Annotated in this window: 105 protein-coding genes and 1 tRNA gene (2 of these 106 running past the window's edge); 45 read left to right on the plus strand and 61 right to left on the minus strand. The window is 70.4% G+C overall.

From position 1 onward, the window contains the following. A protein-coding gene (locus RNB18_RS10875; RefSeq protein ID WP_311713910.1) for an aspartate/glutamate racemase family protein crosses the window boundary here: on the minus strand, window positions 1–333 show its 5' portion. The gene continues 387 nt to the left of window position 1, outside the view; only the first 333 of its 720 coding nucleotides appear in the window; its start codon is at window positions 331–333; its stop codon lies beyond the left edge, outside the window. Window positions 334–338: 5 nt separating this feature from the next. After that, a complete protein-coding gene (locus RNB18_RS10880; protein WP_311713911.1) occupies window positions 339–1,808 on the minus strand; it encodes an NCS1 family nucleobase:cation symporter-1 in 1,470 nt (489 codons plus the stop codon). A 156-nt stretch (window positions 1,809–1,964) separates the two neighbouring features. Between RNB18_RS10880 and RNB18_RS10885 the strand changes: the two genes are divergently transcribed. Next, window positions 1,965–2,633, plus strand: a complete 669-nt coding sequence (locus RNB18_RS10885; protein ID WP_311713912.1) for a GntR family transcriptional regulator — start codon at window positions 1,965–1,967, stop codon at window positions 2,631–2,633. On the opposite strand, the gene pip is transcribed toward RNB18_RS10885, so the two are convergent. Both pip and RNB18_RS10895 read right to left on the minus strand, forming a co-directional pair. Further along, on the minus strand, window positions 2,630–3,598 hold the full coding sequence (gene pip / locus RNB18_RS10890; protein ID WP_311713913.1) for a prolyl aminopeptidase: 969 nt from the start codon (window positions 3,596–3,598) through the stop codon (window positions 2,630–2,632). The genes RNB18_RS10885 and pip overlap by 4 nt on opposite strands. Before the next feature lie 9 nt (window positions 3,599–3,607). Continuing rightward, window positions 3,608–4,339, minus strand: a complete 732-nt coding sequence (locus RNB18_RS10895) for a uracil-DNA glycosylase (RefSeq protein ID WP_311713914.1) — start codon at window positions 4,337–4,339, stop codon at window positions 3,608–3,610. Window positions 4,340–4,452: 113 nt separating this feature from the next. On the opposite strand from RNB18_RS10895, the gene RNB18_RS10900 reads away from it, so the two are divergent. Further along, a complete protein-coding gene (locus RNB18_RS10900; RefSeq protein ID WP_311713915.1) occupies window positions 4,453–5,061 on the plus strand; it encodes an RNA-binding S4 domain-containing protein in 609 nt (202 codons plus the stop codon). A 171-nt stretch (window positions 5,062–5,232) separates the two neighbouring features. On the opposite strand, the gene RNB18_RS10905 is transcribed toward RNB18_RS10900, so the two are convergent. The 3 genes from RNB18_RS10905 to RNB18_RS10915 form a co-directional block, all read right to left on the minus strand. Further along, entirely contained in the window at window positions 5,233–5,700 is a 468-nt protein-coding gene (locus RNB18_RS10905; RefSeq protein WP_311713916.1) for a DoxX family protein, read from the minus strand. A gap of 92 nt (window positions 5,701–5,792) precedes the next feature. After that, complete coding sequence (locus tag RNB18_RS10910) at window positions 5,793–6,509, minus strand: class I SAM-dependent methyltransferase (RefSeq protein WP_311713917.1); 717 nt, start codon at window positions 6,507–6,509, stop codon at window positions 5,793–5,795. Window positions 6,510–6,636: 127 nt separating this feature from the next. After that, window positions 6,637–7,536, minus strand: a complete 900-nt coding sequence (locus RNB18_RS10915) for an acyltransferase domain-containing protein (protein WP_311713918.1) — start codon at window positions 7,534–7,536, stop codon at window positions 6,637–6,639. A 64-nt stretch (window positions 7,537–7,600) separates the two neighbouring features. On the opposite strand from RNB18_RS10915, the gene RNB18_RS10920 reads away from it, so the two are divergent. Next, window positions 7,601–7,879: a DUF6343 family protein gene (locus RNB18_RS10920; protein WP_311713919.1), complete on the plus strand. Its 279-nt coding sequence runs from the start codon at window positions 7,601–7,603 to the stop codon at window positions 7,877–7,879. Window positions 7,880–7,892: 13 nt separating this feature from the next. Here RNB18_RS10920 and RNB18_RS10925 read toward each other — a convergent pair whose 3' ends face one another. The 4 genes from RNB18_RS10925 to rpsA all read right to left on the minus strand — a co-directional run bounded on the left by RNB18_RS10925 (window position 7,893) and on the right by rpsA (window position 11,653). Beyond that, window positions 7,893–8,273, minus strand: a complete 381-nt coding sequence (locus tag RNB18_RS10925) for a tetratricopeptide repeat protein (RefSeq protein WP_057618417.1) — start codon at window positions 8,271–8,273, stop codon at window positions 7,893–7,895. A gap of 50 nt (window positions 8,274–8,323) precedes the next feature. Further along, on the minus strand, window positions 8,324–8,941 hold the full coding sequence (gene coaE / locus RNB18_RS10930) for a dephospho-CoA kinase (protein ID WP_311713920.1): 618 nt from the start codon (window positions 8,939–8,941) through the stop codon (window positions 8,324–8,326). A gap of 70 nt (window positions 8,942–9,011) precedes the next feature. Then, window positions 9,012–9,950: a PAC2 family protein gene (locus RNB18_RS10935; RefSeq protein ID WP_266525392.1), complete on the minus strand. Its 939-nt coding sequence runs from the start codon at window positions 9,948–9,950 to the stop codon at window positions 9,012–9,014. A gap of 191 nt (window positions 9,951–10,141) precedes the next feature. After that, window positions 10,142–11,653 carry a 30S ribosomal protein S1 gene (rpsA, locus tag RNB18_RS10940; protein WP_311713921.1) on the minus strand — a complete coding sequence of 504 codons (1,512 nt, stop codon included), beginning with the start codon at window positions 11,651–11,653 and terminating at the stop codon, window positions 10,142–10,144. 369 nt (window positions 11,654–12,022) lie between these two features. On the opposite strand from rpsA, the gene RNB18_RS10945 reads away from it, so the two are divergent. Continuing rightward, window positions 12,023–12,859: a class I SAM-dependent methyltransferase gene (locus RNB18_RS10945; RefSeq protein WP_311714255.1), complete on the plus strand. Its 837-nt coding sequence runs from the start codon at window positions 12,023–12,025 to the stop codon at window positions 12,857–12,859. Between the two features lie 31 nt (window positions 12,860–12,890). Further along, a complete protein-coding gene (gene hrpB, locus RNB18_RS10950) occupies window positions 12,891–15,365 on the plus strand; it encodes an ATP-dependent helicase HrpB (protein WP_311713922.1) in 2,475 nt (824 codons plus the stop codon). Here the strand turns inward: hrpB and RNB18_RS10955 are convergent. The 3 genes from RNB18_RS10955 to RNB18_RS10965 form a co-directional block, all read right to left on the minus strand. Beyond that, window positions 15,355–16,341, minus strand: coding sequence for a DUF3068 domain-containing protein (locus RNB18_RS10955; protein WP_311713923.1), 987 nt, complete (start codon window positions 16,339–16,341; stop codon window positions 15,355–15,357). The two genes, hrpB and RNB18_RS10955, sit on opposite strands and share 11 nt — an antisense overlap. 15 nt (window positions 16,342–16,356) lie before the next feature. After that, a complete protein-coding gene (locus RNB18_RS10960) occupies window positions 16,357–16,491 on the minus strand; it encodes an SPW_0924 family protein (RefSeq protein WP_106409822.1) in 135 nt (44 codons plus the stop codon). Window positions 16,492–16,637: 146 nt separating this feature from the next. Then, window positions 16,638–18,374, minus strand: a complete 1,737-nt coding sequence (locus RNB18_RS10965) for a lytic transglycosylase domain-containing protein (RefSeq protein WP_311713924.1) — start codon at window positions 18,372–18,374, stop codon at window positions 16,638–16,640. Between the two features lie 308 nt (window positions 18,375–18,682). Here RNB18_RS10965 and RNB18_RS10970 point away from each other — a divergent pair, with 308 nt between their 5' ends. Continuing rightward, window positions 18,683–19,528, plus strand: coding sequence for a DUF4184 family protein (locus RNB18_RS10970; RefSeq protein WP_311713925.1), 846 nt, complete (start codon window positions 18,683–18,685; stop codon window positions 19,526–19,528). Here RNB18_RS10970 and RNB18_RS10975 read toward each other — a convergent pair. Together RNB18_RS10975 and polA are read right to left on the minus strand one after the other, a co-directional pair. After that, window positions 19,461–19,898 (minus strand): hypothetical protein, encoded by a 438-nt coding sequence (locus tag RNB18_RS10975; protein WP_311713926.1) that lies wholly within the window; start codon window positions 19,896–19,898, stop codon window positions 19,461–19,463. The two genes, RNB18_RS10970 and RNB18_RS10975, sit on opposite strands and share 68 nt — an antisense overlap. 322 nt (window positions 19,899–20,220) lie before the next feature. Continuing rightward, a complete protein-coding gene (gene polA, locus RNB18_RS10980) occupies window positions 20,221–22,950 on the minus strand; it encodes a DNA polymerase I (protein ID WP_311713927.1) in 2,730 nt (909 codons plus the stop codon). Window positions 22,951–23,118: 168 nt separating this feature from the next. On the opposite strand from polA, the gene RNB18_RS10985 reads away from it, so the two are divergent. The 8 genes from RNB18_RS10985 (at window position 23,119) to RNB18_RS11020 (ending at window position 32,507) form a co-directional block, all read left to right on the plus strand. Continuing rightward, window positions 23,119–25,398, plus strand: a complete 2,280-nt coding sequence (locus RNB18_RS10985; RefSeq protein ID WP_311713928.1) for an FdhF/YdeP family oxidoreductase — start codon at window positions 23,119–23,121, stop codon at window positions 25,396–25,398. Window positions 25,399–25,451: 53 nt separating this feature from the next. After that, window positions 25,452–25,913, plus strand: a complete 462-nt coding sequence (locus tag RNB18_RS10990) for a PaaI family thioesterase (RefSeq protein ID WP_057618427.1) — start codon at window positions 25,452–25,454, stop codon at window positions 25,911–25,913. Between the two features lie 48 nt (window positions 25,914–25,961). Then, window positions 25,962–26,648 carry a hypothetical protein gene (locus tag RNB18_RS10995; protein WP_311713929.1) on the plus strand — a complete coding sequence of 229 codons (687 nt, stop codon included), beginning with the start codon at window positions 25,962–25,964 and terminating at the stop codon, window positions 26,646–26,648. Window positions 26,649–26,875: 227 nt separating this feature from the next. After that, window positions 26,876–28,102: a branched-chain amino acid ABC transporter substrate-binding protein gene (locus tag RNB18_RS11000; protein ID WP_311713930.1), complete on the plus strand. Its 1,227-nt coding sequence runs from the start codon at window positions 26,876–26,878 to the stop codon at window positions 28,100–28,102. A gap of 133 nt (window positions 28,103–28,235) precedes the next feature. Further along, window positions 28,236–29,165, plus strand: coding sequence for a branched-chain amino acid ABC transporter permease (locus RNB18_RS11005; RefSeq protein ID WP_057618429.1), 930 nt, complete (start codon window positions 28,236–28,238; stop codon window positions 29,163–29,165). Window positions 29,166–29,170: 5 nt separating this feature from the next. Further along, window positions 29,171–30,940 carry a branched-chain amino acid ABC transporter permease gene (locus RNB18_RS11010; protein ID WP_311713931.1) on the plus strand — a complete coding sequence of 590 codons (1,770 nt, stop codon included), beginning with the start codon at window positions 29,171–29,173 and terminating at the stop codon, window positions 30,938–30,940. A gap of 5 nt (window positions 30,941–30,945) precedes the next feature. After that, the gene (locus tag RNB18_RS11015) at window positions 30,946–31,794 is read left to right on the plus strand and encodes an ABC transporter ATP-binding protein (RefSeq protein WP_311713932.1); all 849 of its coding nucleotides are present in this window, start codon (window positions 30,946–30,948) and stop codon (window positions 31,792–31,794) included. After that, the gene (locus tag RNB18_RS11020; RefSeq protein WP_057618431.1) at window positions 31,791–32,507 is read left to right on the plus strand and encodes an ABC transporter ATP-binding protein; all 717 of its coding nucleotides are present in this window, start codon (window positions 31,791–31,793) and stop codon (window positions 32,505–32,507) included. The genes RNB18_RS11015 and RNB18_RS11020 overlap by 4 nt, the downstream gene beginning before the upstream one ends. 73 nt (window positions 32,508–32,580) lie before the next feature. Here RNB18_RS11020 and RNB18_RS11025 read toward each other — a convergent pair whose 3' ends face one another. Next, a complete protein-coding gene (locus RNB18_RS11025) occupies window positions 32,581–33,237 on the minus strand; it encodes an ANTAR domain-containing response regulator (protein WP_031041938.1) in 657 nt (218 codons plus the stop codon). 95 nt (window positions 33,238–33,332) lie between these two features. Between RNB18_RS11025 and RNB18_RS11030 the strand changes: the two genes are divergently transcribed. Together RNB18_RS11030 and RNB18_RS11035 are read left to right on the plus strand one after the other, a co-directional pair. Next, window positions 33,333–33,416, plus strand: a tRNA-Leu gene (locus RNB18_RS11030). 79 nt (window positions 33,417–33,495) lie between these two features. Next, window positions 33,496–34,284, plus strand: a complete 789-nt coding sequence (locus tag RNB18_RS11035) for a helix-turn-helix domain-containing protein (RefSeq protein ID WP_311713933.1) — start codon at window positions 33,496–33,498, stop codon at window positions 34,282–34,284. 6 nt (window positions 34,285–34,290) lie between these two features. On the opposite strand, the gene pyk is transcribed toward RNB18_RS11035, so the two are convergent. Then, window positions 34,291–35,727 (minus strand): pyruvate kinase, encoded by a 1,437-nt coding sequence (pyk, locus tag RNB18_RS11040; protein ID WP_311713934.1) that lies wholly within the window; start codon window positions 35,725–35,727, stop codon window positions 34,291–34,293. 145 nt (window positions 35,728–35,872) lie between these two features. Beyond that, on the minus strand, window positions 35,873–36,568 hold the full coding sequence (locus RNB18_RS11045) for an SIMPL domain-containing protein (protein ID WP_311713935.1): 696 nt from the start codon (window positions 36,566–36,568) through the stop codon (window positions 35,873–35,875). Window positions 36,569–36,695: 127 nt separating this feature from the next. On the opposite strand from RNB18_RS11045, the gene RNB18_RS11050 reads away from it, so the two are divergent. Beyond that, a complete protein-coding gene (locus tag RNB18_RS11050; RefSeq protein ID WP_311713936.1) occupies window positions 36,696–38,495 on the plus strand; it encodes a bifunctional metallophosphatase/5'-nucleotidase in 1,800 nt (599 codons plus the stop codon). On the opposite strand, the gene RNB18_RS11055 is transcribed toward RNB18_RS11050, so the two are convergent. The 7 genes from RNB18_RS11055 to RNB18_RS11085 form a co-directional block, all read right to left on the minus strand. After that, window positions 38,492–39,640 (minus strand): GDSL-type esterase/lipase family protein, encoded by a 1,149-nt coding sequence (locus RNB18_RS11055; RefSeq protein ID WP_311713937.1) that lies wholly within the window; start codon window positions 39,638–39,640, stop codon window positions 38,492–38,494. The two genes, RNB18_RS11050 and RNB18_RS11055, sit on opposite strands and share 4 nt — an antisense overlap. Before the next feature lie 50 nt (window positions 39,641–39,690). Then, window positions 39,691–41,112 (minus strand): lysine N(6)-hydroxylase/L-ornithine N(5)-oxygenase family protein, encoded by a 1,422-nt coding sequence (locus RNB18_RS11060; RefSeq protein ID WP_311713938.1) that lies wholly within the window; start codon window positions 41,110–41,112, stop codon window positions 39,691–39,693. Further along, a complete protein-coding gene (locus RNB18_RS11065) occupies window positions 41,109–42,548 on the minus strand; it encodes a pyridoxal phosphate-dependent decarboxylase family protein (protein WP_311713939.1) in 1,440 nt (479 codons plus the stop codon). The genes RNB18_RS11060 and RNB18_RS11065 overlap by 4 nt, the downstream gene beginning before the upstream one ends. A gap of 116 nt (window positions 42,549–42,664) precedes the next feature. Next, entirely contained in the window at window positions 42,665–45,160 is a 2,496-nt protein-coding gene (pepN, locus tag RNB18_RS11070) for an aminopeptidase N (protein WP_311713940.1), read from the minus strand. Between the two features lie 56 nt (window positions 45,161–45,216). Continuing rightward, a complete protein-coding gene (locus tag RNB18_RS11075; RefSeq protein WP_311713941.1) occupies window positions 45,217–45,771 on the minus strand; it encodes a response regulator in 555 nt (184 codons plus the stop codon). 138 nt (window positions 45,772–45,909) lie between these two features. Continuing rightward, window positions 45,910–46,260, minus strand: coding sequence for a chorismate mutase (locus RNB18_RS11080; RefSeq protein WP_059206094.1), 351 nt, complete (start codon window positions 46,258–46,260; stop codon window positions 45,910–45,912). Between the two features lie 150 nt (window positions 46,261–46,410). Continuing rightward, entirely contained in the window at window positions 46,411–47,283 is an 873-nt protein-coding gene (locus tag RNB18_RS11085; protein ID WP_311713942.1) for a helix-turn-helix domain-containing protein, read from the minus strand. An 84-nt stretch (window positions 47,284–47,367) separates the two neighbouring features. On the opposite strand from RNB18_RS11085, the gene RNB18_RS11090 reads away from it, so the two are divergent. Beyond that, window positions 47,368–49,137, plus strand: a complete 1,770-nt coding sequence (locus RNB18_RS11090) for a glycoside hydrolase family 35 protein (protein ID WP_311713943.1) — start codon at window positions 47,368–47,370, stop codon at window positions 49,135–49,137. Between the two features lie 37 nt (window positions 49,138–49,174). Then, complete coding sequence (locus RNB18_RS11095; protein ID WP_311713944.1) at window positions 49,175–50,056, plus strand: hypothetical protein; 882 nt, start codon at window positions 49,175–49,177, stop codon at window positions 50,054–50,056. Between the two features lie 25 nt (window positions 50,057–50,081). Here the strand turns inward: RNB18_RS11095 and RNB18_RS11100 are convergent, their stop codons facing one another. Both RNB18_RS11100 and RNB18_RS11105 read right to left on the minus strand, forming a co-directional pair. After that, on the minus strand, window positions 50,082–50,987 hold the full coding sequence (locus RNB18_RS11100) for an SDR family oxidoreductase (protein ID WP_311713945.1): 906 nt from the start codon (window positions 50,985–50,987) through the stop codon (window positions 50,082–50,084). Window positions 50,988–51,009: 22 nt separating this feature from the next. Then, window positions 51,010–51,750 carry an SDR family oxidoreductase gene (locus tag RNB18_RS11105; protein ID WP_311713946.1) on the minus strand — a complete coding sequence of 247 codons (741 nt, stop codon included), beginning with the start codon at window positions 51,748–51,750 and terminating at the stop codon, window positions 51,010–51,012. A gap of 54 nt (window positions 51,751–51,804) precedes the next feature. On the opposite strand from RNB18_RS11105, the gene RNB18_RS11110 reads away from it, so the two are divergent. From RNB18_RS11110 to RNB18_RS11125, 4 genes are read left to right on the plus strand one after another with little or no spacing between them, the layout of a single operon-like run. Continuing rightward, entirely contained in the window at window positions 51,805–52,563 is a 759-nt protein-coding gene (locus RNB18_RS11110) for an enoyl-CoA hydratase family protein (protein WP_311713947.1), read from the plus strand. Further along, entirely contained in the window at window positions 52,560–53,375 is an 816-nt protein-coding gene (locus RNB18_RS11115) for a CoA transferase subunit A (protein ID WP_311713948.1), read from the plus strand. The genes RNB18_RS11110 and RNB18_RS11115 overlap by 4 nt, the downstream gene beginning before the upstream one ends. Further along, window positions 53,372–54,088, plus strand: a complete 717-nt coding sequence (locus RNB18_RS11120; protein WP_311713949.1) for a CoA-transferase subunit beta — start codon at window positions 53,372–53,374, stop codon at window positions 54,086–54,088. The genes RNB18_RS11115 and RNB18_RS11120 overlap by 4 nt, the downstream gene beginning before the upstream one ends. Beyond that, window positions 54,088–55,137, plus strand: coding sequence for an NAD(P)H-dependent flavin oxidoreductase (locus tag RNB18_RS11125; protein ID WP_311713950.1), 1,050 nt, complete (start codon window positions 54,088–54,090; stop codon window positions 55,135–55,137). The genes RNB18_RS11120 and RNB18_RS11125 overlap by 1 nt, the downstream gene beginning before the upstream one ends. Here the strand turns inward: RNB18_RS11125 and RNB18_RS11130 are convergent. The 3 genes from RNB18_RS11130 to RNB18_RS11140 are packed head-to-tail and all read right to left on the minus strand — an operon-like array spanning window position 55,121 to window position 57,735. Next, on the minus strand, window positions 55,121–56,278 hold the full coding sequence (locus RNB18_RS11130) for an acetyl-CoA C-acetyltransferase (RefSeq protein ID WP_306982932.1): 1,158 nt from the start codon (window positions 56,276–56,278) through the stop codon (window positions 55,121–55,123). The two genes, RNB18_RS11125 and RNB18_RS11130, sit on opposite strands and share 17 nt — an antisense overlap. Window positions 56,279–56,301: 23 nt before the next feature. Next, window positions 56,302–56,925 carry a TetR/AcrR family transcriptional regulator gene (locus RNB18_RS11135; RefSeq protein WP_057618451.1) on the minus strand — a complete coding sequence of 208 codons (624 nt, stop codon included), beginning with the start codon at window positions 56,923–56,925 and terminating at the stop codon, window positions 56,302–56,304. 15 nt (window positions 56,926–56,940) lie between these two features. Further along, window positions 56,941–57,735, minus strand: coding sequence for an SDR family oxidoreductase (locus tag RNB18_RS11140; RefSeq protein ID WP_311713951.1), 795 nt, complete (start codon window positions 57,733–57,735; stop codon window positions 56,941–56,943). Window positions 57,736–57,783: 48 nt separating this feature from the next. On the opposite strand from RNB18_RS11140, the gene RNB18_RS11145 reads away from it, so the two are divergent. Next, window positions 57,784–58,923 carry an acyl-CoA dehydrogenase family protein gene (locus tag RNB18_RS11145; RefSeq protein WP_311713952.1) on the plus strand — a complete coding sequence of 380 codons (1,140 nt, stop codon included), beginning with the start codon at window positions 57,784–57,786 and terminating at the stop codon, window positions 58,921–58,923. Then, window positions 58,923–59,879: an acyl-CoA dehydrogenase family protein gene (locus RNB18_RS11150; protein ID WP_311713953.1), complete on the plus strand. Its 957-nt coding sequence runs from the start codon at window positions 58,923–58,925 to the stop codon at window positions 59,877–59,879. The genes RNB18_RS11145 and RNB18_RS11150 overlap by 1 nt, the downstream gene beginning before the upstream one ends. On the opposite strand, the gene qcrB is transcribed toward RNB18_RS11150, so the two are convergent. Further along, the gene (gene qcrB / locus RNB18_RS11155; protein WP_311713954.1) at window positions 59,857–61,494 is read right to left on the minus strand and encodes a cytochrome bc1 complex cytochrome b subunit; all 1,638 of its coding nucleotides are present in this window, start codon (window positions 61,492–61,494) and stop codon (window positions 59,857–59,859) included. The genes RNB18_RS11150 and qcrB overlap by 23 nt on opposite strands. A 180-nt stretch (window positions 61,495–61,674) precedes the next feature. Here qcrB and RNB18_RS11160 point away from each other — a divergent pair, with 180 nt between their 5' ends. Then, entirely contained in the window at window positions 61,675–62,592 is a 918-nt protein-coding gene (locus RNB18_RS11160; RefSeq protein WP_311713955.1) for a rhomboid family intramembrane serine protease, read from the plus strand. After that, the gene (locus RNB18_RS11165) at window positions 62,589–63,539 is read left to right on the plus strand and encodes a chitosanase (RefSeq protein WP_311713956.1); all 951 of its coding nucleotides are present in this window, start codon (window positions 62,589–62,591) and stop codon (window positions 63,537–63,539) included. The genes RNB18_RS11160 and RNB18_RS11165 overlap by 4 nt, the downstream gene beginning before the upstream one ends. 104 nt (window positions 63,540–63,643) lie before the next feature. On the opposite strand, the gene RNB18_RS11170 is transcribed toward RNB18_RS11165, so the two are convergent. The 3 genes from RNB18_RS11170 to RNB18_RS11180 all read right to left on the minus strand — a co-directional run bounded on the left by RNB18_RS11170 (window position 63,644) and on the right by RNB18_RS11180 (window position 70,805). Then, window positions 63,644–65,104 carry a glutamate synthase subunit beta gene (locus RNB18_RS11170; protein ID WP_311713957.1) on the minus strand — a complete coding sequence of 487 codons (1,461 nt, stop codon included), beginning with the start codon at window positions 65,102–65,104 and terminating at the stop codon, window positions 63,644–63,646. Beyond that, complete coding sequence (gltB, locus tag RNB18_RS11175) at window positions 65,097–69,695, minus strand: glutamate synthase large subunit (RefSeq protein WP_311713958.1); 4,599 nt, start codon at window positions 69,693–69,695, stop codon at window positions 65,097–65,099. Before gltB ends, RNB18_RS11170 begins: the two co-directional genes overlap by 8 nt. A 378-nt stretch (window positions 69,696–70,073) precedes the next feature. Further along, window positions 70,074–70,805: a VIT1/CCC1 transporter family protein gene (locus RNB18_RS11180; RefSeq protein ID WP_311713959.1), complete on the minus strand. Its 732-nt coding sequence runs from the start codon at window positions 70,803–70,805 to the stop codon at window positions 70,074–70,076. A gap of 275 nt (window positions 70,806–71,080) precedes the next feature. On the opposite strand from RNB18_RS11180, the gene RNB18_RS11185 reads away from it, so the two are divergent. From RNB18_RS11185 to RNB18_RS11215, 7 genes are read left to right on the plus strand one after another with little or no spacing between them, the layout of a single operon-like run. Continuing rightward, window positions 71,081–72,181, plus strand: coding sequence for an ADP-ribosylglycohydrolase family protein (locus RNB18_RS11185; protein WP_311713960.1), 1,101 nt, complete (start codon window positions 71,081–71,083; stop codon window positions 72,179–72,181). Beyond that, a complete protein-coding gene (locus RNB18_RS11190) occupies window positions 72,178–73,527 on the plus strand; it encodes an ADP-ribosylglycohydrolase family protein (RefSeq protein WP_311713961.1) in 1,350 nt (449 codons plus the stop codon). The genes RNB18_RS11185 and RNB18_RS11190 overlap by 4 nt, the downstream gene beginning before the upstream one ends. 8 nt (window positions 73,528–73,535) lie before the next feature. Continuing rightward, the gene (locus tag RNB18_RS11195; protein ID WP_311713962.1) at window positions 73,536–74,702 is read left to right on the plus strand and encodes an ADP-ribosylglycohydrolase family protein; all 1,167 of its coding nucleotides are present in this window, start codon (window positions 73,536–73,538) and stop codon (window positions 74,700–74,702) included. After that, a complete protein-coding gene (locus RNB18_RS11200; protein ID WP_311713963.1) occupies window positions 74,690–76,048 on the plus strand; it encodes an ADP-ribosylglycohydrolase family protein in 1,359 nt (452 codons plus the stop codon). Before RNB18_RS11195 ends, RNB18_RS11200 begins: the two co-directional genes overlap by 13 nt. Next, window positions 76,045–76,938 (plus strand): ribokinase, encoded by an 894-nt coding sequence (rbsK, locus tag RNB18_RS11205; RefSeq protein WP_311713964.1) that lies wholly within the window; start codon window positions 76,045–76,047, stop codon window positions 76,936–76,938. Before RNB18_RS11200 ends, rbsK begins: the two co-directional genes overlap by 4 nt. Continuing rightward, window positions 76,935–78,125: a CaiB/BaiF CoA transferase family protein gene (locus tag RNB18_RS11210; RefSeq protein ID WP_311713965.1), complete on the plus strand. Its 1,191-nt coding sequence runs from the start codon at window positions 76,935–76,937 to the stop codon at window positions 78,123–78,125. Before rbsK ends, RNB18_RS11210 begins: the two co-directional genes overlap by 4 nt. Beyond that, window positions 78,122–78,952, plus strand: a complete 831-nt coding sequence (locus tag RNB18_RS11215; RefSeq protein ID WP_311713966.1) for an HpcH/HpaI aldolase/citrate lyase family protein — start codon at window positions 78,122–78,124, stop codon at window positions 78,950–78,952. The genes RNB18_RS11210 and RNB18_RS11215 overlap by 4 nt, the downstream gene beginning before the upstream one ends. Window positions 78,953–79,011: 59 nt before the next feature. Here RNB18_RS11215 and lgt read toward each other — a convergent pair whose 3' ends face one another. From lgt to hisI, 11 genes are all read right to left on the minus strand, one after another. Beyond that, complete coding sequence (gene lgt, locus RNB18_RS11220; RefSeq protein WP_311713967.1) at window positions 79,012–79,944, minus strand: prolipoprotein diacylglyceryl transferase; 933 nt, start codon at window positions 79,942–79,944, stop codon at window positions 79,012–79,014. 115 nt (window positions 79,945–80,059) lie between these two features. Continuing rightward, window positions 80,060–80,827: a DsbA family protein gene (locus tag RNB18_RS11225; protein ID WP_311713968.1), complete on the minus strand. Its 768-nt coding sequence runs from the start codon at window positions 80,825–80,827 to the stop codon at window positions 80,060–80,062. Window positions 80,828–80,927: 100 nt separating this feature from the next. Beyond that, window positions 80,928–81,752 carry a tryptophan synthase subunit alpha gene (trpA, locus tag RNB18_RS11230; protein ID WP_311713969.1) on the minus strand — a complete coding sequence of 275 codons (825 nt, stop codon included), beginning with the start codon at window positions 81,750–81,752 and terminating at the stop codon, window positions 80,928–80,930. Continuing rightward, on the minus strand, window positions 81,749–83,035 hold the full coding sequence (gene trpB, locus RNB18_RS11235) for a tryptophan synthase subunit beta (RefSeq protein WP_311713970.1): 1,287 nt from the start codon (window positions 83,033–83,035) through the stop codon (window positions 81,749–81,751). The genes trpA and trpB overlap by 4 nt, the downstream gene beginning before the upstream one ends. Window positions 83,036–83,169: 134 nt before the next feature. After that, a complete protein-coding gene (gene trpM, locus RNB18_RS53655) occupies window positions 83,170–83,337 on the minus strand; it encodes a tryptophan biosynthesis modulator TrpM (protein ID WP_164932276.1) in 168 nt (55 codons plus the stop codon). A gap of 21 nt (window positions 83,338–83,358) precedes the next feature. Then, on the minus strand, window positions 83,359–84,168 hold the full coding sequence (gene trpC, locus RNB18_RS11240) for an indole-3-glycerol phosphate synthase TrpC (protein ID WP_057618470.1): 810 nt from the start codon (window positions 84,166–84,168) through the stop codon (window positions 83,359–83,361). Window positions 84,169–84,306: 138 nt separating this feature from the next. Further along, window positions 84,307–84,735: a DUF2752 domain-containing protein gene (locus RNB18_RS11245; protein WP_311713971.1), complete on the minus strand. Its 429-nt coding sequence runs from the start codon at window positions 84,733–84,735 to the stop codon at window positions 84,307–84,309. Between the two features lie 89 nt (window positions 84,736–84,824). Continuing rightward, window positions 84,825–85,076: an HGxxPAAW family protein gene (locus RNB18_RS11250; RefSeq protein ID WP_062038032.1), complete on the minus strand. Its 252-nt coding sequence runs from the start codon at window positions 85,074–85,076 to the stop codon at window positions 84,825–84,827. Window positions 85,077–85,182: 106 nt separating this feature from the next. After that, window positions 85,183–85,824, minus strand: a complete 642-nt coding sequence (locus tag RNB18_RS11255) for a TIGR02234 family membrane protein (protein ID WP_311713972.1) — start codon at window positions 85,822–85,824, stop codon at window positions 85,183–85,185. Window positions 85,825–85,895: 71 nt separating this feature from the next. After that, window positions 85,896–87,374 carry an anthranilate synthase component I gene (locus RNB18_RS11260; protein WP_311713973.1) on the minus strand — a complete coding sequence of 493 codons (1,479 nt, stop codon included), beginning with the start codon at window positions 87,372–87,374 and terminating at the stop codon, window positions 85,896–85,898. A gap of 11 nt (window positions 87,375–87,385) precedes the next feature. Then, a complete protein-coding gene (gene hisI, locus RNB18_RS11265) occupies window positions 87,386–87,781 on the minus strand; it encodes a phosphoribosyl-AMP cyclohydrolase (protein WP_311713974.1) in 396 nt (131 codons plus the stop codon). An 83-nt stretch (window positions 87,782–87,864) separates the two neighbouring features. On the opposite strand from hisI, the gene RNB18_RS11270 reads away from it, so the two are divergent. Then, window positions 87,865–88,500 (plus strand): TIGR03085 family metal-binding protein, encoded by a 636-nt coding sequence (locus tag RNB18_RS11270; RefSeq protein ID WP_306982870.1) that lies wholly within the window; start codon window positions 87,865–87,867, stop codon window positions 88,498–88,500. Between the two features lies 1 nt (window position 88,501). Here the strand turns inward: RNB18_RS11270 and RNB18_RS11275 are convergent, their stop codons facing one another. The 10 genes from RNB18_RS11275 to hisD all read right to left on the minus strand — a co-directional run bounded on the left by RNB18_RS11275 (window position 88,502) and on the right by hisD (window position 96,533). Further along, on the minus strand, window positions 88,502–90,118 hold the full coding sequence (locus tag RNB18_RS11275; RefSeq protein ID WP_311713975.1) for an MFS transporter: 1,617 nt from the start codon (window positions 90,116–90,118) through the stop codon (window positions 88,502–88,504). A 14-nt stretch (window positions 90,119–90,132) separates the two neighbouring features. Beyond that, the gene (locus tag RNB18_RS11280) at window positions 90,133–90,720 is read right to left on the minus strand and encodes an ArsR/SmtB family transcription factor (protein ID WP_311713976.1); all 588 of its coding nucleotides are present in this window, start codon (window positions 90,718–90,720) and stop codon (window positions 90,133–90,135) included. Between the two features lie 120 nt (window positions 90,721–90,840). Then, window positions 90,841–91,596, minus strand: a complete 756-nt coding sequence (gene hisF / locus RNB18_RS11285; RefSeq protein WP_057618477.1) for an imidazole glycerol phosphate synthase subunit HisF — start codon at window positions 91,594–91,596, stop codon at window positions 90,841–90,843. Continuing rightward, window positions 91,593–91,988 (minus strand): RidA family protein, encoded by a 396-nt coding sequence (locus tag RNB18_RS11290; RefSeq protein ID WP_311713977.1) that lies wholly within the window; start codon window positions 91,986–91,988, stop codon window positions 91,593–91,595. Before RNB18_RS11290 ends, hisF begins: the two co-directional genes overlap by 4 nt. Then, window positions 91,985–92,710 carry a bifunctional 1-(5-phosphoribosyl)-5-((5-phosphoribosylamino)methylideneamino)imidazole-4-carboxamide isomerase/phosphoribosylanthranilate isomerase PriA gene (gene priA / locus RNB18_RS11295; protein ID WP_311713978.1) on the minus strand — a complete coding sequence of 242 codons (726 nt, stop codon included), beginning with the start codon at window positions 92,708–92,710 and terminating at the stop codon, window positions 91,985–91,987. Before priA ends, RNB18_RS11290 begins: the two co-directional genes overlap by 4 nt. Further along, a complete protein-coding gene (gene hisH, locus RNB18_RS11300; protein WP_311713979.1) occupies window positions 92,707–93,348 on the minus strand; it encodes an imidazole glycerol phosphate synthase subunit HisH in 642 nt (213 codons plus the stop codon). The genes priA and hisH overlap by 4 nt, the downstream gene beginning before the upstream one ends. Then, a complete protein-coding gene (locus RNB18_RS11305) occupies window positions 93,345–93,509 on the minus strand; it encodes a hypothetical protein (protein ID WP_057618481.1) in 165 nt (54 codons plus the stop codon). The genes hisH and RNB18_RS11305 overlap by 4 nt, the downstream gene beginning before the upstream one ends. Continuing rightward, window positions 93,506–94,099 (minus strand): imidazoleglycerol-phosphate dehydratase HisB, encoded by a 594-nt coding sequence (gene hisB, locus RNB18_RS11310; RefSeq protein WP_007381383.1) that lies wholly within the window; start codon window positions 94,097–94,099, stop codon window positions 93,506–93,508. Before hisB ends, RNB18_RS11305 begins: the two co-directional genes overlap by 4 nt. Continuing rightward, window positions 94,096–95,211: a histidinol-phosphate transaminase gene (locus RNB18_RS11315; protein ID WP_311713980.1), complete on the minus strand. Its 1,116-nt coding sequence runs from the start codon at window positions 95,209–95,211 to the stop codon at window positions 94,096–94,098. Before RNB18_RS11315 ends, hisB begins: the two co-directional genes overlap by 4 nt. Further along, the gene (gene hisD / locus RNB18_RS11320; protein ID WP_311713981.1) at window positions 95,208–96,533 is read right to left on the minus strand and encodes a histidinol dehydrogenase; all 1,326 of its coding nucleotides are present in this window, start codon (window positions 96,531–96,533) and stop codon (window positions 95,208–95,210) included. The genes RNB18_RS11315 and hisD overlap by 4 nt, the downstream gene beginning before the upstream one ends. A 157-nt stretch (window positions 96,534–96,690) precedes the next feature. Here hisD and RNB18_RS11325 point away from each other — a divergent pair, with 157 nt between their 5' ends. The 4 genes from RNB18_RS11325 (at window position 96,691) to ybaK (ending at window position 100,674) form a co-directional block, all read left to right on the plus strand. Then, window positions 96,691–98,268 (plus strand): oxidoreductase, encoded by a 1,578-nt coding sequence (locus tag RNB18_RS11325; RefSeq protein WP_311713982.1) that lies wholly within the window; start codon window positions 96,691–96,693, stop codon window positions 98,266–98,268. A 121-nt stretch (window positions 98,269–98,389) separates the two neighbouring features. Continuing rightward, the gene (locus RNB18_RS11330) at window positions 98,390–99,403 is read left to right on the plus strand and encodes a hypothetical protein (protein WP_311713983.1); all 1,014 of its coding nucleotides are present in this window, start codon (window positions 98,390–98,392) and stop codon (window positions 99,401–99,403) included. A gap of 11 nt (window positions 99,404–99,414) precedes the next feature. Continuing rightward, entirely contained in the window at window positions 99,415–100,155 is a 741-nt protein-coding gene (locus RNB18_RS11335) for an LON peptidase substrate-binding domain-containing protein (protein ID WP_311713984.1), read from the plus strand. Between the two features lie 15 nt (window positions 100,156–100,170). Continuing rightward, on the plus strand, window positions 100,171–100,674 hold the full coding sequence (gene ybaK, locus RNB18_RS11340) for a Cys-tRNA(Pro) deacylase (RefSeq protein WP_311713985.1): 504 nt from the start codon (window positions 100,171–100,173) through the stop codon (window positions 100,672–100,674). Between the two features lie 74 nt (window positions 100,675–100,748). On the opposite strand, the gene RNB18_RS11345 is transcribed toward ybaK, so the two are convergent. The 4 genes from RNB18_RS11345 to RNB18_RS11360 all read right to left on the minus strand — a co-directional run bounded on the left by RNB18_RS11345 (window position 100,749) and on the right by RNB18_RS11360 (window position 104,657). Continuing rightward, window positions 100,749–101,426: an AAA family ATPase gene (locus RNB18_RS11345; protein ID WP_311713986.1), complete on the minus strand. Its 678-nt coding sequence runs from the start codon at window positions 101,424–101,426 to the stop codon at window positions 100,749–100,751. A 34-nt stretch (window positions 101,427–101,460) separates the two neighbouring features. Then, window positions 101,461–102,285, minus strand: a complete 825-nt coding sequence (locus RNB18_RS11350) for an ABC transporter permease (protein WP_311713987.1) — start codon at window positions 102,283–102,285, stop codon at window positions 101,461–101,463. 73 nt (window positions 102,286–102,358) lie between these two features. Further along, on the minus strand, window positions 102,359–103,333 hold the full coding sequence (locus tag RNB18_RS11355) for an ABC transporter ATP-binding protein (protein ID WP_311714256.1): 975 nt from the start codon (window positions 103,331–103,333) through the stop codon (window positions 102,359–102,361). Between the two features lie 106 nt (window positions 103,334–103,439). Then, a complete protein-coding gene (locus RNB18_RS11360) occupies window positions 103,440–104,657 on the minus strand; it encodes an NYN domain-containing protein (protein ID WP_311713988.1) in 1,218 nt (405 codons plus the stop codon). Window positions 104,658–104,881: 224 nt separating this feature from the next. Here RNB18_RS11360 and RNB18_RS11365 point away from each other — a divergent pair, with 224 nt between their 5' ends. Continuing rightward, complete coding sequence (locus tag RNB18_RS11365; RefSeq protein ID WP_167368214.1) at window positions 104,882–105,046, plus strand: hypothetical protein; 165 nt, start codon at window positions 104,882–104,884, stop codon at window positions 105,044–105,046. 91 nt (window positions 105,047–105,137) lie between these two features. On the opposite strand, the gene dnaE is transcribed toward RNB18_RS11365, so the two are convergent. After that, window positions 105,138–108,677, minus strand: coding sequence for a DNA polymerase III subunit alpha (gene dnaE, locus RNB18_RS11370; protein ID WP_311713989.1), 3,540 nt, complete (start codon window positions 108,675–108,677; stop codon window positions 105,138–105,140). Between the two features lie 203 nt (window positions 108,678–108,880). Here dnaE and RNB18_RS11375 point away from each other — a divergent pair, with 203 nt between their 5' ends. The 5 genes from RNB18_RS11375 to RNB18_RS11395 all read left to right on the plus strand — a co-directional run. Beyond that, entirely contained in the window at window positions 108,881–110,206 is a 1,326-nt protein-coding gene (locus tag RNB18_RS11375; protein WP_057618492.1) for a DUF2252 domain-containing protein, read from the plus strand. Between the two features lie 91 nt (window positions 110,207–110,297). Next, window positions 110,298–110,990, plus strand: a complete 693-nt coding sequence (locus RNB18_RS11380; protein WP_311713990.1) for a hypothetical protein — start codon at window positions 110,298–110,300, stop codon at window positions 110,988–110,990. A gap of 88 nt (window positions 110,991–111,078) precedes the next feature. After that, on the plus strand, window positions 111,079–111,900 hold the full coding sequence (locus tag RNB18_RS11385) for a thioredoxin domain-containing protein (protein WP_311713991.1): 822 nt from the start codon (window positions 111,079–111,081) through the stop codon (window positions 111,898–111,900). Between the two features lie 182 nt (window positions 111,901–112,082). Continuing rightward, window positions 112,083–112,436: a hypothetical protein gene (locus RNB18_RS11390; protein WP_311713992.1), complete on the plus strand. Its 354-nt coding sequence runs from the start codon at window positions 112,083–112,085 to the stop codon at window positions 112,434–112,436. A 147-nt stretch (window positions 112,437–112,583) separates the two neighbouring features. Next, window positions 112,584–114,161, plus strand: the 5' portion of a protein-coding gene (locus tag RNB18_RS11395; protein ID WP_311713993.1) for an alkaline phosphatase D family protein. Its footprint extends 84 nt past the window's final position; 1,578 of the gene's 1,662 nt are visible here — the first part of the coding sequence; its start codon is at window positions 112,584–112,586; its stop codon lies off the right edge, out of view.

Genomic DNA, 114,161 nt, shown 5'->3' on the forward strand with positions numbered 1-114,161 from the left:
GTATCGCCGGCCGAGCAGACAGGCCAGATGGGCGGCGGCCTCGGTGATGTCGACGACCGGTACGTCCACCAGCTCCCGGACGCCCTCCCGGCCGTGCTCGCCGAAGCCGGCCATGACGACGGCGTCGTAGGGAGGGCCCTCGTACGTGCGCAGCAGGTCGATGACCGCCGCCGCGGACAGATAGCTGTCGAGCCAGCCCTCCGCGGACTCGGGCCCCCACCGCGGGGTGAGGCCGAGCACGGCGGTGCCCGGGCCTGCCGCGGCCCGGGCACCTCGTACGATCTCCTCGGTCATCTCCTGCGTGGTGTTGCAGTTGGTGACGGCGATCCGCACGTTTCTCAGACCTCCACAGCCTCGGGGACCTCACGAGCGGCTCGCTCGCTCCGGCACAGCAGCGCGTACAGGCCGGCCGCGAGTGCCGTACCGATGAACCACGAGTACGGGGCCACATCACTGAACGTCTTCACCAGGGCGAGGACGCCCGCGACGGCGGCCGCCGGCAGGAACGCCCACAGGGCCTTGGGGTTGACCCCCTTGCGGTAGTAGTAGCGGGAGCCGGGCTCGGCCTTGAACAGCTCGTCGATGTCCACGCGGCCCTTCTTGACCCAGTAGTAGTCGAGCATGATCACGCCGAACAGCGGGCCGAGGAAGGCGCCGAGGCCGCCGAGGAAGTAGTTGACGACCGTGGGGTTGGAGAAGAGGTTCCACGGGGTCACGAGCAGCGCGGCGACCGTGCTGATCATGCCGCCGACCCTGAAGGTGATCTTCTGCGGCCAGACGTTGGCGAGGTCGTATGCCGGTGAGACGAAGTTGGCGACGATGTTGACGCCCATGGTGGCGATGGCGAAGGTGAGCGCGCCCAGGACCATCACCCAGGTGTTGCCGACCTTGGCGACGAGCTCCGCGGGGTCGGTGATGGCCTGGCCCCAGACCTCCAGCGAGCCAGCGGTGACGATCACGGAGACGACCACGAAGGCCGTGGAGTTGATGGGCAGGCCCCAGAAGTTGCCGCGGCGGACGGTCTTGTAGTCCGGGGCGAAGCGCGAGAAGTCGCAGAAGTTGAGCATCAGCGTGCCGTACGTGGCGAGGATCAGGCCGATCGCGCCGAACCACTGCCGCCACTGCTCACCGACGGAGACCGGGTGCGGGGTGGTGGTGAGCGAGATGCTCCAGCCGGCCTTGGCCAGCACCCAGATCGCCAGCGCGATCATGACCAGCCAGATCGCGGGACCGCAGAAGTCCTGGAACTTCCGCACCGACTCCATGCCCTGGCTGATGATCAGCGCCTGGATCAGCCACAGGGAGAGGAAGGAGACCCAGCCGAGCGCGTCGAGGCCGAGGAAGGAGCTGTGGGTCCAGGACTCCAGGCCCGGCCAGGCGGCCAGCAGCATCACGTTGACGGCGACGGAGGCCAGATAGGTCTGGATGCCGTACCACATGATGGCGATCACGGCCCGGATGAGGGCCGGGATGTTGGCGCCCCACACACCGAAGCTGATGCGGCTGACGACGGGGAACGGCACGCCGTGGCGCTGGCCGATCTTCCCCATCCAGTTCATGCCGACGTAGATCAGCACGAAACCGACGAGCAGGGACGTGAAGACCTGCCACACGTTCATGCCGAGAACCAGCAGACCGGCCGCGAAGGTGTAGTTGCCCAGGTTGTGGACGTCGGACATCCACATGGCGAAGAGGTCGAAGACCTTCCAGTTGCGCTTGCCGGCGGGTGCCAGGTCTTCGTTGGTGAGCCGGGGATCGGGGACGAACGCTGGTGCGCCGGTGACTTCGGCGCGGTCGGCGAGGGACACAGGGCCTCCAGGGACGGGGACAGGAGGATGGCGGCCGCCTGGCATCCAGTTTTGGTATACCAAACTGCGGACATGGTCCCGCCGTCAAGAGTTCCGACCGATGTCGCGTCCGTTAACGCTTCGTAAAACAGCTCCGGAGTCGGAGAAGATGGCTCCATGAGCTCCACGACGAACATCGAGCCCCTCGGCGCCGTCCGCGAACGCGTCCTGGCCACCCTGCGGCAGGAGATCATCGCGGGCGGGCTGCGGCCGGGCGACCGGCTGGTCGAGCGGGAGCTCGCCGAGCGCTTCGGGGTCTCCCGGGTGCCGGTCCGCGAGGCGATCCGCGCGCTGGTCGCCGAGGGCTTCGTCCACTTCGAGACGCCCCGCCGAACGGTCGTACGGCGACTGACCCCGAACGACGTCAAGGAACTCTTCGAGCTGCGCGAGGCGCTGGAGGTGTACGCCGCCGGCCTCGCCGCCACGCGCGCGACCCCCGAGGACCTCGCCGAGGTCGAGCGGCTCCTCGCCCTCGCGGCGACCGCGACCGAGGCGGGCGACGCGGAGGCGATCACGGACGTCAACAGCCGTCTGCACGACAGCATCGTGGCCATGGCCCGCAACAGCCTGCTGGTCGACGCCCTGGAACCGGTTGCGGGGCGGCTGCGCTGGATGACCCGCCGGAACGAGGAGTGGCCCCAACTCCTCGTCGAACACCGTGACTTGTACGAGGCGATCGCGTCCGGCGACCCGGACCGGGCCCGCGCGCACGCCCTCGCGCACGTGCGGACCAATTACGAGTCGACGGTACGGCAGCTGTTCGGGGACACGGCCGAGATGATCTAACGGGGCCGGCCGCGCGCGTACTTGTCCGTCGCCGCCACCATCACGTCCACACCCCGGTCCCCCGCGAAGTGTGCGCCGTCGTCGATGACCGTCAACTCGCTGCCGGGCCAGGCGTGATGGAGCCGCCAGACGGTGCCGAGGAGGTTGCCGACGTCGAGGCTGCCCTGGACGAGGGTGCCCGGGATGTCCTTGAGGAGGGGCGCGTCGCGCAGGACGACGCCCTCGTCGTTGCCCTCGCCCAGGAAGTGGTCGTTGCCCCAGTAGTGGGTGACGGTACGGGCGAAGCCCTGCCGGAACACCGGATCCTCGTAGCGCGGCACCGAGCGCGGGGGCGCGGACTCGATCGCGGTCTCCCAGTCGGTCCAGGCCCGCGCCGCCCGCTCGCGCACCTCAGGATCGGGCGACTCCAGCAACCGGTTGTAGGCGGCGGGGATGTTCCCGGCCCGCTCCTCGGCGGGCAGCTCTCCGACGAACCGTTCGAACGCCGCCGGGAAGATCTTTCCAAGTCCCCTGGTCAGCAGGGCGACTTCGGGACTTGCGGCGGTCGCGATCCCGGTCAGCACCAGCTCCGTCACGGCCTCCGGATGTGTCTGTGCGTACCGCAGCCCGAGCATCGACCCGAAGGAAATTCCCCACACCAGCCACCGCTCGACCCCCAGATGCCGCCGCAGCAGCTCCAGGTCCGCGATGAGATGCGGGGTCGTGTTGACGCTCATGTCCGTGTCGTACGCGCTCGCGTGCGGCGTCGACCGCCCGGCGCCACGCTGGTCGAGGAGCACGATCCGGTACGCGGCCGGATCGAACAGCCGACGCACCCACGGCGTGCAGCCGGACCCCGGCCCACCGTGCAGCACCACCGCCGGCTTGCCGTCCGGATTCCCGCAGGTCTCCCAGTACACGTGGTTGCCGTCGCCGACGTCGAGCATGCCGTGGTCGTACGGTTCGATCTCCGGGTAGAGGGGCATCCGGCGACCCTAACCGTCGTACGGCGGTCTCGTCGTCCGGTTTTCGGCGGTACGACCACGCAGTCCCGCTGTCGCGGCAGCCGTGCGCAGCACGTCCCGCAGCATCTCGGGGGTGAGCCTGCCGGTGAAGGTGTTGCGCTGGCTGACATGGAAGCAGCCGAAGAGTTCGAGGCCGTCGAGCGCCACGCGCGCGCCGTGTCCGAAGACGGGCCGTGGCCGGGGCACGCTCCAGCCCGCCTCCGCGAAGGCTGGCAGCGCGGCCTGCCAGCCGAAGGCGCCCAGCACGACCACGCTCCGCAGCGTGGGCCGCAGCAGGTTCAGCTCCTGGACCAGCCAGGGCCGGCAGGTGTCGCGCTCCCCGGGAGTGGGCTTGTTGGCGGGCGGGGCACAGTGCACCGGCGAGGTGATCCGCACGCCGTACAGCTCCAGGCCGTCGTCCGCGGTCACGGCGGTCGGCTGCGAGGCGAGCCCGATGTCGTACAGCGCCTGGTACAGCACGTCTCCGGAACGGTCACCGGTGAACATCCGCCCGGTACGGTTCCCGCCGTGCGCGGCCGGCGCGAGCCCGACGATCAGCATCCGCGCGTCCTCGGGCCCGAAGCCGGGCACCGGCCGCCCCCAGTACGTCCAGTCGGCGAACGCGGCCCGCTTGGTCCGGGCCACCTCCTCCCGCCAGTCGACCAGCCGCGGGCAGGCGCGACAGCCCGCGATCCGGCGGTCGAGATCGGCGAGGGCGTTCACGGCTCCACGGTACGGGCACGTCCGAGCCGTGCGGGTGAGGGCGGGCCACCACTCTGGGCACCGCCCGGAAAACCCACCCGGCGGATACGGCCCCGGGTACTAAGGTCGGAGCCATGGCTGTGGAACGTACGGACGACAACGAGACCGGTGGGACGGGCCGGGCCGGAACGACGGCCGAGGGTCCCGACGCGGAGGTCACCGGTCCCGGCCTCACGGCTCCCGAGGCACCGGACCCGAAGATCGCCGCCGCGGTCGCCGCCGCGGAGGCCGCGGGGGCGCAGAGCGGCGAGAGCGTCCGGATCGACAGCTGGATCTGGTCCGTACGGCTGGTCAAGACCCGTTCCGCGGGAGCCACCGCCTGCCGGGGCGGGCATGTGCACGTGAACGGCGAGCGCGTGAAGCCCGCCCACTCCCTGCGCGTCGGCGACGAGGTGCGCGTCCGCCAGGAGGGTTGGGAGCGGATCGTCATCGTCAAGCGTCTGATCCGCAAGCGGGTCGGCGCCCCCGTGGCCGCCCAGTGCTACGTCGACAACTCTCCCCCGCCCCCGCCCCGCACGGCCGTCGCCCCCGCCGGCATCCGCGATCGCGGCACCGGCCGCCCGACCAAGCGCGACCGCCGCGAACTGGAACGCCTGCGCGGCCTGAAGGAAGGCAGCCGCCGCAACAGCTTCGGCGGTCCTGGCGGACCCGGCGGCCCAGGCACCCCCAACAGCGCGGGCTGAACCGGCCACTCAGTCCGGGCGGCCTGGCGCTCGGACGAGGCCGGCCACCAGGCCTCCACCACCCACCTCGGCCGACCACCATCCCGTCGGCCACCACCGTGAGGCCGGTCCCCTCCCCGAAGGGCAGGGCACCGACCTCACCGCGATGGCCGTGTGGGCGTCTCCGCATGGTCACGCCCGTCGCCGCACCAGTCGCAGCAGGTCCGCGTTGTGCCGGCGCCGGGCCCAGGCGATCAGGGCGAGGGGGACGATCAGGATGAGCGGAGTCGCCGCGTTCTCCCCGTCGAAGTAGGTGAGCTGGACGACGAACGCTCCGACCATCAGCCCGCTCAGCGCCACGGCCGCCACCGACTGCAGCACCGGGATCAACAGGGCGATCCCACCGGCCAGTTCGAGCACGCCGATGATGTACATCCCCGCGCTGCCCCAGCCCATCTTGTCGAAGCCCTCGGCGGCCGAGGGGTGCGCGATCAGCTTGGGGAGCGCGCTCGCGATGACGTAGAAGAGGGCGAGCACGACCTGCAGGGTGCGCAGGGCGATCCGGGCCCGGCGGCCGCGTACGGTCGAGGACTCGGCGATGACGGGGGAGACGGCGGAGGAAGCGCCGGTACGGGTGACGGGGACGGTGGTCTCGGACATCGGGGTCTCCTGTGGGAAGCGGTCCGTGTTGCTGTCACAGAGGTAGACCCGCGCCCGCACCCGAACTCATCGCCGCTCCACAACCTTTTCCCTCAGGCCGCCACCGCCCGCACCCATATCCGGTCCTCCGTCAGATACCGGTCCACCTTCAACCCCGCCTCCGCCAGCGCCTCCTCGAACTGCTCCTTCGTCAGCGGGCGGGCCTGGAACGTCTGGGTCCAGGTCGCGTCCGGGAACTCGTACTCCGCGTGCACCGAGTTCACGCCCTCTTCCACCGGCTCCGAGGAGACGATCCGCACGGTGTAACCACTGGGGTCGACCCTCCCCCAGCCTTCGGCAGGGGGGACCCCCATCTCGCTACGCTCGCGCGGCAGATCGGAGTGATAGTCCTCGCCCTCGCGCTGGATCAGCACACTTCCGCCCGCCGCCACGTGCCGGGCACAGGTGCGCAGCATCCCGCGTCGCACCTTCAGGTCGCCGTGGTGCACGAGGAACGACGCGAGCATCACCACGTCGAACGTCTCGCCCAGGTCGAGGTCCTCGATCGTGCTGCATATCGTCCGTGCCCCGCGCACGCGCTCCAGCATGTCGGGGGACTCGTCCACCGCCGTGATCGTGAACCCCCGCTCCAGCAGCGGACGGGTCATGCGCCCCACACCACAGCCCAGCTCCAGGATGTGCGCCCCCGCGGGCACCGCCCCGGCGATGATGTCCGGCTCCGGCCCGATCCGCAGCCGCGAGTAGAGCTCGACCGCGCACCCGTCCGGGGTGATCGCCCCGGGTCCCGTCCCCTGATGTCCCGCTCGCATCCTCAGCTCCATGCCCGTCCAACGGCCCGTATCCGCACGGTCGTTCCCGACCCGCACAGATTCACCCGTCCGAGTTACCCAGGGAACCACCCGCGACCTGAAGGGCCCGAACTGCAAAGCACCTGAACTACAGGGGAAACCAGCCGTGCCCGATGTACCAGTGCCCGCCGGCCCGCAGATGATCACCGACGGCCCGCTCCAGCGCCGTCCGTCGCGGCAGGCGCTCCACCGACAGCTCCGGATCCCCGAACACGAACTGCACCGGCTCGGCGTCCTCCGGCTGCGGGTCCTCGGGGGCCAGCCGGAAGCGCTCCTGGAACCGGACGATGTTGGAGTCCGCGGGCAGATACCCCTTCAACTGCGGGTCGAGCAGCCAGGAGTGGCACAACGCGGCACGATACGGCTCCTCCGCGAAGTGCCGGGCGAAGAACTCGGCGGCCAGGGCGAGCGAGCGATCGCAGGCCTCCGGTGACAGCGGGCCGAGGAAGTCCGGGATGTGCAGGCTCAGACAGGGCGTACCGGGGGCGATGTCCAGTCCGGCAGGCGCGAGCGTCCGGCTGTTCCACGGCCCGTACCGCGTCCGCTCGAACTGGAGTCGCCCCAGCTGGTACAGCTCGCCCCGGGAGTGCCGGGTCAGCCAGCGCGGTGACTCCACGCCCGTCCTGCCGTACCGCCTGCGGTGCACGGCCATGTTCCGCCCGAGGTCGGCGAGGGTGCGCCGGGACACCTCTGCCGGGATGCCGCGCGAGCGGTGGTACGCGCGCGTGTGGGGCAGCGCCGCCACGAACACGTAGACGGGGAAGCAGCGTTGGAGGGCGCCGGCCGGCCAGTCGAGCTCGGGCAGGACGACCGGGTCGTCGGCCCTGCCCATGTCCCGGACGAGTTGGTCGACGGAGTGTTCCAGGAACCGCCGCAGCTCCGGGTCGTCCATGACCCGTCGGCCCATCCGTACGAGTTCGCCCACGTCCTCGTGCGGTACAGCGAGTTCCACCAGCACCTCGGCCAGTTCGTCGGCGTCCGGAAGCACGCGGTGACCCCCTCTTTCGCCCTTTGGTCAACGTCCGTTCCGAAGAGTACGTTGCAAGGGAGGAATGGTGATCCCGATGCGTACGGGCAGTGAGCCGACGACAGCGCGCAGTGCACTGCGGATGCGGTTCTGGCTGAGCGTGTGGGGGCTGGTCTGGGCGGTCTTCGGTACGGTCGCGTTCGCGCTGGCGGGCCGGCCCGGGTGGGCGATCGCCTGCGGAGTGCTGTGGCTGGTGATCACCGCCGACATGGCGATGATCCTCCGGCACATCCGGCAGGGCCCGCACTATCAGCCGGGCCCCGACATCCCGCCGTACCGCCCGCCGGAGAGCCGACCCAGGTAGCGGGTCGGCACGCTCAGGTGTCGAACCGCGCCGCCTTCAGGAACTCCGGCTTCGGGTCCAGCGCGGCCGCCAGCCGGAAGTGACGCCTGGCCTGGTCGGGCCGGCCCTGTCGCTCATAGGTGCGGGCGAGTGCGAAGTGGGCGAAGGCGTTGTCCGGCTCGCGCTCCAGGACGATGGTGAACTCCAGCTCGGCGGGCCGCAGTTGCGCGGCGGCGAAGAAGGCCCGCGCGCGCAGCAGCCGGGCCGCGGTGTTCTCCGGGTGGGCGGCGATGACGGAGTCGAGCAGCTTCACCGCGCCCCGCGGGTCCCGCGCGGAGAGCAACTGCTCCGCTGCGCGGTAGTCGATGACATGGGTCTCCGGAGTACGTCCGGTCGATCCGCTGGTCTCGGGCACGGCAAAGTCCTTCCCTCACTGGAAGGGTTCAACGCCCGGACAGGGGGACGCTATTCCTGAGACGACCGGGACACGCGTGCCCGGCGTACGAGATCGCCCCATACCTCCTGGACGCGTCGCCGCAGCTCTTCCAGGGGTACGTCGTTGTCGATCACGACGTCCGCGATCTCCAGGCGCTTCTCGCGGGTCGCCTGGGCGGCCATCCGCGCGCGTGCGTCCTGCTCGGTCATGCCGCGCAGCCTGACGAGCCGGTCGAGCTGGGTCTCGGGGCTCGCGTCGACGACGATCACGAGGTCGTAGAGCGGCGCGAGGGCGTTCTCCGCGAGGAGCGGGACGTCGTGGACGACGACGGCGTCCTCGGTCGCGGCGGATTCGAGCTCGCGGGAGCGGGCGCCCACCAGCGGATGCACGATCGAGTTCAGTGCGGCGAGCCGGTCCGGGTCGGCGAAGACGATGGAGCCGAGCTTGGGGCGGTCGAGGCCGCCGTCCTCGGCGAGTACGTCCTCACCGAAGGCCTCCACGACCGCGGCGAGGCCGGGCGTGCCCGGTGCGACGACCTCGCGCGCGATGCGGTCCGCGTCGATCAGGACGGCGCCGTGCTCCACGAGGAGCCTCGACACCTCACTCTTGCCGGCACCGATACCGCCGGTCAGGCCCACCTTCAGCATGACCGGAAGCCTAGACGCTCCGCCTGAGGGCAGTGCTGGGTGGTACGGAACAAGACCTGGGGCGGGTGCCTCAGTTGTCGCCTTCCCGTTCCGCCAGGAAGCGCTCGAACTCCAGACCGATCTCGTCCGCCGACGGGATGTCCACCGGCTCGGCCAGCATGTTGCCCCTGGTCTCCGCGCCCGCCGCCGCGTCGTACTGGTGCTCGAGGCCCTGGACGAGGGCCACGAGGTCCTCGTCGCCCTCCTGGATCTGGCGCTCGATCTCGGTCTGGGTGCGGTGGGCATCGGTGCGCAGGGCGTGGGCGATGCCGGGCAGGACCATGCCGGTGGCGGCCGTGATGGCCTCCAGGACGGTCAGGGCCGCGTCCGGGTAGGTCGAGCGCGCGATGTAGTGCGGGACGTGTGCCGCGACGCCCAGGACGTCGTGACCGGCCTCCATGAGCCGGTACTCGACCAGGGCCTCGGCGCTGCCGGGCACCTGCGCCTCGTCGAAGGGGCTGCGGTGGCCGGGGACGAGGTCGTGGCGGTTGCCGTGCGGGGTGAGACCGACGGGGCGGGTGTGCGGGACGCCCATCGGGATGCCGTGGAAGTTCACGGACAGCCGGACGCCGAGCCGCTCCACGATCTGCTGGACGGCCGCGGCGAAGCGCTCCCACTCCACATCCGGCTCCGGGCCCGACAGCAGCAGGAAGGGCGCTCCGGTGGCGTCCTGGACGAGCCGCACGTCGATCGTGGGCTCCTCGTACTCCGTCCAGCGGTCGCGCTTGAAGGTGAGCAGCGGACGGCGGGCGCGGTAGTCGACGAGCCGGTCGTGGTCGAAACGGGCCACGACCTGGTGGGGCAGCGAGTCGAGCAGCCGGTCGACGATCTGGTCGCCGGTCTCGCCCGCGTCGATGTATCCGTCGAAGTGGTAGAGCATGACCAAGCCGGCCGACTCCTGGGCGAGCGCCATGTCGACCACGGCGAGGCCCTTGGGCTCCCATGCGTACAAACCCTGCGGATCAAGCACTGTGACCGCTCCTCCTCGTGTTCATACGCTTCAACACGCCCTGGAACAGCGGCATTCCCACCCTGGCGCTTGATCAGGCCATCTCTTACGCCCTTTTCATGACAGGAGTAAGCCAGCCGTCGGACAAACGCTGAGGGACCGCACCCCGAAAGGTACGGTCCCTCAGTCAAGAGCTACTGCTCAGTGGGCGTTCAGCTCTGCCCACCGGCCAGCTTCTCGCGCAGCGCGGCAAGCGCCTCGTCCGAAGCCAGCGCGCCGGAGGTGTCCGCACCCTCGGAGGAGTACGAACCGCCACCGCCACCGCCACCACCGGCGGCCGGAGCCGCACCCGCGGCGTCCCCGCCCTCGGCGGCAGCAGCCTCGTCGGCCTCGCGGGACTTGATGACCTGCTGCTGGTGCTGCTCGAAGCGGGTCTGCGCCTCGGCGTACTGGGTCTCCCACACCTCACGCTGGGATTCGAAGCCCTCGAGCCAGTCGTTGGTCTCGGGGTCGAAGCCCTCGGGGTAGATGTAGTTGCCCTGGTCGTCGTACGACGCGGCCATGCCGTACAGGGTCGGGTCGAACTCGACCGAGGCCGGGTCCGAACCGAACGCCTCGTTGGCCTGCTTCAGCGAGAGGCTGATGCGACGGCGCTCGAGGTCGATGTCGATGACCTTGACGAAGATCTCGTCGTTGACCTGGACGACCTGCTCCGGGATCTCCACGTGGCGCTCGGCCAGCTCGGAGATGTGGACCAGACCCTCGATGCCCTCGTCCACGCGGACGAACGCACCGAACGGAACCAGCTTCGTGACCTTGCCGGGCACGACCTGGCCGATCTGGTGGGTCCGGGCGAACTGCTGCCACGGGTCTTCCTGGGTCGCCTTCAGCGACAGGGAGACACGCTCGCGGTCCATGTCGACGTCGAGAACCTCGACGGTGACTTCCTGGCCGACCTCGACAACCTCGGACGGGTGGTCGATGTGCTTCCAGGAGAGCTCGGAGACGTGGACCAGTCCGTCGACGCCACCCAGGTCCACGAAGGCACCGAAGTTGACGATCGAGGAGACCACACCGGAGCGAACCTGACCCTTCTGGAGGGTCGTGAGGAACGTCTGGCGAACCTCGGACTGGGTCTGCTCGAGCCAGGCACGGCGGGACAGGACCACGTTGTTGCGGTTCTTGTCCAGCTCGATGATCTTGGCCTCGAGCTCCTTGCCCACGTAAGGCTGGAGGTCGCGAACGCGGCGCATCTCGACGAGGGAGGCCGGCAGGAAGCCACGGAGGCCGATGTCGAGGATGAGACCACCCTTGACGACCTCGATGACGGTACCGGTGACGATGCCGTCTTCTTCCTTGATCTTCTCGATGGTGCCCCAGGCACGCTCGTACTGGGCGCGCTTCTTCGAGAGGATCAGGCGGCCTTCCTTGTCCTCCTTCTGGAGAACAAGGGCCTCGATCTCATCGCCCACGGCGACGACCTCGTTGGGGTCGACGTCGTGCTTGATGGAGAGCTCGCGGCTCGGGATAACGCCTTCGGTCTTGTAACCGATGTCGAGCAGGACCTCGTCCCGGTCGACCTTCACGATGACGCCGTCGACGATGTCGCCGTCGTTGAAGTACTTGATCGTCTCGTCGATCGCGGCGAGGAAGGCTTCCTCGTTACCGATGTCGTTGACCGCTACCTGCGGAGTGGTAGAGGTGGTCTCGGTGCTGCTCGTCATGTGGGAAAGGGCTCCGGTACGGACAGTGAGTCGTAGGTACTGCTTACGCCGGGAGCCTGTTTCGCTCTGAAGAAGCCGGACAGCCAAGGAAGCGCCACACAATCAATGGTGGCGCCTCGACAACCGAGGGGACATACAACAGATGCGAGCGCAGCCTGCTACGTCTGAGGAGCGCAGGCCCGCAGCGCAACTTGTAGCATACGGGGGCAGCCGGACAGGGTCAATGCGCGAAGGCGCACACCCGGGGCGGATCGCCGCATACCCGGCAGAAAACCAGTCTCACGAGGCCACGCGGACCCGCCGACGTCCCATTCGTGACGTCGTCACGACGGTCGGACGGAGGAGCCGCAGACTAATACGAGGGAGCCGATCATCCAAGAGCCCGCATCACACCAGCAGGAGACGGGTCCGGACGCGGAGTCGCAGGCCACCCGGCGTGACGCGGACGTCACCGAGAGCTCCCGGGCCAACCGGGGCTGGTGGGACCGCAACGCGGACGAGTACCAGGTCGAGCACGGCACGTTCCTCGGCGACGACCGCTTCGTGTGGGGCCCCGAGGGTCTCGACGAGGTGGAGGCCGAGCTGCTGGGCCCGCCCGAGGACCTCAAGGGCAGGGACGTCCTGGAGATCGGCGCCGGCGCCGCCCAGTGCGCGCGCTGGCTGGCGACGCAGGGCGCCCGCCCGGTCGCCCTCGACATCTCCCACCGCCAGCTCCAGCACGCCCTGCGCATCGGTACGTCCTTCCCCCTGGTGTGCGCCGACGCGGGCGCGCTGCCCTTCGCGGACGCCTCGTTCGACCTGGCGTGCTCGGCGTACGGCGCGCTGCCGTTCGTCGCCGCCCCGGTACTGGTCCTCAGGGAGGTGCGGCGCGTCCTGCGCCCGGGCGGCCGCTTCGTCTTCTCGGTCACCCACCCCATCCGCTGGGCCTTCCCGGACGAGCCCGGCCCCGAGGGCCTCTCCGTCTCCGCCTCCTACTTCGATCGCACGCCTTACGTGGAACAGGACGAGCAGGGCCGCGCGGTGTACGTCGAACACCACCGCACGATCGGCGACCGGGTGCGTGACGTGGTCGCCGGCGGCTTCCGCCTGGTCGACCTGGTCGAGCCGGAGTGGCCGGTCTGGAACACCTCGGAGTGGGGCGGCTGGTCTCCACTGCGCGGGAATCTGATCCCCGGGTCGGCGATCTTCGTGTGCGAGCGCGACTGAGGCGTTGCGACAGTCGTACGACACTGGGGGCGTGATCCGTTACGACGCCCTGGACTCCCTTCCCGTACGCGGCGCCCTGCCCGCGCTGCGCGACGCCCTCGAAGGCCACGGAACGGCCGTCCTCGTCGCTCCGCCCGGCACGGGCAAGACGACCCTCGTGCCGCTGGCCCTCGCCGGCCTGCTGAACTCGGACGCACCCGCGCGGAAGGTCGTCGTCGCCGAGCCCCGCCGGATCGCCGCCCGCGCGGCGGCCCGGCGGATGGCGTGGCTGCTGGGCGAGAAGGTCGGCGGGAGCGTCGGCTACAGCGTGCGCGGCGAGCGCGTGGTCGGACGGCACGCGCGCGTGGAGGTCGTCACGACAGGCGTGCTGCTCCAGCGGCTCCAGCGCGACCAGGAGCTGGCGGGCATCGACGTCGTGGTGCTCGACGAGTGCCACGAACGGCACCTGGACGCGGACACGACGGCGGCCTTCCTGTGGGACGTACGGCAGGCCCTGCGGCCGGAGCTGCGGCTGGTGGCCGCGTCCGCGACGACCGACGCGCAGGGGTGGGCCCGGTTGCTGGGGGACGCGCCTGTGGTCGAGGCGGAGGGTGTCCCCCATCCGGTGGAGGTCGTGTGGGCGCCACCGGCCCGTCCGGTACGGCCGCCGCACGGCATGCGCGTCGATCCCGCACTGCTCACGCACGTGGCGTCGGTCGTACGGCGGGCGCTGTCCGAGCGGCCGGGGGACGTGCTGTGCTTCCTGCCGGGCGTGGGCGAGATCGCGCGCGTGGCCGGCCAGTTGGGCGGTCTCGGTGACGTGGAGGTGCTCCAAGTGCACGGCCGGGCTCCGGCGGCCGTGCAGGACGCGGTGCTGACGGGCGGGGAGCGGCGGCGGGTGGTCCTGGCGACCTCCGTGGCCGAGTCGTCCCTGACCGTGCCCGGCGTGCGGGTGGTCGTCGACTCGGGGCTCGCCCGGGAGCCGCGCGTCGATCACGCGCGCGGGCTGAGCGCCCTCGCGACGGTTCGGGCCTCGCAGGCGGCCGGACGCCAGCGGGCGGGCCGCGCCGGACGTGAGGCGCCGGGTGCGGTGTACCGGTGCTGGGCGGAGGCCGAGGACGTCCGTCTGGCGCGCTTCCCGTCGCCGGAGATCAAGGTGGCCGACCTGACGGCGTTCGCGTTGCAGGTGGCCTGCTGGGGCGATCCGGACGCGTCCGGGCTGGCTCTTCTGGACCCACCGCCGGGCGGGGCGATGGCGGCCGCGCGGGGCGTGCTGACGGCCGTGGGAGCGGTGGACGCCGAGGGACGGGCAACCGCGCGGGGTGTGCGCCTGGCCCGTCTGGGCCTGCATCCCCGGCTGGGGCGGGCGCTGCTGGACACCTCGGGTGCCGGCGCCGAGACGGTCGCGCTGCTGTCGGAGGAGCCGCCGCGGGAGTACGGCGACGACCTGGCGGCCGCCGTCCGGACCGCGCGGCGGGGCGGTGACGCCTATGCGGGACGGTGGCGGACGGAGGTACGGCGGCTGCGGTCCGCCTCGGCGGAGTTCACCGAGCCGGCCGCCGCGAACGACGGTCTCGTCGCCGCGCTCGCCTTCCCCGAACGGGTCGCCAGAGCCGACTCGGGCTCCTATCTCATGGCCTCCGGCACCCGCGCCGAACTCTCCGACGGCTCCCCGCTGCGAGGCTCGCCCTGGATCGCCGTCGCCGTGGCGGACCGGCCCGTCGGAAAGGGGCACGCGCGTGTGCAGCTCGCCGCGGTGATCGACGAGGACACGGCCCGGTCGGCGGCCGCGTCCCTGTACTCCGAGCGCCAGGAGGTGCACTGGGCCGAAGGGGACGTCGTGGCACGGCGGGTGGAGCGGCTGGGCGCGATCGAGCTCACGGCACGGCCGTTGAGAGACGCCGACGCCGTCCTCGTACGCGAGGCACTTCTCGAAGGGCTCCGCCAGGAAGGGCTACGGCTGCTGAGGTGGACGCCCGACGCCGGGGTACTGCGGCAACGGCTCGCGTTCCTGCGCCACCACCTCGGCGACCCGTGGCCGGAGGTCTCCGATGACGCGCTCCACGCGCGCGTGGACGAGTGGCTGGAACCCGAGCTGAGCCGTGCCCGGCGACGGGCCGACCTGGCGCGCATCGACGCCGGGCAGGCACTGCAAAGGCTCCTGCCCTGGGCCTGCGGTGAGGCCACGCGGCTGGAGGAGCTGGCCCCCGAGCGGATCGCCGTACCAAGTGGGTCCAGGATCCGGATCGACTACGGCAGCCCCGAACAGCCCGTCCTCGCGGTGAAGTTGCAGGAGATGTTCGGGCTCCAGGAGTCGCCCCGGATCGCCGGCGTGCCCCTCCTCGTCCATCTCCTCTCCCCCGCGGGACGCCCCGCGGCCGTCACCGCCGATCTCGCGTCGTTCTGGAAGGACGGCTACAAGGGCGTCCGGGCGGAGTTGCGCGGCCGGTATCCGAAGCATCCGTGGCCCGAGGACCCTGCGGGCGCCGAGCCGACGCGGCACACCAAGGCACGGCTCAGGCCGTGACCGGTTCGGGTTCCTCGACCTTCGTGGCGGCCGGGCGGCGGCTGCGGGCTTCCAGCCACAGCGACAGTGCCAGCAGCAGGAGGCCCAGGCTCAGGAAGCCCCACGGCAGGTACGAGGTCATGAGGAGGACGAGGGTGCGGTTCGACTTGACCAGGTCGACCGTGTGCCTGATGTAGTCCTCGCGCATCTTCACGTCGCCGGCGAAGACGGTCACCTTGTCGCGGCCGCCGAGCAGGGTGCCGCCGCGCAGTTCCTCCTTGTGGAGTTCCTCGCCGTAGACGGGGGCGCCGGTGAGGGGTTCGACCCAGAACTTGCGGACCGTGGTGTACCAGCGGGTGGTGCCGGTCTTGGCGATGGACTGGGGGGTGATGCCCTGGACCGGCATGGTCTTCGGGAAGGGCACCTTGGTCCAGGGGATGGTCTGCTCGAAGTAGTAGACGTCGACACCGCGGAAGGTCTGGGTGCCCTTGTAGTGGATGGGGGCCGAGGTGCGGGCCTGGGCGTCGAAGTACTCGTAGTCCCGTTTCTCCGTCAGGAACGGGAACTTGAACTCGATGCCCTCACGCTTGACCGGGTCGCCGTCGACCATCTCGCCGGTGGCGTGGACGGGTTCCTGGGTGTGGGCGTCGAAGATGTAACGCTCGGGGATCTTGGAGACCATCTTGCCGTCGGGGCCGACGACGTAGGACAGGCCGTCCCAGACGACGACGTCCTTCCCGGCGGTCTTCTCGATCTTCTCCGAGGCCTCCACGTTGCCCTTGAGGGTCTGCACGATGGTGACCTTGGGGACCTTCTTCGCCTTCATTCCGTCGTTGTAGTCGATGAGGGTCGCGTCCTTGGCCTCCAGGACCATGTCCTGGTACTGGTTCGCGGGGATCTTGGCGAGGCGCGGGAAGGCGTACCAGCGCAGCAGCGGGGACAGCGCCGCGAAGAACACGGCGAGGGCGAGCAGGACCAGGCTGGTCTTGCGGCGCATCTCGGCCTCCCGGGGTCACGGGTGTGCGGGCACTGTGGTCAGCAGCGGTTTCGGGGACGTCCCGCCGGTCGGCGTGCCGAGTGCGGTGATGGTGAGGACCAGCGCGAACGCGAGGGCCAGACCGGTCGCGGCGGCGATCAGGGCGCGCATATCCACCTCCCGGCGCACGGGAACTGATACATCGTCAGGTCCGGCACCGTAGCAACGCGCGGGCGAGATGAGAACAGCTCGCGCACGGACGAAGGGCGCCCGGTCCGCCGTGGCGGAAAGGACGCCCTTCGAGGTGGCTCCGTCGGCTACGAACTCGCGCTGGGGCTGGGCGACGGGCTCGCGGAGGTCTCAGCGGCCGCCACGGTCAGCGTCACGTCGAGCGTCGCGCCGCCCGCGGTGGTGATGCGGAGCACGAAGGTGCCGGTGGTGTCGTCGGAGTAGAGCTGCGGCAGCTTCAGCAGGCCGTCGGCGTCCGTGGTGAGGCCCGTCAGGGTGCGGACGGTCTTGCCGTCGGCGTCCTTGAAGTAGGGGCCCTTGTCGTTCTCGGTCGCGTCGTCGGCCGACTTGATCAGGGTGGCGGTGGCGGCGACCTTGTCGGCGACGGCGTTGTTGTAGGTGGCCTTGACCTGGACCGCGTCGGCGAACTCGCCGCCCGGCGTGCAGGTCAGCGCGGTGTCGGTGGTGCGCACGAGGGTGTCGGCGACGCGCTGGGTGACGGTGGCCGTGTAGTCCGGGCCGGTGACCGTACGGCCGATGAGGGCGGCACGGACCGTGAAGGCGCCGGTGGTCTCGCCCGCCTGGAGCGCGGGGGCGGTGGCCACGCCGGAGCTGTTGGTCAGCGCGGTGGCGACCTTCTCGCCGCCGGTGAAGGCGGCGTCGGTGTCGCCGACGATCGTGAAGCGGATCCGGACCTTGGCGACGCCCTTGCCGGCGGCGTTCTCGGCCTTCGTGCTGATCTGCTCGGTGAACGCGTCGCCCGCCATGGCGGTGAGCTTCGCGGTGCCCGAGTCCTCCAGGTGGTCCACGGACTGGGTGGGGGTGACCGGGGTCGACGGAGGCGGAGGGGTGGGGGTCCCCGACGGGGGCGGGGTGGTCGACGGCGGGGTCGGGCTGGGCGAGCCGGGCGTGCTCGGCTTCGACGGGTTCGAGGTCGAGGGCGACGACGGCGAGGAGTACGAGCCCCCGCTGCCACCGGTGCCGCTGCTGCCGTCGCTGCGGTTGCCCGGGATCGTGCCGGTGCCGTCGGGGACCTCGTAGGTGCCCTTGCGGTAGTACTCCAGCCACGACAGGACGGTGTTCAGGTAGGCCTGCGACCGGTTGTAGCTGAGGATCGCCCTGTCCAGGTCCCCGCTGTCCGACAGGTCCCAGCCGTTGCGGCACAGGTAGTGACCGGCGGCGAGAGCGGCGTCGTAGACGTTGTTCGGGTCCTTCACCCCGTCACCGTTGCCGTCGCGGCCTGCCCACGCCCAGGTCGACGGGATGAACTGCATGGGCCCGACGGCCGAGTCGTAGGCGCTGTCACCGTCGTAGGCACCGTTGTCGGTGTCCTTGATGAGCGCGAAGCCGTTGCCGTCGAGCTGCGGGCCGAGGATCTTGGAGGTCGTGGTGCCGTCGGCGTCGACGCGGCCGCCGCGGGCCTGGCCCGACTCGACCTGGCCGATGGCGGCGAGGAGCTGCCACGGCAGGTTGCAGCCGGGCTTGGACTCCTGGAGTTCGGCCGCGGCCTTCTTGTAGGCGGCGAGGACGGTCGCGGGTATGCCCGCCTCGGACTCGACCGGAGTGGAGGTTGAGGTGCCGTCGGTCGGCGCGGGGCTCGGGGTGTTCAGCGGCGGAAGGTCCGTGTAGTACGGCGAATTGCCGGTGGCGCCGCTGTCACCGGCGGTCGCGTCGGGAGAGGGCTGGGCATCGGCGGCGGTGGATCTGCCGTTGTCGTCGGCCGTCACCCCCGGAGCCTGGGAGGCGGACAGTGCCGCGACCGCGGCCGCGGCCACGGCGGTGGTCACCGCTCCCTTGCACAGCCTCCTGCCGAATTGCGCCGCCATAAAGTGAACCCCTCCTGTGGACGCCCGAGCGCCCTTGTCCGTCTGTCGCCCTCGTCCAGTTGTGACAGTCGAGCCACCCTGGAGGTTGCCCCTGTGACGCGCGGCAATTCCTGATTCGCACGTTCGACCGAGCGCCCCAGCGCGGTGACCCGTGTGACCCTACGACAACTTCCTTTTCGCGGACACCGGTTCGTGCCCGATATTCACCGGTTGGCCATGTTCGATCGGTGCGGGCTCGCGTCGCTCATACTGGACGGAACCGATCACCCGGGCCGCCGCCCGGCCAACGCCCGCCGCAAGGAGCACCGTTGCCGTTCACCCTGAGCCATGCGGCGGCGGTACTGCCCGCGGTACGCACCGACGGAACCGGGCGTGGCCGACTGGTTCCGGCCGTGCTCGTGGCCGGATCCTTCTCTCCGGACATGACCTACTACGCGGCAAGTGTCGTGTCCGGGGCGATGGAGTTCGGTACCGTCACGCACTCGTTCCCGGGCGTCTTCACCATCGACGTGCTCGTCGCCTGGGCGCTGGTGGGTCTGTGGCTGCTGCTGCGAGAACCGCTGGTGGCCCTGCTGCCACGAGGGCGCCAGGGCGGGGTGGCGACGCTGCTGCGCTGCGGGGCGCCACGCGCGCGCGTGAGTACGGGTCTGGTCGCACGGTGGTACGCCTCCGCCGTGTTCGGGGCGCTGACCCATGTCGTGTGGGACGCGTTCACGCATCTCGACCGGTGGGGGATGCGACTGTTCCCCGTCCTGGGGCGCGAGGTGGCCGGGTCGCCTCTGTACTGGTACCTGCAGTACGGCGGTTCGGCGCTGGCCGCGGTGGTGATCGCCGTGTTCTGCGGGTACGCACTGCGCCGGGCACCCGTGGCGGCCGAGCCGCGGGGCGTCCCTGTTCTGTCGGTGCGGGACAGGTGGTGGGCCGTGGCCGTGATCGGCGGGTGCATGACGGTGGGCGCGTTGCAGCGGGCCTCGCGGTGGTGGGCGTACTGGGGCTCCACCGCGAAGCCCTGGGAACTGATCCCGACCCTCTGCTTCGGCGCGGGCGCCGGCCTGGTGCTCGGGATACTGCTGTACGCCGCGGGGGTCAGGCTGTGGCGCCCGGCCCCGGTGTCCGGTGTCGAGGAAGAGGCCGGCCTCCCGCTCGCTCGCTGACGGTGTCCGCCGTCGTCGCCATGAACACCGTCATGGTGGCCATCGGACGGGACCGGGGCAGCAGGGTGAGGGCAAGGGCCAGATAACCGAGCGCCAGCTCGGCCCACAGTCGATGGCCGGACGGCTCCTCTTGTTCTACGGCGTCCCGGTCGCGGCGGGTGACGCGGTGCCGTAGCTCTGTGGCGGCATGGCGCAGGGTGGTGGTGAAACGGGCCGGGACTCGGCGCAGGAGTGTCGCCAGGTCGAAGGGAATGCGGGCGGTGCTTGCGGCGGCCGCGTGGGCCGGAACGGGACGCTGCGCGGAGAAGGGGGCCGGGTCGGCGTACGCCTGTGCGGTGGCCGTCCGGCGGTGGAGCATGCGTATACCCATGAGCGCATCCTGGCCGGGGGTGCGGTCGGGGGCGCTGTGGTGGCGTCCACGCGAGTGACGGCGTCCGCGTGCGCGGGGCGAGGGCGGGGCGCATACGGGGGTGCCGGGTCGGGTGGTCCGGCGGGTGCGGGTCCGTTGTGGCTGGTCGCGCAGTTCCCCGCGCCCCTGGGGAGCTGCAGTCACCCGCGCCACGACGGACCGTTGACCGAGGGCGGACACCCCCACCGGGGCCGCAGCTGCGCCGCAGGCATTCAGGGGCGCGGGGAACTGCGCAAAACGCCCGCCCCCGCCCAGCCGCACAGGTCGCCGCAGGCACCGGAGGCTAGTGCGCGGCGGACTCCCAGTCCGACCCATCCCCTACCGAAACCCCCAGCGGCACGTTCAGATGCACGGCGTCGGACATCTCACGGCGGACGATCTCCTCCGCGGCCTCCCGCTCCCCCGGCGCGATCTCCAGCACGATTTCGTCGTGGACCTGGAGCAGCATGCGGGACGCGAGGCCGGCGTCCCGCAGCGCACCGTCCACCTTGAGCATCGCGATCTTGACGATGTCCGCCGCGGTCCCCTGGATCGGCGCGTTGAGAGCCATCCGCTCGGCCGCCTCACGCCGCTGACGGTTGTCGCTGTTGAGGTCGGGCAGATACCGCCGGCGCCCGAAGAGCGTCGCCGTGTACCCCGTCGCCCGGGCCTCGTCGACCGCCCGCCGCAGATAGTCCCGCACCCCACCGAACCGCTCGAAGTACGCGTCCATGAGGGCCCGCGCCTCCCCCGCCTCGATGTTCAGCTGCTGCGAGAGCCCGAACGCGGACAGCCCGTACGCCAGCCCGTACGACATCGCCTTGATCTTCCGCCGCATCTCCGCGTCGACCCCACCGGGCTCCACGGCGAACACCTGGGAGGCGGCGGTGGTGTGCAGGTCCTCCCCCGACGTGAACGCCTCGATGAGCCCCTCGTCCTCGGAGAGGTGGGCCATCACCCGCAGCTCGATCTGGCTGTAGTCCGCGGTCATGAGGGACTGGAAGCCGTCCCCCACCACAAAGCCCCGCCGGATTGCCCGCCCCTCGTCGGTGCGGACCGGAATGTTCTGGAGGTTCGGATCCGTCGACGACAGACGGCCCGTGGCCGCGACCGTCTGGTTGAACGTCGTATGGATACGCCCGTCCGCGGCGATCGTCTTGATCAGCCCCTCGACGGTCACCCGGAGCTTGGCCTGCTCACGGTGCCGGAGCATGATCACCGGCAGTTCGTTGTCCGTCTGGGTCGCGAGCCAGGCCAGCGCGTCGGCGTCCGTCGTGTATCCGGTCTTCGTCTTCTTCGTCTTGGGCAGGGCCAGCTCACCGAAGAGGACTTCCTGGAGCTGCTTGGGCGAGCCGAGGTTGAACTCGTGGCCGGCCGCCGCGTGCGCCTCCTTCACGGCCTGCTGGACCGCGCCCGCGAACATCTGCTCCATGGCCTCGAGGTGGGCCCGGTCGGCCGCGATGCCGTGCCGCTCCATGCGGGCCAGCAAAGCGGAGGTGGGCAGCTCCATGTCCCGCAGCAGATCCGCGGCCCCGACCTCCTCCAGGCGGCTTTCGAAGGCCGAGCCCAGATCGAGCACGGCCCGGGCCTGGATCATCAGCGCCTCCGCCTCGGCACCGTCGTCCGCGCCGAAGGCGAGCTGTCCGTCGGCCGTCGCCGCGGGAGCCAGCTCCCGGCCCAGGTACTCCAGCGACAGCGCGTCCAGGTCGAAGGACCGGCGCCCCGGCTTGACCAGGTATGCGGCGAGCGCGGTGTCCATACCGACACCGGCGACGCTCCAGTCGTGCTCGGCGAAGACCCGCATGGCGCCCTTGGCGTTGTGCAGGACCTTGGGCCGGTCGGCGTCGGCGAGCCAGGCGACCCAGGCCCGCTCGTCGGCCTCGTCCAGCTGGGACGGGTCGAACCAGGCGGCCGCACCGCCGGACGCGGCGAGCGCGACCTCGGCGACCGAGCCGGTGCCGAGGGCCCAGGTGTCGACGGTGGCCAGGCCGAGGGGCTGCTGTGCGCCGTGCTCGGCGAGCCAGCCGGCCAGTTCGCCGGTGCCGAGCACCGTGCCGTCCACTTCCACGCCGGGCGCGACGACCGGGGTGCCCTCGGCCTCCTCGGCACCCGGGTCGACGGCCAGGAGCCGCTCCCGCAGGGAGGGGTTCCTGATCTCCAGGGTGTCGAGGATCATCGCGAGGGTCTTGCGGTCGTACGGAGCGCGCTCCAGGTCGGTGACCGCCTTCGGGAGCTCCACCGTGCGCACCATCTCGGTGAGGCGGCGGTTCAGCTTGACGGCCTCCAGGTGGTCGCGGAGGTTCTGCCCGGCCTTGCCCTTGACCTCCTCGACGCGCTCGACCAGCTCCGTGAACGAACCGAACTGGTTGATCCACTTCGCCGCGGTCTTCTCGCCGACGCCGGGGATGCCGGGGAGGTTGTCGGACGGGTCGCCGCGCAGGGCCGCGAAGTCGGGGTACTGGGCGGGCGTCAAGCCGTACTTCTCGAAGACCTTCTCCGGGGTGAACCGGGTCAGCTCCGAGACGCCCTTCGTCGGGTAGAGCACGGTGGTGTGGTCGGTGACCAGCTGGAAGGAGTCGCGGTCGCCGGTGACGATCAGCACGTCGAAGCCCTCGGCCTCGGCCTGCGTGGCGAGCGTGGCGATGACGTCGTCGGCCTCGAAGCCGTCGATCGCGAAGCGCGAGACGTGCATCGCGTCGAGGAGCTCGCCGATCAGCTCGACCTGGCCCTTGAACTCGTCGGGGGTCTTGGAGCGGTTGGCCTTGTACTCCGTGAACTCCTCGGAGCGCCAGGTCTTGCGGGACACGTCGAAGGCCACCGCGAAGTGGGTGGGGGCCTCGTCGCGCAGGGTGTTGGCCAGCATCGACGCGAAGCCGTAGATCGCGTTCGTCGGCTGGCCGGTCGCGGTGGTGAAGTTCTCCGCGGGCAGCGCGAAGAACGCGCGATAGGCCAGCGAGTGCCCGTCCATGAGCATCAGACGCGGGCGGCTGCCGCCGGGGCTGTTGTCGGTCTTCTTCGCTGCTGTCTCTGCCACGCCCCCGATCCTGCCACGCCCCACTGACAGTCAGACCCGCCCGCCGCCGACGGCACACAAGGGGCAAGCTCTGCTCCCGTTCCCCGCAGGCCCGGCAAACGCCGTTGTCACCGGCGCGTGCGAGGATCGGAGACGTACCTCACATGTGTGTGCGAAGGAGAGAGTCCGATGGCCACGAAGCCGCCCAAGGGTGATCCGGTTCAGGACGCTCCCCAGGTCACCGAACCGAAGCACGCGGCGGCCGGCCTCCCGGCCATCGGCCACACCCTGCGGATCGCCCAGCAGCAGATGGGCGTGAAGCGCACCGCGCTGACACTGCTGCGGGTCAACCAGAAGGACGGCTTCGACTGCCCGGGCTGCGCCTGGCCCGAGCCCGACCACCGGCACGCGGCGGAGTTCTGCGAGAACGGCGCGAAGGCGGTCGCCGAGGAAGCCACCCTGCGTCGGATCACCCCGGAGTTCTTCGCCGCGCACCCCGTCGCCGACCTCGCTACCAGGAGCGGCTACTGGCTGGGCCAGCAGGGGCGGCTCACCCACCCCATGTACGTCCCCGAGGGCGGCACCCACTACGAACCGGTGACCTGGGAGCGCGCCTTCGACATCATCGCCGAGGAGATCGCCGCCCTCGGCTCCCCCGACGAGTCCGTCTTCTACACCTCGGGCCGCACCAGCAACGAGGCCGCGTTCCTCTACCAGCTCTTCGCCCGCGAGCTCGGCACGAACAACCTGCCGGACTGCTCCAACATGTGCCACGAGTCGTCCGGTTCGGCGCTCAGCGAGACCATCGGCATCGGCAAGGGCAGCGTCCTGCTCGACGACCTCTACCAGGCCGACCTGATCATCGTCGCCGGCCAGAACCCGGGGACCAACCACCCCCGCATGCTCTCCGCCCTGGAGAAGGCCAAGGCGAACGGCGCGAGGATCATCAGCGTCAACCCGCTGCCCGAGGCCGGCCTGGAGCGCTTCAAGAACCCGCAGACCCCCCAGGGCATGCTCAAGGGCGCCGCGCTCACCGACCTGTTCCTGCAGATCCGTATCGGCGGCGACCAGGCCCTCTTCCGCCTCCTCAACAAACTGATCCTGGAGACGCGGGGGGCCGTCGACGAGGCCTTCGTCCGCGAACACACCCATGGCTACGAGGAGTTCACCGAGGCCGCCCGCGCCGCCGACTGGGACGAGACGCTCGCCGCGACCGGTCTGTCCCGCAAGGAGATCGAGGAAACCCTCTCCATGGTCCTCGCCTCCGAGCGGACCATCGTCTGCTGGGCCATGGGCCTCACCCAGCACAAGCATTCCGTGCCGACCATCCGCGAGGTCGTCAACTTCCTCCTCCTGCGCGGCAACATCGGCCGCCCGGGCGCCGGCGTCTGCCCGGTCCGCGGCCACTCCAACGTCCAGGGCGACCGCACGATGGGCATCTTCGAGCGCCCCGCGCCCGCCTTCCTGGACGCCCTGGAGAAGGAGTTCGGCTTCGCCCCGCCGCGCGAGCACGGCTTCGACGTCGTCCGCGCCATCCGCGCCCTGCGCGACGGCGAGGCCAAGGTCTTCTTCGCGATGGGCGGCAACTTCGTCTCCGCCTCCCCCGACACCGACGTCACCGAGGCCGCCATGCGGCGCGCACGGCTGACCGTGCACGTGTCGACCAAGCTCAACCGCTCGCACGCGGTCACGGGCGCGCGTGCCCTGATCCTGCCCACGCTCGGCCGCACCGAGCGCGACCTCCAGGGCAGCGGCGAGCAGTTCGTGACCGTCGAGGACTCCATGGGCATGGTGCACGCCTCCCGCGGCCGCCTGGAACCAGCAAGCCGACAGCTGCTGTCCGAGCCCGCCATCGTGTGCCGGCTGGCACGCCGGGTGCTCGGCGAGAAGAGCCGGGTGCCGTGGGAGGAGTTCGAGAAGGACTACGCCACCATCCGCGACCGCATCGCCCGCGTGATCCCCGGCTTCGAGGACTTCAACGCGCGCGTGGCCCGGCCCGGCGGCTTCACCCTCCCGCACGCCCCGCGCGACGAGCGCCGCTTCCCCACCGCCACCGGCAAGGCCAATTTCACCGCCGCGCCCGTCGAGTACCCCGAACTGCCCGAGGGACGGCTGCTGCTGCAGACACTGCGCTCGCACGACCAGTACAACACCACGATCTACGGCCTCGACGACCGCTACCGGGGCATCAAGAACGGCCGCCGGGTCGTCCTGGTCAACCCCGAGGACGCCGACAGGCTCCGGCTCGCCGACGGCTCGTACGTCGACCTCGTCAGCGAATGGAAGGACGGCGTGGAGCGGCGGGCCCCCGGGTTCCGGGTCGTGCACTACCCGACCGCCCGGGGATGCGCGGCCGCCTACTACCCCGAGACCAACGTCCTGGTGCCGCTGGACGCCACCGCCGACACCAGCAACACCCCGGCCAGCAAGTCCGTCGTCGTACGTCTGGAACAATCGGCAACCGACTGAGCGTTTGCTCAGCGCAGGCAGTCGTAGCGACCAGGACGAACGGAGCCCGCCCCATGGGTGAGCAGCAGCACGCCACGTTTCCCCAAGAGGTCATCGACGAGTACGCGGCGCTCGGCGTCGACCTCGTCGCCATGTTCTCGGCCGGCCACCTGGGCACCCGCATGGGCGTGCAGATCGTCGAGGCCTCGGCGGAACGGGTCGTCGGCACCATGCCGGTCGAGGGCAACACCCAGCCGTACGGACTGCTGCACGGAGGCGCCTCGGCCGTACTCGCCGAAACCCTGGGGTCCGTCGGCTCCATGCTGCACGCCGGGAGCTCGAAGCTCGCGGTCGGAGTGGACCTGAACTGCACACACCACCGGGGCGCCCGCTCCGGGCTGGTCACCGGAGTGGCCACACCGGTGCACCGGGGGCGGTCCACCGCGACGTACGAGATCGTGATCAGCGACGAGGAGGGGCGACGCGTCTGCACCGCTCGGCTCACCTGCCTGCTGCGGGACGCCCCCGGCCGCTGAGGCGCACACCGACTGGGCACGAGCCCCCGGCACCCCTACCGTTCTCCCATGACCGGTATCGGCCCCGTCGAGCCCGTCAACTCACCGGAGGCGGGGGAGAATCACGACGTCATCGGCGCCGACGAGGCACGTCTGACGGACCGTTGGGCAACGCGGTGGAAGAAGCTGTCGCCCAGGGCCCGCAGAACAGCTCTGGGAACGGCCGCGCTCACCCTGCTCGCGGCCGGAATCCTCCTCCCCCGCGTCCTTGCCGACGAGCACCGCACCGACGTCCCGGACACCCCCGTCCCCTGGCCCGCCAACGTCACCGCCTGGCGGTACCTCGGACCCGCCGGACTCCCCGAAACCGTCGGCGCCCACCCCACCAGCGGCCGCTTCCGCTTCGCCGTCGACATCCGCAGCGGACCCCCCGTCACCCTCCAGGTCACCGGCGCCGCCTTCACCGGCCTCACCGCCCACGCCCTGCCCGAGGCCTTCACCGTGCACGCCGGCACGACCCGCCGGGTCACCGTGGAGATATCGGTTTCCGACTGTTCGGGTCTCCCGCTGAATGCCGACCTACCATTTCTTGACGTAACGCTCCGTAACACGCGCGCAATACAACACCACAGTTTCATCTTCGGCCGGGCCTACTCCCACGACCTTTTCGAGCTTCTCCGCGGCGCCTGCGCCACGAAGACGGCGTCACCAGCCGGACGGCCAAGCGGAAGTGCAGGTTCTCAAAATGCGGACTGAGGGGAAATTCTGCCAAACCGGCTGAGAGTCCCCTCCGCGGAAGCGCGCCATCCACCCCGTCATAACAAGAAAGTCACAAGCCAGCGCACACCGATGCCCCTGCCTGCAAACCGGGCTTAGAGTCACGGCCAGTCACCGCTCCATCGGGAGTTCGGTACCAGCGCGGCACAAGGCCGCACCCACGAGGGCGCGTGTGCCTGCGGAAAGGACTGATTGTGCGACGTTCCATGGTGATACTGACCTCCGTCTTCGCGACTGGAGCTCTGACGCTCACCGCCTGCGGCTCCCGAGACGACAGTGGCGGCGACAGCGAAGGCGGGGGTGGCACCACCCTGACGATCGGCGTGGACGCCCCGCTCTCCGGCGAGAACTCCACCACGGGTCTCGGCATCCAGTACGGCGCCCAGATCGCCGTCGACGACGCCAACAAGAACAAGCTCGTCCCCGGCGTCACCTTCAAACTGAAGGCCTACGACGACAAGGCGCAGCCCGCCACCGGTCAGTCGAACGCCACCACCATCACCGGCGACAAGACCGCCGTCGGCGCCGTCGGCCCGCTGAACTCCGGCGTCGCCCAGACGATGCAGCAGGTCTTCGCCTCGGCCAACATGGTCCAGATCTCCCCCTCGAACACCAACCCCGAGCTGACCCAGGGCAAGAACTGGCAGACGGACAAGAAGCGGCCGTACAAGACGTACTTCCGCACCGCCACCACAGACGAGCTCCAGGGCAGCTTCGCCGCCGACTACGCGTTCAACGGCCTCAAGAAGAAGAAGGTCTTCGTCGTCGACGACAAGCAGACCTACGGCGCCGGCCTCGCGAAGATCTTCAACGAGCAGTTCAAGAAGCTCGGCGGCACCGTCGTCGGCACCGACCACGTCAACACCGGCGACAAGGACTTCGGTTCCCTCGTCACCAAGGTCAAGAACTCCGGCGCCGACCTGCTCTACTACGGCGGCCAGTACGACGAGTCCTCCCTGATCACCAAGCAGCTCAAGGGCGGCGGAGTCAAGGTCCCGCTCTTCGGCGGTGACGGCATGTTCGCCTCCACCTACATCGAGACCGCGGGCACCGCCTCCGAGGGCGACCTCGCCACCGCCGTCGGCGTCCCCGCCGACACCCTGCCCGCCGCCAAGACGTTCATCGAGACGTACAAGTCCAAGGGCTACAAGGGTGACTACGGCGCCTACGGCGCGTACTCCTACGACGCCACCACCGCCATCATCAAGGCCGTGAAGGCCGCCGTCGACGCCAACGACGGCAAGGTCCCCAGCGACATCAACGCCCTGCGCTCCTCCGTCGTCGACGGCGTCCAGAAGTCCGACTTCGAAGGCATCTCCGGCAAGGTCGCCTTCGACCAGTACGGCGACACCACCAACAAGCAGCTGACCGTCTACCAGGTCACCAAGGGTGCGTGGAAGGCTGTGAAGACCGGCACCGCCGACCTCGGCTAGGCCAGGCCCAGCAGCGCACAGCAACACCACGACGGGCCGCGCGGGAGGGGACCCCGACCGCGCGGCCCTTGCCACACCCCACCCCAGCACGCGATATGTGCACACGACCACCAGCGACAATGGAGGCCACGCGGTGAACACCCTGCCGCAGCAGCTGGCCAACGGGCTGCTTCTGGGCTCGATGTACGGGCTGATCGCCATCGGCTACACGATGGTGTACGGCATCGTCCAGCTCATCAACTTCGCGCACGGCGAGATCTTCATGACCGGGGCCTTCGGCGCCTTCACGGTCTACTTCTACCTCTTGCCCGACGGCACCTCTATGGCTCTCGCCGTCCCCCTGATGCTGATAGGCGGCGGAATAGTCGCCATCCTCATCGCCGTCGGAGCGGAACGGTTCGCCTACCGGCCCCTGCGCGGAGCCCCACGGCTCGCACCGCTCATCACCGCGATCGGTCTCTCCCTGGCCCTCCAGGAAGTCGTCCGCAACTTCTACCCCCGCGCCGACCGCGCCGTCGCCTTCCCCGGCCTCGACGGCACCCACGACATAGGCTCCGTCACCATCAAGGACGCCGACATCTTCCTCGTGGTCGCGGCCATCGTCTGCATGTCCGCCCTCGCGTTCTTCGTCCGCAAGTCCCGCACCGGCCGCGCCATGCAGGCCACCGCCCAGGACCCGGACACCGCACAGCTCATGGGCATCGACACCAACCGCATCATCGTGATCGCCTTCGCCATCGGCGGGTTCTTCGCCGCCGTCGCCGCCGTCGCCTACGGCCTCAAGTACGGCAGCATCGACTACCGCATGGGCTTCCTGATGGGCCTCAAGGCCTTCACCGCAGCCGTCCTCGGCGGCATCGGCAACATCTACGGCGCCATGCTCGGCGGCCTCGTCCTCGGCGTCGCCGAGACCCTCGCCTCCGCCTACATCGACGACATCCCCGGCATGCACCTCTTCGGCGGCGGCTCCTGGAAGGACGTCTGGGCCTTCTGCCTGCTCATCATCGTCCTCCTCGTCAGGCCACAAGGCCTACTCGGCGAACGCGTAGCGGACAGGGCGTGATCACGATGACCGACACCACCACTCGCGGCCTGGTCCCGCTGCCCCTCGCCGCGGCCCGCGCGCTCCTCCTCGCCGGAGGCATCGCCACCGCCGCCTCCGCCTTCCTCGCCTGGACCTGGACCAGCGAGTTCCCCGGCGACCTCACCATCACCGGCTACCCCGGCGGCCTCCAATGGCTGACCTTCATCGCCGGCATCCTCACCACCCTGTTCGCCCTCGCCTCCTACGGCATACGCGGACTCGGCGGCCTCATACCCGCCCGCAACAACGCGCCCCTGGTGCTCACCGCCCTCGGCGCCTTCGGCGTCACCTGGTACACGATCGTCTCGATCGCCGCCGAACTCGGCGGACTCGCCAACCTCGAACCAGGCGGCTGGGTCGCGGCCATCGCCTCCCTCCTGCCGGTCATCGGCGCCTTCGCCCTCCCCGAGCCTCGCACCGCGAGCGCCAAGGAGAACTTCAAGGCGTACCTCGCCAAGCCCGACGGCATCCCCCCCGCCCAGCCCCTCAGCCCCTGGCTCGAGCGCGCGATCATCACGATCGCCACGATCGTCGGACTCGCCGTCTTCACCTACGGCATCGACACCGAGTACGGCGAACTCTTCGTCGGCTACCTCATCGTCGTCGTCTTCGCCGTCTGGGCCCTGCACACCGCAGGCCTCAACGACCGCTTCTCCCGGATCGTCGCCCGCAACCGCAGCTTCACGCTCGCCATGGGCTTCGCCGCCGCGATCGCGTTCCCCTTCACCCAGACCAACGACCACTACGCCAACATCGGCGTCAACATCCTGATCTTCGGGACCGTCGCCCTGGGCCTCAACATCGTCGTCGGCCTCGCGGGCCTCCTCGACCTCGGATACGTCGCCTTCCTCGGCGTCGGCGCCTACACCGCCGCCCTCGTCTCCGGCTCCGAGTTCTCCCGCTTCTCCGGCGTCCACTTCCCCTTCTGGGCCGCCGCCCTCACCGGCGCCGCCGCATCGCTCGTCTTCGGCGTCCTCATCGGCGCCCCCACCCTGCGACTGCGCGGCGACTACCTCGCCATCGTCACCCTCGGCTTCGGAGAAATCTTCCGCATCGCCGTCAACAACATGGACGGCGACTCCGGCCCCGACCTCACCAACGGACCCAACGGAATCCCGGCCATCCCGGACCTCAAACTCCTCGGGTTCAACCTCGGCGAAGCCCACGACGTCGGCGGCTTCACCCTCGGCCGCTTCGCCAACTACTACCTGCTCATGGTGCTGATCATGGCCATCGTGGTCCTGGTCTACACCCGCGCCGCCGACTCCCGCATCGGCCGCTCCTGGATCGCCATCCGCGAAGACGAAACCGCCGCCACCGCCATGGGCATCAACGGCTTCCGCGTCAAACTCATCGCCTTCGCCCTCGGCGCCACCCTCGCCGGCCTCGCCGGCACCGTCAGCGCCCACGTCACCTACAGCGTCGTCCCGACGCCGTACCAGTTCGCCGGCTCCACGCCCCCGAACTCCGCCTTCCTGCTCGCCGCGGTCGTCCTCGGCGGCATGGGCACCGTCGCCGGCCCCATCCTCGGCGCCGCCCTGCTCTACCTGCTCCCGGAGAAGCTCGTCTTCCTCCAGGACAAGTCGCTCCTCGCCTTCGGCATCGCCCTCATCCTGCTGATGCGCTTCCGCCCCGAAGGCATCATCGCCAACCGCCGCAACCAACTCGAATTCCACGAGACCGGCCAACTCGACATCCCAGAACAAACGACGCTGTCCGGCCCACCGGCCGCCGTCACCAAGGCGGGGGCGTGAGCATCATGACGACACCTGTACTCGAAGCCCGCAACGTCACCATGCGTTTCGGCGGCCTCACCGCCGTCCGCTCGGTCGACTTCACCGTCAACTCCGGCGAGATCGTCGGCCTCATCGGCCCCAACGGCGCCGGCAAGACCACCTTCTTCAACTGCCTCACCGGCCTGTACGTCCCCACGGAAGGCACGGTCTCCTACAAGGGCACCGTCCTCCCGCCCAAGCCCCACCTGGTGACCCAGGCCGGCATCGCCCGCACCTTCCAGAACATCCGCCTGTTCGCCAACATGACGGTCCTCGAGAACGTCCTCGTCGGCCGCCACACGCGGACCAAGGAAGGCCTCTGGTCGGCACTGCTCCGCGGCCCCGGCTTCAAGAAGGCGGAGAAGGCCAGCGAGGAACGCGCCATGGAACTCCTCGAGTTCATCGGCCTGGAAGCCAAGCGCGACCACCTCGCCCGCAACCTCCCCTACGGCGAACAGCGCAAGCTGGAGATCGCACGCGCCCTCGCCTCCGAGCCCGGCCTGCTCCTCCTGGACGAGCCCACCGCCGGCATGAACCCCCAAGAGACGCGCGCCACCGAAGAGTTGGTCTTCGCCATCCGCGACAAGGGCATCGCCGTCCTCCTCATCGAGCACGACATGCGCTTCGTCTTCAACCTCTCCGACCGCGTCGCCGTCCTCGTCCAGGGCGAAAAACTCGTCGAAGGCACCTCCGACGTCGTCCAGGCCGACGAACGCGTCATCGCCGCCTACCTCGGCGAGCCCTTCGACGGCGACCCCGGCGCGGCGGAAGCCGCCGAGGTCGACGCGGCCGAAGCGCAGAGCACCACCGGCACCAAGGGAGAAGCCCAGTGACCGCACTCCTCGAAGTCGAGGACCTCCGGGTCTCCTACGGCAAGATCGAAGCCGTCAAAGGCATCTCCTTCAGCGTCGAAGCCGGACAGGTCGTCACCCTCATCGGCACCAACGGCGCCGGCAAGACCACCACGCTGAGGACCCTGTCCGGGCTGCTGAAGCCCACGGCCGGCAAGATCCTCTTCGACGGCAAGCCCCTCAGCGGCATCCCCGCCCACAAGATCGTCTCCTTCGGACTCGCCCACTCCCCCGAAGGCCGGCACATCTTCCCCCGCCTGACGATCTTCGAGAACCTCCAGCTCGGAGCGTTCCTCAGGAAGGACAAGGAGGGCATCGAGAAGGACGTACAGCGCACCTACGAGCTCTTCCCCATCCTCGGCGAACGCCGCAACCAGGCGGCAGGCACCCTCTCCGGCGGCGAACAGCAGATGCTGGCCATGGGCCGCGCGCTCATGTCCCAGCCCAAGCTCCTGATGCTCGACGAGCCCTCCATGGGCCTCTCCCCCATCATGATGCAGAAGATCATGTCGACCATCGTCGAGCTGAAGTCCCAGGGCACGACGATCCTCCTCGTCGAGCAGAACGCCCAGGCGGCACTCTCGCTCGCCGACCAGGGACACGTCATGGAAGTCGGCAACATCGTCCTGTCCGGCACCGGACAAGACCTCCTCCACGACGAGTCGGTCCGCAAGGCATACCTCGGCGAAGACTGATTCTCCGGCCCTACGACGAGGCCCGCGCCCCCTGCTGGGGACGCGGGCCTTGGTCTTTTGTGGCCGCCGGGGTTCAGCCCTTGTTGGCCTTCTTCTCGTCCGCGTCCTGGATCACGGCCTCGGCGACCTGCTGCATCGACATGCGCCGGTCCATCGAGGTCTTCTGGATCCACCGGAACGCGGCGGGCTCCGTCAGCCCGTACGACGTCTGAAGAATCGACTTCGCCCGGTCGACGAGCTTGCGGGTCTCCAGGCGCAGGGTGAGGTCCGCGACCTCGTTTTCCAGCTCCCTGAGCTCCGTGAACCGCGAGACAGCCATCTCGATCGCCGGCACGACATCACTCTTACTGAAGGGCTTGACCAGGTAGGCCATGGCACCGGCGTCACGGGCCCGCTCCACCAGGTCCCGCTGCGAGAAGGCGGTGAGCATCAGCACCGGGGCGATCCGCTCCTCGGCGATCTTCTCGGCCGCGGAGATGCCGTCCAGCTTGGGCATCTTCACGTCAAGGATGACGAGGTCCGGCTTGTGCTCACGGGCGAGCTCGACGGCCTGCTCACCGTCACCGGCCTCGCCTACGACGCTGTAGCCCTCTTCCTCCAGCATCTCTTTGAGGTCGAGCCGGATCAGGGCCTCGTCCTCGGCAATGACGACACGGGTCGTCAGCGGAGGCACGTGCGACTTGTCGTCGTCGGGCGCGTCTACGGGCTGGGGCGACTCGGGGGCGGTCACGGGGGCTCCTCGTTCAGGGGCGGGGTACTGCTCCCAAGAGCCTACCTAGCTGCGAGTCAGTACGGTCACCCGGTACACTCCCCAACAGCACTTAAGCCGGGTTGGCGCAACTGGCTGACGCGGAGGTCTCAAACACCTCTGTCCGAAAGGACGTGTGGGTTCGAATCCCATACCCGGCACCGTAAGCGGATGTCCACGTTCTCGTGAACATCCGCTTTTTGCTGCGCACAGTCGCGATCACTCACTCAGAGTAGCCGTATGAACTTTCACGGCACTGAGGTTCGACAGAAAGCGCTGGCACTGCTCCGTGGCGGCGCCAGAAACGCAGAAGTCGCTCGGAAGTTCAGCGTTCCACCCGGCACCATCGCCTACTGGAAACACCTGGACCGGGCGAAGCGCGGAGAGTGCCCGGGGAAACACGACCCGAAGTGCCCGCGATGCGATGGCAGAGACCTCGACACAGCGGCATACACCTACTTGCTCGGCCTCTACTTGGGCGACGGCCATATCAGCCGCTACTCCGAGCACAGGGTGCCCAACCTCATGATCACGTGCGACGAATCCTGGCCCGGCCTGATGGACGCCTGCGAACAAGCCATGCGCAAGGTGTTTCCCGACAACGCCGTCTGCCGCGTCCGCAAGACCGGCTGCCGCAATGTGAAGGTCTACTCGAAGCACCTGCACTGCATGTTCCCCCAGCACGGCCCCGGCAAGAAGCACGAGCGCCACATCGCCCTCGAACCCTGGCAGCAGGCCATCGTCGACGCCCACCCCTGGGAGTTCATCCGTGGCCTCATCCACTCCGACGGCTGCCGCATCACCAACTGGACCACTCGCCTCGTAGCCGGTGAACGCAAGCGCTACGAATACCCCCGGTACTTCTTCTCCAACAAGTCCGACGACATCCGGCGGCTCTTCACCGACACTCTCGACAAGGTCGGTGTCGAGTGGACCACCCTCGCTCGCGGCAGCGACCCGTTCAATATCTCGATCGCCCGCAAAGCCTCAGTAGCCCTCATGGACACCCACGTAGGCCCCAAGCACTGACCCCGACTACTTGGGACTGTCGTCCTCGCCGATGTGGTGTACCCGGACCAGGTTCGTCGACCCCGACACCCCGGGCGGTGAGCCGGCCGTGATCACGACCACGTCGCCCTTCTCGCAGCGGCCGTACTTCAGCAGCAGCTCGTCCACCTGGTCCACCATCGCGTCCGTGGACTCGACATGCGGGCCGAGGAACGTCTCCACACCCCACGTGAGACTCAGCTGCGAGCGGGTTGCAGGCTCCGGAGTGAACGCCAGCAGCGGGATCGGAGACCGGTACCGGGACAACCGCTTCACCGTGTCCCCACTCTGCGTGAACGCGACCAGGAACTTCGCGCCCAGGAAGTCGCCCATCTCCGCCGCCGCCCGGGCCACCGCCCCGCCCTGCGTCCGCGGCTTGTTGCTTTCTGTCAGCGGCGGCAGCCCCTTCGCGAGGATGTCCTCCTCCGCCGCCTCCACGATCTTCGCCATCGTCCGGACCGTCTCGACCGCGTACTTCCCGACGCTCGTCTCCCCCGACAGCATCACCGCGTCCGTGCCGTCGATCACCGCGTTCGCGACGTCCGATGCCTCGGCCCTCGTGGGGCGCGAGTTCTCGATCATCGAGTCCAGCATCTGCGTCGCCACGATCACCGGCTTGGCGTTCCGCTTGGCCAGTTTGATCGCCCGCTTCTGGACGATCGGCACCTGTTCCAGCGGCATCTCCACGCCCAGGTCACCGCGCGCCACCATGATCCCGTCGAACGCGGCCACGATGTCGTCGATCTCTTCTACCGCCTGCGGCTTCTCCACCTTGGCGATCACCGGCAGCCGGCGCCCCGACTCGTCCATGATCCGGTGGACGCCCTTGATGTCGCGACCCGACCGTACGAAGGACAGCGCGATCACGTCGAAGCCCATGCGCAGGGCCCAGCGGAGGTCCTCCTCGTCCTTGACGGAGAGGGCGGGGACGGAGACCGCCACGCCCGGGAGGTTGAGGCCCTTGTGGTCGGAGACCATGCCGCCTTCGATCACCCTGGTGTGGACGCGTGGGCCCTCCACCGACGTGACCTCCAAGCAGACCTTGCCGTCGTCGACGAGGATGCGCTCACCCACGGCAACATCCTCGGCGAGTCCGCCGTACGTCGTCCCGCAGGACCGCTGGTCCCCCTGCGCGCCCTCCTCCACCGTGATGGTGAAGGTGTCGCCGCGTTCAAGGAGTACGGGCCCCTCCGTGAAGTGGCCGAGGCGGATCTTCGGGCCTTGAAGGTCGGCGAGGAGGCCTACGCTGCGGCCGGTCTCGTCGGCGGCCTTGCGGACGTGGTGGTAGCGCTCCTCGTGTTCGGCGTAGCTGCCGTGGCTGAGGTTGAAGCGGGCTACGTCCATTCCTGCGTCGACCAGGGCTTTGATCTGGTCGTACGAGTGGGTGGCGGGGCCCAGGGTGCAGACGATCTTTGCTCGGCGCATGTTTCGACCCTAGACCTTACCGGCGGGTAGGGAATTGGGGAGGCATGTCCACTCAACAACCTTTGGGTGAAGGGCTGTTGACAAGCGTTGAAGTGTGCACCATCCCGCTCTGATGAGCATTTCGTTTGCAAATCAGAGCGGTCGCTCACAGCCTCGGTGGTGCCATCGTGAAGCGTGCGTTGACCTGGGCGTGGACGTGTTGGCGTTGGGGTTCGAGGTCGAGCGGGGCTGCTGAGGTGTCCGCTGCGGCCTCGTAGGCCATGGAGCGTGCGCGGCTCGCTTTGCCGACGAACCGCGGCTCGGGGTCCTCGGCGCCGATGTCGGCGAGTTCGACGAGGGCCGCCAGCGACGTGCCCAGCGCTTCCGCGTACTCCCTCGCCCGTTGGACCGCTTCCCGTACGGCCTGTTGCCGGGCTTCGCGGTAGGCGGGTGAGTCCCGGCGCAGGGCCCACCAAGGGCCGTCGACCGTCGTCAACTCCTGGTCGGCCAGCCTGGTGGTGAGTTCACCCAGTGCGGTGAAGTCGGTCAGTTCAGCCGTGATGTGGACGCGGCCGTGGTAGGCGTGGACGCGTTCGCCGCGGCCGTGTTCCTTGAGTTCCGGGGTGACCGAGAAGGAGCCGGTTTCCAGGCGCTCGACTGCGTCTCCGTAGGACTTCAGCAGGTCCAGGACGCTCGTGTTGCGGCGGGTGAGGTCGTCGAGGGCGGTGCGGCGGTCCTTGCCGCGGGCTGCGACGGTGACGCCGATGCGGGCGATCTCGGGGTCGACTTCGAGGTGGGCCTCGCCGCGGACGGCGATGCGGGGGGCGTCGGGGGTGCCGTAGGGGACGGAGTCGGTGGCCATAACGCCCCACTCTGTCAGTTTTCACGGGTGGGGTCATCAGATCGAAACCTGCGGGACCTGTTGCCGTTGGGCATGACCGGGTCAGAATCTACGCGCGTTGTTGACCGTTCCCCGAGGAGATCAAGACATGCCCTTGAACCGCAGGAAGTTCCTGGAGAAGTCCGCCGTGACCGGTGCGGGTGTCGCGCTGGCGGGGGCCGTGGGCGCTCCGGCGGCTCAGGCCGCGGAGGCGAAGATGGGTCACGAGAAGCGGTACTCCCTGACGGTGATGGGCACGACCGATCTGCACGGTCATGTCTTCAACTGGGACTACTTCAAGGACGCGGAGTACAAGGACTCGGCGGGCAACGCGCAGGGGCTGTCCCGGATCTCGACGCTGGTGAACCAGGTGCGTGCGGAGAAGGGCCGCTGCAACACGCTGCTGCTCGACGCGGGCGACACGATCCAGGGGACGCCGCTGACGTACTACTACGCGAAGGTCGACCCGATCACCGCGAAGGGTGGTCCGGTGCATCCGATGGCGGCGGCGATGAACGCGATCGGGTATGACGCGGTGGCGCTCGGGAACCACGAGTTCAACTACGGCATCGAGACGCTGCGGAAGTTCGAGGAGCAGTGCGACTTCCCGCTGCTGGGTGCGAACGCGCTGGACGCGAAGACGCAGAGGCCCGCTTTCCCGCCGTACTTCATCAAGAAGTTCCATGTGAAGGGCGCGCCGCCGGTGAAGGTCGCGGTGCTGGGTCTGACCAATCCGGGTATCGCGATCTGGGACAAGGCCTATGTGCAGGGCAAGTTGACGTTCCCGGGGCTTGAGGAGCAGGCGGCGAAGTGGGTGCCGAAGCTGCGGTCGATGGGTGCGGACGTGGTGGTCGTGTCGGCGCACTCGGGTTCGTCGGGGACGTCGTCGTATGGTGACCAGCTGCCGTACGTCGAGAACTCGGCGGCGCTGGTGGCGCAGCAGGTGCCGGGGATCGACGCGATTCTGGTCGGGCATGCGCATGTGGAGATTCCGGAGCTGAAGGTCACCAACGCGAAGACCGGGAAGACGGTCGTGTTGTCGGAGCCGTTGGCGTATGCGGAGCGGTTGTCGCTGTTCGACATCGAGCTGGTTTTCGCGAAGGGCCGTTGGGCGGTCGAGTCGGTGTCGTCCAAGGTGCTGAACTCGAACTCGGTGGCGGACGACCCGAAGATCACCAAGCTGTTGAAGGCCGACCATGACGTGGTGGTGAAGTACGTCAACCAGGTTGTCGGTACGGCGACGCAGACGCTGACGACGGTCGAGGCGCGTTACAAGGACGCTCCGATCATCGACCTGATCACGAAGGTCCAGGAGGATGTGGTCAGGGCGGCGCTGGCGGGCACGGAGTACGCCTCGCTGCCCGTGATCGCGCAGGCGTCGCCGTTCTCGCGGACTTCGGAGATCCCGGCGGGCAATGTGACGATCCGGGACCTGTCCAGTCTGTACGTGTACGACAACACGCTGGTGGCGAAGCTGCTGACGGGTGCGCAGCTCAGGGCGTACCTGGAGTACTCGGCGGAGTACTTCGTGCAGACGGCGGCGGGTGCGGTGGTGGACGTGGAGAAGCTGACGAACGCGAACAACCGTCCGGACTACAACTACGACTACGTGTCGGGGCTGTCGTACGACATCGACATCGCGCAGGCGGCCGGTTCGCGGATCAAGAACCTGACCTACAACGGTGCCGCGCTGGACGACGCCCAGAAGTTCGTGTTCGCGGTGAACAACTACCGGGCGAACGGTGGCGGCGCGTTTCCGCACGTGGCCTCCGCCACCGAGGTGTGGTCGGAGTCGACGGAGATCCGCACGCGGATCGCGGAGTGGGTGACCGCGAAGGGCGTACTGGACCCGAAGGACTTCGCGTCGGTGGACTGGAGGCTGACGCGCGAGGGAACGCCTGTGTTCTAGAGGTCCAGCAGGGTGACGTCCACGGCGTCGGCGATGGCTTTGGCGCCGGCGTCGTTGACATGGAGGCCGTCTCCGGCGTTGAACTCGTCGCGGATCCGGTCGGGTTGGTCCGGGTCCGCGACGGCGGCGGCCACGTCCACGATCCCGTCGAAGGGGTGGTCGTCGCCGAGCAGCCAGGCGTTGACCTGCGCGCGTACGGCCTGGCCGTGCGGGGTGTCGTAGCCGTCGTGGACGGTGCCCTTGTAGGGGCCGATCGTGGAGCCGATGACGGTGAGTCCGGCGGTGTGGAGGCGGTCGGCGAGGGTGGTGAGGCCGGCCTTGAACTCGGCCGCGGTGGGGCCTTCGGCGGGTTCCGGGTGGGCGAAGTGGCCGGGCAGGCCGAGGTCGTTGAGCCCGATGTGGATGAGGACGTGGCTGACGCCGGGGACGGCGAGGACGTCGTGGTCGATGCGGGCCAGGAGGTGTTCGCCGATCTCGTCGGTGAGGAGCCGGTTGCCTGAGATGCCCGCGTTGACGGTCCAGCCGCGTGTCAGGCGGCGGTTGAGCTGTCCGGGGAAGCTGTTGTCGGTGCCGGGGGTGGTGGCGGCGCCTTCGATCCAGGAGTCTCCGAAGGCGACGGCGATGCGGGTGCCGGCCGGGGCGAGGACGTCTGCGCCGGCGAGGAGGTGGCCGGTGGCGAACTCCTCGGGGTCTTCCAGTACGGCGGCGGACAGTTGGTTGCCGGGGACGGCGTGTCCGGTGTCGTAGGGCATGGCGGTGAAGGTGGTCGGTCCGGTGTCGCCGGGCAGGTAGAGGCTGAGGGTGAGTTCCTCGCCCGCGCTCACGGGGAGTTCGACGGGGTCGCTGATCGTCTCCTCGCCGACGGGGATGGTGACGGTGGGGGCGCCGGAGAAGCGGAGCGGGGTGTCGCTGCCGGGGTCGATGCCGCTGCCTTTGGTGCGCAGGGCGAGGTGGGCGCCGCCGATGTCCAGGGGTGTGGTGCCGTAGCGGTTGGTCAGGTGGATGCGGACGGCCTCGCCGCCGCCGGCGAGGCGCAGGGACTGGCGGACGGTCTGGTCGGTGAAGCCGCGGGACTCGAAGAGGGCGAGGTTTTCGCGGGGGTTGATGGCGGCGGCACGGTGGGCGGCGGTCCAGGTGGTCGTCATGTCGGAGCCAACCGGGCCGGTCGCCGGGTTCTTCCGCCGCCGCCGGTTTTTTACCGTCCCTCGAGCAGGGGGGTGAGGGTGGGGGCCTGCCGGGCGGGTGGGATCTGGGGCCGGTGTTCGAGGCCGAAGGTGGTGAAGGCCGTGCGGGCGGGGAGGGGGTAGGCGTCCTTGCCGGTGACGGTGTTGAGGATGGTGGCGCTGCGCCAGGCGGCGAGTCCGAGGTCGGGGGTGCCGACGCCGTGGGTGTGGCGTTCGGCGTTCTGGACGTAGACGTGGCAGTCGGCGCCGGTGACGGACGGGTCGAGGACGAGGCGGAAGTGTTCGTCGACGCGGGGGCGGTCGCGGCTGTCGCGGCGCAGGTAGGGGTCGAGTCCGGCGAGGATGCGGTCGAGGGGACGTTCGCGGTGGCCGGTGGCGAGGACGACGGCGTCGGTGGTGAGGCGGGAGCGGGTGCCCTGCTGGATGTGTTCCAGGTGGAGTTCGATCTTCGTCGTGGCGATTCTGCCCGCGGTGCGGACGCGGACGCCGGGGGTGAGGACGGCGTCGGGCCAGCCGCCGTGCAGGGTGCGGCGGTAGAGCTCGTCGTGGATGGCGGCGATGGTGTCGGCGTCGATGCCGCGGTGAAGCTGCCACTGGGTGGTGCCGAGGCGGTCGCGGACGCTTTCCGGGAGGGCGTGGAAGTAGCGGGTGTAGTCGGGGGTGAAGTGTTCGAGGCCGAGTTTGGAGTACTCCATCGGTGCGAAGGCTTCGGTGCGGCCGAGCCAGTGGAGTCCTTCGTGACCGGTGGGGCGGTTGCGGAGCAGGTCGAGGAAGACCTCGGCGCCGGACTGTCCCGAGCCGACGACGGTGATGTGGTCGGCGGCGAGGAGGGTCTGGCGGTGGGCGAGGTAGTCGGTGGCGTGGATGACGGGCACGCCGGGGGTCTCGACGAGGGGTTTGAGGGGCTCGGGTACGTGGGGTTCGGTGCCGATGCCGAGGACGATGTTCTTCGTGTACGTCCGGCCCAGTGCTTCGGCTTCGCCGTCGGTGTCGAGCTGGGTGAAGTCGACTTCGAAGACGTCGCGTTCGGGGTTGAAGCGGACGGCGTCGACCTGGTGGTGGAAGTGGAGGCCGGGGAGGTTCTCGGCGACCCAGCGGCAGTAGGCGTCGTATTCGGCGCGCTGGATGTGGAAGCGCTCGGCGAAGTAGAAGGGGAAGAGGCGCTCGCGGGTCTTGAGGTAGTTGAGGAAGGTCCAGTGGCTGGCGGGGTCGGCGAGGGTCACCAGGTCGGCGAGGAACGGGACTTGGATGGTGGCGCCGTCGATGAGCAGCCCGGGGTGCCAGCCGAAGGCGGGGCGCTGTTCGTAGAAGACGGCGTCGAGTGCGGTGAGGGGCTGGGCGAGGGCGGCGAGGGAGAGGTTGAAGGGGCCGATGCCGATGCCGACGAGGTCGCGGGGTGCGTCGGGCTCGTGGTGTGGGGGGTGGGGGTTCATCGGGGGGTGGTTCCTTCCACGAGTTGCAGGAGTCCGGCGAGGTCGGCCGGCCGGGTGGTGGGGTTGAGGAGGGTGACCTTGAGCCAGAGCCGGTCTGCTGCGCGGGCTCGGCCGAGGACGGCACGGCCGTCGGTGAGGAGTTTTCGGCGTACGGCGGCTACGGCGTCGTCGGTGGCGTTCGCCGGTCGGAAGAGGACCGTGCTGATGGTGGGGGGTTCGTGGAGTTCGAATCCGGGGTGGTCGTGGACGAGCTGCGCGAACTCCCGTGCTCGTTCGCAGACTTGGTCGACCAGTGCGCCGAGTCCTGTGCGTCCCAGGGTTTTCAGGGTGACGGCGATCTTGAGGATGTCGGGGCGGCGGGTGGTGCGCAGGGAGCGGCCGAGGAGGTCGGGGAGGCCGGCTTCGGTGTCGTCGTCGGCGTTGAGGTAGTCGGCGTGCTGGTGGAGGGCGGTGAGGTCGTTTTTGTCGCGGACGGCGAGAAGGCCTGCGGCGACGGGCTGCCAGCCGAGTTTGTGCAGGTCGAGGGTGACGGTGTCGGCGACGCTCAGACCGGTGAGCTTGGCGCGGTGGCGGTCGCTGAAGAGGAGCCCTCCGCCGTAGGCCGCGTCGATGTGCAGCCGGGCGTGGTGTTCTGCGCAGAGGTGGGCGATCTCGGGGAGGGGGTCGATCTGCCCGGTGTCGGTGGTGCCTGCGGTGGCGGCGACGAGTGCGGGGGCGCTGCCGCTTTGCAAGGCGGTGTGCAGGGTGGTGGGGTCGAGGGTGCCGGTGGGGGTGGGGATGATTACGGGGGCCGGCATTCCCAGTAGCCAGGCGGCTCTTGGGAGGGAGTGGTGGGCGTTGGCTCCGCAGATGAGTCGGACCTCTGGGCCTTGGATCTCTCGGGCCAGGAGTAGGGCGAGTTGGTTGGACTCGGTGCCGCCTGTGGTTACCAGGGCGTCGTTGTCGGCTGCGGGCCGGTGGGGGCCGGTCGCGCCCCGCGGCGGAGCCGCATATCGATGCAGCCCCGCGCCCCTGGGCACCTCCAGGTAGACCTCGTTTGCAAGTGCTCGTGTTACCAGTGCCTCCAGCTCTGAGGCTGCCGGGGCCTGGTCCCATGAGTCCATCGACGGATTCAGAACGCTGACAGCCAGGTCTGCCGCTGCGGCCACCGCGAGAGGCGGGCAGTGCAGGTGGGCCGCGCAGAGCGGGTCCGCCGGGTCCGCCGCGCCTTCCGCCAAGGCGCGCACCAGGTGCCGTAGGGAGTCCGGATCGCCCTCGTCCGGGAGTACGTCGCCCAGCGCATCGCGCACCCGTGACGCGACCGCCCCCGGCCCGCCCGCCGGGAGTGGGCCCCCGCGCGCACGCGCCCCCTCCCCCAGCGCCTCCAGGACCGTGTCGAGCAGCGGGCGCAGCGAGGGCGGGCCTTCGGGGCCCGAGGCCAGGGGCGGCGTGTTCATCGTCGACCTCCGGGGGCGCTGGGGGCTTCCAGCTTGGACGCGGTTGCGTGGGCGCGCCCGGAGAGTTCAACGATCCTGACCCGAAAGGGGGTACTCCCGTACGGGGAAAACCCGCTCTACATCTGCCTCACGCGCAACGCGCGTCCCAGGTCGTCGAGTTGGTCGATCAGTTTGCGGCGCAGGGCGGGGATGGGGTCGGCGTCGCGCAGGCAGGCCTGGCCGAGGGCCTGGTTGTCCTCGTCGATGGCGTGGTCGGGGAACGCCCAGCGGCCGGCGGCGTCGGCGATCGCGGGGCCACGGCGGGCGGCGAGGGCGACGGCGTCCTCGTAGTAGCGGGGCACGTAGTGCCGTACGAGTTCGGTCTGTTCGGGCTGCCAGAAACCCTGGGCGGTGGCCGTGAACAGGTAGTTGGAGAGCTCGTCGTGGCTGAACATCGCCTCCCAGGCCTGCGCCTTGGCCTCCTCGGTGGGGAGGGCGGCGCGGCAGCGGGCGGCGCCTTCCTGGCCGGTGGCCGAGGGGTCGCGTTCCAGTTCGGCGGCGATCGCGGTCTCGTCGGTGGCGCCGAGGACGGCGAGGCGGGCGAGGACGCGCCAGCGCAGTTCGGGGTCGAGTTCGGGGCCGCCGGGGACGGTGCCGTCGGCGAGCCAGGCGGCGATGGTGTCGGGCTGGGAGGTGACGTTGATGCAGTGGCGGACGGCGATCAGGCGCAGGCCGGGGTTGTCGCCGTCCTCGGTGCGGCGGATGAGGTCGCGGCACAGGGAGGAGAGGGTGGCGAGGGCGGCGGGGCGCTGTTCGGGGGTGACGTAGCGGTCGGCGACGTAGGTGGAGGCGAAGGCGAGGACGCCCTGGACGAGGGCGAGGTCGGTCTCGTGCGGGAGGTGGGCGCGGGCCGTCTCCAGGTAGGCGGTGGGCGGGAGTTCGCCGTCGCGGACGGCGTCCCTGAGGGCGTTCCAGACGACCGCGCGGGTCAGCGGCGAGGGCAGGCCGGAGAGGCTCTCGGTGACCGCTTTGAAGGACTCGTTGTCGAAGCGGACCTTGGCGTAGGTGAGGTCGCCGTCGTTGAGCAGCAGGAGGGTGGGGCGCTTGCCGATGGGCAGCGGGCCCTGGGAGTCGCTCTGGGGGACGTCGAGGTCGAGGCGTTCCCGCAGGACGAGATGGCGGCCCTCGTCGGCGACGTCCTGGTCGTAGAGGCCGACGGCGATGCGGTGCGGGCGGCTGCCCTTGTGCTCGACCTGGAGGGTGTACGTGCCTTCCTCGGCGCGGGTGACGGTCGGCCTGAGGGTGTCGACGCCGGTGGTGCGCAGCCAGGCGTCGGCCCAGGCGTGGACGTCGCGTTCGGTGGCGGAGGCGAGGGAGTCGATGAAGTCGGCGAGGGTGGCGTTGGCGAACTTGTGGCGGGCGAAGTGGGTGTTGATGCCGGCGAGGAAGTCCTTCTCGCCGAGCCAGGTCACCAGTTGCCGGAGTGCGGAGGCGCCCTTGGCGTAGGAGATGCCGTCGAAGTTGAGGAGGGCCGAGGCGGTGTCGTTGACTTCCTCGGGGGCGACGGGGTGGGTGGAGGGGCGCTGGTCGGCGTCGTAGCCCCAGCCCTTGCGCATGACGCCGAAGTCGACCCAGGTGTCGGTGAAGCGGGTGGCTTCGGTGAGGGTCTGGTAGCCCATGTACTCGGCGAAGGACTCGTTCAGCCAGATGTCGTCCCACCAGCGCAGGGTGACGAGGTCGCCGAACCACATGTGGGCCATCTCGTGGGCGATGACCATGGCGCGGGTCTGGCGCTCGGTGTCGGTGACGGCGGAGCGGTAGACGAACTCGTCGCGGAAGGTGACGAGGCCGGGGTTCTCCATGGCGCCGGCGTTGAACTCGGGGACGAACGCCTGGTCGTAGGAGTCGAAGGGGTAGGGCTCCTCGAACTTCTCGTGGTAGCGGTCGTAGCACTGCCGGGTGATCTCGAAGAGTTCGTCGGCGTCCGGGTCGAGGTAGGGCGCGAGGGAACGGCGGCAGTGGATCCCGAAGGGCAGGCCGCGGTGTTCGGTGCGCACGGAGTGCCAGGGGCCGACGGCGACGGCGACGAGGTAGGTGGAGATCAGGGGGGTGGGGGCGGCCTGCCAGAGGCCGTCGCCGAGGTCGGAGGTGATGCCGTTGGCGAGGACGGTCCAGTCCTCGGGGGCCTTCACGGACAGGTCGAAGACGGCCTTGAGGTCGGGTTGGTCGAAGGCGGCGAAGACGCGCTGGACGTCGTCCATGAACAGCTGGGTGTAGACGTAGGTCTCGCCGTCGGTGGGGTCGGTGAAGCGGTGCATGCCCTCGCCGGTGCGGGAGTACCGCATGGCGGCGTCGATGCGCAGTTCGTGCTCGCCGGCGGTCAGGCCCTTGAGGGGCAGCCGGTTGTCCTCGAGGGTTTCCGGGTCGAGGGGGCGGCCGTCGAGGGTGGCCTCGCGCAGTTCGGCCGGCTTGAGCTCGACGAAGGTGTCCGCTTCGGCGCGCGCTGTGAACCGGACGACGGTCCGGGATGCGAAGGTCTCGTCGCCGGTGGTGAGGTCGAGCGTGATGGTGTAACGGTCAACGTCGAGGAGCTTGGCACGGGTCTGCGCTTCGTCGCGCGTCAGTACGGACATGCAGGACATGCTGCCTGATGGGACGGGCAACTCACAGAGGCGGATCGGTACACGCCTTATGTCCGGTCCTGTTCGAGCTCCCCGGTGTGCGCCCCTTGTCCGCGCTGCACCGGTACGCGGGCGTCCGGGTGGGGCAGGGGCCTGCGGGCGGCGCTCTCCTGGTCGCTCTCGCCGTGGCCCTTGACGAGAGCGCGTAGCTCCCGCACCTCGTGTTCGAGGGCGAGGTGGCGACGGTGGGCGTCGAAGAGGTAGCGGACCTTGGTGCGCAGCGCCCAGGGGTCGATGGGTTTCATCACGAGGTCGGCGACGCCGAGGCCGAAGGCGGTGGAGGTCAGTTCGTGGTCGGCGCCGAAGCCGGTGAGCAGGACGACGGGGATGTGCTGGGTCTGTTCCAGGCGCCGCATGTAGCGGACCACGTCGAGGCCGCTGACGCCGGGCATCCGCACGTCGAGGAGCAGGAGGCCGACCTGGCCCCGGAGCACCTGCTTGAGGGCCTCGTCCCCGCTGGTGGCGCGGGCGAGCCGGTAGCCCAGCGGGGCCAGGGCACTCTCCAGGGCGTAGAGGGTGTCCTCGTGGTCGTCGACGATGAGGATCTTGGCATCCGAAGGCATGGCTCGACGTCCCTCCCTCGCGGACAGCCAGCCTACGCCCGCGTCCTGACGCGGAGTGCTCGCGGGCTGACAAGGAGTGCACAGAGGAGCATGCCGCGTGCGGGCCGCCGTGTCACCTCCCCGGGGCGTCGGTCGAGGTCAATTGGCCAGTGGGGTGGAGCCGTTCACGGTGTCCTCGGCGATGCGCTCGTGGTGTCTGATCACCTCGGCGATGATGAAATTCAGGAACTTCTCAGCGAAGGCCGGGTCGAGTTTGGCGTTCTCGGCGAGGGTGCGCAGCCGCTCGATCTGGCGGGCCTCGCGGGCCGGGTCGGCGGGCGGCAGCTGGTGGCGGGCCTTGAGGTGGCCGACCTGCTGGGTGGCCTTGAAGCGCTCGGCGAGCATGTGGACGACGGCCGCGTCGATGTTGTCGATGCTGTCCCGCAGACGGGCGAGCTCCTCGCGGACTGCGGGGTCGACGTCACCGGATCCGGTGTTGCTGGTGGTCATGAGCGACAACCCTACGGGCGCGGGGTGAGCGGATCGTAGGCGGATCGGCCGATCGGGAGCACAGCCGACCAGATCTCCGGCGGACCGGCCCAACCAGGAACATCGGCCACCAAATCCTCAGCACACCAGCCCACCCAGGCACCTGACCGATCAGATCCGCGGCGGATCGTCCGGATCCGGTACCTGGTTGCTCCAGCCGCCGGGGACCGTCCGGCTCTCCTGGGCGCGGAAGCGGACCGGGGCCATGCCGACGCGGCGGGTGAAGAGGCGGGAGAAGTAGGCGGGGTCGTCGTAGCCGACGCGGCGGGCGATCGAGGCGACGGGGAGTTCGGTGGCGGCGAGGAGTTCCTTGGCGCGGCCCAGGCGGATGCCGAGGAGGTAGTCCTTGGGGCTGCAGCCGGCGCCCCGGCGGACGGCGGTGCGCAGTTCGGCGAGGGTCATGCCGTGCCGGGCGGCGTGGTCGGCGACCGACATCGCTTTGAAGGCGTCGCGGGCGAGGGCCTTGAGGACCGGGTCGCCGTCGGGGGCGAGGTCGGCGCGGGCGCGGCGCAGGGCGACGAGGAGTTCGTGGACGGCGGCGCCGGTCTCCACCTCCAGGAGGGGGTTGTCGCGGCGGGCGGCCCGAGCGATGCGGGCGATCACCGCACGCGGTCCGGTGGCGTCGGACAGGGCCACGACAGGGCGGTCGGGCTCGATGTAGCCCAGTTCGGTGTACGTGGCGGTGGCGGGCCCGGTGAAGCCGACGAAGCCCTCGTCCCAGCCGGCCCCCGGGTCGGGCGCGTAGTGGTGCGGGACTCCGGGTGTGAGCCACAGCAGCGCGGGCGCGGTGACTGTCCTGCGCCGGCCGTCGGGAGTCTCGTACCACCCGGTGCCGGTGCTGATGACGACGGCGACGTGGCTGTCGAGGGTGCGGGGACCGACGGTGGGCAGCGGGCCGTACTGGAGTCCGACCCCGAGGCAGACCAGGCCCAGGCGGTGATGGACGGGGCTGGGCGTGAGGAACCGCATCCACGTGTGGTACATCGCGCTCCTTGCCTGCGCTTCGGTCCAAGCAGCGACGATCTTTGTCCATGGACCTGGCCGCCGCCAGTGGTGAGGGTGGAGCCTATGAGCGAGTTCACGGTGGGTGAAACCGATTTCCTGCTGGACGGACGGCCGGTGCGGCTGCTGTCCGGCGCGCTGCACTACTTCCGTGTGCACGAGGCCCAGTGGGGGCACCGGCTGGCGATGCTGCGGGCGATGGGCCTCAACTGCGTGGAGACGTACGTGCCGTGGAACCTGCACGAGCCGCACCCGGGTGACTTCCGGGACGTGGAGGCGCTGGGCCGGTTCCTGGACGCGGCCCGGGAGGCCGGGCTGTGGGCGATCGTCCGCCCGGGTCCCTACATCTGCGCGGAGTGGGAGAACGGCGGTCTGCCGCACTGGCTGAAGGGTCACGCGCGCACGAGCGACGAGGTGTACCTGGGGCAGGTGGAGCGCTGGTTCCGGCGGCTGCTGCCCCAGGTCGTGGAGCGGCAGATCGACCGCGGCGGCCCGGTGATCATGGTCCAGGCGGAGAACGAGTACGGCAGCTACGGCTCGGACTCCGCGTATCTGCTGCGGCTGGCGGAGCTGCTGCGCGCGGAGGGTGTCACGGTGCCGCTGTTCACCTCGGACGGCCCCGAGGACCACATGCTCACCGGCGGCTCGATTCTCGGCGTCCTGGCCACGGTCAACTTCGGCTCCGACGCGCGGACGGCCTTCGAGACGCTGCGCCGGTACCGCCCGGACGGCCCGCTGATGTGCATGGAGTTCTGGTGCGGCTGGTTCGAGCACTGGGGCGGCGAGCATGTCGTACGGGAGGCCGGGGACGCGGCCGCGGCGCTGCGGGAGATCCTGGAGTGCGGCGCCTCGGTGAACCTCTACATGGCGCACGGGGGCACGAACTTCGCCGGCTGGGCGGGCGCCAACCGGGGCGGGGGCGCGCTGCACGACGGTCCGCTGGAGCCGGACGTGACGTCGTACGACTACGACGCGCCGATCGACGAGTACGGCAGGCCGACGGAGAAGTTCTGGCGCTTCCGTGAGGTGCTGGCGCAGTACGGCCCGGTGGCCGACCTGCCGCCCGCGCCCGGGGTGCTGGAGGCGGACGCTGACGTGAACCTGCCCGAGTGGGCGTCCCTGTCCGCCGTACTGGAGGAACGCGGCGGACCGCCCCACGAGGGCCCCGTCCCGCCGACCTTCGAGGAGCTGGACGTCGACCGGGGGCTCGTGCGGTACGAGGTGACCGTGCCGGGGCCGCGGCAGCCGTATCCGCTGACCGCGCGGGGGCTCAGGGATCTCGCGGTGGTGTATGTCGACGGGGTACGGGCCGGGGTGCTCACCGAGGAGGACGTCGAGCTCAAGGAGCCGGTCGCGGGGCACGCGCGCGTGGAGCTGTGGGTGGAGTCGCTGGGGCGGGTCAACTACGGGCCCCGGAGCGGGGAGGGCAAGGGGATCACCGGGGGGCTGCTGCACGAGCGGCAGTTCCTGCACGGGGTGCGGGCGCGGGGGCTGCGGCTGGACGCGCTGGACTCCGTGACCGGGATCGGCTTCCGGGAGGTCGCGGGGGGAGGCGTGCCGGGCCTGTACCGGGGTGAGGTGTCCGTGCGGGGCGCCGGGGACGCGGTGCTGGAGCTGCCGGGCTGGACCCGGGGGTTCGTGTGGGTCAACGGCTTCAACCTCGGCCGGTACTGGTCGGCGGGCCCGCAGCGGACGCTGTACGTGCCCGGTCCTGTGCTGCGGGAGGGCGGCAACGAGGTGTGGGTGCTGGAGCTGGAGGAGGCACCGGCGAACGGGACCGTGCTCCGGCTCCGTGCGCCCGGTCCGACCCACGAGAATCCGCTCACGACCTCGTAGAGTGGAGTCGGGTTCTGGGCGTCTTGGGGGTACGGGCGTGACGAACGACGGACCGGTCCAGCACGGCTACCCGCACCTGGAGACGGTGCGGGCGTCGATCAACGCGCTCTACAAACGGCTGTCCTACGACACCGTCCAGAGGTTCGCGACGAGTGTGGCGCCGGTGGACGTGGCGTTCTGCGACACCGACGATCTCTATCTCGGCGTGCAGCGGGTGGCCCGGGAGCTGGTGCGGCACTACCGGCTGCCGGACGCCCGGTTCGTGGTCAGTTTCCGGGAGATGACCCACGCGGCGAACGTCGAACTCACCGCGGGCCCGGAGTACTTCGTCGAGCTGAACGACCGTTTCCGCACGCATCGGCGGGACATCGGCGCGGCCCTGGCCCACGAGGTCATGCACGTGTATCTGCACCGGCTGGATCTCTCGTTCCCGGGGGTGCGCGAGAACGAGATCCTCACGGACACGGCGGCGACGTACCTGGGGGCGGGGTGGCTCCTGCTGGACGCGTACCGGGAGGACGCGGCGTCGTCGCAGAAGCTGGGGTATCTCACGCCGGAGGAGTTCGGGTACGTGCTGGCGAAGCGGTCGATGGTGTTCGGGGAGGACCCCTCGGTGTGGTTCACCAGTGCGCAGGCCTACACGGCGTATGTGAAGGGGATGGCGCAGGCCCGCCAGGACTCCGAGCAACCACCCCTCACGGCGGCGGGCTGGGCGGGCCGGCGCCGCTACGCGCGAGACCGTCGCCACGCGCCCGGCCCTCAGCCGGGAGTCCCCTACACCTTCACCCCGGACGGCCCCGGGCGCCTGCGGGTGTCGTTTCCCTGCCCTACCTGTCATCAGCGGATCCGGGTGCCGGTGAGGGGGCGGGTGCGGGCGCGCTGTGCTCTGTGCCGGACGGTTCTGGAGTGTGACACGTAGGGGCACGAAGGGGTGGCGGACCCGGTCACGCCCCGTACACCGGACCCGGCGCCTCCGCCTCGCCGAGCAGCTTCAGGGTCGCTTCCCCCGCCTCCGCGGGGGCCCACCGCGCCCCCTTGTCGGCGGTCGGGCCGGGCCGCCAGCCCTCCATCACCGTGATGCGGCCGCCCTCCGCCTCGAAGACCCGGCCCGTCACTCCCGCGCTCGCCTCGGAGCCCAGCCAGACCACCAGCGGTGACACGTTCTGGGGGGCCATCACGTCGAAGCCGTCGGTCGGGGCGGCCATCGTGTCGGCGAACGTCTGCTCCGTCATCCTCGTCCGGGCCGCTGGGGCGATCGCGTTGACCTGGACGCCGTAGCGGGCGAGTTCGGCCGCCGCGACGAGGGTGAGGGCGACGATCCCGGCCTTCGCGGCGCTGTAGTTGCCCTGTCCGACCGAGCCCAACAGGCCTGCTCCGCTGCTGGTGTTGATGATGCGGGCGGTCGGCGTGCGTCCCGCCTTCGCCTCCGTCCGCCAGTGTGCCGCCGCGTGCTTCAGCGGCAGGAAATGGCCCTTCAGGTGGACCCGCGTCACCGCGTCCCAGTCCTCCTCGTCGAGGTTCACCAGCATGCGGTCGCGCAGGAAGCCGGCGTTGTTGACGAGGGTGTCGAGGCGGCCGTACGTCTCCAGGGCGGCCCGGACGAGGGACGCGGCACCGTCGGCCGTGGCGATGTCGCCACCGTGGGCGACCGCCTCGCCGCCCGCCGCGCGGATCTCCTCGGCCACGAGGGAAGCCGGGTTGTCGGGGCCCGGGGTGCCGTCGAGGCCGACGCCGAGGTCGTTGACGACGAGCCGTGCTCCCTCGGCGGCGAAGGCGAGGGCGTGGGCGCGGCCGAGTCCGCGGCCCGCGCCGGTGACGACGACGACCCGGCCGTCGCAGATTCCGGTCATCTCACGTCTCCTTGTTGATGGTTCACGTCTCCTTGTTGACCGTTGCGGCGTCGAGGAACGCCGGCCGTTCCCCGCCGCCGTGCACCAGCAGCGAGGCCCCGCTGATGTACGCGGCGGCGTCCGAGGCGAGGAACACGGCCGCCGCCCCGACGTCCGACGGCTCGGCGAGGCGCCCGAGCGGGACCGTGCGGGATACGGCGGCGATGCCGTCCTCGTCGCCGTAGTGCAGATGCGACTGCTCGGTGCGGACCATGCCGACGACCAGGGTGTTGACGCGCACGTCCGGTGCCCACTCCACGGCCATCGAGCGGGCGAGGTTCTCCAGGCCCGCCTTGGCCGCCCCGTACGCGGCCGCGCCGGGCGAGGGCCGGCCGCCGCTGACGCTCCCGATCATGACGATCGAGCCGCGGGTCTGTTTGAGGTGTTCGTACGCGGCCAGCGACACCGTCAGCGGGGCGAGGAGGTTCAACTCCAGGACGCGGAGGTGCCGTTCGGGGCCGGCGTCGGCGAGCAGCCGATAGGGCGCTCCTCCCGCGTTGTTGACGAGTACGTCCAGTCGCGGCAGGTCGGCGAAGAACTGCCGTACGGCGTCCGCGTCCCGGACGTCCAGCCTCGCGAACCGTGTCTTCGGCGGCGGGACTTCGGGCGGTCTGCGCGCACAGACGACGACCTCGGCGCCCGCCTCCGCCAAGGAGCGGGCGATCCCGGCGCCGACTCCACGCGTCCCGCCGGTGACGACCACGACCCTCCCGTTCAGCTCCATTCACCGCTACCCTTCACCTAACAAACGTTTGGTGGAAAGGTAGCTGATGCTTCCATGGGTGTCTCCACCTCGCCCCCGGAAAAGGGGCCGGAAAAGGACGGGATCACCGTCGTCACGGTCGACTTCCCGCCGGTGAACGCCCTGCCGGTGGACGGCTGGTTCGCCCTGGCCGACGCGGTGCGCGCAGCCGGCCGGGACCCTCGGGTGCGGTGCGTGGTGCTGGCGGCGAAGGGACGCGGGTTCAACGCCGGGGTGGACATCAAGGAACTCCAGGCGCGAGGCCCCGGAGCACTGGTCGGCGCCAACCGCGGCTGTTTCGAGGCCTTTTCGGCGGTGTACGAGTGCGAGGTGCCCGTCGTCGCGGCCGTGCGGGGATTCTGCCTGGGCGGCGGCATCGGGCTCGTGGGCAACGCGGACGTCGTGGTGGCGAGCGAGGACGCCGTCTTCGGGCTGCCCGAGCTGGACCGCGGCGCGCTGGGCGCGGCCACCCATCTGTCCCGGCTGGTCCCGCAGCATCTGATGCGCGCCCTGTACTACACCTCGCGCACGGTGACGGCGGCCGAGCTGCACACGCACGGATCGGTGTGGAGGGTGGTGCCGGGCGAGGAACTCACCGACGCAGCACTGGAGTTGGCCCGCGAGATCGCCGCCAAGGACGGGGAGCTGCTGCGTCTGGCCAAGGCCGCCATCAACGGCATCGACCCCGTCGACGTCCGCCGCAGCTACCGCTTCGAGCAGGGTTTCACCTTCGAGGCGAGCGTCAGCGGGGTCGCGGACCGGGTCCGGGACCGGTTCGGGAAGGAAGAGGCATGACCGACAAGACGATGACCGCCGACGAGGCCGTCTCCCGCCTGCGCAGCGGCATGACCCTCGGCATCGGCGGCTGGGGATCCCGCCGCAAACCCATGGCCCTGGTCCGCGCGTTGCTGCGCTCCGAGGTCACCGACCTGACGATCGTGGCGTACGGCGGCCCCGAGGTCGGCATGCTCGCCGCCGCCGGACGGATTCGGAAACTGGTCGCCGCCTTCGTCACGCTCGACTCGATCCCCCTGGAACCGCACTACCGCGCGGCCCGCGAGGCCGGTGCCTTCGAGCTCATGGAGATCGACGAGGCGATGTTCATGTGGGGCCTGCACGCGGCCGCGAACCGGCTGCCGTTCCTGCCGGTGCGGGCCGGGCTCGGCTCGGACGTCATGCGGGTCAACCCGGGCCTCAGGACGGTGACTTCGCCGTACGACGACGGGGAGACGTTCGTCGCGGTGCCCGCCCTGCGCCTGGACGCGGCCCTGGTCCACGTCAACCGTGCCGACCGGCTGGGCAACGGGCAGTACCTGGGTCCCGACCCCTACTTCGACGACCTCTTCTGCGAGGCGGCGGACGCGGCCTACCTGTCGTGCGAACGGGTCGTCGACACCGCGGAGTTGACGAAGGAGGCGGCTCCGCAGTCGCTGCTGATCGGACGGCACACGGTGACGGGGGTCGTGGAAGCCCCGAACGGCGCCCACTTCACGTCCTGCGCGCCCGACTACGCCCGGGACGAGGCCGCCCAGCGGGAGTACGCGACCACCCCCTGGCCGGAGTTCGCCGAGCGCTACCTCGCATCCTCCGAAGGGGCCGGCTCATGACCGTCACCCGTGCCGAGTACTGCGTGATCGCCTGCGCCGAGGCCTGGCGGGGCGACGGCGAGGTGCTGGCGAGCCCGATGGGTCTGATCCCGTCCGTCGGCGCCCGGCTCGCCCGGCGGACGTTCTCCCCCGACCTCCTCATGACCGACGGCGAGGCCCTGCTCGTGGGCGTCGACGGCACCGTCGAGGGCTGGCTGCCCTACCGCCGGCATCTCGCCCTGGTCACCGGCGGCCGCAGGCACGTGATGATGGGCGCGAGCCAGATCGACCGGTACGGCAACCAGAACATCTCGTGCATCGGCGACTGGGCGCGGCCCAAGCGGCAGTTGCTCGGGGTGCGGGGAGCACCGGTCAACACCCTCAACAACCCGACCAGTTACTGGGTGCCGAGGCACTCCCGGCGGGTCTTCGTGGAGAAGGTCGACATGGTGTGCGGGGTGGGGTACGACCATGCGGACGGCGCCCCCTATCACCGGATCCCCCGGGTCGTCTCCGACCTGGGTGTCTTCGACTTCGCGACGCCGGACCACTCGATGCGGCTGGCGTCGGTGCATCCGGGGGTCACCGTGGCACAGGTGCGGGAGGCCACCGGGTTCGATCTGGTGGTGCCGGACGAGGTGCCGTACACGCGCGAACCGACCGAGCGGGAGCTGCGGTTGATCCGTGAGGTGATCGATCCGCAGAACGCCCGGTCCAGGGAGGTCGGCGCCTGATGGAGACCGCACTCACCCGGCTGGTGGGTGTCCGCCGTCCGATCGTGCAGACCGGGATGGGGTGGGTGGCGGGCCCGCGCCTGGTCTCCGCCACGGCGAACGCGGGCGCGCTCGGCATCCTGGCCTCCGCGACCATGACGGTCGACCGGCTCCGGGATGCCGTACGGGAGGTGAAGTCCCGTACGGACGCCCCCTTCGGGGTCAATCTGCGGGCCGACGCGGCGGACGCCGGTGACCGGGTGCGCGTGATCGTCGACGAAGGGGTGCGGGTGGCGTCCTTCGCCCTCGCGCCCTCCGCCGAGCTGATCGGCGCGCTGAAGGAGGCTGGGGTGGTCGTGATCCCGTCCGTCGGGGCCCGGCGGCATGCCGAGAAGGTCGCTGCCTGGGGCGCGGACGCGGTGATCGTGCAGGGCGGCGAGGGCGGCGGGCACACCGGGGAGGTGGCGACGACGGTCCTGCTGCCGCAGGTGGTGGACGCGGTGGACATCCCCGTCGTGGCGGCGGGGGGCTTCTTCGACGGGCGGGGTCTGGTCGCGGCGCTGGCGTACGGGGCGGCAGGCGTCGCCATGGGCACCCGTTTCCTGCTCACCTCGGACTCGACGGTGCCGGACGCGGTGAAGGCGCGCTATCTGGCGGCGACGGTCAAGGACGTGACGGTGACCCGGGCGGTCGACGGGCTCCCCCACCGCATGCTGCGCACGGACCTGGTGGAGTCCCTGGAGACAACGAGCCGTGCACGCACCCTGCTGCGCGCCGGCCGGCACGCCGCCGCCTTCCGCAGGCTCTCCGGCCTGACCTGGCGGCAGCTGGTCCACGACGGTCTCGCGATGCGCCACGGCAAGGACCTCACCTGGAGCCAGGTCCTGCTCGCCGCCAACACGCCCATGCTGCTCAGGTCGGCGATGGTGGACGGCCGTACGGATCTCGGAGTCATGGCCTCCGGGCAGGTCGCCGGGGTGATCGACGACCTGCCCTCGTGCGCGGAACTGGTGGAGCGGATCATGAAGGAGGCGCAGGAAATCCTGACCGGCCTCACAGCCTCTCGATGATCGTCACGTTCGCCTGCCCCCCGCCCTCGCACATGGTTTGGAGGCCGAACCGGCCGCCCGTGCGCTCCAGTTCGTGCAGCAGGGTCGTCATCAGCTTCACTCCTGTCGCCCCCAGCGGATGCCCGAGGGCGATCGCGCCGCCGTTGACGTTGACCTTCTGCGGGTCCGCGCCCGTCTCCTTCAGCCAGGCCAGGACCACCGGGGCGAAGGCCTCGTTGATCTCGACGAGGTCGATGTCGTCGATGGTGAGGCCGGTCTTCTTCAGGGCGTGGGCGGTGGCCGGTATGGGGGCGGTGAGCATCCGGATGGGGTCCTCGCCGCGTACGGAGAGGTGGTGCACGCGCGCGCGTGGCGTGAGGCCGTGTTCGCGCACCGCCCGCTCCGAGGCCAGCAGCATGGCCGCCGCCCCGTCGGAGACCTGCGAGGAGCAGGCCGCGGTGATGGTGCCGCCCTCGATCACCGGCTTCAGGCCGGCCATCTTCTCCAACGACGTGTCCCGGCGCGGGCCCTCGTCGACCGCGACCTCGCCGTAGGCCACCGTCTCGCGCTCGAAGCGGCCCTCATCGATGGCCCGCAGGGCCCGCCGGTGGGACCGGAGCGCGAACTCCTCCTGGTCCTCGCGGCTGATCCCCCACTTCCCGGCGATCATCTCGGCACCGACGAACTGGTTCACCGCCCGGTCCCCGTACCGTGCCCGCCACCCCTCACTGCCCGCGAAGGGCCCCTGGGTCAGCCCGAGCGGCTCGGCGGCCTGCCGGGTCGCGAAGGCGATCGGGATCATCGACATGTTCTGCACCCCGCCGGCGACGACGAGGTCCTGCGTCCCGGACAGCACGCCCTGCGCGGCGAAGTGCACGGCCTGCTGCGAGGACCCGCACTGCCGGTCCACGGTCACCCCGGGCACCTCCTCGGGCAGCCCGGCGGCGAGCCACGACGTCCGTGCGATGTCCCCGGCCTGCGGCCCGACCGCGTCCAGACAGCCGAAGACGACATCCTCCACGGCGGCCGGATCGACCCCCGCCCGCTCCACCAGCGCGACCAGCACCCGCGCTCCCAGATCGGCCGGGTGGACCCCGCTCAGTCCTCCCCCGCGCCGCCCGACGGGCGTACGGACCGCTTCGACGATGTAGGCCTCGGCCATGTCAACTCCCTCGGATGAAAGGGCTATTCGCGTACGGCGATCCCGTCCAGCACCATCGACAGGTACTGCCGGGCGATCTCCTCCGGGCTGTGCTGTCCGCCGGGCCGGTACCAGGACGCGGCGACCCACACGGTGTCGCGCACGAACCGGTAGGTCAGCCGTACGTCGAGGTCGGCCCGGAACACCTCGGCCGCGACCCCGCGTTCCAGCGTGGACAGCCAGGCCTTTTCGAACCTGCGCTGCGACTCGGCGAGGAACGCGAACCGCTCCTGCGCCACCAGCTGCTTGCTCTCCTTCTGGTAGATCGCGACGGCCGCGCGGTGCCGGTCGATCTCCCGGAACGACTCGGTGACCAGGGCCTCCAGCGTCTCGCGCGGGTCGAGTTCGGCGCCCAGGACGGCGTCGTAGCCGCCCCAGAGCTCGTCGAGGAAGGTCCGCAGGATCTCCTCCAGCATCGATTCCTTGGAGTCGAAGTGGTAGTAGAGACTGCCCGCGAGCATGCCCGCGTGGTCCGCGATCTTGCGTACGGTCGTGGCGTTGTAGCCCTGTTCGGCGAAGACCTCGGCGGCGGTGTCGAGGAGTTCGCGGCGGCGCGCGGGCGCTGCGGCGCTCACCTGGGGCTTCTTCTTGGTCGGCTTGGTCGGCACGGTGTCATTGTCGTCCTATGCGTGCTGGCTGCTGACGGCGACGACCTCGCCGGTCATGTACGAGGAGTAGCCGGACGCCAGGAACACGATCACGTTGGCCACCTCCCAGGGCTCGGCGTACCGCCCGAAGGCCTCGCGCGCGGTCAGTTCCTCCAGCAGCTCGGCCGAGGTCACCTTCACCAGGTGCGGGTGCATGGCGAGGCTCGGTGCCACGGCGTTGACGCGTACGCCGTACTCGGCGGCCTCCAGCGCCGCGCAGCGGGTCAGCGCCATCACGCCGGCCTTCGCGGCGGCGTAGTGCGCCTGTCCGGCCTGGGCGCGCCAGCCGACGACGGAGGCGTTGTTGACGATCACGCCGCCGGAGTCCCTCGCGTCGCGCATCAGCCGCAGGGCCGCCCGGGTGCACCGGAAGGTGCCGTTCAGGGTGATGTCCAGGACGCGGGTCCACTGCTCGTCGGTCATGTCGACGAGGGCTGAGGTGCCGCCGAGGCCGGCGTTGTTGACGACGACGTCGAGTCGGCCGTGCTCCCGCAGGGCCGCGTCGAACAGCGCCTGGACCTGCGCCTCGTCCGTCACGTCACAGGGCAGCGCGGCGACCCGCTCGGGCCCGAACTCCCCGGCCAGCTCGGCGCCGTACTCCTTGAGCCGTCGTGCGTGCGCGTCGCTGATCAGGACGCGCGCGCCCTCCTCCAGGAAGCGGCGCGCGGTCGCCCCGCCGATGCCCGCGCCGGCCGCGGCGGTGATGACGGCGGTGCGCCCCTTCAGCAGCCCGTGCCCCGGTTCGTACACCGGACTCTCGACGCCTGTCATGGCGCCACGCTAACCTACCAAACACTTGTTAGGGAAGGACGGGTGTCCATGGATCTGGCGTTCACGCAGGAGGACGAGGCCTTCCGCGCCGAGGCCCGCTCATGGCTGCACGCGCATGTGCCCGCCTCCCCGCTCCCCTCCCTGGAGACCGAGGAGGGCTTCGCGGCCCATCGCGCGTGGGAGGCGGAACTCGCCGCGGACCGCTGGTCGGTGGTCAACTGGCCGGCGGCGTACGGCGGCCGGGACGCGGGGATCGTCCGCTGGCTGGTCTTCGAGGAGGAGTACTACGCGGCCGGGGCACCCGGACGCGTCAACCAGAACGGCGTCAGCCTCCTCGCCCCGACCCTCTTCGACCACGGCACCCAGGAGCAGCGGGACCGGGTCCTGCCGTCCATGGCCACCGGGCGGACGGTCTGGGCGCAGGCCTGGTCGGAGCCGGAGGCGGGCTCGGATCTGGCCTCCCTGAGGGCGAAGGGGGTGCGCACGGAAGGCGGTTGGCTGCTCAGCGGCCAGAAGACCTGGTCCTCCCGAGCCGCCTTCGCGGACCGCGCCTTCGGACTCTTCCGCACCGACCCCGACACGCCGAAACCCCACCAGGGCCTGACCTACCTGATGTTCGACCTGCGCGCCCCCGGTGTCACCGTCCGCCCGATCCGCCGCCTCGACGGGAAACCGGCCTTCGCCGAGCTCTTCCTGGACGAGGTGTTCGTGCCGGACGAGGACGTCATCGGCGAGCCCGGCCGGGGCTGGCGGATCGCGATGTCGACGGCGGGCAACGAACGGGGCCTGATGCTGCGCTCACCGGGCCGCTTCCTGGCCGCCGCCGACCGCCTGTACGACCTCTGGCAGTCCCAGGGCAGCCCCCAGGCCACCCGGACCCGTGTCGCGGACGCCCTGATCGGCGCCCGCGCCTATCAGCTCTTCACCTACGCGGCCGCCTCCCGCTTCCTGGAGGGCGAGACACTCGGCCCGGAGTCCAGCCTGAACAAGGTCTTCTGGTCCGAGTACGACATCGCCCTCACCGAGACGGCCCTCGATCTCCTGGGTGAGGAGGGCGAGATGGCCGACACGGACTGGTCCGAGCGGTACGTCTTCTCCCTCGCCGGCCCCATCTACGCCGGCACGAACGAGATCCAGCGCGACATCATCGCCGAGCGCCTGCTGGGCCTGCCGAAGGGCCGCCGCTGATGCGTTTCCTTCTCGACGCCGAGCAACGGGAGTTCACGGCCTCCCTGGACGCGATGCTGACGGCCGCGGACACGCCCTCCGTCGTACGGGACTGGAGCCGAGGGGACCATGCGAGCGGGCGCGCGCTGTGGCGCCGTATCGCCGAGGCGGGGGTGTTCGCGCTGGCGGTACCGGAGGCCTACGAGGGGCTGGGCCCGCGTCCCGTGGAACTCGTTCTGGCCTTCGTGGAGTTGGGGCGGCACGCGGTACCGGGCCCCTTGGTGGAGACGGTGGTGGCGGCGACGCTGCTCACCGAACCGGGCCCGGCGAAGCGACTGCTCCCGGCGCTGTCCGCAGGCGAGACGATGGCCACGGTCGCCCGCGACCACGGCTACGCCCTGGACGGTGAAGCGGCCGGCATCCGTCTCTCCCTGACGGCCGACGGGCTGCGCCTGGCCCCCGGCCACGGCCCTGTGTGCCCCTCGCTCGACCCCGCCCGGCGCCTCACCCCCTTGGACCCCGGCGGCGAACTCCTCGCCACCGACCCGCCCCTGGCCCCCGCCCTCCTCCTGGCCCGCCTCACCACCGCCGCACAGGCCCTGGGCGTCGGTCTCGCGCTGCTCGACAGAACCGTCGAGCACGTCAAGCAGCGCACCCAGTTCGGCGTCCCCATCGGTTCCTTCCAGGCCGTCGGACACCAACTCGCCGACGCGAAGATCGCGTTGGAGTTCGCCCGCCCCCTCGTCCTGGGCGCCGCCCTGACGATGACCGAGGAAGACGTCGCCGCCGCCAAGGTCACCGCGTGCGAGGCCGCGTACGCCACCGCGCGTACCGCGCTCCAGCTCCACGGCGCGATCGGGTACACCGCGGAGTACGACCTGTCCCTGTGGCTCACCAAGGCCCGCGCCCTGCGCACCGCCTGGGGCAGTCCCGACGAGTGCCGCGACACCGTCCTCAGTGGTGGTCGCCGCTGGTGATCTCGCGATACTCCTTCGCCGTCGGCTTGTCGATCCGCGTGTCGGGCCCGAACATCGCCCGCGCGAGCCCGGCCCGCACCCGCTGGGAACGCCTGACCGGCCGCCGCACCCCGTTGGCGTCGACCAGCGGCCCGATCTCGTACGGCGGTTCCTGCTCGTGCTGCGTGAGGGTGTGAAGCTGCTCCTGCGGGAGGGGGTCGTGGACCTCGACGTACTCGCCGTGCGGGAGCCGCCGGACGGTGCCGGTCTCGCGGCCGTGCAGCACCTTGTCCCGGTCCCGGCGCTGCAGCCCGAGACAGATCCGCTTGGTGACGACGAAGGCGAGCACCGGCACCACGAACACGGACACCCGCACGAACCAGGTGATCGCGTTGATCGACAGATGCAGATGCGTGGCCACGATGTCGTTGCCGCCGCCGATCAGCAGCACCACGTACAGGCTCAGCCAGGCGACGCCCAGCCCCGTGCGGACGGGCACGTTGCGCGGCCGGTCCAGGATGTGGTGCTCGCGTTTGTCGCCGGTGATCCACGCCTCGACGAAGGGGTAGACCCCGAGCGCCACCAGGATCAGCGGGAAGAGGGAGAAGGGGATGAAGACACCGGGCTCCAGGGTGTGGCCCCAGAAGTTGATCTCCCATCCCGGCATCACCCGGATCAGCCCCTCGGAGAAGCCCAGGTACCAGTCGGGCTGGGCGCCGGTGGTGACCAGCTGCGGGCTGTACGGTCCGAACGCCCACACGGGGTTGATCTGGGCGAGGCCGCCCATGAGCGCCAGCACGCCGAAGGTCAGGAAGAAGAAGCCGCCCGCCTTGGCCATGTAGACCGGCAGGAAGGGCATGCCGACCACGGACTTGTTGTCGCGGCCGGGCCCCGGGTACTGGGTGTGCTTGTGGTAGAAGACCAGGATCAGATGGGCGACCACCAGGCCGAGCATGATCCCGGGCAGCACGAGCACATGGATCGGGAAGAGCCTGGGGATGATGTCGTGCCCCGGGAACTCCCCGCCGAACAGGAAGAACGACAGATACGTCCCGACGATCGGGACGGACAGGATCGCCCCGTCGGCGAACCGGATGCCGGTGCCGGACAGCAGGTCGTCGGGGAGGGAGTAGCCGGTCAGGCCGGTGATGATGCCGAGGAACAGCAGGGTCCAGCCGAACACCCAGTTGAGCTCGCGCGGCTTGCGGAAGGCGCCGGTGAAGAACACCCGCATCATGTGCACGAGCATGCCGGTGACGAAGACCAGCGCCGCCCAGTGGTGGATCTGCCGGATCAGCAGTCCGCCGCGCACGTCGAAGCTGATGTCGAGGGTGGACTCGTAGGCTCTGGTCATCACCACGCCGTTGAGGGGCTCGTAGGAGCCGTGGTAGACGACCTCGACCCCGCTGGGCTCGAAGAACAGGGTGAGATAGACGCCCGTGAGGATCAGGATGAGGAAGCTGTAGAGACAGATCTCGCCCAGCATGAACGACCAGTGGTCCGGAAAGACCTTGCGCATGTTGGCCTTGGCGAGCGCGTACAGGCCCAGCCGTCCGTCGGCCCAGTCGGCGAGCTTCTCGCCCTTTCCGGCCGCTCCGCCACGAGTGCCCTTGTTCACCGAACGTGCGCCGTCCATGAGTCGTCGCCTCCCCGTCGGATCATCCTCAGGGTGGCACGACGCGTGGGTGATGCCAACGGGGCGGGCAACCTCCTGAACCCGACCCCTCCGCTCTTCCCACTCACCTGCGTTCGCTATTTTGTTCGCCGCCGTCCCCACCGGCTCGATCATCACCCCTGTCACTCCGAGGAGCCGGCCGTGGACCCCGAATCCGCCGTCACCACCTGCTATCGCCATCCGGCGGTGGAGTCCCATGTCCGCTGCGCCCGCTGCGAGCGGTACATCTGCCCGGACTGCATGCGGGAGGCGGCCGTGGGCCACCAGTGCCCGGAGTGTGTGCGGGAGGGGGCCCGGTCGGTGCGGCAGGCCCGGACCGCGTTCGGCGGGCGGATCACCGCCGTCCCCCTGGTGACGTACGTCCTCATCGGCCTCAACGTGCTCGCCTACGTCGGCGAGCTGGTGCGCCCGGCGATCGTGGACCGCTTCGAGATGCTGGGCGCCGGGCTCGTGGGTTCGGACGGCGGCCACTACGTGTGGCAGGACACCTACCCCTCCGACTTCCACGCCGTAGGTGTCGTCGACGGCGAGTGGTACCGCCTGCTGACCAGCGCGTTCCTCCATCTGCCGCCCACCGAGGGCACGTTCGGGATCCTGCACATCGTGATGAACATGGTGTCGCTGTGGAACATCGGCCGGGTCGTCGAGGCCCAGCTCGGCCGTCTCCGGTACGTCGTCCTCTATCTGCTGTCCGCGCTCGGCGGCTCGGTCCTCGTGCTGCTGATCGCGCCCGGCGACCCCACGCTCGGCGCCTCCGGCGCGATCTTCGGGCTCGGCGCCGCGTACTACGTGATGGCCCGCCGCCTCGGCGCCGACATGGCCGCCGTCAACCGTTTCATGGCCGGCCTGCTGCTGTGGCTGCTGATCTCCGCGGGGCTGACGTCCTGGCAGGGCCACCTCGGCGGCCTGCTCGCCGGAGCCGTCGTCACGCTCGCCTACGCCTACGCACCCCGGGACAGCCGTCGTGCCCTGGTGCAGGCTGGAGCCTGTGCCGTACTGCTGGTGGTGCTCCTGGTGTCTGCCTGGGCCAAGGTCGCCGAACTGACGGGAGCGCAGTGAAAGGCCCCCGCCTGCTGCTCCTCGCGGCCGTCCCCGTGGTCGCCACGGCGTCGGTCTACCTCTTCGCGCCCGAGGACTCCGGCGCGGGAGGGGCGGGCCCCGACCTCTCCTCGGCCTACCGTTCCCAGGCGGCCCAGGACGCCGAGGGCGCCCAAGGTGCCAAAGCCTGGGCCGAGCGGTCCGGGAGGGCAGGGAGGGCAGGGAGCGCGGCGGACGTAGCGGTCGTCGCCGACCTGCCGCCGGGCCTGGCCGCCCCTGCCAAGAAGGAGCTCGCCCAGCAGCTGGTCGCCAGCGCCGAGAACTCCACCCTCGACTGGCGCAGCGCCTACGCCTACATCGAGGACATCGGCGACGGCCAGGGTTACACGGCCGGCATCATCGGCTTCTGCACCGGCACCAACGACCTGCTCACCCTCGTCGAGGGCTACACGAAGGCCCACCCCGGCAACGGTCTCGCGAAGTACCTCCCCGCGCTGCGCGCGGTCGACGGCACGGACTCCCACGAAGGCCTCGACCCCGGCTTCACGGCCGCCTGGAAGGCGGAGGCCCGGGTCCCGGCCTTCCAGCAGGCCCAGGACACGGCACGTGACCGCGTCTACTTCGACCCCGCGGTGCGCCTCGCCAAACTCGACGGCCTCGGCACCCTCGGCCAGTTCGTCTACTACGACGCGATGGTCTTCCACGGCCCCGGCACCGACCCCACCAGCTTCTACGGCCTGCGCGAACGCGCCCTCCAGAAGTCCGACAGCCCGACCGAGGGCGGCTCGGAGAAGGCCTACCTGGACACCTTCCTCGACCTCCGCGAGGACGCCATGCGCACCCGCGACGCGGAGATCGACACCACCCGCGTGGACACCGCGCAACGACGCTTCCTGGACGAGGGGAACCTGGACCTGAGGACACCGCTGGAGTGGCAGGTGTACGGGGAGACGTTCCGGGTGCCGTAGGAGAGCATGCGACGGCGCCTGCCCTGTGGTCCGGTCGGGGACGTGGGGGGCAGGCGCCGTCAGTGTTCCGTACGCCTTTGTACGGGACGTCTATTCGGGTGTGATCACACCATCAGCGAGCGGTCCGTCGGACGGATCGGCGCGGGCAGTTCACTCGCACCGGTCAGGAAGCGGTCGCAGCCGCGGGCGGCCGAGCGGCCCTCCGCGATCGCCCACACGATGAGCGACTGGCCGCGGCCGGCGTCACCGGCGACGAAGACACCCGGCACGTTGGTCTGGAAGTCGGCGTCGCGGGCGATGTTGCCGCGCTCGTCGAGGTCCAGGCCGAACTGCTCGACCAGGCCGTTCTCCCGGTCGGTGCCGGTGAAGCCCATCGCGAGGGTGACCAGCTGGGCGGGGATCTTGCGCTCCGTGCCCGGCTTCGGGGTCAGCTTGCCCTCGATGAACTCGACCTCGGTGAGGTGCAGCCACTGGACGTTGCCGTCCTCGTCGCCCTCGAAGTGGGTCGTCGAGACGGAGTAGACCCGCTCGCCGCCCTCCTCGTGCGCGGAGGTGACCTTGTAGAGCATCGGGAAGGTCGGCCACGGCTGGTGCGGGGCACGGTCCTCGCCCGGCTGCGGCATGATCTCCAGCTGGGTGACCGAGGCCGCGCCCTGGCGGTGGGCGGTGCCCACGCAGTCGGCGCCGGTGTCGCCGCCGCCGATGACGATGACGTGCTTGCCCTCGGCCGTGATGGGGGGCGCCACGTAGTCGCCCTCCTGCACCTTGTTGGCCAGCGGCAGGTACTCCATGGCCTGGTGGATGCCCTTGAGCTCGCGGCCGGGGACCGGCAGGTCACGGGCGGTCGTGGCACCGGCGGCGATGACGATCGCGTCGTAGCGCTTCTTCAGGTCGGTCGCCCTGAGGTCGCGACCGATCTCGATGCCGGTACGGAAGCGGGTGCCCTCCGCGCGCATCTGCTCGATACGGCGGTTGATGTGCCGCTTCTCCATCTTGAACTCGGGGATGCCGTACCGGAGAAGGCCTCCGATGCGGTCCGCGCGCTCGTAGACGGCGACGGTGTGACCGGCCCGGGTGAGCTGCTGGGCGGCGGCGAGACCGGCGGGGCCCGACCCGATGACCGCGACGGTCTTGCCGGACAGGCGCTCCGGGGCCTGCGGCTCGACATCACCGCTGTCCCACGCCTTGTCGATGATCGAGACCTCGACGTTCTTGATGGTCACGGCCGGCTGGTTGATGCCGAGCACACACGCCGACTCACAGGGAGCGGGGCACAGGCGACCGGTGAACTCCGGGAAGTTGTTGGTCGCGTGCAGACGCTCGGAGGCGGCGGACCAGTCCTCGCGGTAGGCGAAGTCGTTCCACTCGGGGATGAGGTTCCCGAGCGGACAGCCGTTGTGACAGAACGGGATGCCGCAGTCCATGCAGCGGCTGGCCTGCTTGCTGATGATCGGCAGCAGGGAGCCGGGGACGTAGACCTCGTTCCAGTCCTTCAGACGTACGTCGACCGGGCGGGACTTGGCGACCTCACGGCCGTGGTTCAGGAAGCCCTTCGGGTCAGCCATTGATCGCCGCCTCCATCATCTTCTCGGTGATCTCGGACTCGGAGAGTCCCGCCTGCTCGGCGGCGTCCTTGGCGGCGAGCACTGCCTTGTACGTGCTGGGGATGATCTTGCTGAAGCGCTCGACGGCGGTGTCCCACTCGGCGAGCAGCTTCTCGGCGACCGTGGAGGCGGTCTCCTCCTGGTGGCGGCGCACCACGTCGTGCAGCCACTGCTTGTCGGCGTCGTCGAGTGCTTCCACGGCGCCCGCGTTGCCGACGTTGACGTTGTCGGGGTCGAGGTCGATCACGTAGGCGACACCGCCGGACATGCCGGCCGCGAAGTTGCGGCCCGTCTCGCCGAGGACCACCGCGTGACCGCCGGTCATGTACTCGCAGCCGTGGTCGCCCACGCCCTCCGAGACCACCAGCGCGCCGGAGTTGCGGACGCAGAACCGCTCGCCCGAACGACCGCGCAGGAACAGCTCGCCACCGGTCGCGCCGTAGGCGATGGTGTTGCCCGCGATCGTCGAGAACTCGGCGAGGTGGTCGGCACCCCGGTCCGGGCGCACGATCACCCGGCCACCGGAGAGGCCCTTGCCGACGTAGTCGTTGGCGTCGCCCTCCAGGCGGAGCGTGACACCGCGCGGCAGGAAGGCGCCGAAGGACTGGCCGGCGGAGCCCGTGAAGGTGATGTCGATGGTGTCTTCGGGCAGGCCCGCGCCACCGAACTTCTTCGTCACCTCGTGGCCGAGCATGGTGCCGACCGTGCGGTTGATGTTGCGGATCGAGACCTGGGCGCGCACCGGCTGGGCGTCGGTCGCCGAGTCGGCGGCCAGGGCGTCGGCGGCGAGCTTGATGAGCTCGTTGTCGAGCGCCTTCTCCAGGCCGTGGTCCTGCTCGATGACCTGGTGCAGCGCCGCACCCTCGGGCAGCTCGGGCACGTAGAAGAGCGGGGCCAGGTCCAGGCCCTGCGCCTTCCAGTGGTTGACGGCCCGCTCGACGTCGAGGCTCTCGGCGTGACCGACGGCCTCCTCGATGGAGCGGAAGCCCAGCTCGGCCAGGATCTCGCGGACCTCTTCGGCGATGAACTTGAAGAAGTTCACGACGTACTCGGCCTTGCCGGTGAACCGGTCGCGGAGCACCGGGTTCTGGGTGGCGATGCCGACCGGGCAGGTGTCCAGGTGGCAGACGCGCATCATGACGCAGCCGGAGACGACGAGCGGCGCGGTCGCGAAACCGAACTCCTCGGCGCCGAGCAGCGCGGCGATGACGACGTCACGGCCGGTCTTGAGCTGACCGTCGGTCTGCACGACGATCCGGTCGCGCAGGCCGTTGAGCAGCAGGGTCTGCTGGGTCTCGGCGAGACCGAGCTCCCAGGGGCCGCCCGCGTGCTTCAGGGAGGTCAGCGGGGAGGCACCGGTGCCACCGTCGTGACCGGAGATCAGGACGACGTCCGCGTGCGCCTTGGACACACCCGCCGCGACCGTGCCGACACCGACCTCGGAGACCAGCTTCACGTGAATCCGCGCCTGCGGGTTCGCGTTCTTCAGGTCGTGGATCAGCTGGGCCAGGTCCTCGATGGAGTAGATGTCGTGGTGCGGCGGCGGGGAGATCAGGCCCACGCCCGGGGTGCTGTGCCGGGTCTTGGCGACCCACGGGTACACCTTGTGGCCGGGCAGCTGGCCGCCCTCGCCGGGCTTGGCGCCCTGGGCCATCTTGATCTGGATGTCGTCCGCGTTGACCAGGTACTCGGAGGTCACACCGAAGCGGCCGGAGGCGACCTGCTTGATGCTGGACCGGCGCGCCGGGTCGTACAGCCGGTCCGCGTCCTCGCCGCCCTCACCGGTGTTGGACTTGCCGCCCAGCTGGTTCATGGCGATGGCGAGGGTCTCGTGCGCCTCCTTGGAGATGGAGCCGTACGACATGGCGCCGGTGGAGAAGCGCTTGACGATCTCGGAGACCGGCTCGACCTCGTCGACGGAGATCGGCTGACGGTCCGACTTGAAGCCGAACAGGCCGCGGAGCGTCATCAGGCGCTCGGACTGCTCGTTCACGCGGTCCGTGTACTTCTTGAAGATGTCGTAGCGGTTCGCGCGCGTCGAGTGCTGGAGGCGGAAGACCGTCTCCGGGTCGAACAGGTGCGGCTCGCCCTCACGGCGCCACTGGTACTCGCCGCCTATCTCGAGGGCGCGGTGCGCGGGCGCGATGCCGGAGGCGGGGTACGCCTTGGCGTGCCGGGCCGCGACCTCCTTGGCGATGACGTCGATGCCGACGCCGCCGATCTTGGAGGCCGTACCGCTGAAGTACTTCTGGACGAAGCCCTCTTCGAGACCCACGGCCTCGAAGACCTGGGCGCCGCGGTAGGAGGCGACGGTCGAGATGCCCATCTTCGACATGACCTTCAGTACGCCCTTGCCCAGGGCGTAGATCAGGTTGCGGATGGCCTGCTCAGGCTCCAGACCGTTCAGGAAGGTGCCCGCGCGCAGGAGGTCCTCGACGGACTCCATGGCGAGGTACGGGTTCACGGCCGCGGCGCCGAAGCCGATCAGCAGGGCGACGTGGTGGACCTCGCGGACGTCACCGGCCTCGACCAGCAGGCCCACCTGGGTGCGCTGCTTGGTGCGGATGAGGTGGTGGTGGACGGCCGCGGTGAGCAGCAGCGACGGGATCGGCGCGTGCTCGGCGTCCGAGTGGCGGTCGGAGAGGACGATCAGCCGGGCGCCGTTGTCGATGGCGGCGTCGGCCTCGGCGCAGATCTCCTCGATGCGCGCGGCGAGGGAGTCGCCACCGCCGGAGACCCGGTACAGGCCGGACAGGGTCGCGGCCTTGAAGCCGGGCATGTCGCCGTCGGCGTTGATGTGGATGAGCTTGGCCAGCTCGTCGTTGTCGATCACCGGGAAGGGCAGCACGACGGAGCGGCAGGAGGCGGCGCTCGGGTCGAGCAGGTTGCCCTGCGGGCCCAGCGAGGAGCGCAGCGAGGTGACGAGCTCCTCGCGGATCGCGTCCAGCGGCGGGTTGGTGACCTGCGCGAACAGCTGGGTGAAGTAGTCGAAGAGCAGGCGCGGTCGCTCGCTCAGCGCGGCGATCGGCGAGTCCGTACCCATCGAACCGATCGGCTCGGCAGCGGCCTTGGCCATCGGCGCGAGGAGGACGCGCAGCTCTTCCTCGGTGTAGCCGAAGGTCTGCTGGCGGCGGGTGACCGAGGCGTGGGTGTGCACGATGTGCTCGCGCTCGGGCAGGTCGCTGAGCTCGATCTCGCCGGCCTCCAGCCACTCCGCGTACGGCTGCTCGGCGGCGAGGCCGGCCTTGATCTCGTCGTCCTCGATGATGCGGTGCTCGACGGTGTCGACGAGGAACATCCTGCCGGGCTGGAGACGGCCCTTGCGGACGACCTTGGCGGGGTCGATGTCGAGGACGCCGACCTCGGAGCCGAGGACGACGAGGCCGTCGTCGGTGACCCAGTAGCGGCCGGGGCGAAGGCCGTTGCGGTCGAGGACCGCGCCGACCTGCTTTCCGTCGGTGAAGGTGACACAGGCCGGACCGTCCCAGGGCTCCATCAGGTTGGAGTGGAACTGGTAGAAGGCGCGGCGGACCGACTCCATGGAGTCGTGGTTCTCCCACGCCTCCGGGATCATCATCAGCACGGAGTGCGGCAGCGAACGGCCGCCCAGGTGCAGGAGTTCGAGCACCTCGTCGAAGGACGCCGAGTCGGAGGCGTCCGGCGTACAGATCGGGAAGACGCGCTCGAGGGCCTTCTCGTCGTTGCCGAAGAGGTCCGAGACCAGCTGGGACTCGCGGGCCGCCATCCAGTTGCGGTTGCCCTTGACGGTGTTGATCTCACCGTTGTGCGCGACGAAGCGGTACGGGTGCGCGAGCGGCCACGACGGGAAGGTGTTCGTGGAGAACCGGGAGTGCACGAGCGCGATCGCGGAGGCGAAGCGGCGGTCTGACAGGTCCGGGAAGAAGGGCTCCAGCTGGCCGGTGGTCAGCATGCCCTTGTAGACGATCGTGCGCGCGGACAGCGACGGGAAGTAGACGTCGACCTCGCGCTCGGCGCGCTTGCGCAGCACAAAGGCCTTGCGGTCGAGGTCGATGCCCTCCGACGAGCCGTCGCCGACGAAGATCTGGTGGAACGCCGGCATCGTCGAGCGGGCGGTGGCGCCGAGCAGCTCCGGGGCGACCGGGACCTCGCGCCAGCCGAGGACGGTGAGGCCCTCCTCGGCGGCGATCGTCTCGATGCGCGAGACGGCGTCCTCGACGCCGTCCTCCGGCAGGAAGGCGATACCGACCGCGTACGCACCGGCCGCAGGCAGCTCGAAGCCGGCGACCTCACGGAAGAAGGCGTCCGGAACCTGGGACAGGATGCCCGCGCCGTCGCCCGAGTCGGGCTCGGAGCCGGTGGCACCGCGGTGCTCCAGGTTGCGCAGAACCGTGAGCGCCTGCTCGACCAGCGCATGGCTCGCCTCGCCGGTGAGGGTGGCCACGAATCCGACGCCACAGGCGTCCTTTTCGTTGCGGGGGTCGTACATACCCTGCGCAGCAGGGCGAGCATCCATGAAGGACCACTTCTGGCCACTCGTGGAGTGCTGGGACGGCTGGCGCGGCGTACGCATCGGCTCTCCCGTCGTCGTCAATTGGCATATTCAGCTTGCCGAGGGACGACGTTGGCCCTCTGCGTAAGTGCAAAATTTCGTGCAGGTTACATGATGGAGCGGATCTCGGGAACCGGATACTCCGTTCCAACATGCGGACGCCACGGCGTGCGAGGGGGGTGTCGCACACGTGGCTTGAAGTATGTGGGGACCGAGCCGGACCGATCGGTCAGATCGTCGTCCGTCGGCCCAGGGGCGGTGAAGGCGTCGTCGCCGACCCCGCGGGTGCGCCGCAAGCGTCATTGCCCGCAGCGCTTACGGCTCATGCCCAGTGGTTAAGCATTCGAAACCAGCGAGTAACGGCTACTTATGCGGCCCATCGCATAAGTAGCAGCCGATCTATCCTACGGCCGTTCCGAACAAACTGCCCAGGGCGTACGTCACACCGGCCGCCGCCCCTCCCAGAGCGAGCTGCCGGAGTCCGCTGTACCACCAGGTTCGCGCGGTCACCCTGGCCACGACGGCACCGCACGCGAACAGCCCGACGAGAGCGAGCAGCAGGGCGGGCCACAGGGCGGTCGCCCCGAGCAGATACGGCAGTACGGGCAGCAGGGCACCCAGGGCGAAGGACCCGAAACTGGACACGGCGGCGACGAGCGGCGAGGGCAGGTCGCTCGGGTCGATCCCCAGCTCCTCACGGGCGTGGATCTCCAGGGCCTGCTCGGGATCCCTCGACAACTGGCGCGCGACCTCGCGCGCCAGCTCGGGCTCGACACCCCGTCCCTCGTACAGGGCCGCGAGTTCGGCCTCCTCGTCCTGGGGATGCTTCCGCAGCTCCCGGCGCTCCACATCCAGCTCGGCCTCGACCAGCTCGCGCTGGGAGGCGACGGAGGTGTACTCACCGGCGGCCATGGAGAAGGCACCGGCGGCGAGCCCCGCGAGTCCGGTCAGCACGATGGTGTTCTGGCCGACGGCCCCACCGGCGACTCCGGTCATCAGCGCGAGGTTGGAGACCAGTCCGTCCATGGCACCGAAGACGGCGGGCCTGAGCCACCCGCCGTTCACGTCCCGGTGCGTGTGGTTGTCCCGGTGCGCCTCGTGCAGTGGCGCCTCGATGTCGATGATGGCCATTCCGGTCCCCCAGGGAAGCTAAGCCAAAGCTAACTTTGGACACGTTCTAATTCTTAACAACACACACAGTACGACGGCCCATTCCCGCCCGCCAGCAAGGAAAGGCTCGGCTAACCTGCGACTTTGCCTTCGAATGCGCAGACGATCGGATCACCGCTCAGATGTCGACCGGGTGATGCTGAGGCTTCGGAGGCTCAGGTCAACCGCCGATGGTGGGACACATGCGCAAAGGGTTCCGCGCCCCATGAGGAACCCCCTCTGGGAGAGGAACGCGTATGGCATCGATCGCCTGCATTCCCTCGGTCCCGGCACCCGAGGACGCCGCCGAACTCCGCGAGCGGGCCCGCGGCGCCCTGCTGGGCCTGGCGGTCGGGGACGCCCTGGGAGCCCCCGCCGAGAACATGAAGCCGTCGGAGATCCGCGCCCGCTGGGGCCGTATCGAGGGCTATGTGCTGGACGAGCCGGCCGGCACGGACGACACCGAGTACGCGATCTTCTCCGGCCTGCTCCTCGCCCGGCACGGCTCGGCCCTCACGCCGTCCCATGTGGAGGCGGCCTGGCACGAGTGGATCGCGGACCGCGACGAGGGCCCGTTCCGGGGCGCGGGCTTCAGCGAGCGCGGCACGCTGGAGAACCTGCGCCGCGGCCTGGCGGCCCCCATCTCGGCCCAGCACCGGCACGCCTGGAGTGACGGCCTGGCCATGCGGGCGGCCCCCTTCGGGGTCTTCGCAGCGGGCCGCCCCGCGGAGGCGGCCCGCCTGGTGGCGATCGACGGCTCGGTGAGCCACGACGGCGAGGGCATCTACGGCGGCCAGGCGGTGGCGGCGGGAGTGGCGGCGGCGATGACGGGCGCCCCCACCGTCGTCGTCGTCGCGTCCGCACTGGCGGTGATCCCGCACGACAGCTGGACAGCCCGGTCCCTGCGCCGAGCCGTGGCCGTGGCGCACCGGGGCGAAAGAGCGGTCCGCTCCGCGGTGGTGATCGGCGGCTACCCGTGGACCGACCTGGCCCCGGAGGCGGTGGCCCTGGCCTTCGGCGCGTACGCGGCGGCCGACGGCGACTTCCGCGAGGCGGTCCTGACAGCGGTGAACATGGGGAGAGACGCGGACACGACGGCGGCGGTGGCGGGGGCCCTGGCGGGCGCGACGAGGGGAGCGTCGGCGATCCCGGCGGACTGGGCCTCGGCGATCGGCCCGGCGAGCGGCAGCTGCCTCCCTTCCATGGCAGGCCATCACGTACTGGACGTGGCGGAGCTGCTGGTGCCGGGCGAGGACAAGAAATGGGCCACGACCGGCCTCACCCGGCAACCATGGCCACCTCCGGACCCGGACGCCTTCACCCTGGCGGCGGACGGCGACGCGGGAGCGGACCAATGAGGCCGCCGGGACCATGGGCGGAGGCCCCGGACCCCACGTCCACACGGAACGGCCCCGGCACGACGGCCCCACCGACCACCTCCGGCTCCGCCGAACCCACTCCCACGGCGAAGCCGCTCCAACCCGCGGCCGCCGACGGCGAGTTCGCCCCACCGGGGCCACCCGCACCCGACCACGAAAGCCGCACGGGTGGTGCGGGTGGGAACAAGAAGGCCGAAGGCGAAGCCGAGGCCGCGAGACGCACCGAAGGGCTCCTCCTCGGCCTGGCCGCAGGCGACGCCGCCGGCTGGCCCGCCGCCCGCCACAGAGCCGCCCGCATGCCCGACTGGACCCGCCGCCTCACCCGCGAGCTCGACACCTTCGCCGAACAGAACGCCACCACCACCCTCCCCGTCCCCATCGCCCTCAACCAACCCCCCGAACCCCTCCGCCTCGGCCCCTCCGACGACGCCGAATGGGCGGCCTTCACCGCAGAAGCCCTCCTCAAGGCAGGCGACGGCACCGCCCTCGGCAACCTGACACGAGAACGCCGTACGAGAGCCGCCATCGACCTCACCTGGAACGCCCTCGCCGCCGAAGTGGCCGCTGCGGCGCATCGCGCCCCCGAGATCGAGTCCGCCGTTATCCCCCTCCGCGCCCGTATCTCCGTAAGAGCCGGGCTCGGCAACCTCGCCACCGGACTCCGTCCCCCCGCCACCGGCCACGACAACCCGCACTACTTCGACGACGCGGCCTGCGTCAGAGCCTGTGTCCTCGCCGTCGCCCACCCCGGCAACCCCCGACTCGCCGCGGACCTGGCCGAGTTCGACGCCCGCTACACCCAGGACGGAGACGGCGTACACGGAGCACGAGCGATGGCCGCGGCCGTCTCCCTGGCCCTGATCGGCACCCCCGTGGAGGCCTGCGTGGCAGCCGCCCTCACCGAACTCCCCGGGGAGACGGAGATCGGCCGCAACGCCCGCCACGCCCTGCACCTCGCCCGGTCCGCCGACAGCGCCTTCGCCCTGATCCCCGCCCTGGAACACGAGATCGTCGACCACGTCTACAGCTACGGCATCGCGGCCGCCGAAACCGTCCCCGTGGCCCTGGCTCTGGCCGGCGCCGCACAGGGCCGTATCGCCGAGGCGATCCCGGCCGCGGCCTGCCTCTCCCGAGTCGCCGACTCGGCCCCCGCTCTGGTGGGCGCGCTGACCGGGGCGCTGGGCGGCGCCGGCGCGATCCCCGCCACCTGGCGGAACACCTGCCGGAAACTCTCCGGCTGCGCCCTCCCCCGCCTCACCGGCACGGACCTCGTAGAACTCGCCGACCTCCTGGTAGCCGCACAACCGCCCCTCCCAGGAGGATGATTCCGGGCATGACGCCCAAAAACTCAGAAATCAGCCTTGAGGACCGGATCACCGGAGCCCTCGTGGGCGCGGCGGTGGGCGACGCCCTCGGCGGTCCCGTCGAGGGCTACTCCCCCGACCAGATCCTCGAACGCCACGCCGGCCGCGTCCACGGCATCGTCGGCCCCTGGAACGGCGACGCCTGGCGCACCGCCCGCCCCATCGCCCCGTACCACAAGGGTGACGGCCACGTCACCGACGACACCTTGATGACCCACGCCCTGATCAGGGTCTACGACCGGGTCCGCGACCACCTCGACGCCTACGCGATCGCCGACCACCTGGTCCCCGACCTGATGACGAACCCGCGCTGGATCCCGGAGCTGGAGGCGGAGGCGCTCCCCCTCCAGCGGATCTTCCTCGCCGAGAAATGGCTGGTCACCCGCCTCCACTACGGCCATGTCGACCCCCGAGAGGCAGGCGTCGGCAACATCGTCAACTGCGGCGCGGCGATGTACATGGCACCCGTCGGCCTGGTCAACGCGGCCAACCCGCCGGCCGCCTACACCGAGGCCCTGGACATCGCGGGCGCCCACCAGTCGTCGTACGGCCGAGAGGCGGCGGGAGTCTTCGCGGCGGCGGTCGCGGCGGCGGCGGCACCGGGCGCGACACCGGACTCCGTGGTGACGACCTGCCTCTCCCTGGCGAAGGACGGCACCCGCACCGCGATCGAGCAGGTCTGCGAAGTGGCCACCCACCACACGGACTTCGAGTCGGCACTGCTCCCTCTGCGGAAGGCGATCGCGCCCTACGACACGGTCGGCCCCGACTACCGCTCCCCCTCGCTCGGCGCCCGCCGCCCCTCCCGCCTCCACACGATCGAGGAACTCCCCATCGCCCTGGCCATGGTGCTCGTGGCCGCGGGCGACTACCGCCGAGCGGTCCTCGGCGCGGTGAACTACGGCAGGGACTGCGACTCGATCGCCACGATGGCCGGCGCCCTCGCCGGGGCCCTGGGCTCCCCGGTTCCGGACGACTGGTCCAAGACGGTCTCGGAAGCGAGCCGCCTGGACCTGTGGGAACCGGCAGCGACGCTGACAGCCGTGACCCGGGAGATCTTCGAGAGGGACGTGGCCCATCGCAGGACCCACGAGGCGGCCTTCGCGGGACTCGGAGGCCCGAGATGCTCCGACTGACCTGGGTCCAGCCGGAGGACCTCATCGGCCACGAACTCCGCCAGGCGGCCCAGGACGGCAGGGAGCCGTCGGCGATCGCGGCGAGGTGGAGAGCGGCGGGAGGCAAGAGGGCGCCGGCACGGGCGGGCGCCTCCGCGGAGCCCGCGTCCAGGTACCTGCGGCAACTGGCGGAAGATCTGCTGGACGAACTGGCGGATCTTCCCAGCGCGTTGGCGGACCACGAGCCCACCGACCTCGCGACGATCAAGGCCCGCTGCCGGGCGTGGCCGTCGCCCACTCCCGCGGCACCCCCCACGCCGGCCGGTCTGGAAGCGGCCTGGCTGGGCCGAGCGGTGGGCTGCCTCCTGGGCAAACCGGTGGAGAAGCTTCCCCTGGAAGCCATCCGTCAACTCGCCGGATCAACCGGCAACTGGCCCCTCACCACCTACTTCACGGCGAAGGGCGTCCCGGCGGACCTCCTCGCCGCCCATCCCTGGAACCGCCGCTCGGCAACCACCTCGCTCGCCGAGAACATCGACGGCATGCCCGAGGACGACGATCTCAACTACCCCCTCCTGAACCTCCTGTTGCTGCAACGCCACGGCAAGGGCTTCACCACCACGGACGTGGCCGAACTATGGCTGGCCGAGCTCCCCGCCGGCCGCACCTTCACCGCCGAACGCATCGCCTACCGCAACCTCCTCCAGGGCCTGGAACCCCCGAGAACGGCCCGCCACCGCAACCCCTTCCGCGAATGGATCGGCGCCCTCATCCGCGCGGACGTCCACGGCTGGACCAACCCCGGCGACCCGGCCGCCGCGGCCGAACAGGCCCACCGGGACGCCACCCTCACCCACACGGCGAACGGCGTCTACGCGGCGATGTTCACGGCGGCGGTGATCGCCCGGGCGACGACGACCCCCGACATCCACACCTGTCTGCGCACCGGTCTCACCGTGATCCCCCCGAACTCCCGGCTGGCGAAGGCGATCACCCACGCCGTCCAACTGGCTGAGCGGCACGACGACTTCGACGAGGTCGTGGACGAACTCCACGCCACCCACGCGGCAACCCACCACTGGGTCCACTCGATCCCCAACACCGCGCTGATCACCGCCGCCCTCACCCACGCCAACGGCGACTTCACCGGCTCCGTCTGCAGAGCGGTCGGCGGCGGCTGGGACACCGACTCCAACGGCGCCACCGCAGGCAGCATCGCCGCTCTTCTGGCCGGTTCCCCGGACAGCCTCCCCGACCGCTGGACCACTCCCCTCAAGAACCGTCTGGCCACCTCGGTCGCGGACTTCAACGGCACCGGCTTCGACACCCTGGCCCACCTCACCCACCGGGAGGCTGCTCGCCCATGACCCACATCGCCGTGCTCGGCAGCACGAACATGGACCTGGTCACCTACGTCGAAAAGGCACCCCACCGAGGAGAAACCGTCACGGGCAGAGAGTTCCGTACGATCCCCGGCGGCAAGGGCGCCAACCAGGCGATCGCCGCGGCCCGCGCCGGCGCCACCGTCTCGATGATCGGCGCGGTCGGCAACGACGGCTTCGGCACCCGGCTGCGCTCCACCCTGGAGCACTCCGGCGTGACCACCGACCACCTGCGCACCATCGAGGGCCCCTCCGGCACCGCGCACATCGTCGTGGACGACGAGGGCGGCAACGCGATCGTCGTCATCCCCGGCGCAAACGGCACCGTCGACCACCTCGCCCCCGGCGACGAGGGCCTGATCGCCTCCGCCGACGCCCTGCTCCTCCAGCTGGAGATCCCCCTGGCGGCGGTCCTCGCGGGCGCGCGGACGGCCCGCGCCCACGGCGTCCGTACGATCCTCACACCCGCCCCCGCCCGGCCCCTGCCACCCGAACTCCTCGACGCCACCGACCTGTTGGTCCCCAACGAGCACGAGGCGGCCACCCTCACCGGCCGCAGCGACCCGTTCACCGCGGGCGCCGCCCTCCTCGACCGGATCCCGCGCGTGGTGATCACCCTGGGCGCGGCGGGCAGCGTGTATCTGACCCGGGACGCCGAACCCCTCGCCGTCCCCGCCCCGCACGTCACCGCGGTGGACTCCACGGGGGCCGGCGACACATACGTGGGCGCCCTCGCCGTCGCCCTCGGCGAGGAACGGCCGATCCGGGAGGCGATGGCCTGGGCGGCCACGGCGGCCGCGCTCTCCGTCCAGCGGGAAGGCGCCTCGGCGTCGATGCCCTACCGATCCGAGATCGAGGCCCGGTACACGTCATGACGCACGCACCTCTCACCGGCCTCCGCGTTCTCGACCTGGCCACCCTGTTCGCGGGCCCGATCGCGGCCACCATGCTCGGCGACTTCGGCGCGGAGGTCGTCAAGATCGAGCACCCCACGAAACCGGACCCCTCCCGTGGCCACGGCCCCTCGAAGGACGGCATCGGCCTGTGGTGGAAAGTCCTGGGCCGCAACAAACGCACGATGACGATCGACCTCTCGAAGCGGGGCGGTCGTGCCACCTTCCTCCGCCTGGCCGAAACGGCGGACGTGGTCATCGAGAACTTCCGTCCCGGCACCCTGGAGAAATGGGACCTCGGCTGGCCGGAGCTCTCCGCCGTCAACCCCCGCCTGGTCCTCACCCGGGTCACCGGCTTCGGCCAGTTCGGCCCGTACGCCCACCGCCCCGGCTTCGGCACCCTCGCCGAGGCGATGAGCGGCTTCGCGGCGATCACCGGCGAACCGGACGCGCCCCCCGTCCTGCCACCCTTCGGCCTGGCCGACTCCATCGCGGGCCTGGCCACGGCGTACGCGGTGATGACGGCGCTCGCGGCCCGCGACAGCACCGGCGAGGGCCAGGTCGTCGACATGGCGATCATCGAACCGATCCTGACGGTCCTCGGACCGCAGCCGACCTGGTACGACCAGCTCGGCCTCGTCCAGGAACGCACCGGCAACCGCTCCGCCAACAACGCCCCGCGCAACACCTACCGCACGGCGGACGGCACCTGGGTCGCCGTCTCCACCTCGGCCCAGTCGATCGCGGAGCGCGTGATGCACCTGGTGGGCCGCCCGGAGCTGATCGACGAGCCATGGTTCGCGACCGGCGCCCAGCGGGCCGCTCACGCCGACGTCCTCGACCGGGCGGTCGGCTCCTGGATCGCCGAACGCACCCGCACCGAGGTCCTCGCGGCCTTCGAGAAGGCGGAGGCGGCGGTCGCCCCGATCCAGGACATCCGGGATGTGATGGCCGACCCGCAGTACCAGGCCCTCGACACCGTCACCACGGTCGACGACCCCGAGCTCGGCCCCCTGCGCATGCAGAACGTCCTCTTCCGGCTCTCCTCGACCCCTGGCACGATCCGCTGGGCGGGCCGCCCGCACGGCGCGGACACGGACGAGATCCTGACGGAACTTGGCCTGACCGAGGCCGAGTTGACGGCCCTGCGCACGGAGGGCGCGCTGTGAGTCCGCACCCGCTCACCTGGCTCTACGTCCCCGGCGACCGCCCGGAGACCGTCACCAAGGCCCTCGCCTCCGGCGCCGACGTCGTGGTCGTCGACCTGGAGGACGCGGTGGCCCCCGACCGCAAGCGGTACGCCCGCGAGGCGACGGCCGAACGTCTCACCGACCCGCAGCCCCTCCCGGTGCACGTCCGGGTGAACGCCCTGGACAGCCCCCTGGCGGCAGCGGACCTGGCAGCGGTCGCCGCCCTCCCGGGCATCTCCGGCCTGCGCCTGCCCAAGGTCACCGCCCCCGACCAGATCACCCACGTCGCACAGACGGCAGCCTGGGCCGAAGGAGGCGCCCCACCCCTGTACGCCCTCCTGGAGTCGGCCCTGGGCATCGAGCGCGCCTACGCCATCGCCACCGCCCACCCGGCTCTGCGCGGTATCGCCCTCGGTGAGGCAGACCTGCGAGCCGACCTGGGCGTACGACACGACAGGGGCCTGGACTGGTCCCGCTCGCGAGTGATCGTGGCGGCAAGAGCGGCGTCCCTCCCTCCCCCACCCCAGTCGGTCCACCCCGACACCCGGGATCTGGAAGGCCTCGAAGCGTCCTGCGCCCACGGCCGCGCCCTGGGTTTCCTGGGCCGAGCAGCCGTCCATCCCCGTCAGCTCCCGGTGATCGAGCGCGTCTATCTCCCCACGGCGGAGGAGATCGAGCAGGCGGAGACGGTCCTCAAGGCGGCTGAAGCCGACCGGGGGGCCCAGGCCCTCCCGAACGGCACCTTCATCGACGCGGCGGTGGTGACCCAGGCCCACCGCACGCTCTCCCTCGCCCACCGCCGCTGACATACGACGAGGGCGCCCCCGACAACTCGGGGGCGCCCTCGTCGACGTACAACCAACTCTCAGGTCTTCTTCGCCGACTCGGCCTCGTCGGTCACCTCACGGGAGTCGGCCTCGGCCCCGGCCTTCTCGGCACCGTCGGCCTTCTCAGCCTCTTCGGCCTCACCGTCGGTGGCATCGGCACCCGGCTCGACCACTTCCTCGCGGCCGGGCCGCTTCTTCGCCGACAGCACGAAGTACGTCACCGCGAGCACGAACACGACGATCGCGGTCCAGACGTTGAGCCGGACCCCGAGGATGTGGTGGGCGTCGTCGATGCGCATGTACTCGATCCAGCCGCGCCCCGTGCAGTACGCGGCGACGTACAGCGCGAAGGCCCGTCCGTGTCCCAGCTTGAAGCGGCGGTCGGCCCAGATGACGAGGAGCGCGACGCCGACGCACCACAACGACTCGTACAGGAACGTCGGGTGGTAGTAGCCCGGCACCCGGCCGTCCGTGGAGGACGTGATGTGCAGGGCCCACGGCAGGTCGGTCGGCTTGCCGTACAGCTCCTGGTTGAACCAGTTGCCCCAGCGGCCGATCGCCTGTGCGAGGGCGATACCGGGGGCGAGGGCGTCGGCCCAGGCGGGCAGCGGGATGCCCCGGCGCCGGCAGCCGATCCACGCGCCCACCGCGCCGAGCGCGATCGCACCCCAGATGCCGAGGCCGCCCTCCCAGATCTTGAAGGCGTCCACCCAGTCACGGCCCTCGCTGAAGTACAGCTCGTAGTCCGTGATCACGTGGTAGAGGCGGCCGCCGAGCAGTCCGAACGGCACGGCCCAGACCGCGATGTCGGCCACCGTGCCGACCCGTCCGCCGCGGGCGATCCAGCGTTTGTTGCCGAGCCAGACGGCAACGAAGACGCCGATGATGATGCAGAACGCATAGCCACGCAGCGGGATGGGACCGAGGTGAATCACCCCGCGCGACGGACTGGGAATGTAGGCAAGTTCCATGGCAGGGTCGACGCTACCCTGCCGGGCCGGGCCCACGGCAGGCGGCCCGGCAACGGGTCCATAACAGGCGGGTGGGAGCACCCGCCCGCCGGATTGCTCCCTGTCGGCCTCTCCTTCACCCCTTGGCAGCCGCCTCCACCTGCTGCTTCAGCTTCGCCGGCGTCATCGTCCGGTCCTGGTAGATGTTCTTGCCGTCGAGCAGCACGGTCGGGGTGCCGGAGAACCCGCCGTTGCGGAAGGCGGCCGCGGACTTGTCCACCCAGGTGTTGTGGGTGCCCTTCTCGACACAGGTGCGGAACGCGGGGGTGTCGAGCCCGTCTACCTTCTTCGCCAGTTCGAGGAGTTTCCCGTTCTCGGCGTAGTCGTCGCTGGTCTCCTCGGGCTGGTTCTCGTAGAGCACGTCGTGGTACGCCGGGAACTTCCCGGCGTCCTGGGCGCAGGCCGCGGCATTGGCCGCGTTGCGGGAGCCGGTGCCGCCCATGTTGCCGTCGATGATCGTCGCCAGGTGGTACTCGACCTTGAGCTTGCCGGACCCGGTGAGCTCGTGGATCGTCGGGCGGTACGCCGCCTCGAAGGCCTTGCAGGCCGGGCAGCGGAAGTCCTCCCAGACGACGAGCGTCGACTTGGCGCCCTCCTTGCCGACCGGGACGGCGAGGCTGTCCTGGCCGTTGGCCCCCGAGGGCACCACGACCGGGCCCGAGGCCTTGTCCTTGCCGGTGTTCGCCGCGATGACACCGATCACCGCCGCGAGACCCAGGACGCACACCACGCTCGCGCCCACGATCAGCACCCGGCGCCGCTTGTCCGCGGTCTTCTGCTTCGCGCGCTCCTCCGCCAGCCGCTCCCGGGCGGTGCGCTTTCCCTCACGGTTCTTCTCGCTCACACCCGCAGAACGAACCGGGGAGGCGCACCGCGCCTCCCCGGCCCCAGGACCACCCCTTCGAGTGACCGAATATCTCACTAAGCGATGACGGCCGGCTGGGTCACGCCTGTCGGCGCACGCCCTTCGCCAGCTCGCCCGCGAGTGCGCGGACGCCCTCCACTCCGGCCTTGTCGTCCGGCGCGTCGAGCATCCGCTTCACGAAGGCCGAACCGACGATCACGCCGTCGGCGAAGCCGGCCACCTCGGCGGCCTGCGCGGCGTTGGAGACGCCGAGCCCGACGCAGACCGGCAGGTCGGCACCGGCACCGGCGACCCGGGTCCGTTCGACCAGGTCCTGGGCCTGCGCCCCGACCGACTCACGGGTACCCGTGACGCCCATCAGCGAGGCGGCGTAGACGAATCCGCTGCCGGCCGCGGTGATCTCGGCGAGCCGCGCGTCCCTGCTGCTGGGCGCGACCACGAAGACCGTGGCGAGCGCGTGCTTCTCCGCGTGCTCCCTCCACAGCGCCGACTCCTGCACCGGCAGGTCGGGCAGGATGCAGCCCGCGCCGCCCGCCTCGGCGAGCTCGGCCGTGAAGCGCTCGACGCCGTAGCGGTCGATGGGGTTCCAGTACGTCATCACGAGCACCGGCTTGCCGGTGGCCTCGTAGGTCTCCTTGACCGTCCGCATGACGTCCGCGATCTTGACGCCGCCGCGCAGGGCGATGTCGTCGGCGGTCTGGATGACGGGTCCGTCGAGGACGGGGTCGCTGTGCGGCAGACCCACCTCGACGACATCGGCACCGCCGTCGAACGCGGCCTTGATCGCCTCGATCCCGCCGTCCACGGTCGGGAACCCGGCCGGGAGGTAGGCGATGAGCGCGGCGCGGCCCTCGGCCTTGGCACCGGCGAGGGTGTCGGACAGCAGCTGAATGTTCCCGCTCACTTGGCGTCCCCCTCGATCTCGGCGGTGTCGGCGTCCTGGTCGGCGGCGACCTGGGCGTCGGTGTCGTACAGGTCGAAGTAGCGGGCGGCCGTGTCCATGTCCTTGTCGCCGCGGCCGGACAGGTTGACGACGATCAGCCCGTCCTTGCCGAGCTCCTTGCCGACCTCCAGGGCACCGGCCAGCGCGTGGGCGCTCTCGATGGCCGGGATGATGCCCTCGGTGCGCGAGAGCAGGCGCAGGGCCTGCATCGCCGCGTCGTCGGTGACCGCGCGGTACTCGCCGCGGCCGCTGTCCTTGAGGTAGGAGTGCTCGGGGCCGATGCCCGGGTAGTCCAGACCGGCCGAGATGGAGTACGGCTCGGTGATCTGGCCCTCCTCGTCCTGGAGGACGTAGGAGCGGGAGCCGTGCAGGATGCCGGGCTCGCCCGCGGTGAGGGTCGCCGCGTGTTCGCCGGTCTCCACACCGTGCCCGGCGGGCTCGCACCCGATCAGGCGTACGCCGGTGTCCGGGATGAAGGCGTGGAACAGGCCGATGGCGTTGGAACCGCCGCCGACGCAGGCGATGGCCGCGTCGGGGAGACGGCCGGCGCGCTCCAGGAGCTGGCGGCGGGCCTCGACGCCGATCACGCGGTGGAAGTCGCGGACCATGGCCGGGAAGGGGTGCGGTCCGGCGACCGTGCCGAACAGGTAGTGCGTGTGGTCGACGTTGGCGACCCAGTCGCGGAAGGCCTCGTTGATCGCGTCCTTGAGCGTGCGGCTGCCGGACTTCACGGCGATGACCTCGGCGCCGAGCATGCGCATCCGGGCCACGTTGAGGGCCTGTCGCTGGGTGTCGATCTCGCCCATGTAGATGGTGCATTCGAGACCGAACAGCGCGCAGGCGGTGGCCGTGGCGACGCCGTGCTGACCGGCGCCCGTCTCCGCGATCACTCGGGTCTTGCCCATGCGCCTGGTGAGCAGGGCCTGGCCGAGGACGTTGTTGATCTTGTGGGAGCCGGTGTGGTTGAGGTCTTCCCGCTTCAGGAAGATCCGGGCGCCGCCCGCCTCCGCGGCGAAACGGGGGACCTCGGTGAGCGAACTCGGTCGGCCGGTGTAGTGGACCAGCAGGTCGTCGAGCTCACGGGCGAACTCGGGGTCGTGCTTGGCCTTGTCGTACTCGACGGCTACCTCGTCCACGGCGGCGACGAGGGCCTCCGGGATGAACTTGCCGCCGAACGCGCCGAAGTAGCCTTCGGCGCTGGGGATCTGACCCTCGGGGTCGGGGATGAAGAACTCGCTGGGCATGGCAATACCTCACGGTGAGTGCGTTGAAAAGACACTATTCGCCGTGGGGGCGGGGTTTGTCCGACGACGAAAGGTCGTCTGTGGCTTGTCGCGCGCACGCGACGGAGCCGCATATTCAGTACTGCCCCGCGCCCCTATAGGGCGCGCTGCCATCGACGGCCGTTCACCTGGCCGGGTTCGTCACCGATCACATACCGGACCCGACGACCGTGCACCCTGCGTGCGGGCGCGCGGCAACCACGGGGGCGGCAGCCGCGCGCGAGGCGGGCGTACCTGTCCGTGGTTGTCGTCGTGAGAGTCATCGGGGCAAGCCTAGCGAAAGATCAGCCGCGTCCGTGCCGCAGCGCCGGATGCTCGCCCGCCGCCACCAGGTCGGAGACCGCCGTCTTCGGGTCCTTGCCGGTGACCAGGGACTCGCCGACCAGGACCGCGTCGGCGCCGGCGTTGGCGTACGCGATGAGGTCGTGCGGGCCGCGGACGCCGGACTCGGCGATCTTGACGAGGTGGGCGGGGATCTCGGGGGCGACGCGCTCGAAGGTGCCGCGGTCGACCTCGAGGGTCTTGAGGTTACGCGCGTTGACGCCGATGATCTTCGCGCCGGCGTCCACCGCGCGCTCGACCTCGTCCTCGTCGTGGACCTCCACGAGCGGGGTGAGCCCGATGGACTCGGCGCGCTCGATGAGGGACTCCAGGGCGGGCTGCTCCAGGGCCGCGACGATGAGCAGCACGAGGTCGGCGCCGTAGGCCCGGGCCTCCCAGAGCTGGTACGACGTGACGATGAAGTCCTTGCGCAGGACCGGGATGTCCACGCGCGCGCGGACGGCCTCCAGGTCGGCCAGCGAGCCGCCGAAGCGGCGCTGTTCGGTGAGGACGGAGATGACGGCCGCGCCGCCCGCCTCGTAGTCCGCGGCCAGGCCCGCCGGATCGGCGATCGCGGCCAGCGCGCCCTTGGAGGGGCTGGAGCGCTTGACCTCGCAGATGACCTTGACGCCGTCGCCGCGCAGGGCGGCCACGCCGTCCTTTGCCGCGGGAGCCTTCGCCGCGCGCTCCTTGAGCTCGTCGAGGCTGACGCGCGCCTGCCGTTCCGCGAGGTCGGCACGGACTCCGTCGATGATCTCGTCGAGCACACTCACGCGAGCGGCCCCCTTCCAGACGGTCGGCAGTTCGGGCGACTGATGAAAACAAGTGGTCACTGCGATGGTATCCGCAGGAGGGCGTAGGCCTCGCATCCGGTTGACGCCGGTCCCACTACCTGGACGTTCATCAGTTGATCAAGGATGAAGCCAGCCACCGAACGGCAGGTTCCGGACAACCGTGAAGACCAGCAGCAATGTCCCCAGTGTCCACAGGTGCACCGGCCCGAGACCGAGCCGCAGCGGTCGGCCGCGCGCCGCACGGACCACCCAGACGGTCCACAGCACGGCGAAGCCCAGATAGCCCACAACGGCCATCGCGTTGTCCTGGAGGGCGGCCAGGAAGTCACCGTGGATGAACGCGTGCGCGCTGCGCAGACCGCCGCAGCCGGGGCAGTAGAGCCCGGTGATCCGGTAGAGCGGACAGACCGGGTAGTGGCCGGGCTGGTTGGGGTCCACGGTCCCCACGTACGCGAAGGCCCCGGCGACGGCCGCCAGGATTCCGCCCGGGACGGCGAGCCCGCTGAGTCGGGGTGCGCGCTGGGTGTCGGCGTTCACGCCTCGCATTGTGCACCCCGCACGGCCCCACGCACGCGTGAGGGGCGGCCCCGGCGCTCCCGCCGGGGCCGCCCGCCCCTCCACGAGGTTCTCCGCTGTCAGCTCTTGGCCTCGGCCGTCTCACGCTGCTGCGAGGTGGCGAGCGGCTTGTGGGCGTCCTTGGGCATACCCATCCCCATCGCGCTCATGATCCAGCCGACGACACCACCGATGACCACGATCGCCATACCGGCCCAGAAGCCCGCCGGCTGGGCCATCACCATGAAGGCGCCCGCGACGCAGAAACCGATGAAGGCGATAGTGACACCGGTCCAGGCGGCCGGGGTGTGACCGTGGCTGCTGCCCGCCATTGCTTGCTCCTAGGTGCTGAAGTACGTGTCTGAGCCGGACGCTCGAAGTCATTGTCCCGCACGCGAGGGCACAAGGTGATCCGGGGTCGCGCTTCGCGGGCGACCGCTACGCCCCCGTTGGGTCCTCTCCCCGGTCGAGGGCCTTCCAGATGTCCTCGGGCCGGTCGGGGTCCACAACGGCCGCCTTGCGCCGCACCCGAGGCGCCCCGTCCCGCTCGTACCGCCCGGACATCGCGGGCCAGGACCGCCCGTAGCGCAGCGCGAGCAAACCGGCGAGCAGGATCAGCGCACCCCCCACCGCCGCGACGTACGGCCAGGCGGTGTGGGAGAGAGCGGCGACCGTCGCCGACGTGTCGCCGGAGGCCTGGGCCGCCTGCTCGTCCAGCGCGGACGAATCACTCGCCCCGAACAGCGCCGCGGCGACGATCCCCGCGCCGGAGAGCGCGAGCAGCGCGGCGACCAGGAAGCGCCCGGCCTTGCGGACGGCGAAGACGGCGACGAGCGCGGCAAGGCCCACTATGGCCAGGGCGGCGGGGACGCCCGTGACGTCACTGCCCTTGGCGGTCAGGGGAAAGGCGCCGCCTGCCACGGTCGCGGTGCCCTCCGACCACTGCTGGCGGGTGGCCAGCAGCGCCACGGCGGCGCCGAGCGCGCCGCACAGCAGAGCGACGGCGAGACTCAGACGTCCGGCCCTGGCGGGTCCGGCGGCTTCGGAACGGGGGTGAGGTACAGCAGTCACGTACCCCACTATCACCCGAACCCCGGGCGAACGGGCACCCGGGGCCCCGTGAGAAGCGCCCCATTCCTCGGTGAAGGCCCCTACTTGCCGAGCCGGTTCGCCGTGTGGACCGCCCGCAGCACCGCCGCCGCCTTGTTGCGGCACTCCGTGTCCTCGGCGACCGGGTCGGAGTCGGCGACGATGCCGGCGCCGGCCTGGACGTAGGCCGTGCCGCCGCGGAGGAGGGCCGTACGGATCGCGATCGCGGTGTCGGAGTCGCCCGCGAAGTCGAGGTAGCCGACGCAGCCGCCGTACAACCCCCGCCGGGACGGCTCGAGTTCGTCGATGATCTGCATCGCGCGGGGCTTGGGGGCGCCGGAGAGGGTGCCCGCGGGGAAGCAGGCGGTCAGGACGTCGAAGGCGGTGCGGCCCTGTGCGACCTTGCCGGTGACCGTCGAGACGATGTGCATCACATGGGAGTACCGCTCGACGGACATGAAGTCGACGACCTCCACGGAGCCCGGCTCGCAGACGCGCCCCAGGTCGTTGCGGCCGAGGTCCACCAGCATCAGGTGCTCGGCGCGCTCCTTCGGGTCGGCGAGCAGCTCGTCGGCGAGGGCCTGGTCCTCCTGCGGGGTCGCCCCGCGCCACCGGGTGCCGGCGATGGGGTGGACCATGGCGTGCCCGTCCTCGACCTTGACCAGGGCCTCGGGGGACGAGCCCACGACGTCGAAGCCGTCGAAGCGGAAGAGGTACATGTACGGGGACGGGTTCGTGGCCCTCAGGACGCGGTAGACGTCCAACGCGCTTGCCGTGCACGGCGTCTCGAAGCGCTGAGAGGGGACGACCTGGAAGGCCTCCCCGGCCCGGATGCGCTCCTTGATGTCCTCGACGGCCTCCTGGAAGTCGGGGCCGCCCCAGAGCGCGGTGTACTCGGGCAGCTCGGAGGGCGGCAGGACCGCCGGGGGCTGGGCCACTGCGCGGGACAGGTCCGCCTCCATGGCGTCCAGGCGGGCCACCGCGTCCGTGTAGGCCTCGTCCACGCCGGTGTCGAGGTCGTTGTGGTTGATCGCGTTGGCGATCAGCAGGACCGAGCCCTCCCAGTGGTCCATGACGGCGAGATCGCTGGTCAGGAGCATGGTCAGCTCGGGGAGCTTCAGGTCGTCGCGCTCGCCGGGGCCGATCTTCTCCAGGCGGCGGACGATGTCGTAGCCGAGGTAGCCGACCATGCCGCCGGTGAACGGCGGCAGGCCCTCCTGGTGCGGGGTGTGCAGGGCCTCGATGGTGGCGCGCAGGGCGGCGAGCGGGTCGCCGTCGACGGGGACGCCGACCGGCGCGGTGCCGAGCCAGTGGGCCTGGCCGTCGCGTGCCGTCAGAGTCGCGGCCGAGCGCACGCCCACGAAGGAGTAACGGGACCACGAGCGGCCGTTCTCCGCGGACTCCAGCAGGAAGGTGCCGGGGCGCTCGGCGGCGAGCTTGCGGTAGAGGGCGACCGGAGTGTCGCCGTCGGCCAGGAGCTTGCGCGTGACGGGGATGACACGGCGGTCGGTGGCCAGCTTGCGGAAGGTCTCGAGGTCCATGGCGGCTGACCTTACTGATCCGAGGCGGCGGCACCGGAATCAGCGCCGTCCTTGAGGAGCACGTCCGCGTCGAAGCAGGTGCGCGCGCCGGTGTGGCAGGCGGCACCGACCTGGTCGACCTTGACCAGCACGGTGTCGGCGTCGCAGTCCAGGGCGAGGGACTTGACCCACTGGAAGTGGCCGGAGGTGTCGCCCTTGACCCAGTACTCCCGGCGGCTGCGTGACCAGTAGGTGCAGCGGCCGGTGGTCAGCGTGCGGTGCAGCGCCTCGTCGTCCATCCAGCCGAGCATGAGCACCTCACCGGTGTCGTACTGCTGGGCGATGGCGGGGACGAGCCCGTCGGCGCTGCGCTTGAGTCGCGCGGCGATCTCCGGGTCGAGATTGCTGGGTGGGGGCGTGCTGGTCATGGTTGCCATTGTGCCGCGCGTCACCGACAAGCCCGGCGCCGTGTCCACTGGGCGGACCCGTCGGGCGGCCGTAGGCTGACTGCATGTCGACTTTCGCCAAGCGTGAACGACTTCTCCTCGCCGACCTGTTGGAGGCCGAGGGTCCGGACGCCCCCACTCTCTGCGAGGGCTGGCTCACCCGCGATCTCGCGGCGCACGTGGTGGTGCGCGAGCGCCGTCCCGACGCCGCCGGCGGCCTGCTGATCAAGCAGCTCGCGTCCCGCCTGGACCGGGTGATGACCGAGTTCTCCGAGAAGCCCTACGAAGAGCTGATCCAGCTCATTCGTACGGGCCCACCGCGCTTCTCGCCGTTCCAGCTCAAGCAGGTGGAGGAGCTGTCGAACACGGTCGAGTTCTACGTCCACACCGAGGACGTCCGCCGGGCCCGCCCCGACTGGGCTCCGCGCGAACTGGACTCCGTCTTCCAGGACGCCCTGTGGTCCCGTCTGGAGCGCACCGCCCGGCTGATGGGCCGCGGCGTCCCCACCGGCCTGGTACTGCGCCGCCCGGACGGCCAGACGGCGGTCGCCCACCGCGGCACACCGGTCGTCACGGTGACCGGTGAGCCGTCGGAGCTGCTGCTGTTCCTGTACGGCCGGCAGAGCGCGGCCAAGGTGGAGCTGGACGGCGACAAGGAGGCGATCGCCAAGCTGCACGAGGCGAAGGAGCTGGGGATCTAGGTCAGGTCGGGAGCTCGGCGCGGCGCAGGTTCCGTGCGCACAGCGCGACCACCCCGCCGAGCCCGCACACCGCCGCGCTGACCACGAAGACCGGTCCGGTACCCCAGGCGCCGATGGCGGCGGCCGACAGGGGCATGCTCAGCGGTGCGAATCCGAGACTGACCAGTGAGGCGACGGCGGTGACGCGGCCCAAGTAGGCGGGATCCGCCTGCGTCTGCAACAGGGCACCGCACAAGGCACCGCTGAGCCCGGCGAGCAGTCCGATCAGCAGGGCGACCCCGACGGCCGCGAGGACCCCTGGAACGAAGGCAAGGGCACCGATCGCGACCGCCCCGCCGAGGCAGGCGTACACCATCACGTGCCCGGCGTGCGGCACGCACCCGCGCACGGCGAGCAGCAGGGAGGCGGCCCCGGCGCCGACGCCGAACCCGGCGAGCACCCAGCCCATCCCGGAGGCGCCCCAGCCACGCTCGTCGGCGAGCAGCGTCAGCCCGACGTTGAGCGGTCCTACGAACCCGAGGTCACCGAGGGCGATGGCCAGCATCAGCGGGGCGAGGACACGGTGACGGCGGATGTAGCGCAGCCCGACGACCAGGTCCTGCCAGGCAGCGCCACCAGGACCGACGGCGCCTCCCCCGGCCACCGGCTCTCCACTGCCGGCCACCGCGCCCACACGACCGCCTCGACGGCCCACCCGCCTGTCGCCCTCACCAACCACCTGACCGCCGCCCGCCCGACCACCACGTCGGCCCACCCGGCCGCCGCGCGCCGCACCACCACGACGCCCCACCTGCTTGCCACCCTCACCAGCCATCTCGCGACCGCCCGCCGCACCACCACGACAGACCACCCGTCCACCGCCCTCCCCAACCACCCGCTCGCCGCCACCCGCCATCCCCTCGTCCGCACCGGCCGCTCCACCTGCGCCCCCGCACGCAGCGCCGAAGACCGCCGTGTCCTCAGCTCCGTCGGCCGCTCCGGCTCTCTCCCCGGTCCCGTCTCCGACAGGCAGCTCCCGCAGCCGTACCGATATCAGCAGCGGCACCGACACCGCGATCAGCAACCCCGCGAAGGTGAACGCCGCCGCCGCACCTCCGACCGCCACCGCGAGTCCGCCCAGCGGTCCACCGACCACGCTCGCGAAGCGGATACCGAGGCCCCGCATGCCCTGCACACGCGCGAGTTGCCCGCGGCTCGTCACGCGCGCGGGGAGGGCTCCCACGGCCGGCAGGAACACCGCGTCGACGGTGCCGAAGACGAGGGCGAGCACGGCCAGCGGCCACAGGCCGGGGCCGGTGAGGAAGAGCAGCCCCGCCACCGCGAGCACGGCGGCACAGCGGACCGTGTCACTGATGATGACGACCCTGCGCGGCCCGAACCGGTCGGCGATCACTCCCCCGCCCAGCATGAGCACCACGCGCGGCACCGCGCTGACCGCCATCACGACGCCTGCCTGCGAGGGCGTACCGGTCCGGACGGCCGCCCAGGACAGGGCGATGTAGTTGACGCTGTCGCCGATCATCGACGCGGTGTAGCCGCCGAGCCAGCGCAGGACGTTGCCGTCACGGTGGGCGGGGGTGTCGACGGCGTCGGCCGGGGTGGTGAGCGTGGCGGTCACTGATGGGAGCCCTCTCAGACGCGGAACGGGAATCCGTACATGTGCAGCGCGACGTTCTCGCGCCCCTCGGTGTCGCCGGCGGCTTCGGCGGCCCGGCCCTTCTCGTCGTACTTCCTGGCGAGGGCGAGCAACTCCTCACGCAGTTCGTCCAGTTCGGCCGAGGTCAGCCGCAGCAGGGACTCGCTGTCCGGGGCGGCGGCGTTCCATTCGGCGCTCCAGGTCGGCCGCTCGTCGAGGTAGCGGCGGTACATGTCGGCGCGCTGCTCGTGGAAGAGCCGCGTGGCCGCCAGATGCGCGGCCGCCCGCTCCGGCGCGTCCCGGAAGTCCCGGTCGCGGATGCTCACACCCTGGGAGGAGGGCTGCCACCAGCGTTCCCGGCCGTCCCCGCTCTGCGGTTCGGCCTCCTCGATCAGCCCGTGCTCGGCCAGCTTGCGCAGGTGGTAGCTGACCAGCGACACAGCCTCGTCGACCTGGTCGGCGAGGTGGGAGGCGGTGGCGACCCGGGACACGCACAACCCCCGGTAGAGCTGCATCCGCAGCGGGTGGGCGAGGGCCTTGAGCGTGCCGAGGTCGGTGATCGGGCGGTTCTGCTCGCGTGACATGCCCTCACCGTAGATACACAAGAAAACTTGCACAATATATTTTGCGCAACTTCTCTTTCTCATCTGCCCATGGAAAAGCCCCGGCCGTCTCGACGACCGGGGCTCAGCCGGACAAGGGCGTCACCGCACCGGGTGCCCCGCCCCCCGCAGCGTCTCCTTCACCTCGCCGATCCGCAGATCACCGAAGTGGAACACCGAGGCCGCCAGCACCGCGTCCGCGCCCGCCCCGATCGCCGGCGGGAAGTGGTCGAGTTTTCCCGCGCCGCCGGAGGCGATCAGCGGCACCGTCACATGCTTGCGGACGGCCTCGATCATCTCCAGGTCGTAGCCGTCCTTGGTGCCGTCCGCGTCCATCGAGTTGAGCAGGATCTCGCCGGCGCCCAGCTCGGCCGCCCGGTGCGCCCACTCCACGGCGTCGATGCCGGTACCGCGACGACCGCCGTGGGTGGTGACCTCGAACGTCCCGTCCGCGGTGCGTCGCGCGTCCACCGACAGCACCAGCACCTGCCGGCCGAACCGCTCGGCGATCTCCTTGATCAGCTCGGGGCGCGCGATGGCCGCGGTGTTCACCCCGACCTTGTCCGCCCCCGCCCGCAGCAGCTTGTCCACGTCCTCGGCCGTGCGGACACCGCCGCCGACCGTCAGCGGGATGAACACCTGCTCGGCGGTGCGGCGCACCACGTCGTATGTCGTCTCACGGTTGCCCGACGAGGCGGTGATGTCCAGGAACGTCAGCTCGTCGGCGCCCTCGGCGTCGTACACCTTGGCCATCTCGACGGGGTCGCCCGCGTCGCGCAGGTTCTGGAAGTTGACGCCCTTGACGACCCGGCCGTTGTCCACGTCCAGGCAGGGGATGACTCGCACGGCCAACGTCATGAGGACACTCCTCGGAACGCCTCCACCTCGACCTCGACGACCAGACTCGGGTCCACGAAGCCGGAGACGATGATCATGGACGCGGCGGGCCGGACGACGTCGAACAGCTCCTTGTGAGCCCGCCCGACCTCCTCCACGTCCCGGGCGTGGGTGATGTACATGCGCGTCCGCACGACGTCTTCGCGGCCGAGCCCCAGCTGCCCCAGCGCCGCGAACGCGACGTCGAAGGCGTTGACCGTCTGCTCGAACGGGTCGCCCGCGACGATCTCGCCGTCCACCACCGAGGTGCAGCCGGAGACCAGCACGAGGCCGTTCGGCAGTTCCACCGCGCGCGAGTACCCGAAGGTCTCCTCCCAGGGCCCGCCGGTCGTGACACGTCGTACGTCGCTCACTTGGTCACCGCCTCCAAGGCCTCTTCCAGGGTGAACGCCTTCGCGTACAGGGCCTTCCCGACGATGGAGCCCTCGACACCGAGGGGCACCAGCTCGGCGATGGCCCGCAGGTCGTCCAGCGAGGACACGCCACCGGAGGCCACCACCGGGCGGTCGGTCGCCGCGCAGACATTGCGCAGCAGCTCCAGGTTCGGGCCCTGGAGCGTGCCGTCCTTGGCGATGTCGGTGACGACATACCGGGCGCAGCCCTCGGAGTTGAGCCGCTCCAGCGTCTCGTAGAGGTCGCCGCCGTCGCGGGTCCAGCCGCGGCCCTTCAAAGTCGTACCGCGGACGTCCAGACCCACCGCGATCCTGTCGCCGTGCTCGGCGATGACCTTGGCGACCCAGTCCGGGCTCTCCAGGGCGGCGGTGCCGAGATTCACCCGGGTGCAGCCGGTGGCGAGGGCGGCCGCCAGCGAGGCGTCGTCCCGGATGCCGCCGGACAGTTCCACCTTGATGTCCATCGCCTCGGTGACCTGCCGGACCAGCTCACGGTTGTCGCCGGTGCCGAACGCCGCGTCCAGGTCGACCAGGTGCAGCCACTCGGCGCCCGACCGCTGCCAGGACAGCGCGGCCTCCAGCGGGGAGCCGTACGAGGTCTCCGTGCCGGACTCGCCGTGGACGAGCCGGACGGCCTGGCCGTCGCGGACGTCGACGGCGGGAAGGAGTTCGAGCTTGCTCACAGTGTTCCGATCCAGTTGGTGAGGAGCTGGGCACCGGCGTCGCCGGACTTCTCGGGGTGGAACTGCGTGGCCCACAGCGCGCCGTTCTCCACGGCGGCCACGAAGGGCTTGCCGTGCGTCGACCAGGTGACCTTGGGGGCCGCCATCGCCGTGTTGTGCGTCTCCAGCGACCATTCGTGGACGGCGTAGGAGTGCACGAAGTAGAAGCGGGCGTCCGCGTCCAGGCCGGCGAACAGCTGAGAGTCGGCCGGCGCGTCGACGGTGTTCCAGCCCATGTGGGGCACGATCTCGGCCTGCAGCGGCTCGACCGAGCCGGGCCACTCGTCGAGGCCCTCGCTCTCCACGCCGTGCTCGATGCCACGCGCGAAGAGGATCTGCATGCCGACGCAGATGCCCATGACCGGGCGCCCGCCGGACAGCCTGCGGTCGACGATCCAGTCCCCACGGGCCTCGTGCAGGCCCTTCATGCAGGCGGCGAAGGCGCCGACGCCCGGCACCAGCAGACCGTCGGCGTTCATGGCCGTGTCGTAGTCACGCGTTATCTCGACGTCGGCTCCCGCGCGCGCGAGGGCGCGCTCGGCGGACCTCACGTTGCCGAAGCCGTAGTCGAAGACGACCACTCGCTTGGATGCGCTCAATTCCACACCTCCAGCCTCACGACGCCCGCGACCAGACACATCGCGGCGCCGATGGAGAGCAGCACGATCAGGCTCTTCGGCATGTCCTGCTTGACGAAGGAATAGATGCCGCCGGCCAGGAAGAGGCCGACGACGATCAGGAGGGTCGAGAGGCCGGTCACAGCGCGCCCTTCGTGGAAGGGAGGATGCCGGCCGCGCGCGGGTCGCGCTCGCTGGCGTACCTGAGGGCACGGGCCAGCGCCTTGAACTGGCACTCCACGATGTGGTGCGCGTTGCGCCCGTAGGGCACGTGCACGTGCAGCGCGATCTGCGCCTGGGCGACGAAGGACTCCAGGATGTGCCGGGTCATCGTGGTGTCGTACTCGCCGATCATCGGCGCCATGTTCTCGGGCTCGGTGTGCACGAGGTAGGGGCGGCCGGAGAGGTCGACGGTGACCTGGGCGAGGGATTCGTCCAGCGGGACCGTGCAATTGCCGAAGCGGTAGATGCCCACCTTGTCGCCGAGCGCCTGCTTGAAGGCGGCGCCGAGCGCGAGGGCGGTGTCCTCGATGGTGTGGTGGGAGTCGATGTGCAGGTCGCCCTCGGTCTTCACGGTGAGGTCGAACAGACCGTGCCGGCCGAGCTGGTCGAGCATGTGGTCGTAGAAGCCGACGCCCGTCGACACCTCGACCTTCCCGGACCCGTCGAGATCGATCTCGACCAGGACCGAGGTCTCCTTGGTCACTCGTTCCACACGTCCTACGCGGCTCATGTGCTCTCCTTCTTCAACTCACGTACCGCGTCGAGGAACGCGTCGTTCTCCGCCGGGGTTCCGGCGCTGACCCGCAGCCACCCCGGGATGCCGTTGTCCCGGACCAGGACACCCCGGTCGAGGATCTGCTGCCAGACCGCGTGCGAGCCTCCCGGGCCGTCGAACCGCCCGAACTGCACGAAGTTCGCGTCCGAGTCCACGACCTCGAAGCCGATCACGCGCAGCTCGCTCACCAGCCGGTCCCGCTCGGCCTTCAGCTGCTCGACGTACTTCAGCAGCGTGTCGGTGTGCTCCAGGGCGGCCAGTGCGGTCGCCTGTGTGACGGCCGACAGGTGGTAGGGCAGCCGTACGAGCTGTACGGCGTCCACGACCGCCGGGTGCGCGGCAAGGTAGCCGAGGCGCAGGCCCGCGGCCCCGAACGCCTTCGACATGGTCCGCGAGACGACGAGATTCGGCCGTCCTTCGAGCAGCGGCAGCAGCGAGTCGCCGTGGCTGAACTCGATGTACGCCTCGTCGACCACCACCATCGAGGGCTTCGCCGCCTGCGCGGCGTCATACAGCGCGAGGACCGTCTCGGGCGGGACGGCGTTTCCCGTGGGGTTGTTGGGGGTCGTGATGAACACGACGTCCGGCTTGTTCTCGGCGACGGCCTGCTCGGCGGCGGCGAGGTCGATCGTGAAGTCCTCGCCCCGGGGACCGGAGATCCAGCCCGTGCCGGTGCCCCGCGCGATGAGGGCGTGCATCGAGTACGACGGCTCGAAACCGATCGCCGTACGGCCCGGTCCGCCGAAGGTCTGCAGCAGCTGCTGGATGACCTCGTTGGAGCCGTTCGCCGCCCAGACGTTGGCGAGGCCGACCTCGTGCCCCGAGGTGTCGGTGAGGTACTTGGCGAGCTGGGTGCGCAGCTCGACCGCGTTGCGGTCCGGGTAGCGGTTGAGATCGCGGGCGGCCTCGCGGACGCGCTCGGCGATGCGCTCGACCAGCGGCTCGGGCAGCGGGTAGGGGTTCTCGTTGGTGTTCAGCCGTACGGGGACGTCCAACTGGGGCGCGCCGTAGGGGGACTTGCCGCGCAGCTCGTCCCGTACGGGAAGATCGTCGATTCCGAAGTTCACTTGCTCGTCGGCACCTTCCACCCGAACCGGGCCTTGATCGCCGCCCCGTGGGCGGGCAGGTCCTCCGCCTCCGCCAGCGTCACCACGTGGTGCGCCACGTCCGCGAGCGCGTCCTTCGTGTAGTCGACGATGTGGATGCCCCTCAGGAAGGACTGCACGGACAGTCCGGAGGAGTGGCAGGCACACCCGCCGGTCGGGAGCACGTGGTTGGACCCGGCGCAGTAGTCGCCGAGCGAGACCGGCGCCCAGGGCCCGATGAAGATCGCGCCCGCGTTGCGCACCCGGTCGGCGACCGCGGCGGCGTCGGCCGTCTGGATCTCCAGGTGCTCGGCGCCGTACGCGTCGACGACCCTGAGGCCCTCGTCGATGCCGTCGACGAGGACGATCGCTGACTGGCGCCCGGTGAGGGCCGGACGGATCCGCTCCTCGACGTGCTTACTGGCCGCGACCTGCGGCTCCAGCTCCTTCTCGACCGCGTCCGCCAGGCTCACGGAATCCGTGACGAGCACGGACGCGGCGAGCGGGTCGTGCTCGGCCTGGCTGATCAGGTCGGCGGCCACGTGCACCGGGTCGGCGGTGTCGTCCGCGAGGATCGCGATCTCGGTCGGGCCGGCCTCGGTGTCGATGCCGATCTTGCCCGCGAAGTAGCGCTTGGCGGCGGCGACCCAGATGTTGCCGGGACCCATGACCATCGGCGCGGGGGCGCAGGACTCGGTGCCGTACGCGAACATCGCGACGGCGGTCGCACCGCCGGCCGCGTAGACCTCGTCGACGCCGAGCAGCGCGCAGGCGGCCAGGATCGTCGGGTGCGGCAGACCGCCGAAATCGGCCTGGGCGGGCGAGGCGAGAGCGATCGACTCGACGCCCGCCTCCTGCGCGGGGACCACGTTCATGACCACGGTCGACGGATACACGGCCCGCCCACCGGGCGCGTACAGCCCGACCCGGTCGACCGGCACCCACTTCTCGGTGACGGAACCGCCGGGCACGACCTGGGTCGTGTGGGTCGTACGGCGCTGCGCGCGGTGGACGAGACGGGCGCGGCGGATGGACTCCTCCAGGGCCGCGCGCACGGCCGGGTCGAGCTCTTCGAGCGCCTTGTGCAGAGCGGCGGCCGGCACCCGTACCGACTCCAGCCGCACCCCGTCGAACTTCTCCGCGAAGTCGATCAGCGCCGCGTCGCCCCGATGATGCACGGCCTCGCAGATCGGACGCACCTTCTCCAGGGCGGCCTGAACGTCGAAGTCGGCTCGGGGCAGCAGGTCGCGCAGGGCGGGACCCTCGGGGAGGGCGTCGCCGCGCAGATCGATTCGGGAGATCACGAGGTCAATTCTCTCAGACCCTCCTCAGGGCCCGTTCGCGCATTCCAATGGCTGATACGCAACCCGGAAGATCGCCCTCACGTCTAGCGTTCAGTGGGTTACGCAGCGGGCATGAACGGTTGTACGAATCACAAGTGACCGAGGGGCTGGAAGAACCGTGACCGAGGGGGCCGGGAGCCGGGACGGAGACCTGCCGGACGATCTGACCGCCGCCGAGGCCGGTATGTGGCAGGCCTTCCGCAACGGCACCGTGTACGACCTGAGCAGCGGCGACAGCGTCGTCGACGATCCGCACGGCGGGCACCCCTGGGGTCCCGAGCGCACGGTACGCGCGCGTATCGTCTGCTGGCTGCTCCTGGACGGTCCGCCCGCGCTCGCCGGCCGGGTCTCGTCCCTGAAGCTCACCGGCGTGCAGATCAGCGGCACCCTGGACCTGGCGGGCGGCACGGTGGTGCCGTACCTGGAGATGAAGGGCTGCCGCTTCGAGCGGGAGATCCTGCTGCCGGAGGCCCGCTTCACCACCGCGCGGTTCGTGGACTGCTCGGTGCCGCGCCTGGAGGCCGCCAGGGTGCACACGGAGGGCGATCTGCATCTGCCGCGCTGCCGTTTCCACAACGGCGTACGGCTGACCGACGCGCACATCGGCACGGATCTGCTGATGAACCAGGCGATCGTCTACCGCGACCGCAGCGGCCGTTCGATCGCCGCCGACGGCATGACCGTGGGCCAGGACCTGCAGGCCGAGCTCCTGGAGTCGCACGGCGAGCTGAGCCTGCGCAGCGCCACCATCGGCGTCTCGCTGAGCCTGCGTGGCGCCCGGCTGACCAACCCGTACACCCGGCTCGCGCTGAACGCCCCCCAGCTGACCGTCGAGCGCACGCTGTACCTGACCCCGGCGGGCGTCGGCGCCTCCATGCTGAGCGGGGCGACCCCCGCGCGCGGGACGCGGATCCAGCGCTTCGAGTGCCAGGGCGGGGTGCGGCTGGACGACGGGCGGTTCGGGGACGCGGTCGACCTGGAGCGGGCCCGCTTCACCTTCACGGAGGACCAGGAGCTGTCGCTGCGCCGGGTCCAGGCCCCGGAGCTGCGCTTCCTGGGTGAGAAGCCGCAGCGCGGCAAGGTGGTCCTCTCGGGAGCGCGGGTCGGCAACCTAGTGGACCGGGCGAGCGCCTGGCCGGGGCCGGGCAGCCTCCACATGGGCGGCTTCGTCTACGAGAACCTCGTACCGCACGGCCCCTTCCCGCTGGCCGAGCGGCTGGAGTGGGTGGCGGCCGCGACCGCCGAGTACAACCCGGAGCCGTACGAGAGGCTCGCGGCCGTGCTGCGGGCCGGTGGCGAGGACGAGGACGCGCGCGAGGTGCTGCTCGCCAAGCAGCGCCGGCGCCGCGAGAGCCTGCCGCTGGCCGCCAAGCTGTGGGGGTACGTGCAGGACTGGACGGTCGCCTACGGGTACCGGCCCGGCCGGGCCGCCGTATGGATGGCGGTGCTGTGGGCGGCGAGTTCCATGGCGTTCGCACACGCGAGCCATCCGCCGCTCAAGGGCGGCGACCATCCGGTCTGGAATCCCGCCCTCTTCGCCCTCGACCTCCTGCTCCCGGTGATCGACCTGGGACAGGTCGGTTTCTGGCAGCTGCGCGGCGGCTGGCAATGGCTGGCGGCCGCGATGGTCCTCCTCGGCTGGATCCTGGCGACCACCGTGGCGGCGGGGGCCACGAGGACGTTGCGGCGAAGTTAGGGAGGTCCGTGGTGCGGAAGGTGAACGAAGGTCACGTCTTTACCGCGCCTTGACCGTCCGCCGTACAACTTTCCACGAGTTGCACGTGCGCACTGGCGCAGGGTTGACCCGCGGTCTTTCAATGGTCGACACCATGGCTCTGCTGCCCCCCTTCATCCGAGCGTCACGGATACCCCCGTACCTCGTCACCGGCGGACTGCCCGCCGACGACGAGGTGCTGCTCGACATGCCCGACGACCGGCTCGGCCCTGCGCTGGTCGCGGCCGGGCAGGGCGCGTACGGACGCGCGGCCGAGCTGCTCGCCGCAACCCGCGAGAGCGCCGCCTGGGAACTGCGCGACCGGTACGTCCGGCGGCTCTCCGCCTTCGCCCGCTCGCGCCCCGAGTGGTACGACGCCTGGCGCGCCGAGACCCCGTACGACCCGGACCAGCTGCTGCTGGGCGCCCAGCTCGCGGTGGACCGCGTCTGGGACTCGCCGGCCCGGGCGGAGCTGCTGCGCGAGGTGAGCCCGCTGATCACGGCGGCGGCGCGTGGCGAGGACCGCGACCCGGTGCCGTGGCGTATCGCGCTGGACCACGCGCGGGGCTCTCAGGCGGGGCACACCTACTTCGGGGAGTTGTGGGAGGCCGCCCTCAGGCGCGCCCCGCTCCACTACGGCTGCCATGTCGCCGCTCTGCGCTATCTGGCGACCTCCTGGCGCGGCTCGTACCGCGAGTGTTTCGACTTCGCCGACCGGGCCGCGCAGGACGCCCCTGCCGGCTCTCTCATCCAGGCGCTGCCCGCGCGGGCGGCCCTCGCCTGTCTGACCGAGGGCGGCGGCACCGCGGTGCCGCGCGAGAGGCTGGACGCGGCGGCGGACCGGGCGATCGAGCTGTCCGCCACGTTCGCGGCGGCCGACCTCTGGCCGGCCGAGGTCCGCAACAAGCTGGTGTACGTCCTGGTGTGCCTCGGCCGCTGGACGGACGCTCTGGATCAGCTGCGCATGATCGGCCCGTACGCGACCTCGTTCCCCTGGGGCCGGGAGTCCGAGGACCCGCTGGGCCGCTTCCTGGAGGTCCGCGAGGAGGTCCGGCGGCACGCCCTGATCCATCCACGGAGTGAGCACCGGGGTCGTGTCCGCTCCGGAGGCCATTAGGCTTTGGCGCCGTGACCACCGTGCGGCTCCCGCTCTTCCCCCTGAACTCGGTACTGTTCCCGGGGCTCGTGCTTCCTCTCAACGTCTTCGAGGAGCGCTATCGCGCCATGATGCGCGAACTGCTGAAGACCCCCGAGGAGGAACCGCGCCGGTTCGCCGTCGTGGCGATCCGCGACGGCCATGAGGTGGCGCCCAGCGCACCCGGCCTGCCGGACCAGACGGCCGTGCCCGAGCGCGGCCCCGCGGCCGGCTTCGGCGACGACCCGGTCAAGGCGTTCCACGCGGTGGGCTGCGTGGCGGACGCGGCGACGGTACGGGAGCGGGCGGACGGCACGTTCGAGGTCCTGGCGACGGGCACGACCCGGGTTCGCCTGCTGTCCGTCGACGCGTCGGGCCCGTATCTGACGGCCGAACTGGAGGAGCTGCCGGAGGAGGCGGGCGAGGAGTCCGGTCCCTTGGCGGAAGGAGTCCTCCGGGCCTTCCTCCAGTACCAGAAGCGCCTGGCGGGGGCCAGGGAACGCACCCTGTCGTCCGGCACGGACCTCCCGGACGAACCGTCCGTGGTGTCGTACCTGGTGGCTGCGGCGATGATGCTGGACACCCCCACGAAGCAGCGACTGCTCCAGGCCCCCGACACCGCGTCCCGGCTCCGGGACGAACTGAAACTCCTGCGCGCGGAGACGGCGATCATCCGTAATCTTCCGTCGTTGCCGGCGTCGGAACTGACGCTCGGCCCGACGAGTCTGAACTGAGGCCGGAACCGCCAGATGCCGAAGAAGCCGAAGAAGCAACAGCAGTCGGGAGGCACCCCCGCGACGGTGGCGCTGACCGCGGCAGGCGTGCCCTTCACCGTGCACGCCTACGACCACGACCCCTCCCACCCCTCCTACGGCGAGGAGGCGGCCGAGGCGATGGGCGTCTCCCCCGACCGGGTCTTCAAGACACTGGTGGCGGACGTGGACGGGGTCCTCACGGTGGCGGTGGTCCCGGTGGCGGGCTCACTGGACCTGAAGGCCCTGGCGACGGCGGCGGGCGGCAAACGGGCGGCGATGGCGGACCCGGCCCTCGCCGAACGCACCACGGGTTACGTCCGCGGCGGCATCTCTCCCCTGGGCCAGCGCAAGAAGCTCCCCACGGTCCTCGACGCCTCTGCCTCCACTCACGCCACGATCTGTGTCTCGGCCGGCCGCCGGGGCCTTGAGGTGGAACTGGCGCCGACCGACCTGGCCGACCTCACGAAAGCTGTCCTGGCGCCCATCGCCCGCGCGTGACCCCTCGACGGGTCCCAGGCCGCTCGAACCACGGCAGGCGGCCGGCGTAGGGCCGGGACGGGGTCGAAGTTCCCCTACTGTGCAGGCGCCCCGTACCCGTCCTTGGGGACCGCCTGCCCATATATGGGCTCAGGATCGCGGGGCCCGAACAACGCCGTCAGTCCCAGATGCACGACCAGCGCGGCCAGCGACCAGGCCAGCAACGCCCCCTTTGCCCCCAGCTTCAGCGGCGCGGAGAACGTGACGCCCTTGCCCACAGCCTTCGCATGGGCGAGCACATCCGAGGACGGGCCGAGCCACGTCCCCACCCGCCACGCGAGGAAGGACCCCAGCACCCCTCCGACGGCCAGCCCCACCACCAACGGCACCCCGCCCCGGCGCCGCCAGAGGAACACCACGAGCGCGCTCACAAAGCCGAAGGCCAGCGCCAGCAGGGTGAACGTCCCGTCCACCCCCACCGCCTGCTCCCCCTCGGTGTCCTTGAGATAGACGACCCAGCTGCCCTGCTCGTCCACATCCCCGACCAGCGGCACATGCGGCGCCAGCCACCACCACACCACCCCGAGCAGCGCCCCGAGGACCGCCACGGCGACCGTGACGACCACGGCCTCCAGCAGCTCGGTCTTCATGCCGGGCCCGTCCTGCCCGTACCGGGCTTCGGCGGGAGCCGCGTACCGGGCATCAGGGGCCTGCCACGGATTGTGCGAGGACGGTTCGTGGGGCGGCGGAGGAGGAGTCAACGGTGCGGTCACCCTGACATCGTGCCAGGCCCGCCTGTGCGGCGCGTCACCGGACGGCCGCCCGGCGATACGCCCAGGTGGCGACGGCCAGCGAGACCACGCCCACGCACCCGCACACGGCGAGGTCACCGAGTACGAAGGCCCAGTCGGGATGCGGCCCGAAGGTACGTGCGAACGCCTCGACGCCGTAGGTCGAGGGCAACAGGTCCCGCGTGAACCGCACCGCCTCGGGCATCCGCTCGGCGGGCAGCACCCCGAGCAGCAGCGCGGCGGACATCCCCAGCTGTCCCAGCAAGGTGGCCAGTTCCGGCCGGGGCGCGAGCAGCCCGAGCGCGGCGCCCAGCCCCGCCAGGGCAGCACCGGCCAGCGGGATCACCGCCACGAGGACCCACAGATGGGCGAGCGGAAGCCCGAACAGCACGCACCCGAACACGGCGGTCACCACGGTCCCGGGCACGGTGAAGGAGGCGTAGGCCCCCGCGGCACCGAGTACCACGGCGGCCGGCGGCACCGGCAGGGTGGCGTAGTGGTCCAGCCCGCCGCTCGCCCGCAGCTGGCCGAAGTACTGCGCGAGCAGATTGAGCGCGACGAAGGCGACGACCAGCACGGACGCCCCGGCGACCACGGACTGGGCCTCGCCCCCGCCGTCCACGACCCCTCGCATCAGGATCATGATGCCGATCGACTGGAAGGTCGCCACGAACAGCAGCGGGATGCGCGCGACCCGCGCGCGGGACAGCTGTGCCCGGTACACGGCCGCCAGCGACGGCCACAGCCGCGCGCGCGGCCCGAGCTCGGCGGCCGCGGCCCGGCCCGTCTCCTCGACGGCCGGCGCGCCGCCCGGCAGAACCTCGGCGGGTACGACACTCACGTGGCTCTGCTCCTCTTCGCTCCGGCGGTCGCCCTGTGACGTACGGACACGGCCGTCCGCGTACTCAAAGCGCTCAAGCCTTCACCAGCCCCTGCTGCGCGGCCCCGCCCAGCGCGAGGTACACGTCCTCCAGGCTGGGTGTGGCGAGCGTGAAGTCGTCCAGCGCGGCGAACGCGGCCCCGCCGGTGACGGTGGCCACGACCGCGCGGGCCTCCTCGGGGGCGAGCCGCAGCGTCCAGCGGCGCCCGGAGGCCACGGCACGGTCCTGGAGCGCGGCGACCTCGGGCACGTGCAGCGGGGCCGCCTCGCGCCACACGAGGTCCACGCGGACCTCGCCCGCGACCTGTTCCTTGAGGCCCGTAGGCGTGTCACAGGCGATCACCCGGCCCTGGTCGAGGACGGCGACCCGGTCCAGGACCGTCTCCGCCTCGATGACGTTGTGGGTGACGAGCAGGACGGTCGTGCCCCGCTCGGCCCGCCGCCGGTCCACGGCGGACCACACCGCGCGCCGCGCCACGGGGTCCATCGCGGTGGTCGGCTCGTCGAGCACGAGCAGTGGCCGCTCCCCCACGAGCGCCGACGCGAAGCACGCGAGCCGCCGCTGCCCGCCGGACAGCCTCCTCAGCGGCCGTCCGGCGATGGGCGTGAGCCCCAGCTCCTCGAGTACGGCGTCCCGCTCGGCCCGCGCCCGCCGCGCCTCCAGGCCGCGCAACCGTCCGGTGGTCTCGGCGGCGAGCGAGACGGTGAGTTCGTCGAGGGCGGTGGACTCCTGGCCGAGGTAGGCGAGGATCCGCGAGGCCCGGTCCGGGTGGCGCACGATGTCGTGTCCGAGGATCTCGACGCTGCCGCGATCGGGCCGCATCAGCCCGGTCAGCTGCCGTACGAGCGTGGTCTTCCCGGCGCCGTTCGGCCCGAGCAGCCCGAAGATCTCACCCCGCCGGATGTCCAGCCCCACGTCGTCGGTGGCCCGCACCTCGGGTGTCCCCGGGGTTCCGCGCCGCCCGCGCACCGCGGGATAGGTCTTGGTCAGCCCGCGCACCGCACACACGACATCACCACCGTGCCGAAGTGCCTGTGCCGCGCGCGTACTCACAAGGGACGAGACTACGGGGTCGGGGCGTCCTGCTCCCCTTTGGGGCGGCGTATGTGCCGTTTCACTCCCCGGCGGGCGCGTGCTCCGCCGCCGTCCGCACATCGATCTCCCGCCAGAACCCGGCCCGGATCGCATAGCGGTCGTGCTCGTCGATCTGGTCGTCCTTGTGCGCGAGCAGCCCGAACCGCGCCGCGTACCTGAGCAGCTCTCCGTCGATCCGGTGCGGCACCCGCGGATACATCCCGGACAGACGCTGCAGATGCGCCTGGTCACCCAGCCGCTCCATCCACCGCCGCGCGAAGACCTGCCCCACTTCGAAGGGGTCCCCGCCGACCGTGGTGATGTCCTCCTCCCGGTCGGCCCACCGCTGCTCCGCCGTGGTGAGCTGCGCGAGGGTCGGCATGGAGGCGACCTCGGGCGGCTCGGCGGCACCACCGGGCCGGTCGACCCAGCCCTTGTCCGAGGACCACCGCAGGGTCGCGCTCGCGGGGTGCTGCGCGGCCTGGGTACCGGGCGCCCGCAGCGCGGCGAGGTCCTTGGGCGTCGGCACTCCCTTGGACGCCGGCACCCGCTCCTGCGTGCCGTTCTCCGAAGGGGCGGCCGTGGCGTGCTCGCGCTCCTCCGCGGTCCGTTCGGGCGCGGACGAGGGCGCGGACTCGGGCAGCGGCGCCGAGAGGATCGCGGCGATCTCGGGCCGCGGCACGGGCGACGGCGCGCAGATCCCGCCGAGTTCCTTGGCGCGTACGGCCTTGGTGATCCACGCACGGTCCAGCACCCGCCGCTCGTCCGCCTCGGCGACCAGGTCCTCCGACTGGTTGTAGTCCCCGTCGGCGGCCTGCACGGCCCACAGGTGTACGGCGACCCCGTGCTCCTTGGCGGCCATCATTCCCGGCAGCAGGTCGCCGTCGCCGGTGACGAGCACGACGTCGGAGCAGGCGCGGTTGCGGGCCAGCTCGGTGAGCTCGGCGTGCATGGCGGCGTCCACGCCCTTCTGGGCCCAGCGTCCGTCGCTGCGGGTCAGGGCGCCGAGCCGGACGGTGACCCGGGGCATCACACGCAGTCTGCGGTGCTCGGGCTGCGGGACGCGGTCGGGGGCGCCGTCGAACCAGTAGATGCGCAGCAGGGGCCGTTCCGTGTCGGACTCGGCCCGGTCGCGCAGCCCCTGGACCAGGGCGGCGTGGTCGACGGTGATGCGGGAACGGGAGGGCTCCCCGGCAAGGAGACTGGCGGCGGCCCCCAGCAGATACCCGGCGTCCACCAGGACGATGCAGCGGTCCACGCGATCCACCCTCTTTCCGGGAGGTTTGCTTCGGGCTTCCTTCGAGTCTGCCCGACCACGCGGGGGTTAACGGCCCGAACTCGATCTTCGGCGTGGCGTTTCGGGGCATCGCACGGCGACATTCCCTGTCACACACGGTAATTATCCGAAATGCGCCTCCTGTCAGCGTATGTGAATCTGGTCCCGGCCCTGGCCCCTAGATCCCCCTCAGGAGGCAGATCACCATGGCCAAGAACAAGAAGCAGAACCGTAAACAGCCGCAGTCCGAGCGTGGCCAGCAGGAGGCCCAGCACTCCTCGATGGAGGCACAGGCCGAGCAGCGTGCCACGCAGGTGACCCCCGGCGATGTCGCCCGCAAGGGCCGGCAGAAGAGCTTCGGTCACAACTGACATCTGCATAAAGGGTTGTTGAGACCCAGGTACACAGAAGGGCGCACCCCGTCAGGAGTGCGCCCCTCTGCCTGGTCCGAGCCCTGGTGGGTCAACCCGCCAGGCAGGACGGTCCGAGCAGCACCTTCAGGTCCCCGAAGAGCGCCGGGTCCGGCTTCACGCGATGCCGGTCCAGCCGCAGGACCGTGGTCCTGCTGGGGCCCTGGAGCCGGATGCGGACCTCGCTCTCCCCCTTGTGGTGACTGAGGATCTCGCCGAGCCTGCTGACCATCGGCGGGGTCACCTTCAGCGCCGGGATGGTGAGGATCACGGGCGCGTTGGTGCCCGCGTTGGACAGGTCGGGAACCTGGAGCTCCATCGCGACCAGCCGGGGCACGTCCTCACGCTTGTCGAGGCGGCCCTTGACGAACACCACGGCGTCCTCGACGAGTTGCGTCGACACCAGCTGGTAGGTCGCCGGGAAGAACATGCACTCGATGGAACCGGCGAGGTCCTCGACGGTGGCGATCGCCCAGGCGTTGCCCTGCTTGGTCATCTTGCGCTGGAGGCCCGAGATGATGCCGCCGATGGTGACGACCGCGCCGTCGGAGTGCTCACCGCCGGTGAGCTGGGCGATGCCCGCGTCGGCCTTGTCGGACAGGACGTGCTCCAGGCCGAAGAGCGGGTGGTCGGAGACGTACAGACCGAGCATCTCCCGCTCCTGGGCGAGCAGATAGGTCTTGTCCCACTCCTCGGTGGTGAACTCCACGTCCAGGCCGAAGCCGGGCTCGCTGGTGTCCTCCTCCCCCATCCCGCCGAAGAGGTCGAACTGGCCCTCCGCCTCCTTGCGCTTGACCGCGACCACGTTGTCGATCATCGAGTCGAAGTGCGCGGTGAGGCCCTTGCGGGTGTGCCCCATCGTGTCGAACGCGCCCGCCTTGATCAGCGACTCCGTGGTGCGCTTGTTGCAGGCGACCGCCTCGACCTTGTCGAGGTAGTCGGGGAAGGAGGCGTACTTCCCCTTGGCCTTGCGGCTGCGGATGATCGACTCGACCACGTTGGTACCGACGTTGCGCACGGCCTCGAGCCCGAAGAGGATGACGTCGTCGCCCTGGGCGGCGAAGTTGTGCTCCGACTCGTTGACGTTCGGCGGGAGCACCTTGATGCGCATACGACGGCACTCGTTGAGGTAGACCGCCGACTTGTCCTTGTCGTCCTTCACCGAGGTGAGCAGCGCGGCCATGTACTCGGCCGGGTAGTTGGCCTTGAGGTACGCGGTCCAGTAGGAGACCAGTCCGTACGCGGCGGAGTGCGCCTTGTTGAACGCGTAGCCGGCGAAGGGGACCAGGACGTCCCACAGGGCCTGGATCGCCTCGTCGCTGTAGCCGTTCTTCTTGGCGCCGGCCTGGAAGATGGTGAAGTTCTTCGCCAGTTCGTCGGGCTTCTTCTTGCCCATGACGCGGCGCAGGATGTCGGCCTCGCCGAGCGAGTAGCCGGCGATGATCTGGGCGGCCTTCTGCACCTGCTCCTGGTAGACGATCAGGCCGTAGGTGACCGCAAGGACCTCCTGGAGCGGCTCCTCCAGCTCCTTGTGGATCGGCGTGATCTCCTGCCGGCCGTTCTTGCGCTCGGCGTAGTTGATGTGGGAGTTCATGCCCATCGGGCCCGGCCGGTAGAGGGCCGAGACGGCGGAGATGTCCTCGAAGTTGTCGGGCTGCATCTGGCGGAGCAGCGAGCGCATCGGGCCGCCGTCGAACTGGAAGACACCGAGAGTGTCGCCTCGGCAGAGCAGTTCGAAGGTCTTGGGGTCGTCCAGCGGCAGGGCGAGCATCTCCAGGTCGATGCCCTTGTTGGCCTTCACCATCTTGATGGCGTCGTCCATGATCGTGAGGTTGCGCAGGCCCAGGAAGTCCATCTTCAGCAGGCCGAGCGACTCGCACTGCGGGTAGTCCCACTGCGTGATGGTCACGCCGTCGGTGTGGCGCACCCAGATCGGGGCGTGGTCGACGATGGGCTCGCTGGACATGATCACGCCGGCCGCGTGCACACCCATCTGCCGGACCAGGCCCTCGACACCCTTGGCGGTGTCGATGACCTTCTTCACGTCCGGTTCGTTCTCGTACATCGACCTGATCTCGCCGGCCTCGCTGTAGCGCGGGTGGGAGGGGTCGGTGATGCCGTTCAGGTCGATGCCCTTGCCGAGGACGTCGGCGGGCATCGCCTTGGTCAGCCGGTCACCCATCGCGTACGGGTAGCCCAGCACACGCGCGGAGTCCTTGATGGCGTTCTTCGCCTTGATCTTGCCGTACGTGCCGATCATGGCGACCTTGTCGGCGCCGTACTTCTCGGTCACGTACCTGATCACCTCGACGCGCCTGCGCTCGTCGAAGTCGATGTCGACATCGGGCATGGAGACGCGCTCGGGGTTGAGGAACCGCTCGAAGATCAGACCGTGCGGGATCGGGTCGAGGTCGGTGATGCCCATGGCGTAGGCGACGATCGAGCCGGCCGCGGAGCCTCGGCCGGGGCCGACCGCGATGCCGTTGTTCTTGGCCCACATGATGAAGTCGGCGACCACGAGGAAGTAACCCGGGAACCCCATCTGGATGATGACGTCCATCTCGTACTCGGCCTGCCTCTGGCGGTCCTCGGGGATGCCGCCCGGGAAGCGGCGCTCCATGCCGCGGCGGACCTCCTCCTTGAACCAGGTGACCTCGGTGTAGCCCTCGGGGATGTCGAACTTCGGCATGAGGTTCTTGGCCTCGAACATGCCCTCGGTGTCGACCTGTTCGGCCACCAGGAGGGTGTTGCGGCAGCCTTCCTGCCAGGCGTCCGAGGAGTCGACGGCGTACATCTCGTCCGTGGACTTCAGGTAGTAGCCGGTGCCGTCGAACTTGAAGCGGTCCGGGTCGGAGAGGTTCTTGCCGGTCTGGATGCACAGCAGCGCGTCGTGGGCGGTCGCCTCGTGCGCGTACGTGTAGTGCGAGTCGTTGGTGACCAGCGGGGGGATGCCGAGCTTCTTGCCGATCTCCAGGAGGCCGTCGCGGACCCGGTGCTCGATCTCGATGCCGTGGTCCATCAGTTCCAGGAAGTAGCGGTCCTTGCCGAAGATGTCCTGGTACTCGGCGGCGGACTTCAGCGCCTCGTCGAACTGGCCCAGGCGCAGCCGGGTCTGGAGCTCGCCGGAGGGGCAGCCGGTGGACGCGATGAGCCCCTCGGACCACTGGGAGATGGTCTCCTTGTCCATGCGGGGCCACTTCTGAAGCCAGCCCTCGGCGTACGCGTCCGAGGAGAGCTTGAAGAGGTTGTGCAGGCCGGTCCTGTTCGCCGCCCAGATCGTCTTGTGGGTGTAACCACCCGAACCCGAGACGTCGTCCCGCTTCTGATGGGGCTGGCCCCACTGGATCTTCCGCTTGTTGCGCCGGGACTCGGGTGCGACATATGCCTCGATCCCGATGATCGGGGTGACCCCGGCCTTCTTCGCGGAGTGGAAGAAGTCGTACGCCCCGTGCAGGTTGCCGTGGTCGGACATGGCGATATGGGTCATGCCCATCTCGTTGCACGCGTCGAACATGTCCTTGAGCCGCGCGGCACCGTCCAGCAGGGAGTACTGGGTGTGGACGTGCAGGTGCGTGAACGGCGGCTTTGACACGGCGTGGCCTCCATGGAAAACACTCGACGACAGGCGGACGGACAGTTCGGGGGACAGCGTCGAAGTCTATGCCTCGGCACTGACACTCCGGGGGTCGCCCCGCGTACCTTCACAACGAGGGTCGCGGGCACTTTCAGCCGGGCCCGCCCGTTGGACTGACGACAGAAACGCTGTCGTACACATGCACCAGGAGGCACCCCGCGATGTCGGTTCCGCAGCTCAACGACGAGCACCGCGGCGAGGAGATCCTCGCTGTCTTCGACACCGCCTTCGGCGAGCTCCTGGCCGCCGACCCGGCAGCGTTCCGCGTGAAGTTCCGGAAGATGGCGGCCTCCGCGTTCGCGTTCTACCGGGGTACGGCGTGCCTCTTCTACCACGACCTGGACGCGGAGAAGAGGGGCGGCCCGTACCTCGACGAGCGCACCTCGCGCGTGTGGATCCACGGCGACCTGCACGCGGAGAACTTCGGCACCTACCTGGACGCCAACGGCCGGCTGATCTTCAACGTCAACGACTTCGACGAGGCGTACGTCGGCCCCTTCACCTGGGACCTCAAGCGCTTCGCCGCCTCCGTCGCGCTGATCGGGTACGCCAAGGCCCTCGGCGACGAGCAGATCACCGAGCTGGTGGAGGTGTACGCGGGCGCGTACCGCGAGCGGATCCACGCCCTGGCCACCGGCGCCAAGAGCGACGAGGTCCCGCCCTTCACCCTGGACACCGCCCAGGGACCCCTCCTGGACGCGCTGCGCGACGCCCGCTCCCTGACCCGCTTCGGCCTCCTGGAGTCGATGACGGAGATCCGCGACTTCGAGCGCCGCTTCGCGCCGGGCGGCGGCTCCATCGAGCTGGACGCGGCCACCCGTTACAAGGTGCTCGCCGCCTTCGACGGCTATCTGGAGACCCTCCCGGAGGCCTCCCTGTCCCGCCCCGACTCCTACCGCGTCAAGGACGTCGTCGGCCGCCGCGGCATCGGTATCGGATCGGCCGGTCTGCCGTCGTACAACATCCTGCTCGAGGGGCACACCGACGCCCTGGAGAACGACGTCGTGATCTACATCAAGCAGGCCCAGACCCCGGCCGTCTCCCGCCACATCACCGATCCGGCGATCCGCGACTACTTCCAGCACGAGGGCCACCGCACGGTGATCTCCCAGCGCGCCCTCCAGCAGCACGCCGACCCGTGGCTCGGCTGGACCGAGCTGGGCGGTGCGGGCCAGCTGGTCGCCGAGATCTCGCCGTACGCCGTGGACCTGGACTGGGGCGACATCGACGACCCGGAGGAGATCGCGGCGGTCGTCGCCGACCTCGGCCGGGCCACGGCCACCATGCACGCGGCGGCGGACGACACCTCCGGCGAGTCCCTGGTGCCCTTCTCCACCGAGCGGGCCATCGACGCGGCAATCGCGGCTGACGAGGATGGCTTCGCGGGCCTCCTGGTCGACTTCGCGCACAGCTACGGCGCACGCGCGCGTGCCGACCACCAGACCTTCGTCGACCTGTTCCGCAACGGCCGGATTCCGGGTCTGTGACAGGTCTCATGACGCTTCCCATAACGATAGGGCCGCGCACAGGAATCCTTTAGGGGTCCCTTACAGCCCCGCGTGACACACTCTCCACGCTATGGACATATCCGGGACCCAGCTACGAGCGCTCCGCGCGGCGCTGTTCACGGCACTCGTCGTGACGCTCAGCACCGCGTCGCACGTACTGCTGTCCCGAGCTCCCCTGCCGCTCAACACGGTGGCGGTGGTCGCCGTCGCCGTGTTCGCGCTCGCCTACACGCTGGCCGGCCGGGAGCGCGGCTTCGGGCGGATCGCCGCCGTGCTGATCCCGCTGGAGCTGGCCGCCGACACCGTCTTCACCACCGGCCAGCACGTCTGCTACGGCGCCGCGGGCGGCCCGGTGGCGGGCCCGCTGCGCTCGGTCGGCTGGGACGTGTTCTGCGGCGACGGCACCAGCGTGGGCTCGCCACTGGCCCGGATGACCGGCACCGACCCCAACCGGCTCGGCGGCCTGCTCGCGCACGCCGACCCGCAGACCGCCTGGCTGCTGCTGGGCGCGCACCTCTGCGTCGGCCTTCTCGCGGCCGCCTGGCTGCGCCGCGGCGAGCGGGCCCTGGCCCAGCTGCTGCGGGCCGTGGCCGCCACGACCTTCCGGCCGCTCCTCCTCGTGGCCGCCGCGCTGACCGTGCGGCCGGAGCCGGAGCCGGCCCGCCCGGTGCGCCCCGGCCGTCGTACGGCCGTCGTTCTCGACAAGCTCCTCGTGCACTCCCTGGGACGGCGTGGACCGCCGTGCTCGGTCGCTGTCGCCTGAACCGGACCAGCACCTGAGCGCCACCAGTCCCGATCTACGTATCCCCCGCACACGACGTGTGCGCGCCCCCTTGATGGAGAACACCACCATGAGCAAGCGGAACAGCCAGGCCTCGAAGACCGCCGCCCGTGAGCGGCTGCGGCAGGAGCGCGAGCGCCAGGCCAAGCGCGACAAGGTCAAGCGGCAGGTCATCGTCGCCTGCTCGGCCCTCGCCGTGCTGGCGGCGGCGGGCGGCATAGGCTACGCGGTCGTCCAGGGCAACAAGCCCGAGTACTGGGAGAACGTCAAGAGCGAGAAGCTCGTGAAGCCGGCCAACACCAGCGGCGAGAACGGCACGACCGTCACCATCGGCAAGGCCGGCGCCAAGAAGACCCTCGCGATGTACGAGGACCCGCGCTGCCCCATCTGCGCCCAGTTCGAGCAGACCGTCGGCCCGACCGTCGACAAGGACGTCGAGGACGGCAAGTACAAGATCCAGTACGTGGGCGCCACCTTCCTCGACGGCAAGCTCGGCGGCGAGGGCTCGAGGAATGCGCTGAGCGCTCTCGGAGCGGCGCTCAACGTCAGCCCCGAGGCGTTCCTCGAGTACAAGACCGCGATGTACTCGGCGAAGTACCACCCCGACGAAACGGAAGACAAGTTCAAGAGCGACGCCTACCTGATCGAGGTGGCGAACACGGTCTCCGCTCTGAAGAACAACACGAAGTTCCAGACCGCCGTGAAGAACGGCACCTACGACAAGTGGGCGCTCGTCATGAGCGACAAGTTCGACACGGACAGCAAGAAGTACGGCATCCAGGGAACTCCGTCCCTGGTGATGGACGGCAAGCTTGTCAACGGCAGCAACGGCAGTGCCCCCATGACCGTGGCTGAATACAACACCGCGATCGCCGCAGCCCTCAAGGGCTGATTTACCAGAATGCCCCGGACCGCGAAAGCGATCCGGGGCATTTCGCATGTCAGCCACGGTGAACGATGGCCAGACCGAAACGATCAAGCCATCTGCAGTCTGAATATTTTCCATTTACATCCAAAGATCGAACGAGGTAACGTCTACGCCGACCAACGCATTGCGGATTACGGGAGGAAAAAATGAGCTTCAAGAAATCCCTCGTCGCGTTAGCCGCCACCACGGCAACGCTGGGTGGAATTATCATAGGTGGGGCGACGTCGGCAAGTGCGGCGACCTACGATTGCGGAAGCAGCGGCCCCAACAATTCCAATGGCGAGCTCAAGGTTGTGGTGGGGCATTTGCGGAACGGCCCGTTCGCATCCTGCCCGCAGACCCAGTCGGTGGCGGGCGGCACGGCGTTCCACGCATGGTGCGGGGTCTACAACACGTCCGGAAACTTCTGGGTGTACGGGCGCGTGGGAAGCGGCCAGACCAAGGGCTGGATCTTCTCCGAGAACCTCTCCCTGTCGTCCGGGTCGGTAAACATCTGCTGAAAGCCGCGAACGCGGCGGCTGGAGACCGGCCGCGATGTTCCTCGCTCCTGACATCGGGGACCCGCGCCTGACGCACAGCCGAAGAGCGGGCGAACTTCTTTCCGGTTCGCCCGCTCCTCGGCGTACTGGTCAGTAATCTGATTGCCCGTGACCAGTCGATACAGATCGTCCGAGACCCTCAACTCCCTTACTCCGCGCCGCCGTACGGTCGTCAAGGCCGCGGCGGCCACCGCTGTCCTCGCCGCCCCGCTCGCCGCCGCGCTGCCGGCCCGAGCCGCCGACGAGGCCCCCGCCTTCCTGCACGGCGTCGCCTCCGGCGACCCGCTCCCGGACGGCATCCTGCTGTGGACCCGGGTGACCCCGACCTCCGAGGCCGTACCCGGCTCCGGGCTCGGCCCGGACACCGAGGTCGGCTGGGTCGTCGCCAGGGACAAGGCCTTCACGACCGTCGTCGCCAAGGGGTCCGTCACCGCGACCGCCGCCTCCGACCACACCGTCAAGGCGGACGTCCGCGGTCTCACCCCCGCGACCGACTACTGGTTCCGCTTCTCGGCGGGCGGCACCAAGTCCCCGGCGGCGCGCACCCGCACCGCGCCGGCGTCGGACGCGGCCGTCGCGAACCTCCGCTTCGGCGTGGTCTCCTGCGCCAACTGGGAGGCGGGCTACTTCTCCTCGTACCGCCACCTCGCAGCCCGCGGCGACCTGGACGCCTGGCTGCATCTGGGCGACTACATCTACGAGTACGGCACCGGCGAGTACGGCACCCGCGACACCGTCGTACGACAGCACGCGCCGGCCCACGAGATCCTCACTCTCGCCGACTACCGGATCCGGCACGGCAAGTACAAGACGGACCCGGACCTCCAGACCCTGCACGCGGTCGCCCCGGTCGTCGCGATCTGGGACGACCACGAGTTCGCCAACGACGCCTGGTCGGGCGGTGCCGAGAACCACACCGAGGGCGCGGAGGGCGCCTGGTCGGCCCGTCAGGCCGCCGCCAAGCAGGCCTACTTCGAGTGGATGCCGGTGCGCCCGGCGATCGCGGGCACCACCTACCGGCGGCTGCGGTTCGGCAAGCTCGCCGACCTCTCGCTGCTCGATCTGCGGTCCTTCCGCTCACAGCAGGTCGCCGTGGGCAACGGCTCGGTGGACGACCCAAGCCGCACGATCACCGGCCGCGCGCAGCTGGACTGGCTCAAGGCGGGGCTGAAGTCCTCCGACACGACCTGGCGGTTGGTCGGCAACTCCGTGATGATCTCGCCGTTCGCGATCGGCTCGCTCTCCGCCGATCTGCTGAGGCCGCTCGCCGAGCTGCTGGGGCTGCCGAAGGAGGGCCTCGCCCTCAACACGGACCAGTGGGACGGCTACACGGACGACCGCCGCGAGTTGCTGGCCCACCTGCGCTCCAACGCCATCCGCAACACCGTCTTCCTGACCGGCGACATCCACATGGCGTGGGCCAACGACGTGCCGGTGGACGCCGGCACCTACCCGCTGTCGGCCTCCGCCGCCACCGAGTTCGTCGTCACCTCGGTGACCTCCGACAACCTCGACGACCTCCTGAAGGTCCCCGAGGGCACGGTCACCGCGCTCGCCGCGCCGGTCATCCAGGTCGCCAACCGTCACGTCCACTGGGTCGACACCGACCGCCACGGCTACGGCGTCCTGGACATCACCGCCGACCGGGCGCAGATGGACTACTACGTGCTGTCCGACAAGACCAAG

Origin of the sequence: Streptomyces doebereineriae, from assembly GCF_031845645.1 — a bacterium.
In the GTDB taxonomy this organism is placed as follows: domain Bacteria; phylum Actinomycetota; class Actinomycetes; order Streptomycetales; family Streptomycetaceae; genus Streptomyces; species Streptomyces canus.

Excerpts from the sequence above, each read along its gene's own strand:
- RNB18_RS10885 (WP_311713912.1), top strand. The coding sequence starts at position 1,965 with ATGAGCTCCACGACGAACATCGAGCCCCTCGGCGCCGTCCGCGAACGC.
- pip (WP_311713913.1), bottom strand. The coding sequence starts at position 3,598 with ATGCCCCTCTACCCGGAGATCGAACCGTACGACCACGGCATGCTCGAC.
- RNB18_RS10900 (WP_311713915.1), top strand. The coding sequence starts at position 4,453 with ATGGCTGTGGAACGTACGGACGACAACGAGACCGGTGGGACGGGCCGG.
- RNB18_RS10905 (WP_311713916.1), bottom strand. The coding sequence starts at position 5,700 with ATGTCCGAGACCACCGTCCCCGTCACCCGTACCGGCGCTTCCTCCGCC.
- RNB18_RS10910 (WP_311713917.1), bottom strand. The coding sequence starts at position 6,509 with ATGCGAGCGGGACATCAGGGGACGGGACCCGGGGCGATCACCCCGGAC.
- RNB18_RS10920 (WP_311713919.1), top strand. The coding sequence starts at position 7,601 with ATGGTGATCCCGATGCGTACGGGCAGTGAGCCGACGACAGCGCGCAGT.
- coaE (WP_311713920.1), bottom strand. The coding sequence starts at position 8,941 with ATGCTGAAGGTGGGCCTGACCGGCGGTATCGGTGCCGGCAAGAGTGAG.
- rpsA (WP_311713921.1), bottom strand. The coding sequence starts at position 11,653 with ATGACGAGCAGCACCGAGACCACCTCTACCACTCCGCAGGTAGCGGTC.
- RNB18_RS10955 (WP_311713923.1), bottom strand. The coding sequence starts at position 16,341 with ATGCGCCGCAAGACCAGCCTGGTCCTGCTCGCCCTCGCCGTGTTCTTC.
- RNB18_RS10960 (WP_106409822.1), bottom strand. The coding sequence starts at position 16,491 with ATGCGCGCCCTGATCGCCGCCGCGACCGGTCTGGCCCTCGCGTTCGCG.
- RNB18_RS10965 (WP_311713924.1), bottom strand. The coding sequence starts at position 18,374 with ATGGCGGCGCAATTCGGCAGGAGGCTGTGCAAGGGAGCGGTGACCACC.
- RNB18_RS10975 (WP_311713926.1), bottom strand. The coding sequence starts at position 19,898 with ATGGGTATACGCATGCTCCACCGCCGGACGGCCACCGCACAGGCGTAC.
- RNB18_RS10985 (WP_311713928.1), top strand. The coding sequence starts at position 23,119 with ATGGCCACGAAGCCGCCCAAGGGTGATCCGGTTCAGGACGCTCCCCAG.
- RNB18_RS10990 (WP_057618427.1), top strand. The coding sequence starts at position 25,452 with ATGGGTGAGCAGCAGCACGCCACGTTTCCCCAAGAGGTCATCGACGAG.
- RNB18_RS10995 (WP_311713929.1), top strand. The coding sequence starts at position 25,962 with ATGACCGGTATCGGCCCCGTCGAGCCCGTCAACTCACCGGAGGCGGGG.
- RNB18_RS11000 (WP_311713930.1), top strand. The coding sequence starts at position 26,876 with ATGGTGATACTGACCTCCGTCTTCGCGACTGGAGCTCTGACGCTCACC.
- RNB18_RS11010 (WP_311713931.1), top strand. The coding sequence starts at position 29,171 with ATGACCGACACCACCACTCGCGGCCTGGTCCCGCTGCCCCTCGCCGCG.
- RNB18_RS11015 (WP_311713932.1), top strand. The coding sequence starts at position 30,946 with ATGACGACACCTGTACTCGAAGCCCGCAACGTCACCATGCGTTTCGGC.
- RNB18_RS11035 (WP_311713933.1), top strand. The coding sequence starts at position 33,496 with ATGAACTTTCACGGCACTGAGGTTCGACAGAAAGCGCTGGCACTGCTC.
- pyk (WP_311713934.1), bottom strand. The coding sequence starts at position 35,727 with ATGCGCCGAGCAAAGATCGTCTGCACCCTGGGCCCCGCCACCCACTCG.
- RNB18_RS11045 (WP_311713935.1), bottom strand. The coding sequence starts at position 36,568 with ATGGCCACCGACTCCGTCCCCTACGGCACCCCCGACGCCCCCCGCATC.
- RNB18_RS11050 (WP_311713936.1), top strand. The coding sequence starts at position 36,696 with ATGCCCTTGAACCGCAGGAAGTTCCTGGAGAAGTCCGCCGTGACCGGT.
- RNB18_RS11055 (WP_311713937.1), bottom strand. The coding sequence starts at position 39,640 with ATGACGACCACCTGGACCGCCGCCCACCGTGCCGCCGCCATCAACCCC.
- RNB18_RS11060 (WP_311713938.1), bottom strand. The coding sequence starts at position 41,112 with ATGAACCCCCACCCCCCACACCACGAGCCCGACGCACCCCGCGACCTC.
- RNB18_RS11065 (WP_311713939.1), bottom strand. The coding sequence starts at position 42,548 with ATGAACACGCCGCCCCTGGCCTCGGGCCCCGAAGGCCCGCCCTCGCTG.
- pepN (WP_311713940.1), bottom strand. The coding sequence starts at position 45,160 with ATGTCCGTACTGACGCGCGACGAAGCGCAGACCCGTGCCAAGCTCCTC.
- RNB18_RS11075 (WP_311713941.1), bottom strand. The coding sequence starts at position 45,771 with ATGCCTTCGGATGCCAAGATCCTCATCGTCGACGACCACGAGGACACC.
- RNB18_RS11080 (WP_059206094.1), bottom strand. The coding sequence starts at position 46,260 with ATGACCACCAGCAACACCGGATCCGGTGACGTCGACCCCGCAGTCCGC.
- RNB18_RS11085 (WP_311713942.1), bottom strand. The coding sequence starts at position 47,283 with ATGTACCACACGTGGATGCGGTTCCTCACGCCCAGCCCCGTCCATCAC.
- RNB18_RS11090 (WP_311713943.1), top strand. The coding sequence starts at position 47,368 with ATGAGCGAGTTCACGGTGGGTGAAACCGATTTCCTGCTGGACGGACGG.
- RNB18_RS11100 (WP_311713945.1), bottom strand. The coding sequence starts at position 50,987 with ATGACCGGAATCTGCGACGGCCGGGTCGTCGTCGTCACCGGCGCGGGC.
- RNB18_RS11105 (WP_311713946.1), bottom strand. The coding sequence starts at position 51,750 with ATGGAGCTGAACGGGAGGGTCGTGGTCGTCACCGGCGGGACGCGTGGA.
- RNB18_RS11110 (WP_311713947.1), top strand. The coding sequence starts at position 51,805 with ATGGGTGTCTCCACCTCGCCCCCGGAAAAGGGGCCGGAAAAGGACGGG.
- RNB18_RS11115 (WP_311713948.1), top strand. The coding sequence starts at position 52,560 with ATGACCGACAAGACGATGACCGCCGACGAGGCCGTCTCCCGCCTGCGC.
- RNB18_RS11120 (WP_311713949.1), top strand. The coding sequence starts at position 53,372 with ATGACCGTCACCCGTGCCGAGTACTGCGTGATCGCCTGCGCCGAGGCC.
- RNB18_RS11125 (WP_311713950.1), top strand. The coding sequence starts at position 54,088 with ATGGAGACCGCACTCACCCGGCTGGTGGGTGTCCGCCGTCCGATCGTG.
- RNB18_RS11130 (WP_306982932.1), bottom strand. The coding sequence starts at position 56,278 with ATGGCCGAGGCCTACATCGTCGAAGCGGTCCGTACGCCCGTCGGGCGG.
- RNB18_RS11140 (WP_311713951.1), bottom strand. The coding sequence starts at position 57,735 with ATGACAGGCGTCGAGAGTCCGGTGTACGAACCGGGGCACGGGCTGCTG.
- RNB18_RS11145 (WP_311713952.1), top strand. The coding sequence starts at position 57,784 with ATGGATCTGGCGTTCACGCAGGAGGACGAGGCCTTCCGCGCCGAGGCC.
- RNB18_RS11150 (WP_311713953.1), top strand. The coding sequence starts at position 58,923 with ATGCGTTTCCTTCTCGACGCCGAGCAACGGGAGTTCACGGCCTCCCTG.
- qcrB (WP_311713954.1), bottom strand. The coding sequence starts at position 61,494 with ATGGACGGCGCACGTTCGGTGAACAAGGGCACTCGTGGCGGAGCGGCC.
- RNB18_RS11170 (WP_311713957.1), bottom strand. The coding sequence starts at position 65,104 with ATGGCTGACCCGAAGGGCTTCCTGAACCACGGCCGTGAGGTCGCCAAG.
- gltB (WP_311713958.1), bottom strand. The coding sequence starts at position 69,695 with ATGCGTACGCCGCGCCAGCCGTCCCAGCACTCCACGAGTGGCCAGAAG.
- RNB18_RS11180 (WP_311713959.1), bottom strand. The coding sequence starts at position 70,805 with ATGGCCATCATCGACATCGAGGCGCCACTGCACGAGGCGCACCGGGAC.
- RNB18_RS11185 (WP_311713960.1), top strand. The coding sequence starts at position 71,081 with ATGGCATCGATCGCCTGCATTCCCTCGGTCCCGGCACCCGAGGACGCC.
- RNB18_RS11190 (WP_311713961.1), top strand. The coding sequence starts at position 72,178 with ATGAGGCCGCCGGGACCATGGGCGGAGGCCCCGGACCCCACGTCCACA.
- RNB18_RS11195 (WP_311713962.1), top strand. The coding sequence starts at position 73,536 with ATGACGCCCAAAAACTCAGAAATCAGCCTTGAGGACCGGATCACCGGA.
- RNB18_RS11200 (WP_311713963.1), top strand. The coding sequence starts at position 74,690 with ATGCTCCGACTGACCTGGGTCCAGCCGGAGGACCTCATCGGCCACGAA.
- rbsK (WP_311713964.1), top strand. The coding sequence starts at position 76,045 with ATGACCCACATCGCCGTGCTCGGCAGCACGAACATGGACCTGGTCACC.
- RNB18_RS11210 (WP_311713965.1), top strand. The coding sequence starts at position 76,935 with ATGACGCACGCACCTCTCACCGGCCTCCGCGTTCTCGACCTGGCCACC.
- lgt (WP_311713967.1), bottom strand. The coding sequence starts at position 79,944 with ATGGAACTTGCCTACATTCCCAGTCCGTCGCGCGGGGTGATTCACCTC.
- trpB (WP_311713970.1), bottom strand. The coding sequence starts at position 83,035 with ATGCCCAGCGAGTTCTTCATCCCCGACCCCGAGGGTCAGATCCCCAGC.
- trpM (WP_164932276.1), bottom strand. The coding sequence starts at position 83,337 with ATGACTCTCACGACGACAACCACGGACAGGTACGCCCGCCTCGCGCGC.
- RNB18_RS11245 (WP_311713971.1), bottom strand. The coding sequence starts at position 84,735 with ATGCGAGGCGTGAACGCCGACACCCAGCGCGCACCCCGACTCAGCGGG.
- RNB18_RS11250 (WP_062038032.1), bottom strand. The coding sequence starts at position 85,076 with ATGGCGGGCAGCAGCCACGGTCACACCCCGGCCGCCTGGACCGGTGTC.
- RNB18_RS11260 (WP_311713973.1), bottom strand. The coding sequence starts at position 87,374 with ATGGACCTCGAGACCTTCCGCAAGCTGGCCACCGACCGCCGTGTCATC.
- hisI (WP_311713974.1), bottom strand. The coding sequence starts at position 87,781 with ATGACCAGCACGCCCCCACCCAGCAATCTCGACCCGGAGATCGCCGCG.
- RNB18_RS11270 (WP_306982870.1), top strand. The coding sequence starts at position 87,865 with ATGTCGACTTTCGCCAAGCGTGAACGACTTCTCCTCGCCGACCTGTTG.
- RNB18_RS11280 (WP_311713976.1), bottom strand. The coding sequence starts at position 90,720 with ATGTCACGCGAGCAGAACCGCCCGATCACCGACCTCGGCACGCTCAAG.
- hisF (WP_057618477.1), bottom strand. The coding sequence starts at position 91,596 with ATGACGTTGGCCGTGCGAGTCATCCCCTGCCTGGACGTGGACAACGGC.
- hisB (WP_007381383.1), bottom strand. The coding sequence starts at position 94,099 with ATGAGCCGCGTAGGACGTGTGGAACGAGTGACCAAGGAGACCTCGGTC.
- RNB18_RS11330 (WP_311713983.1), top strand. The coding sequence starts at position 98,390 with ATGGTCGACACCATGGCTCTGCTGCCCCCCTTCATCCGAGCGTCACGG.
- ybaK (WP_311713985.1), top strand. The coding sequence starts at position 100,171 with ATGCCGAAGAAGCCGAAGAAGCAACAGCAGTCGGGAGGCACCCCCGCG.
- RNB18_RS11365 (WP_167368214.1), top strand. The coding sequence starts at position 104,882 with ATGGCCAAGAACAAGAAGCAGAACCGTAAACAGCCGCAGTCCGAGCGT.
- RNB18_RS11375 (WP_057618492.1), top strand. The coding sequence starts at position 108,881 with ATGTCGGTTCCGCAGCTCAACGACGAGCACCGCGGCGAGGAGATCCTC.
- RNB18_RS11380 (WP_311713990.1), top strand. The coding sequence starts at position 110,298 with ATGGACATATCCGGGACCCAGCTACGAGCGCTCCGCGCGGCGCTGTTC.
- RNB18_RS11385 (WP_311713991.1), top strand. The coding sequence starts at position 111,079 with ATGAGCAAGCGGAACAGCCAGGCCTCGAAGACCGCCGCCCGTGAGCGG.
- RNB18_RS11390 (WP_311713992.1), top strand. The coding sequence starts at position 112,083 with ATGAGCTTCAAGAAATCCCTCGTCGCGTTAGCCGCCACCACGGCAACG.